Genomic DNA, 112,871 nt, shown 5'->3' with positions numbered 1-112,871 from the left:
TGAACTTCGACTTCATCCTGCGCGTCGACCAGCCCGGCACCCTCCGCGGCAGCATCAACGTCAGCCGCCAAGGCCCACCGCCGGCCGGTGACCCCGACCCCTCGGACGACACCGCCGCCGTCATCATCAACCCCGCCGGCCCCACCCCCACCCCGGGCGACGGCGAGGGCGGCGGCAACGGCGGCGGTGAGGGCGGCGGCCTCCCGATCACCGGCACCAACACGACAGCCCTGGCGCTGATCGGCCTCGCCCTGCTGCTCGCCGGCGCCACCGCCCGCGTCGCCACCCGCCGCCGTCCACACCCCGAGAACTGAGGTCAGGCGGGTCCCCAATCCGCGCCGTAGTCGAAGACCGGCGACGTCGACACCCGGCGCCGGTCGGAGCCGTCCGGACGCATCGTCCACACGTCACCGTTGAGGTCCGCCGTACCGGTACGGAAGCTGAAGGCGATCCGGCGGCCGTCCGGCGACCAGCTCGGGCTGGTGGCCCGCCCTTCCCCGCCGGTCAGGTACTTGACCTTGCTCATGCAGTCCGCCTCGTCCCGGCAGGTGGCGGGCACGGTGGCGATGTCGAGCACGTCGGTGCCGGGCCGCCCGATCTGGAAGACCACCAGGTCTTTGGTGGGTCCCCGCCGGGCCGGCGACAGGTCCGCGCTCTCGGCCGGCACGCTCCAGCTGGTGAGCTGCCGCACCCGGCGCGACGGCAGGTCCATCCGGAACAGCGCGGTGGCGAAGTCCTCGTTCCGCAGGCGGCCGTAAACCAGGTAGCCGGCCCCGGGCACGGTACTGGCGTGGTAGTCCTCGATCAGGCCGTCCGGTCCGGGCGGCGACAGCCGCCGCACGCCGGTGCCGTCGGGCCGGGCGGTGTGCAGCACGGCCGAGCGGGCCGAGCCGTTGGGCTGGTCGAACGGCCCGATCACGCGGGTGAAGTAGATCCGCCCGTCCGGCAGCCAGCCCGGCTCCAGGTCGTCCTGGCACGGGTCGTGACACCCGGTGTCCACGGAGTGGTCGTTGCGCCCGGTCACGTCCACGATCCGCAGGTCGGCGAAGTCGCCGCTGTCGCGTTGGTAGACGACGCGGCGCCCGTCGGGTGAGATCGAGGGCAGCAGGTCGCGGGCGCCGGGCGTGTCCGGCGTGAGCCGGCGGGCGCCGCGCCCGTCCGGCCGGGCGATCTCGAGATGTCCGGTGGTGAAGGTGGTGTCCGGCGCATTGGTCCAGACGATGCGCCCGCCGGAATCCGACCGGCCGCCAGCCCAGGCCGGCTGGGCGCCCGCCATCAGGGCGGTCACGGCGACTGCGATGACGATGTTTCGTCTCATGGCTCCTCCCGTCTTCGGAGGGCCACCGCCGCCGGGAAAGGCCACGACGACGGCGGCCCGCACCTCCCGAAGTCTGCTCTGCGCGTTGATGGCGGTCGAGGTGCGAAACGGCAGGAGTGGCTCGGCCGATCATCGGGTCGCGCAAGTGAGGCTTTGGCTTTAGGCCGGCTTAAGTAGTTGCATCGGTAGTGACAAAAGTTGATCGAGCGTCCATCATGGCTCGATGCCTGGCCGTCACCGCCCGCTTCAGCGCACCGGACTGATCGTCACCGCCGCCGCCGTCGCCGTCGTAGTGGTCGCCGGCGGCGCCTGGGCCGGCTATCAGGAGTGGTCCAAGAACGGCTGCGCCACCACCGTGCAGCTCAAGGTCGCCGCCGCCACCGAGATCGCGCCCGCCGTCCGGGCCGCGGCCGACGCCTGGAGCAAGCGGGAGGACACCTGCGCCCAGGTCGCCGTGGCCGCCGCCGACCCGGCCGCCATCGCCGCCGCCGTAGGTGGCAAGCACGGCGTGAACCTGGCCGGCATCGGCACCGGGGCCCAGTCCCAGGCGGACGGGGTCGACGCCTGGATCCCGGACTCGGCCACCTGGCTGGTCCGCATCTCGTCGGAGGCGCCCGGCTTCCGGCCGACCGTGCTCGGCTCGATCGCCACGAGCCCGACCGTGCTGGCCGCGCCCGAGGAATCCGCCGCGGCCTTGAAACAGGCGAAGATGGCCGACCTCGTCCCGCGGCTCTACGCCGACAAGACGCTGCGGCCGGGCCTGGTCGAACCGTCGCGCGACGCCACCGGGCTGACCGGGTTGCTCACCGTGGCCGGCGCGACCAAGTCGGCCGCCCTGCGGGTCGGGGTGATGCGGGCGCTGGCCGCCAACAGCTCCAGCATCCGCAAGGACCTGCTGCTCAAGGTGGGCGACAGCGTCGGCCTGGCCGTGCTGTCCGAGGCTGATGTCATCGAGCACAATGCGAAGACCCCCGGCAACCGGCTCACCGCGATCTATCCCAGCCCGGCCACGGCGGTGCTGGATTACCCGTACGCGATCATGCCCGGGGTCGACCCGGAGAAAGCCGCCGCCGCGACCAGGCTGCGCGCGGCCCTGGGTGGCATCTCCACCGACCTGGCCCGGGCCGGTCTGCGTGGCCCGGACGGCTCGACCGGCACCGGTTTTCCCGCCCTGCCCGGCGCGCCGGCCACGGTGACCCCGCCGCCCGCTGCCGGCGCCGCCGCCATCACCCCGCTGCTCGGCAGCTGGACGGCGATCACCCAGCCGGGCCGGATGCTGGCCGTGTTCGACGTGTCGGGCTCGATGAAGGCCAAGGTGCCCACGGCGGGCGGCCTGACCCGGGCCGAGGTCACCCAGCGGACGGCGCAGCAGGGCCTCGCGCTGCTGGACGGGCGCTGGTCGGTCGGCAACTGGACGTTCTCCACGAACATGGTGGGCACGCGCCCATGGAAAGAGAACGTGCCGATCAGTTCGGTCGCCACCCACCTGCCCGAACTGCAGGCCGGCATCGGCCGGATCGTCCCGAAGGACGGCGGTGACACCGGCCTGTTCGACACGGCGCTGGCCGCGTACGCCGCCGTGAAGAAGGGCTGGAAGCCGGGCGTCTCCAACTCGGTGGTCATCTACACCGACGGCAAGAACGACAACCCGGGCGGCCTGACGATCGACGAGCTGGTCGCCAAGATGACGAAGCTGCGCGACCCGGCCAAGCCCGTCCGCATGATCATCATCGGCATGGGCACCGCCATCGACCGCGACGAGCTGGAGGCGATCGCCAAGGCCTCCGGCTCCGGCGGCGTCTTCGTGGCCACCGACCCCGCCAAGATCGGTGAGATCTTCCTGGAGGCCATCGCCAGCCGCCGCGGCGCGTAAAGCCTGTCCTAGACCGTCAGGGTCAACGCGTCGATCTTGTCGTCACCGGCCCAGGACAGCCGCATTCCTCCGCTCGCGTCCGCGGTGCGCCAGGCGTACCGGACGACCGCTTCGGCCGGACCGGCGCGCTCGACCGGCGTCACGTCGATGAAGTCGCCGGGCGGGTTCGCCCGGTAGGCCTCCGCGATCTCGGCCGGGCCGCGGAAGGGGCCCACCGGCACACCGTCGAAGACCATCACGGCGTCCGGCGCGAAGGCCGCGGCGAACCGCGTGAAGTCTTTCGTGGCGACACCGGCGTTGAACCGGCTGACGTGCTCGGCCACCAGCCGATCGATATCCGCCATGACCCGATTATGCGCCGGTCGCCCCGGCCGGTGTGATCAGAGTCGCTTGATCTTGCGTTGACTTGAAGTGCGGTTGAAGTTTTAGGTTTGAAGGCCAGTCCCGAGAGAGGAATCCGATGCGACTGCCCCGCCTCTTCACGCCGCGCACCACGGTGAGCGCCCACTGCGACCTGCCCTGCGGCGTCTACGACCCCGCCCAGGCGCGGATCGAGGCTGAGTCGGTCAAGGCCATCTGCGAGAAGTACCAGGCCAACGAGGACCCGGAATTCCGTACGCGTGCCCTGATCATCAAGGAGCAGCGCGCCGAGCTGGTCAAGCACCACCTGTGGGTGCTGTGGACCGACTACTTCAAGGCGCCGCACTTCGAGGCCTACCCCCAGCTGCACACCCTGTTCAACGAGGCCACCAAGCTGGCCGGCGCGAGCGGGGCCAAGGGCTCGGCCGACCCCGAGGTCGCCGGCCGCCTGCTCGCCAAGATCGAGGAGATCTCCACGATCTTCTGGGCCACGAAGAAGTGACTGCTCTGCGAGTCGCCGTCGTCGGCGCCGGACCGGCCGGCATCTACGCGGCGGACATCCTGACCAAGGCGGCCCCGGACGCGACAGTCGACATCTTCGACCGGCTTCCCACCCCGTACGGGCTCATCCGGTACGGCGTCGCGCCCGACCACCCGCGGATCAAAGAGATCATCACGGCGCTGCACCACGTGCTGGAGGATCCGCGCATCCGTTTCATCGGCAACGTCGACTACGGCGTCGACGTCAAGCCCGAGGAGCTCACCCCGTTCTACGACGCCGTCGTGCTCGCCACCGGCGCCGACAAGGACAGGGAGCTCGACATCCCCGGGATCGAGTTGCCGGGGAGCTTCGGAGCGGCGGACTTCGTCTCCTGGTACGACGGCCACCCCGACGTACCGAGGGAATGGCCTTTGACCGCGACAAAGGTGGCGGTGCTCGGCGCCGGCAACGTGGCCGTCGACGTGGCCCGCATCCTGGCCAAGACCGCGGACGAGCTGCTCGAGACCGAGATCCCCGACAACGTGCACCGCGGCCTGCTGGCCAGCCCGGTGACCGACGTGCACCTGTTCTCGCGGCGCGGCCCGGGCCAGGTCAAGTTCACCCCGATGGAGCTGCGCGAGCTCGACGAGTCGCCCAACGTCGAGGTGATCGTGCACCCCGAGGGCATGGAGTTCGACGAGGGCAGCCTGGCCGCCATCCGGGCCAGGCGCTCGCTCAAGATGTGCGTCGACACCCTGCAGAACTGGTGCGCCCGCGACCCCCGCGACCGGCCGCGCCGCCTGCACCTGCACTTCCTGCAGGCGCCGGTCGCCATCCTCGGGTCCGACCGTACGGAGGGACTGCGCACCGAGACGCAGGAGCTCACCGGCGACGGTTCGGTCCGCGGCACCGGCCAGTTCACCGACTGGGACGTGCAGGCCGTCTACCGGGCCATCGGCTATCTGAGCCGCCCGATCGCCGACCTGCCGTTCGACCACGCCACCGGCACGATCCCGCACGACGCCGGCCGCGTGCTCGACCTCGACGGCGAGCGGGTGCCCGGCCTGTACGCGACCGGCTGGATCAAGCGCGGCCCGGTCGGCCTGATCGGGCACACGAAGAAGGACGCCAACGAGACGATCACCAGCCTGCTGGCCGACGCCGACGGCCTGCCGCCGGCCGTCCACCGCGACCCGGCCGAAGTCCTGGCCTACCTCGACCGCCGCGGCCTCGGCTACACCACCTGGGCCGGCTGGAAGCGCCTGGACGAGCACGAGATCGGCCTGGGCAACCCGCACGGCCGCAAGCGCATCAAGGTCGTGCCCCGCCAGGACATGATCGACATCAGCAGCGGGATCTAGCCGGGCGACGGGCGAGGCTCCAGGACCACGACCACCGCCTCGGTGGAGCGCAACGCCGCGTACACGTCGAGCTCTTTGTCGAACGTGCGCCAGCGGTCCCAGAGCCTCGCCCGCTCGTCGCCCTCGGCCGCCCGTGCCCGCACCGGCCGGGCGGCGGTGCCATCGAGCTCGACTGTCGCCTCGGGCGCCGCCCGCAGGTTGAGCCACCAGGCCGGGTGCCCCCACGCCGTACGCTCCACCCACCGGGGCGGCACCCGCACACTCACGCCAAGGATGCCACTGAGCGCCCGCAACTTGGCTACCCTGCGTGAGTGGACGGCAGTTGCGCGAGCTGGCGTGGGCACATCATCGTCTGCGGGCTCGACGACGTGGGGCTGCGCACCGTCGAACAGCTGCACCTGGCCGGCGTACGCATCGCGGTGGTCGAGGACGACGCCGACCCCCGTCTGGTCCGGGTGGTCCGGGGCTGGGGCGTGCCCGTGGTGGTCGGCAGCCCCCGCCTGATCGAGACGCTGGGCGAGGCCGGCCTGCCCGGCGCGGCCGCGGTCATCTGCGTGCTGGCCGACGACCTGCACACCATCGAGGCCGCCCTGCTGACCCGGGAGAACCGCCCCGACATCCGCGTGGTCGTGCAGCTGCGCAATCCGGCCGTCGGCCGTGCCCTGGCCGCGCTGTCGATCTCGGTGCTGGACGTGGCCGGCCTGTCCGCGCCGTCGCTGGTCGAGGCCTGCCTGCGTACCGGCGCCCACGACCTCGACCTGGACGGCACCCGGTTCGTCGCCGTGCAGGTGGTGGCCGATGCGGCCGGCCCGCTGCGGGCCCGCTACGGCGCCCTGGCCCCGCTGGCGGTGATCGGCGAGGACGACATCGAGGTGTGCCCCGGCCGCGACCACCAGGTGCGCCCGGGCGACCTGGTCACGCTGCTCGGCACGCCGGCCGAGCTGGCCGCGGCCGGGCTCGGCGACGCCACCGCTCCTCCGTCCTCCGTACGGCCAAGTTGGTTCAGAACGAAATGGCACCTGGCCCAGACCGTGCTGACGACTGTCGACCGCCGCCTGGCCTACGTGCTCGGCGGCCTGTTTCTGCTGCTCACGGCCGCGATGGTGGTGCTCCGCGTGGGCTATCGCGAGCCCGACGGCACCCGCATGACGATCCTCGACGCCGCGTACTTCTCGGTCGAGACGATCGCCACCGTCGGCTTCGGCGACTTCTACTTCCGCGAGCAGCCGACCTGGCTGCGCGGCTTCGCGATCGCCCTGATGATCCTCGGCGTGCTGCTGGCCACCACCTTCTACGCCCTGCTGACCAACACCCTGGTCAGCATCCGCCTCGAGGAGGCCCTGGGCCGTCGCCGCCTCACCCAGCTCACCGATCACGTCGTCGTCATCGGCCTCGGCTCGGTCGGCGTCCGCGTGGTCGAGCGTCTGGCCGACGCCGGCATCGACGTGGTGGTCGTCGAAACCAAAGAGAATTGCCGGTACGCCGCACAGGTCCGCGACGCGGGCATCCCCGTGGTCTTCGCCGATCCGACCCTCCCCCGCACGCTCGACCGGGTGCAACTGGCCCAGGCCCGGGCGGTGGCCATCCTGACCAGCGACGACCTGGTCAACCTGGAGACCGGCCTGGCCATCCGCGACCAGCTGGGCGACCGCGGCGGCGAGGTGCCCGTCGTCCTGCGCCTGTTCGACCGCACCCTGGCCGCCACCGTCGAACGCCACTTCGGCCTCGGCCTGGCCCGATCGACGGCCGCCCTGGCCGCGCCCTGGTTCGTCGGCGCCGCCCTGGGCCTGGACGTCATCGCCACGTTCTACGTCAGCTCGCAACTCATGCTGGTCGGGCGGCTCACCGTCGCCCGCGGCGGCGGCCTCGACGGCCTGGCCATGCAAGACCTTTCCGCCCGTACGCGGGTAGTGGCCATCAGCCGAGCTCCGGGCGACACACCGCTGGAGCACCCGCCGCGCCGGGACACCCGCTTCGCGGCCGGCGACCGCGCGTACCTGATCGGCCCGTACGAGGAACTGCTGCAGGTCCTCCGCCGGGACACCCTCAGCCCGAGCGCCCTCCCCGACCGGGCGGACGTCGAGACGCGCTGACGCCGCAAGCACCTGTGCTGCACCCGCCGGACGACCATCCGCGCACCCGCGCGGGCCGATCCGTTCCCATGTGAAGATCCCTGCCGCCCTCGCGCTCGCCGTCGCCACGATCCTGGCCGCCTCGCCGACCGTCCCGGCCCACGCCGCCCCGGAGCCGGCCGGACCGCTCAAGGTGATGCCGCTGGGCGACTCGATCACGTACGGCAGCGGGTCGGCCGACTCGCGGATCGGCAACCGCACCGGCGCCCCGACGGCCAGCGGCTACCGCATCGACCTGCAGAAGCGGCTCGGGGCGGCCGGCCTGAACGTCGACTTCGTGGGCTCCCAGCAGGCCGGCCCGAAGGGTGCGGACCGCGACCACGAGGGCCACCCCGGCTGGCGCATCGACCAGATCGCCGCCAACGTCGACACCTGGCTGGCCACCTACCAGCCGGACGTGATCCTGCTGCACCTCGGCACCAACGACATGGCCCAGAACAAGAGCGTCGACCCCACGGCCACCCGGCTGTCCACGCTCATCGACCAGATCCGCGCCGGCCGCCCGGACGCCGACATCTTCGTGCAGCAGCTGGTTCAGGGGCACATCGAGCCGTACAAGAGCCGGATCGCCGCCTACAACAAGCGGATCCCCGGCATCGTGGCCGGCAAGGACGACAAGGTGCACCTGGTCGACCAGTCGTCGATCGGCGGCCTGTCGGAGTTCGACCAGCTGCACCCCAACGACGACGGCTACGCCAAGATGGCCTACAACCTGTACCGGGCCATGACCAAGGTCTATGGCGACGCCGGCTGGCCCGCGGGCCGCAACCCGTACGCGGGCACCGCCACCACGCTCTGCTTCCGCATCAACAAGACCGTGGCCGGCCGGCCGGACTGGCACTCCGAGTGCAGCCGCTGGACCCTGCGAGCCGGCCGGTGGCAGCGGCCGGGCACCGCCACTCAGACCTACCTTCTGCACATCAAGGCGCGAGTCGTCACGGCGAAGGCCCGCAAGGTCGTCGTGAAGGACCGGTACCTGAAGCGCACGCGCGTGGTGACCACCTGGCTGTCCGACGACCCGTACCTGACCAACGCCGGCAAATAGCGCCGCCGGGCGTGAACTGTGCGCCCTCGCTTTACGTGAACTGGGAGGTGAGCTCGAAACGGGTGGCCGGGCTGGACGGCCTGCGCGGCCTCTGCGCCCTGTACGTGGTGTTGTTCCACTGCTGGGCGTACACGTTCCGCGGCTTCCCCCGCTATCAGGGCCCGCAGTGGCTGAGCTGGCTCGGGTTCGGCCGGCTGGCCGTGGTGATGTTCCTGGTGCTGTCGGGCTTCTCGCTGGCGTTGACGGCCGCGCGTAATGGCTGGCAGCTGGGCAGCCTGGCCGGCTACGCCCGGCGGCGGGCCTGGCGGATCCTTCCGGCGTACTGGGCCGCGCTGGTGTTCAGCCTGGTCATCGCCTGGACGATCGTGCGCCAGCCGCACTCGGCCGAGCCCACCACCGGTTCCGTGCTTGTCTACACGTTCCTGCTGCAGGACCTGGTCGCCGTGCCCACACCGAACGGCGCCTTCTGGTCGATCGGCGTCGAGGCTCTGCTGTACGGCGTACTACCCCTGCTGGTGCTGCTGTGCCGCCGGATCGGCATGGCCGCGATGCTGGCCGTGGTGACCCTGCCGGTGGTCGTGATCGGGTTCGTCGTGTTCGACGGGTCGCCGCCGCAGGGCGACAACTGGCTGGCCCCGCACCTCGTACCGGCCTTCGCCGCCGGCGTCGTGGCGGCCGGTGTGGCTGCCGGGCGATTCCACCGAGCGCCCTGGATCCCGTTGGCGGTGCTGGCGGCGGCGCCGGTGGGCGTTCTGATGCTGCTTCAGGGCGGCCGGTGGATGGTCAACAACTACTACTGGCTCGACCTGGCGGTCGCCCCCGCGATGACCCTCTTCCTGCTGGCGATCGTGAGCGGGCGGCCCGCCGGGCTGATCCGGCTGCTCGACTCGCGGCCGCTGAAGTGGCTCGGGTCGATCTCGTACAGCCTGTACCTGGTCCACCTGCCGATCGTCGTCGTGGTCACCCTGAAGCTGGCCATCCCCCGGCTCGGCCGGGACACGATCTCGTTCGCGGCCACCACGCTTATCGCCGGCGGGGTGTCGCTGGCGCTCGCCTGGCTGTTCGCCCGGCTTTTCGAGGCGCCCTTCCAGCAGCGCCGGCCGGCATCCGGCCTTCTCGGCCGCCGGCCGTCACTCCAGTCGGTAGAGGTACGCGCCGTCGATCTCCTCGCGGGTGATGCCGAGGCCGTCGAACGGCCGGTTGGGCAGGCCCTCCCACGGGGTTCCACCCAGCCATTCCGGCAGGACGACGACCGACTTGATGCCGTCCGCCCGCAGTGACGCGATGCTGGCCGAGTCCGGGAAGGTCGCGCTGCTCGAGCGGATCCGTTGCTGCCCGGTCGGCTCGAAGGTCACGATGCCGTTGGGGATGCGCGGGAACCCGTTGGTGGACCACAGCATGATCGACATCTCGAGGCTGCCGCCGCTGGGCAGCACCAGGATCGGCTCGGGCGCCACGCTCATGGCGGCCGGATAGCGCAGCACCTCGGGGTGCGCGGTCCGGTTCACCCCGTCGAGGGCCACCCCCAGCAGCGGGAGCACCAGCGCGAGGCGCAGCACGACAAATTTCGCGCGCCCCAGTCGCTTCGACCACGCGGCGCCGTCCTTGCGCCAGGGCGCGATCTCTTTCACGTCGCCCACGACGGCGCTGACCGCGCCGGCGGCCAGGACAGCCATGAACAAGGTGGTCCATAACATCAGGCGCCCGGGAGTGCGCAGGGCCGCCCAGCCCGGCAGGTGCTTGGAGAGCGTCAGATAGCCCGGGTCGCCGTGCCACGGCAGCTTGGAGCCGAGCATGAGCAGAACCCCGACGAGGACGCCCAGGAACAGCAGGATCCGATGGCGGATCCGGAAGACCGAGAAGAAGACTCCCGTGATGGCCAGCACGAACAGGGCCACGCCGGGCAGCAGGGCCATCTCGGGCGGCCACGAGAGCTCGGCCCGGGCCGCCGCGTGCCGTTCACCCCACAGCCAGGACGTCTCGGGCGCGACGAGCAGACCCCGCCAGGGCGGCGAGTACGCCTCGGTCCAGGCCAGCGACCGGTCGGCCTGCGGGTTGAGCTCCACCACGCGGGAGTAGGCGATGCCCATGAACAGCGTGACGGCGCCGAACACCAGCCCGCCGATCACGTCGGCCACCAGCAGCCGGCGGCCGAAGACCGGCCGGCCGCGCCGCCACCAGACCCAGCCGAACCGCGCCGCCACCACGAGGCAAAGGGCGATCATGACGTACGCGAACACGAGCCCGATGGCGAGGCCGAGGCTGATCTGCCAGGCGGCGACCAGCCACCCGGCCAGCGCCCACCCGGGGCTGTGCCTGTCCGGCCGGTGGCCGCGGCGCAACGACCAGCCGTGGCCGCGGGCGATCATGGCCAGGCTCAGCGCGATGCCGCCGGTCGAGATGACGTTCAGGTGCCCGGCGTGGGCGAGCTTCCACGGCGCGTACGCCCAGGCGACGCCGGCCACCCACGCGCCGAGCGGATGCGCGCCCAGCTGACGGGTCAACGCGTACGCCCCGACGAAGGCGAGCGCGTGGACCAGGACGTACACGATGTTGTAGCGCAGGACGGCCGCCTCCATGCCCGACCCGAACATGCCGAGCGGGGCGTACCCGAGGACGGTGTCGGTGAAGGCCAGCGAGTGCGGATCCGGATAGAACGTGTTCGAGTCCCAGAAGTGCAGCGGGTTGTGCAGCAGGGCGTGCCCGCCCCAGGCGATCTGCCAGGCGAACAGGGCCGGATCCCCGATGTCCCCCGGCACCGTGTGCCGCGGATCGCGCAGCGTCGGCCAGGTCAGCAGCGCGGCCAGCGCCAGCCCGCCGAGGACGACGAGAATCCACTCCCGCCGAGCCCAGACCCGCTTCAGCACACCCCTGGACGCGGGAGCGCTCCCAACCTCGGTCCGCTCCTCGCCCGCGGTCGCGGTGGCGACGCCCCCGACCTCACTCACCCAAGCCCCCCGGATCAGCCCACTCACCGACGCGACGGATTGTCACACATCAATGTGCTCCGCGTCACCGACCGGCCGACAGGTGACGAGGGTATGGCCCGCCCGCACCGAAGAGCAAGGCGCGTCACCCCACCCTCCGGAACGGGGCCAGCGTCGAGCGGATCGATCCGGCCGCGCCCCAGTCGTCATCGAACTGAGCCAGCACGGCGAGGTGCTGCCGCAACTGGATGATCGGCATCCGCTCCACCCAGCCCGCGTCGAGCCCGGTCAGCTCGGCGTAGAGCCCGAAGAACCCCCCAGCCTCAGCCGGCGGCGAGGTCGTCCACACATGAGCCAGATCAACCTCGGCCCACATGTACGACACGGCCGGGTCGATCAACGCCGGCCGCCCGTCCGCGGTGGCCATCAGGTTCTGCGTCCAGAAGTCGCCGTGGGTCAGACAGGCCGGCCGCCCCGGCAATAACTCAGGCAAGAGGTCGCACAGCCGCTCCAGCGCCGCCCGGTCACCGGAATCCAGAGCCGCCTCGACGCGAGGTTCCCCCACCCACCGCAACAACCGATGCTCGGCAAAGAACGAAAACCCGTCCTCACTCCAGGAGTTGACCTGCCGCCGACGCCCCAGCCAGTTGTCCCGCCACCACCCGAACCGCGGATGAGCCGTCCCCAGATGCAGCCGAGCCAACGCATGCGCGAGCTGTTCCCAGAACCCCTCACCCCGTGGCCGCGGCCGCAGCACCGACAACACCAGCAGGTCCCGCCCAACCCGAATCACCTCGGGCGTAGCCACCCCGCCAAGCTCCCGCAGAGCCGTCAGCCCCTCCGCCTCCGCCCCGAACACGTCCCCGTCCGCCGGTTCCTCGAAGGCCTTGACGAATACCGCCGTCCCATCCCCGAGTGCGGCAACCCCGGCGACCGCAGCCAGCCCACCGGCCACCGCCTCAACCGAGACAACATCCCGAATGCCGGCCCGCCGCAGACACCCCAGAAGAAACTCCGCCGTGCCCGCCATCCGAGCTCCTTTGCTCGCGGCATATCCGCCGCCGTTGAAGCCATTGCCCAGGTGATAGTCACACGACTATAGTCGTGTGATGCATCGCGAGGATTCGACGCAGGCGCAGCGATTCTTCCAGCCGCGCTATGGTGCCTTCATGGCCGAGCTTCACACCGTCACCGTGCCGATCGTGGTCGAGCGCGACGAGGACGGCGTTTGGTGTGCTCACGCCCAGCTGCGCCCGGGCGTCGGCGCACACGGCGAGGGCGACACCGAGGAAGCCGCGCTCGAAGATCTCCGTGAGGCGCTCATCGGTCTGATCGAGGAGTTCGGCGTCCCCCGGGAGCTTTCGGTCACCGTGGCTGCCTGATGCCGCCGCTCCCCTGCGTGCCGGGTGCACGGATCGTTCAGGCTCTGGAACGGCACGGTTTCAAGGTCGCACGGCTGCGCGGCAGTCATCACGTCATGCGCCACCCGGACGGGCGGGGGACCACCGTCCCGGTGCACGGCAACCGCGACGTCGGCCTGACCATCGATCAACTCGACCTCTGACGCCGGCAGGCGCAGCCTCCCGGCTTCGCGCCTCAAGGCACGAGGGGGCCGTGCAGCACGTCGCGCGCTTCGGCTTCGTCACCGGAGAGGCTGCTCCACGGGACAGGCCGGCGGCCCCACAGCATCAGCAGCAGGTCCGCGGCGGGCCCGGACAGCTCGGCGACCGGGTCGCCGGGCCCGAGGATCCAGCACGCGCGCAGGTCGGTGGCGGTCAGCCGGACGGCGGCCCGCAGCGGAGCCATCCGGCCGAGCCGGATCTGCCTCGGCACGAATCCGTCGACGACCTCGGCGATGCCGTCACCACTCAGCTCGGGATCGAGCGCGCCCGCCCGGCCGACGGCCTGCTCGGCGTCCCAGCGATGCACGAGCGTCTCGAGGCAGCGCCGGCGTCGCCAGAAGGCAACGGTCCGCGGCGGAAAGAACGTCCACGCCTCGGTTGATGGGTCCACAGCCAGCGCATCCGTGAGCGTGCGGGCCGTCTCGCCGAACCACGACACGACGTCCACCGGCGGCGGCTCCGCCATGTAATCTCCGCGCCGCTCCCGAACCGCCGCGGCCGCCCACAGATTCTCCTGCCCCAGGTGCACGCCCAGATCCCGCAGCGTCCAGTCCCCACAGTGCTCAACGGGCGCGGAAAGGTCGCCGCTCAAGCACTCCTGAAAGGCAGCCAGTTCCTCATGCAGGAGCGCCAGATGGTCAAGACCCATGCCGCGAGCATCCCGCACCTTCACACCGGCCCGCCACACATGCCGGTCGCGCAGACGCATTATCTAGGAACGCAACTCCGCCAAGGTCGCACCGCCGACGATGCGGACGATGTTCCCGTCATGGTCGCTGTCGGTCAGCTGCTGAGCGAGATCGTCCAAGTCGTCGACGTTGCCGTACTTCGCCCGCAGAAGCGTCCACATGGCGTCGACGTGACCTTGCCTCCAGCCGTCCTCGAGGACCTGCTCGAGGACCTGCTCGAGGCCCTCCGAGAGCCGCAGCTCCAAGCTATGCGAAACACCCTTCGCGTAGATCTGAGCAAATCCCTTCCGCCAGCCCCGGCGAGCGATCTCGCGGCCCGCCTCTGATTGCTCGAGGATGTTGGTCATGCCCACCCTTCACCGGCATCGCAGTTGAAGTCGTCGAGGCACCCACGATCAGCGCGGAAAGCATCCACCGCCAATCTAGGAACGCAGCTCTTCCACCGTTACGTCAGCGACGATACGAGCGATGTTCTTGTCGTAGTCGCTCGCGGTCAGCCGCTGAGCAAGGTCGTCCAGGTCGTGGAGGTCGCCGTACTTCGCTCGCAAGAGCCTCCGCATGCCGTCGACTTGGCCCTTCCCGAAGATCTCGCGGCCTGACTCTGATTGCTCGAGGACGTCGTTCATGCCTCTCCCTCGCAATGCTTCGAGAAACTGCTCCGCCAGTGGGCCTCCCACGAGCATACCCAGCTCGATCTGCACCAATTGCTCCTCGAGCGGGCCGGTCACGGCGATGCGATCGACCACCCGTTCCGCCACGTCCGGCGGTGGTTCGTAGGACCACAACGCCAGCGGGGCCAGCGGGCCGGCCAGCAGCGCGCCGGGGTCCAGGTCGTCGGGGACGTTGACCGACCGGTAGTCGAGCTGGGCCTTGTCCTGAACTTCGACGTGGAAGATGTCGGTCGGCCTTTGCCGTGGCGGACCCCGAACACCTTGTCGCGCTGACGACTGCGTTGCCGCGGCTGCTCGGTCGGGCCGTCGAGAACCACCGTCCCACCGTCCAGCCGAGCGCCGCACAGCAAGTGCAGAGCCTCCCGCGGGTGGGCCTCCAGCAAAGCCTTGTACAGCCCGTTGAAGTCGCGGGTCGGCGCCGAACCATCGGTCACTGTTCCTCCCCTTCCGGCGGAGGACAGGATGCCTTGTGACACGACTACTAGTCAAGTGACGGGTTGTCGCGCGAAAAGCGAAGCGGCCACCGGTGCGGGTTGCACCGGTGGCCGCTTGCTTCAGATCGGATCAGGGGTAGGCGACGACGTTGCGCGGGGTGGTGTTGCCGGCCGGGTTGGGGACCGAGCCGCCGGTGTCGTTGACGACGTTGGCGATGGTGCCGACGTCGCCCAGGGAGACGGTGAGGACGCTGCGTAGCTGGACGCCGGCGCGGTTGGGCACCTCAAAGGCGCGGTCCACGCGGACGCTCGGGTTGACGTTGAAGTACGCGTACGAGCCGCCGCCCCAGAGCTGGTGGTCGGTCACGTTGTCGGCGACCTTGTAGGCGGCGTAGCCGTTGCCGCGGGGTCCGATCCAGGCCGCCTGGTTCGGCACGTCGTACGGCTTCTCGTTCTGGAAGAAGATCGTCTTGCCGCGGTTGCCGTTCCAGATCACTTCGTACTTCTGATAGTGCTCGACGAACAGACCGGTTGCCAGTACGTCGTCCCCGTTCACGATCAGGCCGGTGTCGCCGGTGTTGACCGTCCAGCCGGTGGGCGCGCCGCCGTGGTCGGCCCGCCAGGCCCAGATGTGGTCGATGATCGTGTCGTCGCTGTGCACGGCCAGAGTGGTGGTGGCCTTGCCCTGCACGCTGCTGCCGATGCGGAAGAACACGTCCTGGATGCTGGTCGGGTTGGCCGCGTGGTCGGTGTGGACGCCGGCCCGGCCGACGGTCATGAGCGTCGGGCTGTTGGTCGTCCCGGCGTCGAAGGTGATGCCGCTGATCTTGACCCCGTCGACGTCGGCGACGTTCAGGGCTTCGACCCCGCCGGTCGGGATCAGGGTCGGGTAGCCGATGCCGGTGACCACCGTGTTGGCCCGGGTGACCCGGATGGTGTCGTTGAGCGAGTAGGTGCCCGGGGTGAAGAACAGGTTGAGGCCCTGGGCCAGCGCCTGGTTGATCCGGGCCGCGCTGTCACCGGGCTTGGCGACGTAGAACTCGCGCATCGGGATCGAGGCGCCGGCGGTGTTGGGCCAGCTGGCGCCGGCCGAGTTGCGCCGCAGGGCGGGCACGAAGACGCGGTAGTTGGCCGAGCTGTCGATGTAGAGGAACGGCTTTTCCCGGGTGACCGGGGTGGTGGCCAGCGTGGTGTGCGGCGGGTTCGGGAAGGCGTTGCCCGGGGCGCCCTGGACGCCGGAGAAGACCATGTTCCAGACGCCGCCGTCCCAGCGCGCGACCCGGCTGTCGCGGGTGTACCACTGCTGCTGCGAGCCGGAGGAGACGACGCCGTCGACCACGGAGTCGGCCAGGTAGCCGCCGCTGGAGTAGCCCTGCCCGTTGTCCTGGTTGGACGGGGCCAGGGTCAGGTTGCCCTTGATGTGCACGCGGCGCATGGGGGCGGCCTGCGAGACGGCCCACCGGTTGGTGCCACCCTCGGGCACGATGGACAGGTTCTCCATGCTGCGCCAGAAGTTCTGGGTCGCGTTCTTCTCGTCGCCGTAGTTCCAGCCGGAATCCACGTTGACCGCGCCGTTGATCGTCACGTCGTCGGGGTTGATGCCGAGACCGGCCACCGTGGTGTAGAAACCGACGTTGGCCCAGACCCGGCCGTACGTACCCGGCTTGAACAGGAACACGTGGCGCTGGGTGCCGAACTGCGCGGTCGGGCTGCGCAGCTGCGCGTTGAACGCCTGGTCGACCGCCGACTGGATGGTCGACGCGGCCGTGCCGGGATCGAAGATCCGCACGTTGGGCCCGAAGTCGGGCCGGTCCGAGGTCGGCAGGGCCGGCCCGGTCGGGGTGGGCGTGGGCGTCGTCGGGGTGACGCTGTTGCCGAAGACCTGGAACTCCCAGAGCGAGTAGCCGTACGGGGTGGCCCGGGTCGTGCCGTTCATCCGCACGTACCGGCCGCTGCCGGAGACGGTGAGGGTCTGCTCGCCGGCCCGGCCGGTCGTGACCGGGCTGATGTTCGTCCAGGCGGTGCCGTTGGCCGACGTCTGGATGGTGAAGGCCGAGGCGTACGCGGCCTCCCAGTTCAGCACGACGCGGCTGATCGTCTGGGTGCTGCCCAGGTCGACCTGCAGCCACTGCGGGTCGGCGAACGTGCTGGACCAGCGGGTGCCGGCGTTACCGTCGACCGCGGCCGAGGCCGGGAAGGCGGCGCTCTCGACGGACGAGGCGGTGGCCGGCCGGCCCTGCGAGAGCGGCACTTCGGCGGCGCTGGCGTTCGTGGCGACCGCGACGAAAGTGACGCCGAGGCCCGCGGCGAGGACGGCGCTGAGCGCGACCAGCCCGCGGCGTCTCGGTTTCTGCGGAGGAGGGGAGGTCAGTGTCGGGGATGTCATGAGCCTGCCTTCTCGGGGCGAGGGTGCCGCGCGTCCGTTGGGGACGGACGAACGGCGAAAGGGGGAGATGACCGTGCCGCGCTTTCGGGAGAGCGCTTTCTGGATTGTTACTTCCACGTTGCGACGCGTCAATATCCCGGCAACAAAGGACCCTCTGACCTGCCCCTTCGACTCAGATTCACGTCAATGGCGAGGGTCGATCGGCCACAAATTGTGAAAAGCATTCGACGAGAAAACCGTTATCGCACGCGATAAGGGTGGTTGGTCCGTATCAGGCGGATCACCGTGATACACCTCGCAACACTTGCCTCTGACGTCAACGTGAGGTTCTACCGTGGCGGCATGCAGATCAACGGCAGGAAAGTTCTCGTGACCGGCGCCAACCGCGGTCTCGGCAAGGCCTTCGCCGAGGCCCTTCTGGCTCGCGGCGCCACCACCGTCTACGCCACCGCCCGCCGCCCCGAGCTCATCGACATCCCGGGCGTCGTCCCCCTGCGGCTGGACCTCACCGACCAGGCCTCGATCGACGCCGCGGCGGCCGAGGTCGGCGACCTCGACATCCTGATCAACAACGCCGGCATCTCGACCGAGGCCCCGCTACTCGGCCCCTCCACCGACAACATCCGCCGCGAGTTCGAGACCAACTTCTGGGGCACCCTCGCCGTCACCCGCGCCTTCGCGCCCCGGCTGGCCGGCGGCGCCATCCTCAACGTCATCTCGGCGCTGAGCTGGTACGCCTTCGCCCCCGCGAGCAACGGCTACGCCGCCTCCAAGGCCGCGGAATGGTCGCTCACCAACGGCGTTCGGCTCGAGCTGGCCGACCAGCAGACCCAGGTCACCGCCCTGGCCCTGGCCATCGCGGACACCGACATGATGGCCGCCTACGACATCCCCAAGCTCGCACCGCACGCGGTGGTCGCCCAGGCTCTGGACGGGCTGGAAGCGGGCAAGCTCGAGGTGATCGCGGACGCCCCCACCGCCAACGTCAAGGCCTCCCTCGCCGGCGACCCCGCCCTCTTCTACGCCGACATCCCGGCCGCCCTGTTCGGCTGACCCAGCACCCCAGAGCCGGCCGGGGGCCGAAGAGGGCCGCGGGCGAAAGAAGGCCGCGGGCTAAAGAAGGCCGCGGACCAAAGACGGCTGACCGGGTCAGACGTGGGCCGGGGCGAAGCGCACCCCAGTGAGCTGCTCCGAGACCGTCCACAGGCGACGCGCCACGTCGGCGTCGCGGGCGGCCCGGGAGCGCCTGACCAGCTCGGGAGCGCCCCGCCCCTCGAGGAAGCCGCTCGGCCCGGCGTAGCTGTTGCCCGGAACATCGGCCACGGCGGCGTACAGGGTGGGCAGGGCGCCGTCGTCCTCGCTCTGCGCCAGCCACCGCACGAGCGGGCGCTGCATCGCGGCCATCCAGCCCGGCACGCCCTGGTGGTGCAGCAGGTTGGTGCTGGCCAGCCCGGGGTGGGCGGCGTTGGCCAGCACCGGCGAGCCGGCCGCGGTGAGGCGGCGCTGCAGCTCGGCCGTGAACAGCAGGTTGGCTAGCTTCGACTGCCCGTAGGCGGCCATCGGGCGGTACCGCCGCCGCTCCCAGTTGAGGTCGTCGAAGTCGATCTTTCCCGCCCGGTGGCCGCCCGACGAGACCGTGACCACGCGCCCGCGTATCCGCGGCAGCAGCAGGTTGGTCAGCGCGAAGTGCCCCAGGTGGTTGGTGCCGAACTGCAGCTCGAACCCGTCGGCGGTGCGGCCCAGCGGCGGCACCATCAGGCCGGCGTTGTTGATCAGCAGGTCGATCGGCTCGTCGAAGGTGTCGGCGAATTGGCGTACGGAGGTCAGGTCGCCCAGGTCGAGGCGGTGAACCACGGTTTCCCCGGTCATGGTCGCCGCGGCGGCCCGGCCCTTGGCGATGTCACGCACAGCCAGCACGACCCGGGCGCCGCGGGCGGCCATGGCTTTGGCCGCGGAGCGCCCGATGCCGCTGTTGGCCCCCGTGATGACGACGGTGCGCCCGATCTGCGGAGGCAGGGTGGCGAACGAGAAAGTAGGCATGAGCAACAATGTAGGCGCTGACAACAATGTCGTCAATGCCAACAACCGGCTAGGCTGTGGTCGTGCCGCCCTATCACCACGGACAACTCCGCACGGCCCTGCTCGAGGCCGCCGAGCGCAGCCTGCGCGAGAACGGCGAGGAGCAGCTCTCGCTGCGCGAACTGGCTCGCGAGATCGGCGTCAGCCACGCCGCGCCCCGCCGGCACTTCCCCGACCGGCAGTCCCTGCTCTACGCGCTGGCCGAGACCGGGTTCGCGCGGCTCGACGAGCAGTTGCGGGCGGCGGTGGCCGCGGCCGGCGAGGGCTATGTGCCGCAGCTGCGCGCGACCGTGAAGGCGTACATCACCTTCGCGACCGACGACGCGGCCCTGCTCGAGCTGATGTTCAGCAGCAAGCACCGGCCCGGCGCCGAGCAGGTGGTGGCGGCGGCCGAGCCGGCCTTCACGCTGTTGTACGGGCTGATCGTGCGCGGTCAGGCCGAGGGCCGGCTGGCCGCGGGTGATCCCGAGCGCATCGGGCTGGTCATGTTCGCCACCATGCAGGGCATCGCCACGCTGATCAACACCGGGCTGGCCCGGCCCGAACTGCTCGACGACCTCGTGGAGACGGCCGTCGAGCAGTTCGTCGGGAACGTCAAGGCGTCCAGCGTACGTTCGGGTTGACCCGCCCGTTCCAGTCGAAAATGGCCATGTTGTCCCAGCCGTCGCCGGTGCCGTTGATGTTCGCCGGGTCCCAGCCGTTGCCCTTGATGGCGTACCAGGTCGGCTCCCAGTAGAAGACGCCGACCGCCCCGGCGTTGCGGGCCGTGTTCTGCACCCAGGTGAACTGCTGCGCCTGCCCGGCCCAGGTGGCCGGGATGTTGTCGCACAGCACGGTGCCGGGGATCGAGTTGGGTTCGTTGTCGGCGTCGGCCGTCGTGAACTGGTACGCCGTCTCGGCGATCACCACGGGCTTGCCATAGCGCGTACGAGCGTCCGTGATCACGTTGTAGAGGTTGGCCAATGTGCCGTGCCACATGCAGTAGTACGACAGCGCCGTGACGTCCCAAGGCACGCCCTGCGCCTTGATGCCGTCGTAGAACCAGCGCATGTTGGCCATGCTGTCGGCGTCGGCCACGTGCACCCACACCTGGGTCGCGCTGTGGCACGACTTGGTCGCGTTGTAGCCCTGCTTGAGCAGCGAGGCCAGCGGCGCGAAGTTGTTGTTCACGACCTGGCCGCGCGGCCACAGCATCCCGACGTTGATCTCGTTGCCGATCTGAACGCTGTCGGGAGTGGTGCCCTGCGACTTAAGTGCGGTGCAGACGTCGTACGTGTAATTGAAGACGTCACTCTGCAGCTGGGTCAGCGAGTGCGAGGCCCAGGCTGCGGGCGGGTACTGCTTGCCCGGGTCGGCCCACGTGTCGGAGTAGTGGAAGTCGATCAGCAGCTTGAGGCCCTTGGCCTTGATGGCCCGCGCCTGCTGCAGCACCGTGGCCTTGTTGTTGTAGCCGCTGGCCGGGTTGTTCCAGATGCGCAGGCGGGCGTAGTTGACGCCGGCCGACTTGAGGATGTCGTACGGGTCGGCCGCGTTGCCCGCGGCGTTGTAGTACTTGCCGCCGAGGTCGAGCGTGCGCTGCAGCGACGAGACGTCGGCGCCGCGCATGCTCAGCGTGTTGGCGGCGTGGGCGGGAGCGGCCAGGCCTGCTGTGGTCGCCAGGACGGCGGCGACCACGGCAGCGCAGGCGCGCAGGGACAGTTTCATATGGCTCCCTCGCGAGGGGGTGAGCCGGCGACGGTGGAGACGCCGGTGTGGAGCCGTTTCGTCAGCCCGAGCGGGGAAGACCCGGGGTGGAGCGGCCGGCCTGGAAAGTCAGGCCGGGGAGGATTCGCGCACGACCAGCGAGGTCGGCACGGTGATGGAGAGCGGGGTGCGCCCGGCGATCACATCGGTGAGCAGCCGGACCATTTCCTCGGCGACGCGGTCGAGCGGATGCCGCACGGTGGTGAGCGGCGGTTCGGTGGTGGCGGCCAGGCCGGAGTCGTCGAAGCCGACCACCCGGACGTCGCCGGGCACGTCCCGCCCGGCCTCGCGCAGCACCCGCAGCGCCCCCTCGGCCATGGCGTCCGAGGCAGCGAACACCGCGTCGAGGTCGGGCGCCTGGGCGAGCAATTGCCGCATGGCGGCCGCCCCGGCGTCCCGGCTCCAGTCGCCGTGGGCGATCAGGCCGGGCTCGATGGTGAAGCCGTGCGCGATCAGCGCGTCGTGGTAGCCCTGCAACCGGTCGACGCCGCCGCCCGTGTCCTGCGGCCCGGTGATCGTCGCGATGCGGGTGCGGCCGGCCGCGATCAGATGCTCGACCGCCGAGCGCCCGCCGTTACGGTCGTCGGCCATGACCGAGCTGATCACCTGCTCGTACCCGAGAACCCGGCCGCAGGCGACGATCGGCACTTCGGCCCGTACGAGTTGACCGAGCAGCGGATCGCCGGAGTGCGGGGATACCAGCAGAACACCGTCGACGTGCCCGCCGGAGAGGTAGGCGATCGTGCGGCTGCGCTCGACCGGCGTCGACGCGATCATGAGGATCAGCGTGAGCTCACGGTCGGAGAGCGCCTGGGCCACCCCGCGCAGCAGCACCGAGAAGTTCGGGTCCTCGAACAGCAGGTGCTGGGGCTCGGTGAGCAGGAACGCTATCGATCCGGAGCGACCCGTGGCCAGGGACCGGGCATGCGGGTTGGCCGTGTAGCCCGTACGGGAGATGGCGTCGGTGACCGCGCGGACCGCCTCGGGGCTGACCCAGTCGCGGCCGTTGAGGACGCGGGAGACGGTGGCGTAAGAGACCCCGGCCTCGCGCGCGACGTCGCGGATGGTGGGCCGCTTACGCCCTGGTGAGGGCGATGTCGGCACGATGGGGATCATAGCCGTCATGCTGGGCCCCAGTTGGCAAGCCCTCTTGGCCCTACGCCCGCTTCGCCCGCTCCGGTGCAATCGGTCATGCCTTCACCGCACCCGCGCCGAGGTCGACCCGCCAATACCGCTGCAGAGTCAGGAACAGGACGACGAGCGGGACGATCGACAGCAACGCCCCGGTGACGACCGACGTGTACATGGCCGGCTGGGTGGCGCCCTGGTTGAGCAGGCCGCTGAGGCCGACGGTGACCGGGAACAATCTGTCGTCGCCCAGCATGATGAACGGCAGCATGTAGTTGTTCCAGATGGCCACGAACTGGAACAGGAAAACGGTCACCAGCCCCGAGCGCATCATCGGCAACGCCACGCGGTAGAAGGCGCGCCAATCGCTGGCGCCGTCCATCCGGGCCGCCTCGAGCACTTCGGTCGGCACGGTCGCGGCCGCGAAAATCCGGCACAGATAGATCCCGTACGGGCTGATGAAGCTCGGCAGCAGCACGGCCCAATAGGTGTTGGTCATCCCGACCTTGGCCAGCAGCAGGTATTGCGGAACGGCCAGAATGACGGCCGGCACCAGCACCCCGGCCAGCACCAGATTGAAGGCCAGCCCCTTGCCGCGGAAGTCGTACTTGGCCATGGCGAACCCGGCCATCGCGCTGACGAGAGTCGAAACGGCCGCTCCCCCGCCCGCGAAAATCGCCGAGTTCACCATCCAGCGCCAGTAGAGGCCGTCGCGATAGCTGTTCAGGAAAGCGATGTTGTCGAACAGGTGGGTGCTGGGCGCGAAGGTGAACGTGTTGAACAGCTCGCTCGCGCTCTTGGTCGACGCGATCAGCACCCACAGCACGGGCAGCAGACAATAGGCAGCGCCCAGCAGAAGCAGCACGGTGGCGGTCGGGCTGGTGTTCCTCTTCGGCGCCGGAGCCGGTTGAACGACCGGCGGGTGCTCGGTCAGAGTCGTTACGGCCATGGCTCAGTTCTCCTGGCTGAAGGCCCGCGAGCCGACGATTTTGAGGAAGCCGTACGAGATGACGAACGTCGCGGCCGCGATGATCACTGAGGTCGCCGCCGCGGAGTAGATGTCATTTCGTACGAAGGCATCTCGATAGACCTTCATGAGGGGTGTCCACGTGGTCGAAATGGTGTTGCTGAGCGGCCGCAACGTCATCGGCTCGGCGAACACCTGCAGGGTGGCGATCAGAGAGAACAGGAATGTCATGACCAACGACGGCCCGATCACCGGAATCTTGATGCGCAAAGCGATCTGAATGTCCGAGGCGCCGTCGATCCGGGCCGCCTCGAACAAGTCGGTCGGAATGGCCCGCAACGCCGTGTAGAGCACGATCATGTTGAAGCCGGTGCCGCCCCAGATCGCGATGTTGGCCACCGCGTAGAGCACCCAGCCCGAGCTGAGCGCGTCGGGCGCGGTGATGCCCACGCCCGACAACACGTCGACGATCGGGCTGACCCGCGGCAGATAGAGGAAGCCCCACAGCAGCGAGGCGATCACCGCGGGCACGGCGTACGGCAGGAAGATCGCGGTGCGGGTGAAGGTGCCCACCCGGGTGCGCCCGGCGTCGAGCAGCAGGGCCAGCACCAGCGCCAGCCCGAGCATGCAGGGAACCACGATCAGCCCGTACGCCCCCACGCGCAACACACTCGGCACGAACTCCGGGTCGGTCAGCGAGCGGCCGTAGTTGCTCAGCCCCGCCCACACCTCACTGCGGGCGCCGGCCCCCAGGCCGAGGCCGCTGACCTTGACCCGGCGCAGGCTCAGGTAGCCGGCGTAGCCGATCGGCGCGGCCAGGAAAGCCGCGAACAGCACCAGCGCCGGGGTCAGGAACAGGTACGGCGCGCTCGACTTCCTCATGAGGCGACGGTGAATCCGGCGTTCTTCAGGTCACCCACCGTGGCCTGCTGGATGGTGTCGAGCGCGGCGCCGAACTGGGCCGCCTTCTTCGACTCGGCGGCCTTGCCGAAGGCGTCGTTGTAGGAGCTGTACGCCACGTTGACGTTCGGACCGTACGTGAAGGGTTTGGTGATCTTGCCGGCCTCGGCCGCGAGAGCGTAGAAATCGGTCTGGTTGCTGAAGAACGCGGGCGGCTCGGTCAGCGCGACGCTGGTGGCGTCGTTGGCGGCCGGGTAGACGTTGGCCGTGCCGGCCAGGGCCTTGATCGCGGCCGGGTCGGTGTTGAGCCACTTCACGAATTCGGCGGCCTGGGCCTTGTGCTTGCTCTGCGAGGTGACGCTGGTGGCCGACCCGCCCCAGTTGCCGTTGGCGGGCGCCGCGGCGTCCCAGTTCGGCAGCAGGGCCGTCTTCCACTTGCCCTTGGTCGAGGCCGCGTTCCCTTCCAGGACGCCGGGACCCCACACCGCGCCGAGCCAGCCGACCTGCGTGCCGTCGTTGAGGGCGGCGTTCCATTCCGGCGTGTACATCGGCTTGTTGTCGATGACGCCCTCCTGCACCAGGCCACCCCAGTAGTCGGCGACCTTCTTGGTGGCGGCGTCGTTCACGGCCACCGTCCACGACTCGCCTTGCACGCCCCACCACGAGGCGCCGGCCTGCTGCGACAGCCCGGCGAACCAGCCCGGGTCGTTGGACGAGAACGTGCCGAGGTACTGCTTCGGGTTCGCCTGGTGAATCTTGCGGGCCGCCGCGGCGTACTCGTCCCAGGTCTTCGGCACGGCCACCCCGGCCTTGTCGAAGACGTCGGAGCGGTAGAAGAACATCATCGGGCCCGAGTCCTGCGGCACGCCGTAGACGGCCTCGCCGCCCAGGGTGACCGAGTTCCAGGCCGACTCGGGGAACTTGGCCTTGAGGTCGCCGGCCTCCTTGGCGATGTCGGCCACGGCGTCCGCGGCGACCAGCGTCGGGATCTTCTGGTACTCGGCCTGCATGACGTCGGGGGCGCCGCTGCCGGCCTTGATCGCGGTGAGCAGCTTGGCCACGGCCGGGTCGCCGCCGTCCTGCTTGTTCACGGTGACCTGGATGTTCGGGTGCGCCGCGTTCCAGCCCTGGACGACCTTGTCCATGTTCGGGGCCCAGCTCCAGTAGGTGAGCGCGACCTTCTCGTTCGGGTCGGCCTGGCCGGCGGAGTCGTCGCCGTCGTCGCTGCTGCAAGCGGTGGCCGTCAGTATCAGCGCCGCGGCGAGCACCCCGGCGAATGTCCTCTTCATCGTTGCTCCTTGGTGGCGCGCGTCACTCGAATGGACCTGTGACCGGTTACAGTGCTGCGCGCTTTCATGATTGTCAAGGTCTTGCGTCCTGCCCGTTACAGCGCGGTATCGTGCGAGCTCAGCAAGCTGTGACCGGTTACAGGGGGCATCGTTGTTGTTTGTCGAACACCGCCCGTGGTCCGAGCCCGAGCGCCGGCCGCGGATGAGCAACGACGAGGACGTACGGCCGGGAGTCGCCCTGACCAGCCGGCACCTCACGCTCGGCGGCCGGCCGGTCGTCCCGGTCTCGGGCGAGCTGCACTACAGCCGGGTGCCGCGCCACCGCTGGGCCGAGCGCCTGCGCCAGATGCGCGCCGGCGGGGTCACGGTGGTGGCCAGCTACGTCTTCTGGCTGCACCACGTTCCGGAACGCGGGAAGCCCCGCTTCGACGGCAACCTGGACGTCTGCGCGTTCATCGAGGAAGTGCGCGCGGCCGGGCTCGAAATGGTGCTGCGCATCGGGCCGTGGTGCCACGGCGAGTCCCGGAACGGCGGGTTCCCGGATTGGGTTCAGCAGGCGCCGGTCGCGCACCGCACCGACGACCCGGCCTATCTGGCGCTGGTCGAGGAATGGTTCGGGCAGCTGGCCGGTGCGCTCGGCTCTGGCGAGCTGCTGGGCATCCAGCTCGAGAATGAGCTCTACGACCAGCCCGGGCACTTGCTGACTCTGAAAAGGCTGGCCCGGGCGGCCGGCCTGTCGGCACCATTGTGGACGGCGACCGCGTGGGGCGGCGCCGACTTGCCGGCCGATGAGGTTCTGCCGCTTTACGGCGGCTACGGCGACGGCTTCTGGGTCGACGCGGACGCCCCGTGGGATCCCACTTTCCGCGACCACTATTTCTTCTCGCACGTCTGGGACGACCCCGGCATCGGCGCCGATGTGCGGCGGCTGCACGAGGCCCGATTGAGTGCGCCCCAGCCACGTACGCCGTCGCCTTTGTTTCCCCCGGCCACCTGCGAACTGAGCGGCGGAATGGGCACCGCCTACCACCGCCGGCCGTGGCCCCGAGGCTTGGACGTGGCCACGATCGCCCACTGCAAACTCGGCAACGGCTCGGCCTGGCAGGGTTATTACATGTACGCCGGTGGAACCAATCCGCCCGGCGCGCAGGAATCGCACGCCACGGGTTACCCGAACGACATGCAACGCCGCGGCTACGACTTCCACGCCCCCATCGGCGAAGCCGGCCTCCTCGGCGAAAGCCACGCTCTTCTGCGCCGGCAGCACGCTTTCCTGGCCGCCTTCGGCGACCGGCTAGCCGAAATGCCGTCGACCCTTCCCGCCCTACGCCCGGACGGCGTGGACGACACGTCGACGCTCCGCCACGCGCTGCGCAGCGACGGCGACAGCGGCTTCCTGTTCATCGCCTGGCACCAGCCGCATTTCCCGTTACCCACGTATCGGCAGGCGCAATTCCGGATCGAGCTCGACGCGGTGACGCTCGTCCTGCCCCCGGTCGACGTCCCACCCGGAACACTCGCCTGCTGGCCGCTGCGCCTGCGCCTGGGCGGCGCACTTCTCGACTGGGCCACCGCCTCGGTCCTCACCGTGCTGCCCGGCGACATCCCGACGCTCGTGCTGGTCGCTTCCCCCGGCATCGACGTCGCCTATTCAGTGAACGGCGAGGCGTCGACCGTCACGCCCGGTTTCGAGCCCGTACGGCTGCCCGGCCTCGATCTGCTGATCCTGCCCGCCTCAACGGCCGACGCGATCTGGGTCGACTCCCGCCGCCGCCTGCTGCTCTCCGACGACGAATTGCGCTGGGGCCCGGACGGCCGAATCGAGGCGCTGTCGACCGGCTCCCCTTCGGTGCAGGTCTACTCGTCCGGCCAGTTCCACCCGCTGCCCCTCTCCTCCAGCGCCGTCGGCTTCACCGCACCGGCCACCTTCACCCAGGTGCGCCCGCCCGCAGCGACGGTCCCCGTGGCGTACGGCAAATTCGACGGCCGCCAGTCCGCCCCCTCCCCCGAAGCATTCGACGACCTGGCCGCGATCTACCGCATCGAGCTCCCCACCACCACCGACCTAGACGTCCACCTGCACATCGATTGGGCAGGCGACGTAGCCGAACTACGAGTGAACGGCCAAACCGCCACCGACCGCTTCTGGGACGGCTCCCCCTGGCTGGTAAACCTGCGCGACGCCGGCTGGCACCCCGGCGCCGATCTGACCCTGCACCTGCTCCCCCTGGCCGCAGGCTCCACAGTGTCCCTCCCCGCGGAGGCCCGAAACCGCCTGCTCGCAGCCGACGGTCAACTGCTGGACCTCACCTCAGTACGGCTGGTCGCCCGCCAAACCGCCCACGAAGTCACCGACCACTGAACGTCCAGAGCGGCGCCATTCCTCGACTGGGCTCGTGCGTTCTCCGTTCGGCATATCGACCTCGCCCTGCCGGGACGCAGCCCAGACGGATACGCGAGGTCGCCGACGAGTCGACAGGGCGCACGGCGTCCGCGCAACGACGTGGACCTTGACGTGCCCTCACTGGCACCAGATCGGGTGGCGGCTGCTCACTTATGCCAGATGCTCGACTCCGGCGCGGTCACCGCATTGGATGCGCTTGTCTGGACGCGGGAGGTCCAGGCGCCGGCATGACTGCCGGGGACGAGCCGGTGCCCCGATGAACACCGCCGACCCTCTTTGTCGCAGCCGCCGCCGACCTGCTCGTCGGGGGCGGGAAGCCGCCATCACTCTCCGGGGAGTCAGCGCCGCGATCGGTGTCTCCCACAACGTCCCTTACAAGCACCGCCGCGCGAGGCGGCCCGCTGACGACCGCCGCGGCGGGAAGCTCGGCGCCTTCACCGCCATCGTCAAGGACAGCCAAGCACCCGGCGTCCTGCCCGACGGCTCAGGTGGGCTTGGTGTCGGTGGCGGTCAGTGGGGTGGCCAGGTCTTCCAGGCTCTTCTGCTCGGCCTTGACGCCGAGGACGGCCTCGACCAGGCCGGCCGCGATCATCAGGGACGCGCCGATCGCGAAGGCCAGCACCGTGTCGCCGACCTGGCCGGTGCCGACCAATTCGGCGAAGAGGAGGGGGCCGGTGATGCCGCCGGCGGCGGTGCCGACGGCGTAGAAGAAGGCGATGGCCAGGGCTCGGGTCTCCATGGGGAAGATCTCGGAGACCGTCAGGTACGCCGAGCTGGCGCCGGCCGAGGCGAAGAACAGGACCACGCACCAGCACGCCGTCATGGTCACCGCGTTGAGCACGCCGGCGCTGAACAGCCAGGCCGTCACGAGCAGCAGGATGCCGGACAGGACGTAGGTGCCGGTGATCATGATCTTGCGGCCTAGGGAGTCGAAGAAGCGGGCCAGCAGCAGCGGGCCGAAGAGGTTGCCCACGGCGATCACCGCGAAGTAGTAGCCCGTGCTGCCCGGCGGGACGTCGAAGAACGTCTGCAGGATCTGGGCGTACCCGAAGGTGATGGCGTTGTAGAGGAACGCCTGACCGATGAAGAGCGACAGGCCCAGCGCCGACCGCTTCGGGTAGTTCTTGACCAGCGTACGAGCGATCTCGCCGAAGCCGATCGTGCGGCGCTGATGAATGGTGATGTACTTGTCGGCCGGCTCGAGCGAACCCCCGACCGTCTTCTCGACGTCGTCGACCAGCTTCTCGGCCTCGTCGCCGCGGCCGTGGATGAACAGCCAGCGCGGGCTCTCGGGCACGTGGCGGCGGACCAGCAGGATGACGAAGCCGAGCACCACGCCCAGCCCGAACGCGACCCGCCAGCCCCAACTGACCGGCAGCGCGGTCAGGATCGGGACCGTGAGCAGGGCGCCGAACGCGGCCCCGGCCCAGTAGGTGCCGTTGATGACGATGTCGATCCGGCCCCGGTACTTGGCCGGGATCAGCTCGTCGATGGCCGAGTTGATGGCCGCGTACTCGCCGCCGATGCCGGCGCCGGTCACGAAACGGAAGATGAAGAACCACCACGCGTCGAAACTGAGCGCGGTCATCGCCGTACCGAACAGATAGACGGCCAACGTGAGGATGAACAGTTTCTTGCGGCCGAAGCGGTCGGTCAGCCAGCCGAAGAAGAGCGCGCCGAAACAGGCGCCGAGCACGTAGATCGCCGCGCCCAGGCCGGTGACCTGGCTCTGGGTGATGTCCAGGCCGCTGCCGGGCTCGGCCAGGCGGCCCGACAGGTTGCCGACGATGGTGACTTCGAGACCGTCGAGGATCCACACTGTGCCGAGACCGATGACGATCATCCAGTGCCAGCGTGCCCAGGGCAGGCGGTCGAGCCTGGCCGGCACATTCGTGCGCACTTCTGCCATGCGCGCCGATCTACCCCAGCCCATCGACGATAACCGTCGGCGGGGCGGCGGGAAGGGGTTTTCCTCGTGCCGCGTGGGGAAACAATCAACGCCGAGGGCCTCCACAGTGTTGATACTCACGGCATAATCGGCCTGGTCAGGGTGCTCTACTAAGTGAGACACCGAGCACCGAGGGAGTGGTAATGCAGCGGCATCGGGTGGCAGTGATCGGGGCCGGCTTCGGGGGCCTGTTCGCGATCAGGGCGCTGCGCAACGCACCGGTCGACATCACACTCATCAACGGCACGGCCTACCACTTGTTCCAGCCCCTGCTCTACCAGGTGGCCACGGGCGTGCTCTCCGAGGGCGAGATCGCTCCGCCCATCCGTGAGGTGCTCAAGCGGCAGGACAACGTCGACGTCAAGCTCGGCTGGGCTCAGCACGTCGACACGGAGAACAAGGTCATCTCCGTGCACGGCCCGAGCATCGACTACACGGTCGAGTACGACACGCTCATCGTCGCCGCGGGCGCCTCGCAGTCCTACTTCGGCAACGACCAGTTCAGCGAGTTCGCGCCCGGCATGAAGAGCATCGACGACGCTCTCGAGCTGCGGGCCCGCATCTTCGGCGCCTTCGAGATCGCCGACCTGCAGACCGACCCCGAGGCGCAGGAGCGCTGGCTGACCTTCGTGGTCGTCGGCGCCGGCCCCACCGGGGTCGAGATGGCCGGTCAGATCGCCGAGCTGGCCCATCGCAACCTGCCCGGGCAGTACAAGCACATCGACCCCCGCAAGGCCCGCATCATCCTCATCGACGCGGTCGGCGCCGTGCTCAACACCTTCGGCGACCACCTCTCCACCCGGGCGCTGCGCCAGCTGCACCTGATGGGGGTCGAGGTCGAGCTCAACACCAAGGTGGTCGACGTCGACCTGACCGGCATCGAGGTCGAGTCCGAGCGCGGTCACCAGCGCATCCCGTCGATGACGAAGGTGTGGGCGGCCGGCGTGCAGGCCCCGGCGCTGGCGCGGCAGGTGGCCGAGTCGGCCGGCGCCGAGACCGACCGGGCGGGCCGGATCATGGTCAACCCCGACCTCACCGTCCCGGGCCACCCCGAGATCTTCGCGCTGGGCGACATGATGAACCTGGCCGGCCCCGACGGGCGCCCGCTGCCGGGTGTGGCCCAGGTGGCCATCCAGGGCGGCAACTACGCGGCCAAGGTGATCGAGAAGCGGCTGCGCAACAAGCCCGCGCCCGACCCCTTCAAGTACTTCGACAAGGGCAGCATGGCCACGATCTCGCGGTTCTCCGCGGTGGCCAGCGTCGGCAAGTTCCGCCTGTCCGGCTTCTTCGCCTGGATCATGTGGCTGGTCGTGCACGTCTTCTACCTGGTCGGCTTCAAGAACAGGTTCACGACGGTGGTGCACTGGGCGGTCAGCTTCCTGGGCCGCGGCCGCTCCGAGCGGGTGGCGACCGAGCAGCAGGCCTTCGCCCGGCGGGCCATGAAAGAGTACGGCGACCCGTACCAGTTGGTGCGCGCGGCCGAAGAGGCCGAAGCGCTGAAGGCCGCCGACCCGGTGCCCACCGAGAAGCACCCGTCCGAGCCGACGACGTACGCCGAGAAGGCCACCGCCGCCAAGTGACGACTCAGCGGGGGCAGACGGTCGCCCAGACCATCTTGCCCTCGCGGGTCGGCAACGCGCCCCACGCCGCCGACGCGGCCTGAACGATCCGCAATCCCTGGCCGCGGGTGTCCCACAGGCTGCTCGGCGGCTCGTCCGTCTGGTCGATCATCACCGGCATGCGCGGATCGCCGTCGCACACCATCAGGTGCAGGGCGGCGCTGCGGCGCGTCACGATCACCGCGATCGGCGTGCGGGCGTGCTCGACAGCGTTGCTGGCCAGCTCGCTCATGACCAGGCGGGCCGGATAAAGAACTTCGGGCAGCCCCCACGCGCCGCACGCGTCGGTGACCAGATTGCGGGCCAGAGCCGGCGCGTCCGGATGGGGCGGCAGGCTGAGCCGCAGGCGATCGGTGACGGGCCCGCCCGCGGCCACGGCGGCCTCGGCGCCCGCCCGGTCACCGAAGACCGGCAGGAAGTACGACCCACCCATGCGCACGAGCCGCCCGTTGAGCGCGGTGCGCGGGGACAGGCAGGCCGCCACCCGGACCGGCGGCTGCATGGCGGCGGCCACGCGCGAGACGGTCAGCCAGGTCGAGGCGCCGGCGGCGTGCCGGTCCTGGCAGTCGCAGAGGTCGAGGATCAGCGCGGCCGGATGCTCGCCGAGCACCTTGCGCACCGCCACGAACGCGTCACTGCGCAGCGCGTTTCCCCAGATGCCGCGCACGGTGACGACCGTGACGGCGGTGTCGGCGTCCGCCGTCACGACCACGCCCGCGGCGTCGTCGCGGTCACCGGGGCGGACCAACGTATGGCGCGATCCCATGCTCGGCCAACGAACAGTGTCCATAAGCGGCCACGGCTACCCGCCGAACAGATCACCATGCGCGAATATCGGCGTTTCACCCGATAGTGTCGCTCGACTCCGGCGGCAGCAGTTCGCCCGAGATCGCCCGGTACGGCGGCCACTCCGGCATGCCCAGCTGGTCGACGCCCACCGGGTCGGCCAGGGCCCGGTCGATCGCCGCCCGCAGCCGGTTCTGCTCCTCGGCCGGGTTCTGATACCAGGCCACCGACCAGATCCGGTGCATGTGCCAGCCCAGCGCGCGCAGCTCCTCGTCGCGCAGACGGTCCCGGTCGCGGGTGGACGGGATCGCCTGGTACTCGGGGCCGTCGAACTCGATGCCGATGGCGAACACGTCGTTGTCCTGGTCCGGGTGCAGCACGGCGAGGTCGATCCAGTGCCCGGCGGCGCCCACCCTCCGGCGTACGGAATAACCCCAGGACTCCAGGCTGGTGAGAACGGCTTCCTCGAACGGCAGAACGCCGTCGCGGTCGCTCCCGTCGCGGCCGAGCGTGGCTGCGGCCCTCTCGGCGTACTCCAAATAGGCCTTGAGATGACGGACGGACTCGTTGCCCATGTCGGGCACGTCGCCGGACCGGATCGACGAGACCACCTCGACGCGCTGGCAGGCCCGGGTGATGGCGACGTTGAGCCGGCGCCAGCCCTGCGGCCGGTTGAGCGACCCGAAGTTGGTGCTGATCTTGTCGTTCTCGTCATAGCCGTAACCGATCGACAGAATGATCACGTCGCGCACGTCGCCCTGAACGGCCTCCAGGCTCTTGCAGAAGAAGCCGGTCAGCCGGTCCGGGTCGTCCAGGTGATGTTCCAGATCGGGGCGCTCGGCCATGGCCCGGCGCACCGCCTCGTCGACCGCGTCGGCCTGCGCCACCGAGAGCGTGACCACGCCCAGCGTCTGGCCGGGCCGGGTGGCGTAGTGGTGCAGCACGCGCTCGGCCACCGCGTCCGCCTCGATCGGGTTGTCCGACGTCGTCTGGCGCCGGTACACGCCGTCGACCAGGAACATCTCGACGCCGTGGTCGGGCTCCTGGGGATAGCTGCGGGTCAGCCCGACCAGCCGGCCGTGGTAGTAGGCGAGGTCGGCGAACGCGAACAACGCCTCGTGCCGGCTGCGGTGGTGCCAGCCCAGGTGCAGGATCGGGAACGTCTCGCGGGCCAGGTCGAGGATGGACGGGAAGTCGACGACGTCGTCCTCGACCCGGTCGTAGAACGAGGTCGGCGGTAGCTGCCGGTCGTCGCCCACCACCACCAGCGCGTCGCCGCGGTAGATGCAGTTGATCGCGTCGGCCGTGGTCACCTGGGACGCCTCGTCGAAGACGACCGTGTCGAACTCCATCTCGGGCGGCAGGTAGCGGCTCACCGCCAGCGGCGACATCAGGAAGCAGGGCTTGAGGCCCTGGGCCGCGTGCCGGGCCTGCGCCAGCAGTTCCTGTACGGGCAGGTGGCCGGACTGCTTGTTCCCCTCGCGCCGGATCACGCCGGGCTCGCCCGCGGCGGAGGCCGACGGTCGCCGCGCCTCCACGGCGTACACGATGTCGGCCAGCGCAGCCCCGTTGAGCTCGCGGTCGAGCAGGCGGTAGACGTCGACCAGGTGCGTACGATCCTCGGCCGACGTCGGCTGCAGGCCCGGGTCGTCCCGGATGACCGCGTCGGCCCACCCGCGCAGCAGGGCCCGTTCGAGCACCGGCCACACCTGCTCGATCGGGATCTCCTCGTCGGCGCAGAACTCCAGCGCGTCGTCCAGGCCGTGCTCGACCAGCACCCGGCGGGCGTCCTCGTGCCGGAACCACTCGTGCTGGCCCTCCGGGTCGTGCAGCAGCTCGACCAGCAGGTCGCGGGCGTTGTCGTAATCGCCCAGCCGCTCGGTCAGCTCGCCGTGCCGCTCCGGGCCGAACGCGTCCAGCACCTGCGCCCGCGCGGTCTCCCAGCCGGCCACCGTCGCCCCGAGCCCCTCGGTGGGCTGAGCCACCATCAGCGCGTGGGCCTGCTCGGTCGTCATCGGCGCATCCTCGCCGGTGGTCAGCCGCCGGGCGTGCACCGTCCACGCGACGACCTCGTTCATCGCCTCGTCGTCGGTCTTGGCGCCCCGGTAGACCGAGCCCAGCACGGCCGCGTGGGCGGCGGCCTCGGCCCAGATCGCCTCCTCGGCGTCGGTGGCCGCCCGGCGCTGCTCGGCGATCTCCTTGGTCTCGGCCAGCGTGAGGTCGCGGCCGGTGGGCGCGCTGTACGACCGGATCATCTCGGCCGCCGCGTGCAGCGGGGCGATGTGCGCGCGCAGCCAGGTGACCGCGTCGGCGATGGCCCCCTCCCCCAGCTCGGGCCGGGGTGCGCGGGCCGGGGCCGGGCGCAGCGTGGTGCGGAAGCGGGTGAACTCGTCGCGGGCCTCGGTGACGATGCGCAGCAGGGCGCTGTTGGGCCGAGGCGCGCAGACGTGCACGGTGACCGCGGGCAGCGCCTCGGCCGGCACCTCGCGGATCACCTCGTCGGCCGTGTGCATCGCCTCCTGGATGGCGTGGAAGTCGGTGTCCAGGCCGTTCCAGTGCCGGCCCAGCTGCTCGGCGTACTCGGCCTCGGCCTCCTTCAGGTCCTCGACGGCCTGCTTCCAGGCGGCCGCGTCCTCGACATTGGCGATGGCCTGGGCCGGCTTCACGTCGGGCAGGGCCGCCTCGACCGCCTTCTGCTTGTCGCGCCGGTAGGGGCGCAGCAGCTTGCGCGGGCCCCGGTTGCGGGTGAGGCGGTCGGCCACCTCGGTGATCGGCTCCTCGAGCACCGCCTCGTCGAAGTGCCGGCGAGCTTGCGTCTCGGTCTCGCGTACGCGGTCAATGGCGAGACGCAGTGCGCGGACCGCAGCGTGCGCCGCCGGCATGCCGCCGGTCTCGAACCAGGCCGGCTCGGGCTTGTGCTCGCGGTTGATCAGGTCGGCGACGGCGATGACCCGGGCCGAGTCGGCGAACGTGACCACGTTGGGCAGCCCGAGGCGGGCGGTCACCCGGTCCAGGCTCTCCTGCCGGCTCTCGAGGCGGTCGGCCTCCTCGGCGAACTTGTTGGCCAGGTGGTCGGCCTGGGCGGCGTTCAGCGGGGCCAGGTCGATGGCCTCGGGCACCAGGTGCGACAAGTCGGGCACGGCCGAGAGGTCGTCGGCCGAGGGCAGCTCGGCCCACGGGATGCCGCCGTAGCGCAGCGCGGCCAGGTGGCGGGTGAGGTCGGCCGCCGCCTTCTGCACCGGCTGGATGCTGTCGACGGTCATCCAGTCCTCCTCAACCTTCGGCGGCCGCTTGCCCGCGTGGGCCGAGAGGGCGGCCAGCTTGGCCGCGCCGGACGGCTCGTGCAGGTCGAAGGCGTCGGCCAAGGTCGAGTTGGCGATGACCGTCTCGGCCAGTTTGCCCAGCGCGGTCATGGCCTGCCGCAGGCGAGCGTCGAGCGGCTCGCGGTCGATCGCGTGTTTCCATACGTACGTCTCACTGCGCACACGCCCGAGCCGGGCCACCGCGTCGCGCAACCGGTAGAGCGCGTCGCCGGTGAGCTCCTGCGGCGAGATGGAGGCGACCGGGGCCGCGGGCACGTCGAGCAGCCGCGCGCACAGGCCCAGCACCTCGAACAAACTGCGGCCGAGCGGCTGCCGGACCCGGTTCAAGGCTTCCGCGTACGCGGTGAGGGTCTCACGCCTCTCCCGGGCCGCACGCCGGTCGATCGGATCCATCGTGGCCAGCGGCACCGGGTCGGTGTCCAGCGCCGAGGCCAGCGCGCCGGCCACCTCGCGCCGCCCGACCAGGTCGCTGTGCAGGGCGAGCAGGTAGTTGCCGAGCCCGGCCTCGGTCAGCCGCCGCTGCACGGTGTCGAGCGCGGCCGCCTTCTCCGAGACGACGAGCACCCGCTTGCCCGCGTGCATCAGCCCGCCCACCATGTTGGCGATCGTCTGCGACTTGCCGGTGCCGGGCGGCCCGTCGAGCACGAAGCTGCGCCCGGCCACCGCCGCCGCGATGGCCACCCGCTGCGTGGCGTCGGCGTCCAGGATCAGCGGCACGTCCTCGGGCGGCGCGACCACGTCGATCCGCTCGGGCGGGGTCGGCTCGAAGGCGAAGGCACGGTCGGCGTCGCGGGTGGCCAGCGCCCGCACGACCGGGTGCTCGACGATGTGCGGCTCGTTCTCGTAGAGGTCGTAGTACATCGCCTCGCGGTGCACGCTGAGACAGCTCAACGTGACCGTCTCGTCGGCGTACCAGCCGCGCCGCTCCCCGATGGCCACGTCAATCTTGGCCCAGAGCACGGTGACGTCAAGCTCGGCCAGCGAGTTGATCTCCGGGATGTCGATGTCGAGCTCGCCCATCCGCACGACCAGCGCCGGGTTGACGATCGGGTCCTCGGGCCGGGCCACCAGCCGCGGGCCGGCCGCCTCGATCTGCACCGGGACGAGCAGAATCGGGCTCTCGTACGGGGTTCCGTCGTCGTCCGACCAGTGCAACATGCCAACGCCGAGGTAGAGCGGCGAGACGCCCCGGTCGAGCAGTTCCAGCCGGCTGCGCCGCCAGAAGTGGTGCAGCAGAGCGCCCAACTGCTCCTCGGGCAGCTCGGTGCGCAGGACGTGGGCCGTCGCCTCGCCCTCGTCATGGAAGGCGTACCCGCCGCCCTCCTGCAGCACCTTGACGATCGCCTTGGGCGACGGCCCGGTGATCTCGATCGACCCGGACGACGCACGGGCGAAGTTCAGCAGGGGGTTCGTGCCGGTCAGATCGACCAGGCCGGAACGCCAGCTCTCCAGGGCCGACCGCACGTCGGCACCGGGGAGCTCGCTTGAATCCGCTTCATGATCCGGCCACATGCCTCAATTTCAGCAAGACGGACGCCCGTTACGCTGGGGATTCGGCTACGTGCTTCAGGATATTTACGGCATAACGGTCTCGCAGGCGTTTAGGGCCGCGGCCGCGGACCCGGTGGCGCGCCGGTTTGACGCCCGCCGTCACGGTGCCGGTGAGGCGTCGCGAACCTCCCCGGCACACGATCGGTTCGTCAGGCGCTCAGCTTTCGTTCGTGATGGAGACCGGCGCCGCGGCGAAAGCCGCCGACAGGTCATCGGCCCGGCCCCGACGACCGCCGTTATCCACAATTGGAGCTCGTCCACAGAGCGGACGTGCAGCAGACGCCGAGACCGCCGATTTCCGCGACAATGGTTGCGGGGGCTTCCCCCAGGGAGGGTGGGCTCTGGCCGGGCAATCGCTGGCCCGGCGGTCCTTTCCATCTTCTCGAAGGCGGGTCGCGCTCGACTCCCAGCACGACGGAACCCCGACGCGACCAGCGGCAGGTCTGGCCGGCCGGTTACGGAACCGGGCCGCCCCTCACCCCCGGCCGGCGCCCTGACAGCCGAGGGCTGCCCTGTCGCATGCACCGCCCGATTCGCCATCGGCACGCTGGCTTCCGGCCACAGGGCACCGCAGACCGCCGCCCAGGTCTGCTCCCGGAAATAACCGGACGGCAGACCTGGGCGGCGGCTGTTCCCACTCAGGCGGCGTGCGCGTGCTCTTCGACGTCGCGGGGCTGCTCGGGGGCTTGCCGCTCGAGAGCTACGCCCTCGACGTCGACGACCGGGAGCCAGGACAGCCAGCGCGGCAGCCACCAGGCGGAGCGGCCGAGCAGGGCTATCGCCGCCGGGACGATGATCATGCGGACCACGATGGCGTCGAAGAGGATGCCAATGGCCAGGGCGAACGCGATCGGCTTGATCGTGTCGTTGCCCTCGGGGACGAAGCCGGCGAAGACCGAGAACATGATCGTCGCCGCCGCCACTACCACGGGAGCGGCCTGCTTGAAGCCGGTGACCACCGCGTCGATGGGCCGGGCGCCGTGGGCGTGGGCCTCGTGCATCCGCGACACCAGGAACACCTGGTAGTCCATGGCCAGGCCGAACAGGATGCCGACGATGATGATCGGGGCCAGGCTGAGCAGCGGGCCCGTCGTCTGCGCGTTGACCAGGTCGGAGAGCCAGCCCCACTGGAAGACCGCGGTGGTGGCGCCCAGCGCCGCGCCGATCGTGAGCAGGAAGCCGACCACGCCCACCACCGGCACGAGCAGCGACCGGAAGACCAGCACCAGCAGCACAAAGGCGAGGCCGACGACGAGGATCAGGTAGATCGGCAGCGCCTGGTCGAGCTTTTCCGAGACGTCGATGCTGACGGCCGTCTGCCCGGTCACGTAGACCTGCGCGTTCGGCCCGTCGGCGACGTCGTCGCGGATGGCGTGGACCAGGTCGAGCGTGGCCTGGTCCTCCGGGCCGGAGCCCGGGATGATCGTGATCAGGGCCGCGTTCTGCGCCTCGTTGACCTGGGGTTCGGCGACGAACGCGACGTCCTGGAGCCCGGCGATCTTCTCGCGCACCGTGGCCGCGTACGCCGGGGAACCGGAACCGTCGACCAGGACCAGCAGGGGTCCGGCGAAGCCGGGGCCGAAGCGCTCGCTGATGATCGCGTCGGCCTTCTCCTGCGTGCTGCCCTCGGCCGCCCGCTGGATGAGTGTGGTCTGCATCGAGAAGAACGGGATGGCGATCACGGCCAGCGCCGCCACCGCGACGATCAGGCTGAGCACCCGCTGGTGGGTGACCATGTGCGCCCAGCCGCGGTAGAAGCCCCGGTCCTTCTTCGGGCTCTCGACCGGGTTGCCGCGCTCCTTCTTCGGCAGCGCCCGCAGGCCGATCGCGCCCAGGAAGGCGGGCACCAGGGTGATCGCCACGAGCACGGCGAAGACGATCGTCGCGGCGGCGGCCAGGCCCATCTCGGTGAGGAACGGGATGCCGGCCACGGACAGGCCGCCCAGGGCGATCACCACGGTCAGGCCGGCGGTGACGACAGCCGAGCCGGCGGTGCCGACCGCGAGCGCGACCGCCTCGGGCACGGGCAGGCCGCGGCGCAGCTCTTGCCGGAAGCGGGTGACGATGAACAGCGCGTAGTCGATGCCGACGGCCAGGCCGAGCATCACGGCCAGGATCGGGGTGGTCGACTGCAGCTCGGTGAAGCCGCTCAGCGTGGTGATGCCGAGCGCGCCGATGGCCACGCCGGCCAGGGCGGTCAGCAGGTTCATGCCGGCCAGCACCAGCGACCCGTACGTGATGGCCAGCACCACCAGGGCCACGACCACACCGAGGATCTCACCGGCGCCGCCGATGTCGGCCCCCGACTCCTGGGTCGCCTCGCCGCGCGCCTCGATGATCAGGTTGGCCGAGCGGGACTCGTCGACCACCGCGGTCAGCGCCTCGCGCTCCTCGGCGGTGATCTCCGAGGCCTGCACGCCGTACGTGACTGTGCTGTACGCCGCCCGCTGATCCTGCGAGACAGTGGGCGCCTGCGGATCGAGCGGGTTGCTGGCCGAGACCACCCCCGGCAGCGTCTTCAGCTTGGCCACCACGGCCGCGACCTGGGCCGCACTGGCCTGGTCGGTGATCTTGCCGGTGCCCGGCGCCTCCATGACGACCTGGGCCGTGGCGCCGGACGAGGCGGCGCCGAAGCGCTGGTCCATCAGGTCGAGGGCCTTGGTCGACTCCTGCCCCGGGATGGAGAAGGAGTTGACCATCGTGCCCGAGAGGGTGGCGGCGCCGGCCCCGAGGGCGATCACGGCCACCAGCCAGGCCACCATGACCAGCGCCTTGTGGCGTACGGCCCCGAGGCCGAGACGATGCAGCAACGTTGCCATGTCAGTCCGATTCCTTACTGGTGGGGAGCCTCGCGCCCGTGGCCGAGCGCGTCGTAGCTGACGTCGATGAGGTCGTCGAGGGTGGCCGCCAGCGGCTTCTCGCGCAGGGCGACGCCGGCGACGGCCAGGGCGCCGAGGGCGCCGACCACGCGGACCGCGCGAATCGGGTCGGCCTCGGGGTCGACGGCGAAGGCCTCGAAAACCGGTTCGCCGATGCATTCCATGGCCGCGCCGAGTTCGTTCTCTTCGGTGCCGGCGAGCCCGCTGAGCAGCAGGGCCACCGTGCCGGGGCCCTCGGCGGCGAGCCGGGCGACACCGGTGATGACGGCACGGTCGCGCGCCGGGCCGGGCGGCAGATCGGCCACCTGATCGGCGACCGCGCGGATGTCCTGCAGCACGCGGTCGAGCACCGCCTGCTGCAGCGCCTCTTTGGTCGGGTAGCGGTGCAGCAGGCCCGTCTTCGAGTAGCCCACCGCGTCGGCGATGCGCTGGATCGACGTCTCTTTGAAGCCGTGGCGGGCGAACAGCGTCGCCGCCGCTTCCAGGATCTCGTCGTCTATCTGCTGCTTGGTCGGCCGCGGCATGGGGACCAGACTAGTCGGTTAGGGACCAACCTGGTCGGTAACCGACCGTGGCGGTCCTCACAGTTGGTGATCTCATTCCTCTGGCCTACCGCAAAGGAAAAGGCCGGCTGCGGGTTTCCCCGCAACCGGCCGTCGAACCCTCTCTGGTTCTAGCTCACAACGCTCTTGATCCAACTGGCGATGTTGTCCACCCGCGCGGCGCTCTCGATCTGAGTGTGCGGGCAGGACGGGCCGTTGCTGACCACGGCGACCAGGGCCGGGCCCTTCTTGCCACGCTCGGCGAAGAACGGGCCACCCGAGTCGTACGGGCACGGGGTCGTGTCCGCCTGCGGCGAGTTGCCCCGCATCTGGGTCACGGTGTCGGTGAGCCCGACAACCTCCATCTTTCCGGTGCGAAGCCAGGTCACCGGGGCCGGATTGGTGCTGGTGGTCGAGCCGTAGCCGGTGACCCGCACGAGGTCGCCCACCGCCGGCGCCGTGCGGCTCACCCGGATCGGGCGGACGTCACGGATCGGTTCGGCCAGCTTGGCCAGCGACACGTCGGCCGTCGTCGACTGCCGGACCGCGACGATCTCGAGCTCATGACCACGCTTCGTGTTCGTGAGATCGGTACGGCCGACGGTGGCGACGGTCGAGTCGGCCACCGGGCGTTCGACCCGGACGCCGTTCGCGTCCCGGAAGCAGTGCCCGGCCGTGATCACCCACTGTGGTGCGACGAGCGCGCCGGAGCAGGCGCTGTTGCGCTTGCCGCCGTCGGCCGTCGGGATGCCGGTCATGGTCAGCTTGACCGAGAAGGCATACCGTCCCGGCTTGACCTGTTCGCCGTTGGCGATCGCGTTCGCCGGGGCGGCGAACCCGAGCAGCCCGACGGCGACAGCACCGGCCGCGGCGAGAATCGATCTCTTTCTCTGTCCCATCTGGACAACCTAACCCCGTCGATCAAGCCCGGCGAATCAGGGAAGACCCCGGGGGATCCCTGAGTGTTGCGGGGCGTTGTGCGCCGATCCGCGGCTTTTCCGGTGTGGTCGCGGCGAAATCCCGTCTCGAGGTCGGGCGGGGGTTCGGCCCGGATGTTCCCAGCTCATCAGCTGCCTAGGTTCAGGTTCGACACAGGAAACCAGGTTCGGGGGGAATCATGGGCAGGCGACCGGTAACGGTGCGCATGGCGCGCTGGAGCGCCGAGCATCCGTGGCGCGCGATCGCGCTCTGGGTGGTCTTCGTGGCGGTGTGCTTCGTCGGCGGCAACGCGGCCGGACTGAAGGAGGCCACGGCTCAGGACGACGCGATCGGCGAGGCCGGACGCGCGTACGTGATGATCGAGGAGGGCGGGTTCGCCGACGAGCCCGCCGTCGACAACGTTCTGATCACTGCCCGATCGGGCAAGCTCGACAACGCGGCCGCTCAGCGCGCCGCCACCGACGCCACCAATAAGCTACGTACGGTCACCGGCGTGGCCGAGGTGGGCAAGCCGATCCCGGCCAACGACGGCTCGGCCCTGCTCGTGCCGATCACCATGGCCGGCGACCCCGACGACGCCTCCGACCGCGTGGAACCGCTACGGTCGGCGACCGCCGAGGTGCAGCAGGCGCATCCCGACCTGCGGGTCGAGCAGGTCGGTGGCCCGTCCATCAACAAGGCCCTCGACGACACGCTGGGCGACGACTTCCAGCGGGCCGAAATCCTCAGCCTGCCCGTCACGCTGGCCATCCTGATCCTGGTCTTCGGTGCGCTGATCGCCGCCGGCGTACCGGTGCTGCTGGCGTTGTCGTCGGTGGCGGCCGCGATGGGCCTCTCCACGCTGGCCTCGCACCTGATCCCGTCGACCGACGTCACCTCGAGCGTCATCCTGCTGATCGGCATGGCGGTCGGCGTCGACTACTCGCTCTTCTACGTACGGCGGGAACGTGAAGAACGGGCGAAGGGGCGCGGTCACGTCGACGCGGTGGAGGTCGCCGCCGAGACGTCCGGGCACGCCGTGGTGGTCAGCGGCACCGCCGTCGTCATCGCGATGGCGGGGCTGTTCCTGGCCGGGGACTCCACCTTCTCGTCGCTCGCCGTCGGCTCGATCCTGGTCGTCGCGGTGGCCGTGCTCGGCTCGCTGACCGTGCTACCCGCCATCCTGGCCAAGCTGGGCCGCTGGGTCGACCGGCCGCGCGTGCCGTTCCTGTGGCGGCTGAGCGCCCGCAAGTCCGGCTCCTTCTGGGGGCGCGTCCTCTACCCGGCACTGCGCTGGCCGGCCGCGACCCTCATCGTCAGCGTGCTCGCGCTGCTGGCCCTGGCCGCGCCGGCTCTCAACATGAACCTCAAGTTCCCGGGTACGGAGGACTTGCCCCGGACGACGCCGGCCATGCAGGCGTACGACCGCCTCACCGCCGCCTATCCGAGCAACGGGACCACGCACATGATCGCCGTGCAGGCCCCGGCCGCCCGAGCCGGTGACGTGAAGGCGGCTCTGACCAAGCTGGCCGAGAGCACCGAGGGCAACCGCCTGTTCGCGCCGCCGGAGCAGACCGGTCCCGACATCGAGGTCTCCCCCGACAAGACGGTGACCGTGCTCGACCTGGCCACCCCGTTCACCTCGCGCAGCGACGAGGCCGCGGACTCGCTGCACGAGCTGCGCGAAACGCTCGCCCCGGCCGCTCTCGGCGGTCTGGACTACGCGGTGGGCGGCGACGTCGCCAACAACGAGGACTACGCCAAGCACATCTGGCAGACGCTGCCGATCGTGGCCGGGGTCGTGCTGCTGCTGACGTTCCTCATGATGGCCTGGACGTTCCGCTCGGTCGTGGTGGCGGCCACCTCGATCGGCCTCAACCTGCTCTCCGTCGGCGCCGCGTACGGCCTGCTGGTGCTGGTCTTCCAGGGCAGCTGGGCGCCCGACCTGCTCAACTTCACCTCGATGGACGCGATCGTCAGCTGGCTGCCGCTGTTCCTGTTCGTGGTGCTGTTCGGCCTGTCCATGGACTACCACGTGTTCGTGGTGTCGCGGATCCGCGAGGCCGTGCTGCGCGGCGTCCCGACCCGCGAGGCGGTGGCCGACGGGATTACCGGCTCGGCCGGCACGGTCAGCAGCGCGGCCCTGGTGATGGTCGCGGTGTTCTCCATCTTCGCCACACTGTCCACGATCGACATGAAGCAGCTCGGCATCGGCCTGGCCGCCGCCATCCTGCTCGACGCGACCATCATCCGGGCGGTCGTGCTCCCCTCCGCCATGACCCTGCTGGGCAAGGCCAACTGGTGGGCGCCCCGCTTCATGCGCCCCCGCGGCCGTCACGCCGCCCAGCCCGCCGTGGCCCCGCCCGCTCCCGAACCGGAACTGGCCGGCCGCCACTGATTCTTCCCTTTTATGGCGGGAGGCTTCCGAACGGGAGCCTCCCGCCGGCGTCACAAGATCCAGAAATCGTGACGTTGGCGGCCGGGCCGGAAGCCGTGCGCCTCGGCCATGTCGGCGGCCTCGCGAAAGCCTTCGGCCAGCCCGCCGGGATAGTGGGCGTCGCTGCCGAACGAGACGGCCCGGCCACCCTCCTCCCGCCACCAGCGCAGAACCTCGGGATGCAACGGCACCCTCGAGTTGACTTCCAGCACGCGCCCGCCGTCCGCGATCGCCCGCAACGCGCTCCGAAATTCTTCCTCGAACGCGTACGGGTCGAACGGCGCACTTTCGACCGGCCAGAACCGCACGGGATAGTCGATGTGCGCGAACACCGCGAAGACATCACTCCCGGCGACGACAACGGGAACCTGCCGCAGATACCGCCGGAAGGCTTCCTCGTGCCCGTAGTGCTGGAACGCCATGGGCGGCTCATAGAACTCGTCCCCCACCGGCAGCGCGTGCAGCGACCCGAGCACCCGATCGAACGACCCCGCGCTCAACACCTTCGCCACCGCGTCCGTGTGCAGATGAGGCTCCCCGATCTCGAGCCCGCTCAGGATCCGCAGCCCCGGAAACCGATCCCGGCACCGCTCGACAGCCGCGAGATACCCATCGGCATCGAACGGCGGCGCGCTGACCCGCCCACCCGCGTCGGCGAAGGAAGCCAGATGAGAGCTCTCCTCCAGCGTCTGGTCATCAGCGGTCCACACGATGTGGTCGAGGTGCTCGGTGAAGGCCACTGCCGTCAGGCCGATCTCCACCGCCCGCGCGCAAGTCCCTTCCATGTCCCCGATCGCCGCATCCCACGACCATTCGGTGTGCACATGGCTGTCCCCCGGTATCGCCACCATCCCTAGAACCTAACGGCCCTGGGCTTTCCCGGCCGAACTCCGGCGAGCATCCGTCACGACCGGCGGCATTGCCTGCCCCGCCGTTCCGCCGCCTCCACCTGGGCCGGTGAACGGCTGCAGACCGTCGGCGCTCGGCCTAGAACTCACGGATGACGGCGGCGAAGGCGCAGGCCGGTGATATGAATGTGAATGCCGTCGCGGAAAAGCCCTGCGCAGAACCGTTCCCGCGATAGAGGGACGAGCCGCCCGATCTGATTAATACGCCCAGCGCCTGATCACCATCCGATCATCACGATGCATCGTATAAGCGAACGGTGACTGGCAGGGGTGAGCCAATTACGGTCAGTTCATGCTCGTTGTCATGGTGTTCACCGCCGGCAGTGCGGTCGCGTTCGCCGTCGCGGCCCTGTCCACCCAATACGGACGTCAGGCAGTACGCCGCTTGACGAGAATCGGTGCGCACCGCGCGATCAGCCGCGAATGGCCCACACAAACCTCAGAGACCGAAAACGCCGCCCACGAAAACCAGCCCACCGCTCGCGTGGTGAGTTCATGCCGCGTGACGTCAGACAGGCTGATGGACGCCCCCACGGGCCGCCTCCACCCTTCGACCCGCCACCGCGTACCCCCATGGGTGACCAAGAACTGACCCACCAGACGCGCAACCGGCACGGTGCGAACGCGAAACCCCCCACAAAGGCCCGCCCGAGTAAGAAACAGTCCTGGTTTCATCCCCCACGCGGCAGCCAGACCCCGACCCGCACGGGTTTCCCCAGCCCGGCCATGCAATCAGAGACACACCGACCACGACGTAAGAGCGAGTGGAAACCATGCAAGGACGGGCCCGAGGGCAACCACGCAGGGCGTATCGCCTTTCAGCCCAGCGTGGTTGCCCTCGGGCCCGTCCGTCCACCGCAAGAAAGCCACGGTTCTTTAAGACGCCGAAGCCGGAACCCCATTCTCCGAAGAGACCGGATGCGGAATCCCAGGAGCAGGCGAAGACCCCGGCAGGTCACCCCGGGCCACAGCCCCCGGAGCATCAGCAGGATCAATCCCCGCAGCAGCGTAAGCGTCGGCCTCGTCCAGCGTCTCGGTCTGCAACAACCGATGAGCCAAGCTGTCCAGCTGCCCCCGATGCGACCGGAGCAAGGACAACGCCTCGGCATAGCATTCGTCGACGATCTTGCGGACCTCGGAATCGATCAGTTCCTTGGTCGCCGGCGCCACCCCGTCCCCGAACGGCGACTCCTGCCCCGGCGGCGGCAACACTGTCACCGGCCCGATCGCGTCGGACATTCCCCATCGGCCCACCATCTGCCGGGCGATGTTGCTGACCTGATCGAGGTCGCTTTCCGCACCCGTGGTCTCGTCACCGAACACGACCTGCTCGGCCGCCCGGCCGCCCAGCGCCCCGATGATCCGCCCTTTCAGGTACTGCTTCGAATACCCGTACCGGTCGCTCGACGGGCTCTGGAATGTCACGCCCAGCGCCTGCCCGCGCGGGATGATCGAGATCTTGCGGACCGGGTCGGCCCCCGGCGTCAGCATGCCGAGCAGCGCGTGCCCCGATTCGTGGAACGCCGTGCGCTCCTTCTCGTCCGGGGTCAGCATCAATCCTCGTACGGTGCCCAGCACGATCTTTTCCAGGGCATCAGTGAAGTCGTTGTTCCGCACCTGGTCGTGTCCCCGCCGGGCGGCCAGCAGCGCCGCCTCGTTGACGAGGTTCTTCAGGTCGGCCCCGACCATGCCCGGCGTCGAGGCCGCGATCCCGTCCAGGTCGACCCCTTCGGCCAGCGGCACTCCTCGCGTGTGGACGGCCAGGATCGCCCGCCTTCCCGCCAGATCGGGCGGGCTCACCACCACTCGGCGGTCGAAGCGTCCGGGCCGCAGCAGCGCCGGGTCGAGGATTTCGGACCGGTTGGTCGCGGCCAGCACGACCACCCCTTCGCTGCCGGTGAACCCGTCCATCTCGGTGAGGATCTGGTTGAGCGTCTGTTCGCGTTCGTCGTTGCCGCCGAGCGACTGCGCGCTGCCCCGGGCCCGGCCGATGGCGTCGAGCTCGTCGATGAAGATGATCGACGGCGCCACCTTTTTCGCCTGGTCGAACAGGTCGCGTACGCGGCTCGCCCCCACACCGACGATGGCCTCGATGAATTCGGACGCCGAGATCGAGAAGAACGGCACCTGGGCCTCGCCGGCGACCGCCCGGGCCAGCAGCGTCTTGCCGGTGCCGGGCGGGCCGCTCAGCAGCACGCCGTGCGGGATCTGGGCGCCGAGTTTGCGGTACTTCCCGGGTTCGCGCAGGAAGTCGACGATCTCGGTGACCTCCTGCTCGACCTCTTGGATGCCGGCCACGTCGGCGAACGTCGTCCGGGGTCCCGATTCGGGCTGGTAGAGCTTGGCCCGCGACTTGCCGAAGCTGCCCAGCACTCCCCCGCCGCCGCCCCCGCCGGCCATCCGCCGGCTGATCCAGATGAACAGCCCGACGAGCAGGATGGTCGGCCCGAACCCGATGAGCAGCTGCTGCCAGATCGGCGCGGGCGCGTCCGGCGGGTTGGCGTTGACCGGCACCTGATCGGCCTGCAGCTGCGAGAACAGGTCGTCGTCGGCGAACGAGGGCCGCTGGGTGGTGAACCGCTCGACCTGCTCGGACTTGGTGTCGCCGGTCGGCGTGTAGGCCACTTCCTTCTTGAACTGGCCTTCGATGGTGTCGGCGGTCGAGGTGATCTCGGCGACGTTGTTCGCCTGGACCTGGCTCAGGAAGAACGTGTACGACACCGGGGCGCGTTCGGGCGGGGCCAGGAAGAACGACGAGATGATCCAGTTGAGGGCGAGCAGGACGACGAGCATGCCGCCGAACCGGACCCAGCTGGAGCGCGGCCGTTTGGGGCCACCGGGGGCGGGTGCCGGGGGCACGCCCTCGACCTTCCACGGGTGCGGGCGCTGCGGCGGCTTCGCGTCTGGGGCATCGGCAGGCATGGCGCGAAGCTACCCCGCGGAAGCAGCGCGAATACACAGTCGTGACGCGCGCTACGCATGCCCGTCGTCACCATTTTGAGCACGAACCGACAAAGCCTCGCCGGCCCCGACCGGCAAGCCGCGGAGACCACCCCGCCGGGCCGCAAATGTCGGCGTTTTGCCCCTTGGCCGGGAGGCGGCCGCGACCCCTATCACAATTCCCGTATTCGCGACATTTGCCTCGGCCAGTGGCGATACTTTTCCCGACTGGATCACCGTCGTGTAGAGAAAGCCGCAGCGTTGCCCGAGTCGCTCGTCGAGTCCGCGAACCCGATCACGATCGTCGCCACGATCCTTCTGCTGTGCGCGGTGGCGACGGCGGTGCTGCGCCGCAAGGTCAAGCCGGTCGTCGAGGCTCTGGGCCGGGCCCTGCTGGACGAGGTACGCCCGCACATCCCGGCCGGGTTCCGCCGGTTCGCCCGCCGGTGGTACGAGCGGATGGATCCGGCCGTGGCCCGCTCCATCCTGGTGGCCGCGATCGCCGCCGGCATCGCCTGGTTCACGGCCGAGACCCTGCAGATGGTCGGCGCGGTCACCGCGTCGATCACCGCGATCCTGTCGGTTCACCTCAGCGCGCACGCCTCGGTCCGGGAGGGCACGAAGCGCCTGGTCGGCACCGCCTCCGGGATCGGGTTCGCGGTCGGCGTGTGGGGGGTGTTCGGTCCGAGCCCGGTGTCGATCGCCGTGATCGCCGGGTCCGGGCTGGTCGTCGGGCGGCTGTTGCGCCTGGGCGACGGGGCGGTGACCGTGCCCGCGACCTCGCTGGGCGTTCTGGTGGCCGGCAGCGCCGTCACCGAGCAGTTCGTCTGGGAGCGCGTCGGGGCCACGGCGCTGGGCATCGTGATCGGCATGATCCTGTCGCCGCTGGTCGGCGGGATGACGCCGCTGGAACGGGCGCACGACAAGCTGGCCCATCTCTCGGCCGAGATCGCCCGCCTGCTCGGCGACCTGGGGACCGGTGCGGCCCGCGGCTACGGCCGGGACCAGGCCACTCAATGGCTCGCGCGCTCCCGCCAGCTCGGCGAGACCCTGGGCGAGGCGGTCGACGCGGTGGACGACCTGGACCGGCAGGCCCGGTGGTCGCTGACGACACCGCTGACCGAGGTGACGCCGGTGCACCACACCTTCCGCGTCCTCGAGCACGGGGTGCACCAGGTGAATTCGGTGGCCCGGACGATGTTCGACGCCGCCGTCACCCCGCACAGTCCCGGCGTACCGGATGACATCGGACCTTTGCTCAAGGCCGCGTCGGAGGCTTTCGCCGCGCACGCCACGCTGGAGACCGACCCGGACGCCGACACCACCCGTGACGCCGACGACCTCGAGGACCTGCTGGACGGGCTGCGCGAGGCTCGCCGGCAGACCCTGCACAAGGTGCGCAGCCAGGTCGAGGACACCGGGGTGCTGGTGCTGACCGGTTCCATCCTGACCGACATCGACCGCATGGCCGGTGCGCTGGAACGGTCGGCGCCGGCGCTCGAAGTCGGCGCGCGGGAGACGAGCCCCGGGATCCCGGCGGTGTCCGAGGTCGTACCGGCCGTACGAAGTTTCTGGGAGAAGGCCGTGACCACCAAGACCGACCGCGGACCGCGGTGAACGCGGAGACGCGCGCCCGGGTGGGGGTCCGGGCGCGCGTCTGGCGAGGAGGGGCGGTCAGCCCCAGGTGATGCTCACTGATGTCACTGGTTGAGGGCGCACGGGGCCAGGCCCTCGGCGTTCAGGTTCGGCTTGGCGGCGGTGCGGCCGATCGCCGTCTCGATCCGGTTGATCGTGGCGAACCGCTTGTCCTCCAGAGGGCCGAGGATGGCGTTCTGGATGAAGTTGGGGCCGCCCTGGCCGACCGACGACGCGATGCGGGCGTTGGCCTCGGCGATCTGGGTGTTCAGCAGCTCGAGGTTGCGCTGCACCTCGGCCGCCGCCTGGGCCGGGATCTCGGGCAGGTTGTTCACCTGCGGGCAGTTGACGGTGGCGACGGCCGCGTTCCCGCCACCGGTGTTCCCGCCGCCGGCACCCGCACCGGGAACCTCGGTCGGCTGCTCGGCCGAGTCGCCGCCGTTCTCGTTCAGCGAGCAGGTCGACAGGCCCTCGGCGTTCAGGTTCGGCTTGGCCGCGTTGCGCCCGATCGCCGTCTCGATCCGGTTGATCGTGGCGAACCGCTTGTCCTTCAGCGGCCCGAGGATCGCGTTCTGGATGAAGTTGGCGCCGCCCTGGCCGACCGACGTCCGCAGCCGGTTGTTGGCCTCGGCGATCTGGGTGTTGAGCAGCTCGAGGTTGCGCTGCACCTCGGCCTGGGCCTGCGCCGGAACGGCCGGCAGGTTGTCCACCTGGGGGCAGTTCACCGTGGGCACACCGGCCGCGGCGCCGCCGTCGCCATTACCTTCGCCATCGCCGGAGCCGGCGCCGGGCGCGGGCACGTCGGTCGGCTGCTCGGCCGAGTCGCCGCCGTCCTGGTTGAGCGAGCAGGTCGACAGACCCTCGGCGTTCAGGTTCGGCTTGGCCGCGTTGCGCCCGATCGCCGTCTCGATCCGGTTGATCGTGGCAAACCGCTTGTCCTTCAGCGGGCCCAGGATCGCGTTCTGGATGAAGTTGGGGCCGCCCTGGCCGACCGAGGTGCGCAGCCGGTTGTTGGCTTCCGAGATCTGCGTGTTGAGCAGTTCAAGGTTGCGCTGCACCTCGGCCTGGGCCTGGGCGGGCACGGCCGGCAGGTTGTTGACCTGCGGGCAGTTCACGGTGGGCACCGTCTCGGCGGCCGAGGCGACACCCAGACCCACGCCGGCCAGGACTACGGCGACGCCCGCGACCGCACCGATCTGCCAGCGGCGCGAAGTCGTGCGGGACTTGTTGTACCGGGCTCTGTACATTGGAGCTGCGCCTTCCGCCAGGGGGACCGATTTTTGGCTTCGGCCATCCATACGGGAGCGCTCCCACGGCAGATTATCGCTTAAGGAACACTTAAGACTCTTCTTTCTGAGCACCCGATGTTTCCGCAGGTCACGACGGGTCGTACGCGCCAGAGTCGATCTCGGCGAGCAGCGATGGACGGGTCGGCTTCCACGAAAGCTCGCGCCGGGCCTTCTCCCCCGACGCCTGCTGATCCAGCAGCAGCGCCGCGCCGAACTCACCGAGCCGTTCCACCGTCGCCGTCGCGTCCTCGGGCACGACCCGCCCTCCAAGGCCGAGGCGCCGGCTGACCGCTTCGCCCATTTCCCGTACGGTCGGATTCTCGCCGCCGACGCCGATGAACCGCTGGCCCGAGTCACCCTGCGTCAGCGCCGCCACGTACAACTCGGCCAGGTCGTCGACATGCACCGTCGTCCAGTGCTGGGTGCCCGGTCCGATCAGCTCCAGCCCGTCGTCGGTCCGCCGGCCGCCGAACAGCAGCGCCGGAATGCCCGTCCCATAGCCGTACACGATGCCCGGCTCGATCAGCAGCGACCGGATGCCCGGCGCGGTCAGCGCCCGGTTGTCGACCGCCTCCCGCCACGCGACGATCGGGGGCGCGTCCAGGGGCTTGCGCTCGGTGATGTCCGCGCCCGAGCCATAGACCCAGATTCCGCCCGTACGAATGAGAGTGGCGCCAGGCCGCAGTCGGGCCAGCACAGCTCCGACGAAGTCGTCGTCGGCCGCCGCGCTGGTCGCGTCGCCTGGGGTGGCCAGGGCGATGACCGCGTCCGCGTCGGAGGCCAGCCGCCCGACCAGGTCGCGGTCGCGCATGTCACCGACGACGGCGGTCATCCCGTCACCTCGTACGGAATCAGTTCGGACCAACGCCGTGACGCTGTGACCAGCCGCGGTGAGCGCGGGAAGCACGCGGGAGCCGATGTAACCGGTCGCGCCGGTCAGGAAGATCTTCATGCGCCCAGCCTGGCCCGGATCAGTGTTCGCCGCCAACGAATGCTTCCGATGTCCCTCATCGTGGACGGCGATAGGCGGGCCGGGTGGAACAACGTCAGCTGCAGTTCTTCGTGGCCGTGGCCGAAGAGCTCAACTTCACGCGGGCCGCCCGCCGCACCCACGCCGTGCAGTCGACGGTATCGGCCAGCATCCGCGCGCTGGAACGTGACTTGGGCGCCTCGCTGTTCCGGCGGACGACCACGAGCGTCGCCCTCACCGAGGCCGGCCAGGCCCTGCTGCCCGAGGCCCGGCGCGCCCTCGACTCGCTCGACCAGGCCCGGGCCGCGGTGGCCGGCGTCCGCGACGGCGTCACCGGCAGCCTGCGGATCGGCACGCTGTCCGGCCTCACGATGATCGACCTGCCCGCGCTCGTCCACGACTTCCGCTCGCGGCACCCGCACGTGCAGCTCACCCTGAGCGTGGCCGCCGCCGGCACCGACGGCATGCTGGCCGACCTGCACGCGCACACGCTCGATCTGGCCTTCGTGGGCGTGCCCTCCTCGACCATTCCCGGCCTGCACGTCGACGAGATCGCCTGGTTCCAGCCCCGCCTGCTGGTGCCGGCCGGCCACGAGCTGGCCGCCGAGCCGAGCGTCTCCCCCGCCGCGCTGGCCGACCAGGCGTTCGTCGACCTGCCGCCCGGCTTCTGCAACCGGGTCCGCACCGACAACGACTTCCGACTGGCCGGCATCACCCGCCGCATCGCGATCGAGGTCAACGAGCTGGGCACGATTCCCCGCTACGTCGAGTCCGGCATCGGCCTGGCCGTCGTCCCGCCCCTGGTCACCGAGGCCGACGCCCGGGTGGTGCCGATCCCGCTCGACCCACCGGCCGAGTCCTGGGTGCTGGGGGTGGCCCGCAGCACCACCGTCCCGCCTTCGCGGGCCGCCCAGGCCTTCCTGGAGCTGGTCGACACCCACGTCGTTCGCCGCGACAGCTACTAGGCCTCTGCCGATCAGGCGAAGCCGAGCGCGGCGCCTTGATCAACAGGCAGGCCTAGCGGTACTGGCGCGTACTGGTGCCGAAGGCGCACCGGGCGCGACGGCAGGCCTGCCGAGCGCGACGTACCGCCCCGGTTCCACCGAGCTGGGTGCGGTGGCGGTGGCCTGGTCGACGGTCCCGGCCGCCGCGTGCCCATCTGCTTTCCACGACGGAGTGACGACCGTCGTATCGTTGACGCATGTCGGTCGATGAGGTGAGCGCGGTGCATCCGGTGTAGCGACAGCCCCAGCCCGGGGCTGCGCGGAGCCGGAAGGTGACCGTGATGAGCAAGACCGACAAGACTCGGCCCTGGTGGGTGCAGCTGGTGGACGCGCCGGGGGTGAGCTGCAAACCCGTGCACGACCACCGTTTCGGGCCGTGCACGCTGCCGCGCCAGGCCACGCCCGAGCGCGCCCGCCGCGGTGGCTGCCGCTGGGAGGGAACGGCGGCTTTCTACGTACGGCGTTGTGAGAGCCACGGCCACGTCGAGTCCAACTTCATGTGCCGCCAGGACCGCCGGCGCGACCGGCACCAGGCGCGCCGGGAGCTGCGCGCCTGGCGGGTCACCGACTAGATGTTCTGTCCGGCCGATCCCGCGGGGCTGCGGCGTGATCGGCCGGGCGGGCTAGAAGCCCAGAACGTTGGCCAGCCACGGGTTGCGGAACGTGCCGGACGGGTCGTAGCGGCGCACCAGAGCCTGGAAGTCGGCGAACCGCTCGTACCCGGCCTGGATCGTCGACGGCGTCTGGGTGAACACCTTGCCCAGGTGGGCGCGCGGCGACAACGGGGCCAGGCGCTGCTCGATCTCGGCCACCACCGGGGTCACCGCGTCGGCGTCGGCGATCCAGGTGAAGTGCAGGGCGATGCTGTCCCGCCGGTAGTTGGGGCTCAGCCACAGGTCGTCGCCCTTGATCGTGCGGACCTCGCACACCTGCAGAACCGGGGCGACCCGCTCCCGGATCGAGGCGACGGCGTCGATCGCGGCCAGCCCGTCCTCGCGCGCCACGTGGTACTCCGACTGCAGCTCCTCGCCGCTGGACGGGGTGAACTCCATCCGGAAGTGCGGCAGTCGCTGATGCCACGGGCCGGGCACGCCGCCCTGCTCGGTGCTGTTGACGGCCGGCATGCCCGGCACCGGGTGGCGGTCGCCGTCGGCCAGGCGGCCGCCGTACCAGTCGCCGGTCATGGGCTCGGTGCGCTTGAGCCAGGCGTGGCTGATGTCGAGGCTGGTCCAGTTGGTGAACAGGCTGACGCTGTAGCCGTCGGCCAGCATCTCGTGCAGGTGCTGCTCGACCGAGGCGCGGGGCACGTTGTCGTACACGTATTGGCGCAGTTCGAAGGCGGGTTGCACGTCGAGGGTGAGCGCGACGACGATGCCGAGCGCGCCCAGGTTGACCACGGCGCCCGGGAAGTCGGCGTCGCCGCGGGCCAGCGTGACCAGCTCGCCGGAGCCGTCGATGAACTCGATCGACGAGACGGCGGCGGCCAGGTTCTGGTTCTTCTCGCCGGAGCCGTGGGTGGCGGTGGCGACCGCACCCGCCACCGAGATGTGCGGCAGCGAAGCCGTGTTGTGCAGGGCCAGCCCGTTGTCGTACAGGTGGGCGGCGAGCACGCCGTACCGGATGCCGCCGTCGACCCGCACGGACTTGCGGTCGGCGCTGATCTCGGCCAGCCGCGGCAGCTCGGCCAGCGAGACCAGCGTGCCGTCGGTGTCGGCCATGCGGTTGAAGGAGTGGCCGCTGCCCAGCACCTTGATCGGCCCGCCCGCGGCCACGATCTGCCGCACCTCGTCGACCGACGCCGGCCGCCGCACTTCCCGCGCGCCGAAAACGATGTTGCCGGCCCAGTTGGTCACTCGCTCGCTCATCGCTTCACCCTAAAACCTTTTCCCGTACGACCGGCAGGCGCGAGCCTTCGTCGGGCGCCCCGAAACCGGAACCGACCCCGATACCCGCCCATACCAGGCAGGCATGCGAGCCCGCCGTCCCGGCGTTACGGTCGAACCAGCCGAGGAGGGGTGAGCCGGATGGCCGATGAGAAACCCCGGACGCTGGCCGCGCAGGGCCTGGTCAACGTGCTCATACGCGGCCTCCTGGCCACGCCGCTGGTGTCCCGCGGGATAGGCCGCCACCTGATCACGCTCTATGTGACCGGCCGCCGAACCGGCAAACGCTACGTGATCCCGGTCGCCTACACCGCCCACGAGGGCGCCCTGCTGATCGGCACCCCGTTCGCCTGGGGCCGCAACCTACGCACCGGCGACCAGATCCCGGTACGCCACCTGGGCCGCAAGAAGACGGCTGACGTCCGAGTCCACGCCGCCGAGGCCGAGGTGGTGGCCGACTACGCCGTCATCGCCCGCCGCAATCACAACTTCGCCCAGTTCAACAAGATCGCCCTGGACCCCACCGGCGAACCGGTCCCGGAAGACCTGCACCGAGCCTGGCACAACGGCGCCCGAGCGATCCGCCTGAGCATTCGGTGATCGCAACAACACAATCCGCGGTCCCGCGACCGATGAGTTCCGGCGCCCGGCGAAGTCTGCACTGACATGACGGTCCCGTTCGCCGTCGGCCCAGGCATAACCCGGGCCGACATCCCCTGCCTGTGCGCGGCCCTGGCCGACCTGCTGCGGGGCCGCCCGGCACCAGGCCAGGTAATCTGCGACGTCTCCACAGCCCGCCCCGACGTAGTAACCATCGAGGCCCTGGCCCGCCTGCGCTTGACCGCCGGCCGCCACGGCTGGCGCTTCAACACCCAGGGCGCCACCGACGACCTGCTGACCATCTTCAGCCTCATGGGCCTGGGCGGCTTCTTCTTCTCAGGCCGCCACGCCCGCGGCTACCCCCCACCCACCCCCAGCCAACGAGCAACTCCCCACACCCCCGAGACCCCTCCGACGCAAACCTGATCCACCAACCGAGACCGGACGTTTATCCACCCGCAGGCGGTCCAGCACCTGAAAGTTCGGCATCAGCGCCGACCGGCCAGGCCCACCCCTGGTCACGCGTGCACCCGCCACCGGGCCAGGGCTGGCGGCCGAGCCCGGGCCTAGCCGGGAACGAAGCCGGGGACGGGGGCAGAGCCGGGGACGGGGCCAGGCTGGCGGCGGGGCCGAGCCGGGGACGGGGGACGAGGCCGGGGACGAGGCCGGGGACGGGGGCAGGGCCGGGGACGGGGCAGGGCCGGCGGGGCAGGGCCGGCGGCGGGGCCGAGCCGGGGACGGGGACGCGGCCGAGCCGAGGGATGGGTCCGAGCCGAGGGATGGGGCCGAGGACGCACAGCGCCAGCCGCGCGATCCGCCAGGCGCCCAGCGAACCCAACCGCCGCGATCTGCCAAGCGCACAACCAGACGCGTTATCCGCCAAGCGCGCAGCGCCCCCAGCCGCGTGATTCGCCAGACGCATCTCCCGCCGCGCGATCCGCAAGACGCGCAGCGCACCAACCGCGAGCCGCCAAACGCACAGCCGGACGCGCGATCAGCCAGAACCCGCAGCGCGCCCAGCACGCGCGACCCGCGAGACGCGCAGCCGCTGCGTGATGCGCCAAACGTAGGCCAGGCGCGCGAGAGGCCAGACGCGCAGCGCACCCCGCGAAGCCTGGCGCAGCCGTGGCCGGCGCCGGCATTCTCGCGCTGACCCAGGCCCAGCCGCGTGATCCGCCGACCGCACGACCAGACGCGCGACAAAGCCAGACGCGCGACAAGCCAGACGCGCAGCACCCCTCGCAAAGCCCGGCGCAGCCGTGGCCGGCGCCGGCATTCTCGCGCTGACCCAGGCCCAGCCGCGTGATCCGCCAACCGCACGACCAGACGCGCGACAAAGCCAGACCCGCAGCGCTCCCCGCGAAGCCCGGCGCGCCCAACCGCGTGATTCGCCGGACGCACGGCCGGCCGAGCGGTACTCCGGCCGCCGAGCCGAAGCGCCCGCCAAGGCTTCCGGTGCGCAGCCGGCCGGCCCGTCAAACTCGGGCGCCGCCAGAAAGGGCGGCCGGTTGCAAGCGGATGGATCTCATAAGCCGCAGCCCCCGTCTTCGGCCCGCACCCGCGACGGCGCTGGGGAAAGCACCGACGTACTCACGGGCCACAGAACTCGTACAAGAAAGCTCTGCCCACCCAAAGCCCCGGCCGGGATCGAAACTCGCGCCGACGCGAACCACTCGCTGAAAAGACCGCGCACTCCTCCTTAGGCGGGCAGGCTCGACGGCAGGCCGAACAACGGGAACAAGTGCTCGGTGTCGAGGAAGTTGTTGATGCCGGCGATGCGGCCGTCCGTGATTTCGAGGACTATGAGCGCCCACGGCACGTGCCCCGGGCCGTTGAGGTTGGGGCGGTACTGGGCGAAAGCCGGCAGCCCGTTGGCCACCACGGGGATGAGGCGGGAGCCCTCGCAGCCGGCGCCGGTGCCGGTCATCCAGGCGGTGATGTCGGCCGGGCCGCGCAGCCACAGGGGCAGCGGGGGCATGGAGAGCGTCGCGTCCTCGTGGAGGAGGGCGGTGAGCGCGGTCAGGTCGTACGCCTCGAAGGCCTGGACGTAGCGGGCCAGCAGCTTCTTCTGCTCGTCGTCGGAGGGCTCGAGCACTTCGGCGCCCTTGTCGGCCGAGGCGATGGTGGCGCGGGCCCGTTGCAGGGCGCTGTTGACGCTGGGGACTGACGTCTCGAGCAGGTCGGCCACCTCTTGCGCGGACCAGGCCAGCACCTCGCGCAGGATGAGCACGGCCCGCTGCTTGGGTGGCAAGTGTTGCAGGGCGGCCACGAAGGCCAGGCGGATCGATTCGCGGTCGGCCACCACCTGGGCCGGGTCGGCCACCGCGGCCAGCACCCGGCCGTCGGGGACGGGGCCGACCCAGATCTCGTCGGGGCGGGGCTCGCCGGGATGGGTGGCGTGACCGTCGCCGGGGCCGCCGAAATCCATCGGGCGGGCCCGACGCTGGGCGCTGCCCAGCATGGTGAGGCAGACATTCGTGGCGATGCGGTAGAGCCAGGAGCGCAGGGCCGAGCGGCCCTCGAAGCCCTCGTAGCTCTTCCAGGCGCGCACGAGAGTGTCCTGGACGGCGTCCTCCGCCTCGAAGGCGGAACCGAGCATGCGGTAGCAGTAACCGGTCAGCTCGGGGCGGAACGTCTCCAGCTGGGACTCGATGGGGGTGGCCACGTCGCTCACGGGTCCGAACCTAGTCCAGGGGTACGACAGAAAAAACCTCCCTCACACCGATGATTACTCCGGGCGGGCCCGGTCCTACCGGGCAGAAAAGCGAGAACGAGACGCCGCGGAGGCACGAAATGACGAACTGGACCCAGGACAGCGCCGGCCACGGCGAGTACGCCGACGTCAACGGCATCAACCTGTACTACGAGTCGCACGGCGCCGGCCGCCCGCTGATCCTGCTGCACGGCGGGCTCGGCTCGGGTGAGATGTTCGGCCCGATCATCGGCCAGTTCGCCGCCGGCCACCGGGTCATCCTGGTCGACCTGCAGGGCCACGGCCGCACGGCCGACATCGACCGCCCGATCGACATCAAGTTCATGGCCGACGACGTGGCCGCCCTCATCGACCACCTCGGCCTCGAGAAGCCTGACGTGGTCGGCTACTCGCTCGGCGGCGGGGTGGCCCTGCAGCTGGCCATCCGGCACCCGGCCAAGGTGGGCCGGCTGGTCGCGGCCTCGGCCGGCATCCGGCGCGACGCCACGTACGCCGAGATTCTCGCCCAGCAGGGTCAGGTGGGTCCCGAGGCGGCCGAGTTCATGAAAGAGACCCCGATGTACGAGCTGTACGCGCGGGTCGCCCCCCGGCCCGAGGACTTCCCCCGCCTGCTCGGCAAGATGGGCGAGGCCATGGCGCAGGACTTCGACTACACCGAAGAGGTGCGCAACCTGCAGGTGCCGACGCTGATCATGGCGGCCGACGCCGACATGTGCCCGCCCTCGCACTTCGTCGAGGTGTTCGCCCTGCTCGACGGCGGGCAGCGGGACGGCGGGTGGATGGGCGAGGGCCGGCCCAAGGGCGGGCACGCGCTGGCCATCCTGCCCGGCCTCACCCACTACAACCTGTTCATGTCCCCGCTGTTCGCCGCGGCCGCTCTGGGGTTCATCGACACTTCCGAGTGAAGAACAATGCAGCGCTCCGGCCGGCCGGCGCATAGAGTTGACGCGGATCATCCACGTAGGGGGTTCGCGAGTGGATCTGCTGGTGTCGGCCCGGCCGGGCCGCGGTTGCACCGTGGTCGGCGTGCGCGGCGACCTCGACATGGCGACCTCGCCGCGCCTGCAGAACTCCCTGCAGGAGCTGATCGACGCCGGGGACCGCCGGGTGGTGGTCGACCTGGCCGGGGTCGGCTTCATGGACTCCAGCGCGCTGGGTGCGCTCGTGGTGACGTACAAGGCGCTTCGCGAGGCCGGGGGCCGGCTGGCGCTGGCCGCGGCCGGGCCGGGTGTCCGCTACGTCCTCAGCATCACCTCGGTCGATCAGGTCATCGAGCTGTACGACAGCGTCGAGGCGGCCGAGGCAGCCGAAGCTTAGGTCAGTCCGGCAGGGCGGCGCTGGTGCGGGCCTGGTCGGCGCCCCCGCTGGTGGACCTTTCCTCGCTGTGCTCGCCGTGCCAGTCGAGGATCAGCAGGGTGGCGTCGTCGGCCAGCACCGGGCCGGCCACCTCGAGCACGGCGTCGGCCAGCGACCGGACGGCCTCGCGGGGATGCAGGCCGGTCAGCTGACGCAGCCGGGCCGGCAGGTCGGCCTGGGCGGCCTTGCGTTCGCGGGTGCCGTCGGTGACCACGACCAGCCGGTCCCCCGGCCGCAGGGTGACCGCCCCGGCCTCGTACCCGGACTCGGTGAACATGCCCAGCGGGAAGTTGCCGGGCAGCGCGAGCTCACGGGCGTCGCCGTCACGGACCAGGATCGGCGGCACATGACCGGCGTTCAGCAGGGCGCAGCGGCCGGTGCGCAGGTCGAGGCGGCCCAGGACGGCGGTGACGTAGCCCCCGGGCACGACGGCGTTCTCGGCCAGGGCGGCGTTGGCCGCGCCGGCCTGCTCCACCAGGTCGGCGCCGCGGCGGCGGCTGTTGCGCAGGCTGCCCACGCCCAGGGTGGCGGTCAGCGCGCTGGCCACCCCGTGGCCCATCGCGTCGGTGACGCTGAAGTGCAGCACGTCGCGGGCCAGGCTGTAGTCGAAGGTGTCGCCGCCGATGCTGGCCGCCGGCTCGAGCCAGCCGGAGAGCGTGAACGCGCTGGCCTCGCAGGTGAACGCGGCCGGCAGCAGGCGGCGCTGGATCTCGGCCGACAGGGTGAACGGGGTGGTGCGCTGGCCCCACTCGAACAGGTCGGTGTGCCGGCGGTTGGCGATCACCACGAACGCCAGCGCGTGCGCGGTGCGGGTGATCTCGCGCAGGGTCCGCGGGTCGGGCTCGTCGGGCAGGGTCATCTCGAGCAGGCCGATCGCCTCGCCGCGGTCGGTCACCGGGGCCAGCACCACCCACCCGCCGGGCCCGGACGAGATCTGCACGGTCTGGGTGCGTACGGCTTGCTCGGCCGGCCCGCCGTCGAAGGGCACCACCGTCGCGACCTCGTCGCCGTTGCGCCGCCCGCCGCCGTCCGCGCGAAGCGGCACGTGACCCAGCCGCACCAGCGCCCGCCCGCTGAGGTCGGCGATCAGGAACGAGACCGCGTGCGCGTTCAGCGCGGCCGCGAGCTCACGGGTGACCGCCTCGACGGCGTCGACGGGAGCCGCGTTCTCCGCCGCATCCAAGATTCCTGCGAGTACCAGGCCTTGACCGCTTTCCACCTCAGCAGGATACGAGAAAGGTCACGCCGGGGCAGGGCGGCCACCCACTACCCGGCGCAGGACCACGTGCACCGCGAACAGGGCGTATCCGGCCAGGACGGGCACAACGGCCGGGTGGACGAGGGTGGCCAGCGCCGCCGCGATCAGCACCACGCCGGTGGTGGCGGCCAGAACCTGAGGCCGGGCCGCGGCCAGTGCCCCGGCCCGGCGTACGGGAAAAGGCCCGGCCAGACCGGCGACCAGGGCGACGAAGCCGGCGCCGGCCGCGGCTATCACCAGCACCACCGCGACCATCACCGAGCCGCCCGGGACCGAGCCGCGCCGCAGCGCCGCCACGTCGACGGCGACCAGCCACAGTGCGGCCAGCGCGAGGGGCCCGGCCCACAGGCCGGGCACCAGCCGCGTACGGAAATCGGCCCAGCCCTCGGCGGCCGTCGACCACCGACCGATCGTCAGCAAGCGGTCGACCGCGGCACTCGCGGCGCCCACCGCCGCGCCGGCCGTCAAAACCGGGAGGCAGGCCAGGGTCACGAGCACGCCCAGCAGGGCCAGGTCGGCGCCCAGCCGCAGCGAGTCACGCCAGTCGTGCGGCATGTGCTGTCACCCCTTCAGACCGCTGGTGTTGATGCCCTCGACCAGCAGCCGCTGGAAGGCCACGAAGAACAGGAAGACCGGGATCAGCGACAGCAGCGACATCGCGAACATCGGGCCGACCGCGCTCTCGCTGGTCGAGTCGATGAACAGGGTCAGCGCGACCGGCGCGGTGTAGTCCTTCAGCTCGGACAGGAAGACCAGCTGGCGGAAGAAGTCGTTCCAGGTCCAGATGAACGAGAAGATCGCCGTGGTGACCAGCGCGGGGCGGGACAGCGGCAGGATCACGTGCCGGAAGATGCTGTAGGCCGAGGCGCCGTCGATCACCGCGGCCTCGTCCAGCTCGCGCGGGATGCCCCGCATGAACTGGACGATGAGGAACACGAAGAACGCCTCGGTGGCCAGGAACGCCGGCACCAGCAGGGGCAGGTACGGCCACTCGCCGCCGACCCAGCCCAGGCTCCGGAACAGGATGTACTGCGGGATGATCAGCACGTGCCCGGGCAGCAGCAGGGTGCCGATCATGACGGCGAACCAGACGCCCCGCAGCCGGAACCGCAGACGGCCCAGCGCGTACGCGGCCAGCAGGCACGAGATCGTGTTGCCGGCCACCGTCAGCAGCGAGACGAGCGCGCTGTTGAGGAAGAAGCGCCCGAAGCTGACGTCGAACTTGGTCCACCCGTCGGTGAAGTTGGCCGGGGTGAACTCGCGCGGGATCAGCCCGATGTTGTTGACGATCTCGGACGGCGACTTGAGCGACGTGCCGACCATCCACACCAGCGGGTAGAGCACCACCGCGAGGATGAGCAGCAGCGCGACGAACCGGACGGGGAAACGCATCACCGCTCCTCGTTGTCGGAGTAGTGGACCCAGAACCGGCCGGTCGAGAACAGCACCACCGTGATCGCGCCGATCACCAGCAGGAAGACCCAGGCCATGGCCGACGCGTAGCCCATGTTCAGGTCGACGAACCCGGCGATGTAGAGGTTGAGCGTGTACATCAGGGTCGAGTCGACCGGGCCGCCGGTGCCGTTGGAGAGCACGAAGGCCGAGGTGAAGCCCTGGAAGCCGTTGATCGTCTCGAGCACCAGGTTGAAGAAGATGACCGGCGAGAGCATCGGCAGCGTGATGTGCACGAACTTGCGCCACGGGCTCGCGCCGTCGACCGACGCCGCCTCGTAGAGCTCGGTCGGCACCTGCTTGAGCCCGGCCAGGAAGATAACCATCGGCGCGCCGAACTGCCACACGGCCAGCAGGATCAGCGTCGACAAGGCCCAGTCGGGGTCGTTGACCCAGGGCAGGCCCTCGATGCCGAACAGGGCCAGGAACGAGTTGAAGGCGCCGTCGCGGTTGAACATGCTGACCCACACGATGGCCAGCGCGACACTGCCGCCCAGCAGCGACGGCAGATAGAACAGCCCGCGGAAAACCGAGATGCCGCGCATCGTGCGATTGAGCAGAAGCGCCACGCCGAGCGCAGCGGCCAGCTTGAGCGGCACCGCCACCAGGGCGAAGGTCACCGTCACCTGTACGGCGTGCCAGTACGACTGGTCGGCGGTGAACATGCGGCGGTAGTTCTCGAGCCCGATCCAGTTCGCCTCGGTCAGCGGGATCAGCGGGCTGTAGTCGGTGAAGCTCAGATAGAGCGAGATCAGCATCGGGATCGCCGTGATGCCGAGCAGCCCCAGCAGCCACGGCGACAGGAACACGTACCCGGCCAGGTTCTCCCGGCGCCGGCGGACCCGCCGCCCCGGCTGCGCGGCAGCCGGAGCGACGGGGGCGGGAGTCAGCGTGGAGGCGGTCACGAGGCGCCGATCGCCGCCTTGGCCGCGGCGACGAACGCCGCCGCGCCCTGCTCCGGGGTCTGCCGGCCGTAGATGACCTCTTCGGCCACGCGGATGAGCTCGGAGCGGACCTTGCTGTGACCCTGCGGGGGCACGGTGGGGGCGTTCGGGCCGTACTTCTTGCCCAGCTCGTCCATCACCGCGATGGTCTGCTTCATGTTGGGGTCCTCCACCGTCGCCGCGACCTGCTTGCGCACGTCGAGGTTGGGCGGCAGGCCGCGGTCGGTGCCGAGGATCTGACCGGCCTCGGGGTCGTTGGCCAGGAAGTTGATCACGTCGACCGCGATGTCCTTGTGCTTGCTGCCGCGGAAGGCCGACATGTACATCGAGGCGCGGGCCCACTGGGCGCTGGTGTCACCCGGGTACGCGATGAGGCCCAGCTCGTTGTCGGTGCTCTTCTTCAGCTCGGGCATCTGGTTGGCCCACACCCACGAGGTGCCCGCCTTGCCCGTGGCGACCAGCTGCTTGCTCACGTCGCTGGCGTTGCCCTCGTGGATCACGTCCGGCGTCGGGGTCGCGCCCTTGTCCCGGGCGCCCTTCCACAGCGCGAACCACTTGGTGATGTCGGCCTCGTCGAAGCCGAGCTGCTTGCCCGCGTACAGGTCCTTGCCGTTCTGCCGCAGGAAGACCCAGAGCGCCTGATAGACCGCGCTCGGGTCCTGGGTGCCGGGCAGCTTGGACTTCTTGGACACGTCGGCCGCCCAGCTGATGAAGTCCTCCCAGCTCATGCCGGTCTTCGGCTCGGGCAGGTTGTTCTTCTTCAACAGGGTCTTGTCGTAGACCAGGCCCTGGGTGTTCTCGCCCAGCGCGACGCCGGCCAGCTTGCCGTCGACCTCGCCGTACTTGAGCAGGCTCTCGGGGAACTTGCTGACGTCGAGCTTGCCGTTGCCGGTGTACTCGGTCAGGTCGAGCGTGACCCCGCGGGCCGCGTACTCGGAGATGTAGTTGTCGTCGAGCTGGAAGATGTCGGGCGCGTTGCCACCGGCCGTGAGGGTGGCCAGCTTGTCGAAGTAGCCCTGGTTTCCCTGCCAGGTCTTCTTGAACGTGACGCCGGGGTGCTTCTGGCTGTAGAGCGCGAGCGCCTTGTCGGTCAGCTCGGCGCGCTTCTCGGCGCCCCACCAGAAGACCGACAACTCGGTGCCGCCGCCGCTGCCGCCGTCGTCGTCACCGCCGCAGGCCGCGGCGCCGAGCAGCAGAGGAACTGTAAGGGCGGCGGCGAGTAGCCGGCGCCGGGTAGTACGTTGAGCGGGCGTGCCCGCCCGCGTGATGGGCTCCATGACGCTCCTTTTTCAGGAAGCGACACCTCCGTGGGCGATCACGTCGCCCGGGTCCGCAGGGCTGTGCGGACCCGGGCCCCGCCCCGTCGAGTCGCGGATGACCAGTTCGGTCTGCAAATAGATGTGTGCGTTGGTGCGGCGGTCGTCGCCATGCGCGAGCAGCATGTCGACGGCCGCCCGACCAGCGGCGGCGGTGGGGGTCGCCACCGTGGTCAGCTTCGGGCGGGTCAGCCGGCTGAGCATGATGTCGTCGATGCCGACGACGCTGACGTCCTCGGGCACCCGGGCGCCCGCGGCCAGCAGACCCTCGATGAGGCCGATCGCCATGAGGTCGTTGTAGGCCAGCACGGCGGTGGCGCCGGCCCGCAGCACGTCCTGGGCGACCGTGAGCCCGCCGACCTCGGTCGGCGGGTTGGGGCCGATGACGACCAGCTCGGCCGAGGCCGTACGGGCGGTCGTGCTCGCCGACCGGCGGATCTCCCGGCTCGTCCACGAACCGCGCGGGCCGCCGAGCAGGGCGATCCGGCGGTGGCCGAGCGAGGTGAGGTGCTCGACCGCGATGCGGGCGCCGCGGGCGACGTCCATGACCACGGCCGGGATGCCGGCGATCTGCCGGTTGACCACGACCAGCGGCACCTCGCGGCTGAGCTGCTCGATCAGCGCGTTGCTCATGCGCGGGCTGACCAGCAGCACGCCGTCGACCTGCTTGGCCAGGGCGCGCACCACCTCCTCCTCGAGCGCCGCGTCCTCGTTGGTGTCGGCGACGAAGATGTGGTGGTCGTGCCGGCGGGCCTGGCTCTCGGCCGCCTTGATCAGCGGCGGGAAGAACGGGTTGGCGATGTCGGCCACGATCAGGCCGATGTTGTAGGTGCGGCCGGTGATGAGCGCGCGGGCGGCCCGGTTGGGGCGGTAGCCCAGCTCTTCGGCGTGGGCCAGCACCCGGCTGCGGGTGTTGGGATTGACCAGATGCGGCGCCGAGAAGGTGCGCGACACCGTCGAGATGTGCACGCCGGACGCCCGAGCAACGTCGCGGATGGTCACCGCCATGTGCACTCTCCTCTGTGGCCCCGGTCACTGATGACAGCCATTAATGCAAGCGGTTGCACGACTGTCAATGCTTTTGTGTTGCAACGAGATGACGGACGCACGCTCCCAACACGCTCTTAGCCGGGCAAATGGGCACGAGTTATTGACGCGGTGGGATCGATCGTCCTAACTTCGCTGCAAACCTTTGCCGCCCGGAAAGCCCTCGACCGGGAGTGATCATGGACAGACGCAGAATCGCCGTCATCGGCGCCGGCCACCGCGCCGGGATGTTCCTCCGCGCCGTCACCGTCGACCACGCGGACACCGCCGAGCTGGTCGCCCTGGCCGACGTCAACCAGGCCCGCATGGACGTGCACAACGGCTGGCTCGAGACGCCGGTGCCCACGTACAAGGCGGACGACCTGGCCCGGATGCTGGCCGAGCAGCGGGTCGACGAGCTGATCGTGACCAGCGTGGACAGCACCCACGCCGGCCACATCGTCACCGCCCTCGACGCCGGCTGCGACGTCATTACCGAGAAGCCGATGACCGTCGACGCGCCCAGCTGCGAGCGCATCCTGGACGCCGTCGAGCGCACCGGCCGCCGCGTGCAGGTCGCCTTCAACTACCGCTTCAACCCCGTGCACGAGGTCGTGCGCACGCTGCTGGCCGGCGGCGAGATCGGCGAGATCGGCTCGGTGCACTTCGAGTGGCTGCTCGACGTGCGGCACGGCGCCGACTACTTCCGCCGCTGGCACCGCGACAAAGCCAGCTCGGGCGGGCTGCTCGTGCACAAGTCGGGCCACCACTTCGACCTGGTGAACTGGTGGCTGGGCGCGGCCCCGGCCGAGGTGTACGCGTCCGGGCGGCTGTTCTTCTACGGCGATCAGGGGCGTGGGAGCGGCCTGGCCGACGACCGGTTCGCCCTCGACCTGACCGCCGACCCGCGGCTGCATGCGCTCTACGGAGCACCGGCGGCCGAGGACGGCTACCACCGCGACCAGGACGTGTTCGCGCCCGGCGTCACCATCGAGGACGACCTGGCCGTGCTGGTCCGCTACGACACCGGCGCCACGATGAGCTACCACCTCACGGCCTACGCGCCCTGGGAGGGCTACCGGCTGATGGTCAACGGGAGCCGGGGGCGGCTCGAGCTCGAGGTGGTCGAGAGCGACCACGTCAGCCCGGGCGCGGCCGGCCAGGTGAAACAGGGCGCCAGCCCGGAATCCGGGTCGGTCACCCTGACCATCCGGCCGTTCTGGTCACCCCCGTACGCCGTGGAACTGCAACCCGTCGACCGCGAGGGCCACGGCGGCGCCGACAAGCGGATGACCGCCGTGCTGCTCGGCGGCGAGACCGACCCCATGCACCGCTCGGCCACCGCCCACGACGGCGCCCGTGCCCTGCTCACCGGCCTGGCCGCGAACGAGAGCCTGACCACCGGCCGGCCGGTGCACGTGAAGGAGCTTCCCGGCCTGGACGGCAGCGCGGGCCCAGCGGCGCACGTGAAGGAGACGAGATAGTGCCCGACCCGATTCTCACCACCGGCCTGGCCCGCGAGCTCTACGCGGTCGCGAAAGACCTGCCGCTGATCAGCCCGCACGGCCACGTCGACCCGGCGCTGCTGGCCGACGACCAACCGTTCCCCGACCCGGCCCGGCTGCTCATCGTGCCCGACCACTACGTGACGCGGATGCTGCTGAGCCAGGGCATCCCGCCCGACCGGCTCGGCGTGCCGCGGCGCGACGGCGGCCCGGTCGAGGCGGATCCGCGCACGATCTGGCGGTTGCTGGCAGCGAACTGGCACCTGTTCCGCGGCACGCCGTCCCGGCTGTGGCTCGAGCAGACCTTCCGTACGGTGTTCGAGGTCGAGACCCCGTTGAGCCGGGACACCGCCGACGAGGTGTACGACGCCATCGCGGCCCGCCTGACCGAGCCCGAGTTCCGCCCGCGGGCGCTGTTCGAGCGCTTCCGCCTCGAGGTGCTGGCGACCACCGAGTCCCCCACCGACGACCTGTCCCGGCACGCGAAGCTGATCGCCGACGGCTGGCAGGGCCGGGTGATCAGCACGTTCCGCCCGGACGACGTGGTCGACCTGGAGCGCGAGGACTGGGCGGCCAACGTCGCGCGGATGGGCGAGCTGGCCGGGGAGGACACCGGCACGTACGCGGGATATCTGGCCGCGTTGCGCAGCCGCCGCCAGGACTTCATCGCCATCGGCACGACGTCGTCCGACCACGGCCACCCCACGGCCCGCACGATCGACCTCTCCCCCGCCGAAGCGGCCAGGCTCTACGACCGGGCGCTGCGCGGGCAGACGTCGGCCGCCGACGCCGAGACGTTCCGCGGCCACATGATCCTCGAGTTCGCCCGCATGTCGATCGACGACGGCCTGGTGATGCAGCTGCACCCGGGCGCCTCGCGCGACCACAACCGGGCGCTGTTCGCCGCGCACGGCCGCGACGTCGGTGGCGACATCCCGCAGGCCACCGACTACGTGCACGCGCTGCGGCCGTTGCTGGAGGCGCACGGCATGGATCCGCGCCTGCGGGTGGTGCTCTACACGCTGGACGAGACCGCGTTCAGCCGCGAGCTGGCCCCGCTGGCCGGCGGCTATCCCGCGCTGTTCCTGGGCGCGCCGTGGTGGTTCCTGGACACGCCGGACGCCATGCGCCGCTTCCGCGAGGCGGTCACCGACGCGGCCGGCTTCTACAACACGGCCGGGTTCGTCGACGACACCCGGGCCTTCTGCTCGATCCCGGTCCGCCATGACGTGGCCCGCCGGGTCGACGCGGCCTATCTGGCCTCGCTGGTCGCGCAGGACCGCCTACCGTACGACGAGGCGGTCGAGACGATGGCCGACCTCGCCTATCACCTGCCCAAGCGGATCTTCAAGCTCGACCAGGAGGCCGGCTCATGACCACCATCACCGGGTTCGAGGTGCACGACGTCCGGTTCCCCACGGCGGCGGCCGGCGACGGCTCCGACTCCATCAATCGCGGCGACTACAGCGCCACCTACGTCACACTGTCCACCGATGCCGGCGTCACGGGCACCGGCTTCACCTTCACCAACGGCCAGGGCAATGAAATCACTTGCGATTGCGTACGGGCATTGGCCCCGTTGGTCGTCGGACGCAGCATCGAGGAGCTGACCGCCGAGCCGCCCCGCGCGCTCACCGCCCATCCGCAGCTGCGCTGGATCGGGCCCGAGAAGGGCGCCCTGCACATGGCGACCGGCGCCGTGGTCAACGCGATCTGGGACGCCCGCGCCAAGGTGGCCGGCAAGCCGATGTGGCAACTGCTGGCCGAGCTGCCGACCGACGAGCTGGTGTCGTGTGTGGACTTCCGGCACATCGACGACGCGCTCACCCCGGCCGAGGCGGCCGCCATCCTGGACAAGGGGCGCGACGGCCTCGACGACCGGCTGGCCCAGCTGCGGGCGGACGGCTTTCCGTCGTACACCACAAGCGTCGGCTGGCTCGGGTACCCGGACGACAAGGTGCGCGCCCTCAGCCGGCAGGCCTACGCCGAGGGCTGGCGGGCCATGAAGATGAAGGTCGGCGGCCCGATCGAGGACGACCTGCGCCGGGCCGCCATCATCCGGGCCGAGATCGGACCGGACTCGCTGCTGATGATGGACGCCAACCAGATCTGGGGCGTCGACGAGGCCATCGCCAACATGACCCGGCTGGCCGAGTTCGACCCGTACTGGATCGAGGAGCCGACCCATCCCGACGACGTGCTCGGCCATGCCCGCATCCAGCGGGCGGTGGCCCCGATCCGGGTCGCCACCGGCGAGGTCGCGGCCAACCGGGTCATCTTCAAGCAGCTGCTGCAGGCCGAGGCGATCGGCGTCATGCAGGTCGACGCGTGCCGGGTCGCGGGCATCCCCGAGGTGCTGGCCGAACTGCTGCTGGCGGCCAAGTTCGGCGTGCCGGTGTGCCCGCACGCGGGCGGCGTCGGCCTGTGCGAGCTGGTGCAGCACCTGGCGATCTTCGACTACCTGCGGGTCGGCACGTCGCTGGACGGCCGCATGGTCGAGTACGTCGACCACCTGCACGAGCACTTCACCGACCCGGTCCGTACGCGGGACGGCCGCTACCTCGTGCCGGAGCTCCCGGGCTACAGCTCCGACCTGCGGCCCGAGTCGATCGCCGAGTTCTCGTTCCCGGGCGGCCCGGCATGGAACTGAGCCGCGCGAATCTCAGCAGTGTGCCCGCCGCGAGCCGGCCGCGGATCGACGCGCCCGCGCCCGGGATCGTCCACCTCGGCGTCAGCGCCTTCCACCGCGCCCACCAGGCCGTCTTCACCGAGGACGCGATGGCCGCGGACGGCGGCGACTGGGGCATCGTCCACGTCGCGCCCCGATCGCCCGAGATCGTCGATGCCATGCGGGCCCAGGACGGGCTGTTCAGCGTCACCACGCTCGGCCCCGACGGCAGCAGCACCCGGGTCATCGGCGCGTCGGCCGGGCAGATGCTGGCCGCGGCCGACCCGGACGCGGTGGTGGCGCTGCTGGCCGACCCGGCGGTCAAGGTCGTCACGCTGACCGTGACCGAGAAGGGCTACCGGCTCGACGGGACGACCGGGCGGCTGCTGCTCGACGACGAGTTGCGGGCCGACCTCGAGACCGATCGCGCCCCGCGTACGGTGCCGGGTCTGCTCATCCGTGGCATGTGCGCGCGACGACGGGCCGACGCGGGGCCGATCGCTTTGGTCAGCTGTGACAACCTGCCGGCCAACGGGCACCGGATGCGCGGCCTGATCGACACGCTGGCCGTGGCCAAGGGGATCAGCGACTGGGTGCGCGAGAACGTGACCACCCCCGGCACGATGGTCGACCGGATCGTGCCCGCCACCACGGCCGACACCCTGGCCCTGGCCGCGAAGACCTTGGGCGTACGGGATCGGGCGGCCGTCAACGGCGAGCCCTACCTGGCCTGGGTGATCGAGGACGCCTTCCCGGCCGGCCGGCCCGCCTGGGAGAAGGCCGGGGCGGTGCTGACCGGCGATCCCCGGCCCTGGGAGACGTTGAAGCTGCGGACGCTGAACGGGGTGCACTCGGCGATCGCCTACCTGGGCGCGGTGGCCGGCCAGGAGACCATCGCGGCCGCCCTCGAACTGCCGGGGATGGCCGGGGTCCTGCGGCGGCTCATCGCCGAGGACATCGCGCCGAGCCTGGTCGCCCCGGCCGGGATCGACACGATTTCGTACGGCGAAGAGGTGCTGGCCCGGTTCGCCAACCCGGCCATCGTGTACCGGACCACGCAGGTGGCCGGCGACGGCTCGCAGAAGCTGCCGCCCCGCGTGCTGCACACCATCCAGCAGCGCCGCGAGGCCGGCGCCGTCCCCCGCTGGGCGGCGCTGGTGGTGGTGGCCTGGATGCGGTTCGTCCAGGGCGTCTCCGACGAGGGCCGCCCGCTGCCGCTGGACGACCCGCTGGCCGACCGTATCCGCGCCCGGCTCGCCGCCGCCCCCGACACCCCGGACGGCGTGGTCGACGCGCTGCTCGGCCTGGACACCGTCTTCAGCCCCGCCCTGGCCGAGGACGCCGACCTACGGGCCGCCCTCGTGGAGTGGCTGACCGCCCTGGAAAAGCACGGCGTCGCCACCACCCTGGCCGGCCTGTGATGCCGACCCGGGTCGCGTTGATCGGGGCCAACGGGCACGGGCGGTGGCACCGGCGGCTCATCGCCTCGTTGCCCGATGTCGAGTTGGTGGGTCTGGCCGACGTGCAGCCGATCGACCCGCCGCCGGATGCGCCCGCCTTCACCGACCACCGCGAGCTGCTGACGGCCACCCGGCCCGAGGTGGTGGTGATCTGCACCCCGCCACACACGCATCTGCCGATCGCCCTGGACGCGCTGGACGCGGGGTGCGACCTGCTGCTGGAGAAGCCGCCGGTCACCTCGCTGGCCGAGCACGAGACGTTGCTGGACGCGTTGAAGTCGTCCGGCCGGTCGTGTCAGGTCGGGTTCCAGGCGCTCGGATCCGTGGCCTGGGCCCGATTTCGCTCGCTTCTGCCCGGGGCGACCAGCCTGAGCGCGGTGGCCTCGTGGAAGCGGGACGACGCCTACTACGCCCGGTCGCCGTGGGCCGGTCGGCGGATGGTCGACGGCGCCCTGATCAATCCGCTGGCCCACGCGGTGATGCAGGCGCTCGCGTCGGGCACGGCGGCCGGTGCGGGACGGCCGCGGCGGCTGGAGGTCGAGCGGTACCGGGTGCGGGAGATCGAGGTGGAGGACACGGCGTTCGCCCGCGTCACGTTCGAGAGCGGACTGCCGCTGCTGATCGCGGTGACGCTGGCCGGTGAGGACTTCATCGCGGGCGAGATCGAGGCACGCGGGCGGGAAGGGCGGATGCTGTTGGAGTATCCGACCGACCGGCTGGCGCTGCCTGATTCCCCGCTCACCGAGGTGCCCGGGCGCACCGATCTGCTCAGCGACCTGCTGCGGCACCGGGCCGAGGGGACGCCGTTGCTGGTGCCGCTCGAGTCGACCGCCGACTTCACCGCCGTACTGCAAACTCTGACCGAAGCCCCCGAGCCACAGTTCCTGGAAGCGAGGATCGACGGGCCGCACCGGACCATCCCCGGGATCAACGCGCTGCTGCGCCGGGCGGCGTCGACGCTCACTCTGCCGTCGGAGATGGGCGTGCCGTGGGCGACCAAGCCGTACCGCCGGCGTCTGCCGACGGCATAGCGCGGTGCGGGTCGTCGGCCGGCAGCCAGGCGTTCGGATCCTCCAGGCAGAGCCGGTCGACCGAGCGGGTCAGCGCCTCGACCAGCGCCCGCACGGCCGCCCGGGGCTCGTCGCGCCGCGAGACCAGCGACCACGTCCAGTACACGGCGGGACGCTGGATCGGGCGGGCCACCAGGTCGGGCGGCACGGCAGCGGTCTGCCCCTTGGGGTTGTTGACCAGCGGGCGGCCCAACCGGCGCACGTGGTCGAAGAACGCCTGACCGGTCGAGCCACCCTCGGGGACGTCGACCGCATGGGCTCCGGTCTCGGCCGCCATCGACTTGGCCCAGCGGTTCCAGGACGACCAGCTGGTCTCGTCGGCGTCGATCAGCAGCGTGGCGTCGCGGGCCCGGATCGGCGTGGTGGCGGTGCCGGTGCTGATCGCGTAGAGGCGGTCCGAGCCGAGCAGGCGGGCCTCCAGGTGGTCGTCGATCAGGGTGCTGCGCGGCACCCAGCAGATGGCCAGATCGAGGCTGCCGTCGGCGACGCGGGCCGCCTGGGTGTGCGAGGGCAGCACCCAGGCGTCGATCACCAGCTGGGCCAGGCCGGCCGCGCGCTGCTCGAGGTCGGCCGGGCGCCAGTTCACGTAGCCCAGGCGCACCGGCTCGGAGGCGGAGAGGCTGCCCACCGTACGGCGCAATTCGTCGGCCTGGTCGAGCAGCGCCTTGGCCCGGGGCAGCAGCAGCGTGCCGGCCGGGGTCAACGCGACCGACCGCCGATCACGGTCGAACAGGCGGCTGCCCAGATCGCGTTCCAGCGCCTTGATCTGCTGGGACAGCGACGGACCGGCGATGCGCAGCCGCCCGGCGGCCCGGGCGAAGCTGAGCTCCTCGGCCACGGCGACGAAGTAGCGAAGCTGACGGAGCTCCATCGGCCCAGCTTAAGGCCCTGATAGGCGCAGCCTCTCAGCCGGGAGAAAGTCGGTCGTGCCGGTTCCGGGGCGGCGACGGACTCTCAGGTCATGACAGACACCAACGCCAAAGTCGCCGTGGTCACCGGAGCCTCGCAGGGCATCGGGGCCGCCACCGTCGCCGCCTACCGCAAGCTCGGCTGGTCGGTCGTCGCCACCTCGCGCGGCATCACGCCGTCGGACGATCCTGGTGTGCTCGCCGTGCCCGGCGACATCACCGACCCGTCCGTCGGGCCGCGCGTGATCGAGGCCGGGCTGCGCGAGTTCGGCCGGATCGACACGCTGGTCAACAACGCCGGCATCTTCGTCGCCAAGCCGTTCACCGCGTACGACGGCTCGGACTTCCGCTCGATGATCGACATCAACCTGGGCGGCTTCTTCGCCATCACCCAGCCCGCGGTCGAGGCCATGCTCGCCGGTGAAGGCGGCCACGTCGTCACCATCACCACGTCGCTGACCGACCACGCCAACAGCAGCCTCGCCTCCGCGCTGGCCTCGCTCACCAAGGGCGGCCTCAACTCGGCGACGAAGGCCCTGGCGATCGAGTACGCGACCAGGGGCGTCCGGTTCAACGCGGTGTCGCCCGGTGTCATCAGCACCCCGATGCACCCGGCCGAGACGCACGACTTCCTGAAGGCGCTGCACCCGGTGGGCCGGATGGGCGCCGTCAGCGACATCACCGACGCCATCCTGTTCCTGGAGAACGCGCCCTTCGTCACCGGCGAGATCCTGCACGTGGACGGTGGTCAGAGTGCCGGCCACTGACATCCTGCGCTCGCTGCTGGACGAGTGGCGCCAGGCGATCGGCGACCACCGTCCGTCCGATGTGGCCGCGCTGTTCACCGAGGACGCCGTCTTCCAGGGCCTGCGCCCGTACAGCGTCGGCCGGGACGGGGTGGAGGCGTACTACGCCGCCCAGCCTGTGGGCATGACCGTGGCGTACGAGGTGATGGAAACCCGCGACCTCGGGCCGGACGCAGTGCTCGGCTGGGTCGGCGCCGACTTCAGCTTCACCGACCGGGAGCCGATCGGCCTCAACCTGACCGTGGTGGCCCGCAACACCGGCGAGGGCTGGCGGTTCGCGCACTACCACGTCTCGCCGCGCCCGTGAGAGACCCGGCCGGGCGACCTCGGGGCCGCCCGGCCGGTGCTTTCCTCAGCTTTGGAAGTGGTCGAACGTCCAAGTGCGCGAGCCGAACACGACACACAACGGCGTCGTGCCGCTGAGCGTGTAGTACATCTTCATCTTCTTACGCGTGTCCGGGCCGTAGACCCCGTCGGCGCCGGTGACCATCTTGCCCTGGGCGTAGATGAGCGCGTTCTTGGTCAGCTGCCCGAAGTCGCCGTCGGTGGTGAGGCTGCGCTGGTAGCAGATGTTCAGGTTCATCTGCAGGCCCCACACCGCCGTGCTGTTGTTGCCCTTGGCCAGCACGCAGTTGGTGCTGCCGCTCGAGGTGACCGGCACGTAGTTGGCCTGGTATCCGCCCGAGACGAACTGGGCGGCCCGGGTGCACGAGACGGCCGCGAGCGGAGCCGGATCGGCCGACGCCGGACCGGCGCCGACGGCCAGGCCGGCCAGCAGGACCGCGATCAGGACCGCGAGCCGGGTGAACGTTGTGCGCATGACGATTCCTTCCCCCGTTGGTGGATCTATCGGCCGCAATCTATGCGTTGACGACCGCGGCCGGGGGCCAGCGTCCTTGATCAGACAGCTCGGCCGGGTCTCGGCCGCCCTACGCTGCGGGGATGACGTCGCTGACGGACTTCCTGCCCACGACGGAACTGGGCCGGCTCACTCCCGCCCAGCGGCGGCTGATCGTCGAGCAGGCGCTGCTGGTGCTCGAGCAGAACTACGCGCTGCTGCCGTTCAAGGTGGCCCGCTACGGCATCAATCCGTTGCAGCGCCTGCGATTGCTGCAGCAGCGCCTCGGGCGCGACGGCGATCCGGAGCTCGAATGGCGGATGCACCGCGAGCTGCTCGACGTCTTCAACTCGCTGCGCGACCTGCACACCCGCTACACGCTGCCGGTGCCGTTCAACGGTGTCGCGGTGTTCCTGCCGTTCCTGCTCAAAGAGTTCACCGAGGACGGGCGCCGGCGCTACCTGGTCAGCCGGCGGCAGGCCGGTCAACCCGAGCTGGACGACCCGTCGTTCCGGTTCGGGGTCGAGGTGACGCACTGGAACGGCGTGCCGATCGCGCGGGCGATCGAACGCTTCGGCGAGGGGCTGCCGGGGGCCAACGCGGACGCGCGGCATGCCCGAGCCGTGCAGATGTTCACCGTACGGTCGCTGGCCTTCGCCGCCCCGCCCGACGAGGAATGGATCACGCTGGGCTATCGGGACGCCGGCGACCAGCCCCGCGAGACCCGGATGACCTGGAGCGCCACGCCGATCGAGACCGCCACCGGGTCGACCGCCGACACCCCGCTCGGCGTCGACGTCGAGGGCGCCCAGCTGGCCCGGCTGCGCGCCGAACTGTTCGCGCCGGCCGCGCTGGCCGGCCGGCCCGCCGCCGACAGCCCCGAGGTCGTGCCGGTCGAACCCGAGCTGACCACCGTGTTCGAGGCCCGCCGGGTCGCCGTCGGCGGGCGCACGATCGGGCACCTGCGCATCCGCACGTTCATGCCGACCGCGAGCGGGATCGTCGGCTTCGTGCGGGAGTTCGCCCGCCTGCTGACCGCGCTGCCCCCGGACGGTCTGGTGCTCGACGTGCGCGGCAACGGCGGCGGCGCGGTCGTCGCGGCCGAGCTGTGCCTGCAGGCGCTGACCGCGCGCCCGGTCGAGCCCGAGCCGGCCCAGTTCGCGGTGACCGCGCTCAACCTGCGCCTGTGCCGCACCAACGACAGCCTGCGGCCGTGGCTGAAGTCGATGGATCAGTCGCTGGAATGCGGCGCGCCCTACACGGCCGGCATCCCGTTCACCGAGCGCGAATGGCTCGAGGCGGTGCCGCAGTCGTACTCCGGGCCGATCGTGCTGCTGACCGACGCCCGCTGCTACTCGGCCACCGACATCTTCGCGGCCGGTTTCCAGGACAACGGGATCGGCCGGGTGCTCGGCGCCGACGGCAACACCGGGGCCGGCGGCGGCAACGTGTGGCAGCTGGGCGACCTCATCGGCGCGCTGGCCGGCCAGAACGACAGCCCGTTCCGGGCGCTGCCGCTGGGCGCCGGCCTGTCGCTGGTGATCCGGCGCATGCTGCGGGTGGGGGCCAACGCGGGCACCCCGCTCGAGGACTACGGCGTGGTGCCCGACGAGGTGCACCACTCGACCCGGCGCGACATCCTGGAGGACGACGCCGACCTGATGGCGGCCGCGGCCGAGCTGCTCGAGAAGTCGCCGCCGCGCCGCTTCGACGTGACGCTGTCCGAGGCCGGCGGCTCGATCACCGCCGTCCTCACGGTGCTGGGCGCCGACCGGGCCGACTTCGAGGTGGACGGCCGCCCCCGCTACAGCGCCGACCTGAACGGCCCGGGCCCGATCGAGGTGGCCAACTGCGGCGGCGCCCGCCTGGTCCGAGTGCGCGGCTACGACAAGGGCGACCTGGTAGCCCTGCGCACCTTCACCCGCCGCGGCGAAACCCTGCAGCCACTGGAGACGCTGGCTGATTAAAGCCAGCCGGCCGGCGCGCTCGCGGGAGCGCCGGCCCCGGCCGGTAGCGCGGCACAGGTCCGCCGGTAGGGCCACGCCTCGCCGACGAACGCGTCCCACTCCTCCTGGCTGAGGTTGCGCCCGGCCCGCTCGCAGGCGAGGGCCGTCCAGGACGCCGGCGACAGATCCCAGAAGACCAGCGCGTCGGAAATTCCGAAGCAGCAGGCCGCCGAGACCAGCGTGGCGCCGTCCGAAGTGAACGTGAGCGCTCCCGTTCCGCTCTGCTGCAGCGGGATGCCGAGCGGGGTCCGTCGGCGCACGTCCCACAGCACGACGGCGCTGTTGTAGCCCTGCGCCGCCACCGTGCTGCCGTCCGGGCTCAAAGCGATAGCCGCCACCTGCGAGCCCGGCAGGGTCAGCGGCGCGCCGACCCGGGTCGCGGAGGCGACCTCCCAGAGCGCGACAGTGTGGTCCTCACTGCCCGAGGCGACCAACTTGGAAGCGGCGTCGAAGGCCAGCCCGGTGATAGGTCCAGTGTGGCCGGTCAACTGTTTCTGAACGCGAAGCGGGTTCTGCTCCCACAGGGTGATGCGAGCGTCGACGCCGGCGGTGGCAAGGGTCCGGCCGTCCGGCGAGACGGCGACCGCCGACACCGCGCACAACTCGCAGAAGGACGCGGGCGGCGCCGGGGTGGCCACCGGATCGCCCAGTGGCTTCCCGGTGGTGGCGTCCCAGGCCTGCACCCGGCCGTCGCCGTATCCGGTGATCAAAGTCCGGCTGTCCGCCGTGAAGGCGACCGCCGAAACGCCGGAGTCGCCCCCGGCGCTCAGCGGTTCGCCCTTCAGCCGGCGGGTGCCGAGATCCCACAGCACCGCCCGTCCCTCGACGCCGGTCGCCGCCAGCATCCGGCCGTCCGGGCTGAAGGCCACGTCGTCGAGCCCGCCCTCACCGCCCGAGACCAGCAGCCCGGCCGCCTCCCGGCGCCGGGCGTCCCACAGCAGCACCTGACCCTTGTTCGCGGGCGTGGCCAGCAGTGTGCCGTCCGGGCTGAAAGCGGCATCGCCGAAACCGTCGCCGCGAGCCACCGTCTGTCCGAGGCGGGGCGGCTCGCGCAGGTCCACGATCACCGTGGCCGCGCTGAAGGTGCCGATGGCGAGGCTGCGGCCGTCCGGCGCGTAGGCCAGCGTCTGTATCGACCCGTTGTTGCTGGACATGACGTCCGAGCTGGTGCGAGCCACCGGATCCCAGACCGTGACCGTCAGCGGGTCGATGGCAGCCACTTCCCGGCCGTCGGGGCGGAAAGCCACCTGATCGGCCGGTCGGGCGCTGGGCAGCGGAATACTGATCGGCTCGCCCCGCCGCACGTCCCACGCCTGGATGCCGCCATCCGCCAGCAACGTCGCGAGACGGTCGCCGGCCCGGTCGAACGTCACCGAGCGCGGCTCCACGCCCCACGGCGCGCTGAGCGTCCGCAGCCGGACCCGGCGGACGACATCCCACAACTCGACCTCGCCCGGCCGGGCCAAGGCCAGGGTTCGGTTGTCCGCGCTGAAGGCGACGCCGGTGATGTCGCCACGACCGGCGGGGAGGGCGCGGCCGGCGGGCCGGTCTCGCCAGACGTCCCAGATTTCGATCTCGCGGCCGGCAATACGGGCCGCCCGCGTGCCGTCAGGACTGAACGCGCTCACAACGGTGCCGAAGGTGCGCCGGGAGATCGCAGTTCCGCCCGCCACGTCGAGGCGGAACAGCATGCCGTTGTGAAAGGCCACGGCGACACTCTTCTTGTCCGGGCTGACCGCGACGGCCGTCGCGTCGCCGCCCACTTGCAGATCGAAGGTGGCCAGCCGCTTGCCCGAGCGGGGATCCCAGACCAGCACGCCCGAGTTGTTCAGCCCGCTGACCAGCACCGAGCCGTCGGGGTGCCAGGCCAGCGCGGTCACCGCGTTCTGACCGGTCGGGTTGTCGGCGACCAGCGTCCGGGTGGCCGCGGTCCGGTTCTGCACGGCCGCCAGCAGCGCGCTGCGGGCCTCGGCGGTCGGCGAGACGTGCGTCGCCTGTACGCCCAGCAGCAGCGCCCGTTCGGGAGCCGTCCGCAGATTGACCGTCGACTCGGCGGCGAGTTGCCGGGAAGTGGCCAGCCGCGCCTGTTCCTGGGCTGCGGCCCGCTCGGTGCGGGCCTGGTCCCGCTGATCGGCGGCGATGTACGCGGCCAGACCAGCCACCATGAGCAGTGCGGTCAGCACGGCGACGGCGCTGCGGGCCAGCCACAACGCGCGCCGGTGCTGGCGGACGTCCTCGCCGATCAGGGCGTCCCGGGCCCGCTCGTGCACGGCCGCGGCCAGGTCGGCCACCCGCTCGCGGAACAGCGGATTGTGCAACGACACGTCCTCGGCGACACGAGCCCAGCCGAGGTCGACGTGGCGCGGCTCCTCGGGAAAGACGCCGTGCAGAGCGGGCGGTACGGCCGTGCTGAGCGAGCGGTCGAAGTCGCCGGCGGCCGCGTCCCAGACGAGTTCACCCTCGGTCAGCACGAGCAGCAGGGTGGCCGGCGACCGATGCTCCAGCCACCAGCGGATCTCTCGCTCGACCCAGTGCGACGCCGCCGCCCGGGGCGACGCCAGCAGCACGAAGTACCGAGAAGTGGAGAGCGCCCGCTCGATCGACTCCCAGAGCGCGGCCGTGGCCGGCAAGCTGGCGTCGTCGCGGAACACGCGCAGGGCCCGCACCCGGTACCAGGGCCGGGCGAAGCGGTGCAGGGCGAGTTGCAGCGCCGGGGCCAGCTTGCCGTCCGCCGCGTGGCTGTAGGAGATGAAGGCGTCGTATGCGTCCTCGGCGCCTCGGGCGAGCGGTTCATGGCGTCATCGGTACGCCGGTGGACCGCCCCCGTCCCGGCTTGGATCCAAGATCCGACATCTGGTCACCGCAGCGCGACGAGGGCGGCCGCGTGGACGCCGGGGGCGGCGGCCACATAGCCGTCGCTGGTGATCTGCCACGGCTGGCCGTCGAGGTCGGTGACCGTGCCGCCGGCCTCCAGCACTAGCAGCACGGGCGCGATGTGGGAGCGCAGGTTCTCGAACTGCCAGTGCACGTCCATGCGGCCGGCGGCGACCTGGGCGAGTTGCTGGCCGACCGGGACTGACGCTCGCACGTACAAGGCGCTGCGCATCATGGCGGCGATGGCGTCACCGGCCCGGCGGGCGTGCGCGGGGTCGCGGGTCGGCTGGGCCTGGCCCGTGCCGGTGAGGGCGAGCGACAGGTCGGTCTTGGCCGAAACCCTTGCCGGTACGTCGTTCAGGAACGCGCCTTCGCCGGCGATCGCGGTGAACGTCTCGCCGGCCACGGGCGCGTGGAGCACGGCCAGCGCCGGGCGGCCGTCGCGGACCAGGCTGACGCCGACGTTCCAGTCGGCCAGGCTCTGCACCGCGTTCATGTTGCCGCCGACCGGGTCGACGACCCACCAGTCGCCGCCGGGCATCGGACCCGAGCCGTGCTCGTCGTCGGACCACCGCGAGCCGGGCAACGCGGCGAGCAGGGCCGGGCGGAGCACATCGGACACGGCTTCGTCGTTGGCCCGGAGCGCCGCGAACAGGTCGGTCGAGGTGGTCGGTGGGGTCTCGGGACGCGTGACCCGGGTGGCGGCGGCCCGGACGGCTTCGACGGTTGCGGTCATCAGTTTCTGCATGCTTCGACTGTCGGCCCGGCTCAGCGTTAAGTCCAGTGCAACGTCGTTAGACTACGATTTACCGTCGTGCAACTGGATCTGAATCTGCTGACCGTGCTGGACGCGCTGCTCGAGGAGGGCAGCGTGGCCGGGGCGGCGCAGCGGCTGCGGTTGTCGTCGCCGGCGGTCAGCCGCAGCCTCGGGCGGCTGCGACGGCTCACGGGCGACGACATTCTCGTGCGCACCGGGCGGACCATGACCCCTACGCCGTACGCGCTGGCCGTTCGCGACGAGGTCGGTGAGCTGCTTCGACGTACACGGGTGGTGCTGGCGCCGAGCCGCGAGCTCGACCTGGCCGGGCTCGACCGCGTGTTCACCTTGCAGTGCCACGACGCCCTGGCCACCGCGCTCGCGCCGCCGCTGCTGGCCGACATGGGCGCGCAGGCTCCGGGCGTACGGCTGCGATTCCTGGCCGAGGCGGCAGCCGACACCGACGAGCTGCGGCACGGGCGGGTCGACCTCGCGATCGGGGCCGGCGAGCCGGCGCTGCCCGAGATCCGGCACGAGACGGTGGGGCACGACCGTTTCGTCGCCGTGCTGCGCGAGCATCAGCCGCTGGATCTCGCAGCCTACGCTTCACGGCCGCATGTGCTGATCTCGCGCCGCGGCCGCCTCACCGATCCGGTCGACGCCGTCCTCGAAGCACACGGCCGGCAGCGCCGGGTGCTCGCCGCCGTCGGCACGACCGCCGCCGCGGCGCACATCGTGGCCACCAGCGAAGCCGTGCTGACCGCGCCCGAGCTCACCTGGCGCCCCCTGGCCGAGGCGTTCGGGCTGGCCACCGTCCCGTTGCCGTTCGCCCTGCCGGATCCGCCGATCGTGTGTGCCTGGCATCAGCGCTACGACAGCGACCCGGCCCACGCGTGGCTGCGCGAACGGGTCAGCGAAGCATTCACCACCATCCTTACGATCGGGGCGTGCTGACAAATATCCTGCCGCCGCCCGGGTTACCACGACGGCTGGCCACCCAGTCGGCGGTGCTGGGGATCGGCAGCGGCACCTATCTGACCGGCAGCGTCGTCTTCTTCACGCTCTACGTCGGGCTGACGCCGGTGCAGGTCGGGCTGGGCTTCTCGCTGGCCGGACTGATCGGCCTGGTCGGCTCGCTGCCGCTGGGCCACCTGGCCGACCGGATCGGCGGGCAACGGGCCTGGGTGATCGGGGCGCTGGCCGGGGCGGCGGCCTTCGCGGCCTACCCGCTGACCGGCGGCTTCTGGACCTTCCTGCTGGTCATCGCGGCCGAAGCGACGGCCGACACGCTGGCCAACTCGGGTCGGATGGTCTACATCGCGGCAGCCGTCGGGCGTGAGGACCGGGTACGCACGATGGCCTTCAACCGGGCGTACCTCAATGTGGGTTTCACCGTCGGCTCGGGCCTCGGCGCGGCGGCGCTGGCCCTCGACTCGCGCGCCGGCCTGCTGACCTTGGTGCTGGCCAACGCGGTGGGGCTCGTGCTCAACGCGATCTTCGTGGCCCGCATGCCGGCCGTGGCGCCGCTCGAGGAGACGGCCGGCCCGCGGCCCAGCCCGTGGGGTGTGCTGCGCGACCACCCGTACACCGCGCTGGCCGGCCTGTTCGGCGTGCTGTGGCTCAACGCGACACTGTTCGGCGAGGTGATCCCGCTGTGGGCGATCACCATGACCGACGCCCCGAAGCCGCTGCTGGGCGCGCTGTTCGCCCTGAACACGGTGATGGCCGTGGCCCTGCAGGTGCGGGCCACCCGCGGCGCCGACAGCATCGCGGGCTCGGCCCGCCTGCTGCGCTGGGCCGCCCTGGCCAGCGTCGTCGCCTGCCCGGTGGTCGGCCTGACCTCCTCGACCCACGGCTGGGTGACGATCGGCCTGCTGGCCCTGTCGATCGTGCTGGTCACCACCACCGAACTGTGGTTGTCCGGCGCCCAGTGGTTCCTGCAGACCGAGGTGCCCCCACCCGACCAGCGCGGCGCCTACATGGGCGCCAGCAAGTCGGTCGGCGGCGTCCCGAAGACGCTGGGCCCGGCCGCCCTGACCTTCCTGGCCATCCACACCGGCGCCTGGGGCTGGTGGCTGATCGCCGCCATCTTCGTGCTGGCCGCGGTCGCCGCCGGCCCGATCGTGGCCTGGGTCGCCCGCACTCCTCGCAACGGCTACTTGATCCAGCCTGCGACCATCCAGCGGTGATCGTTCTGCTGGCCGTCCTGGTGGCCGTGGTGCTGGTGGGGCACCGGTTCATCCCGGCCGGCGGCATCGTCGAGACGTTCCTGCCGTGGCTCGGCCTGACCATCCCGATGCTGGCCCTGCTCGCCTGGCGCCGCCGCCCGGCGGTGTCCCTGCCGGCCGTGCTGCTGCCGCTGATCGCCTGGTTCGCGCTGTTCGGGCCGGCCCTGCTGCCCGGCGACGACGGCCACGACCTGATCGCCGTACAGCACAACGCGAGCGACGAGAACCGCGACCCGGCCGGCACGGTCCGCGAACTGCTGCGCGTCTCCCCCGACTTGGTGGCGCTCAGCGAAGTCCTTCCGGAGGCCCTTCCGGTGTACGACGAGGCCTTCGGAACGGCCTACCCGTACCGGGCCGCACACGGCACGGTCGCGCTCTGGTCCCGCCACCCGCTCACCGAGGACGCGCCGCTCGACATCCGCCCGTCCGCCTTCGGCCCCGACTGGAACCGCGGCCTGCGCGCCGTAGCCCGAACCCCCCACGGCGACGTCGCCGTCTATGTGGCCCACCTGCCGTCCGTACGCATGGGCCTGACGGGTTTCGCCACCACACCCCGCGACGAAAGCGCCGTCCGCCTGGGCGCCGCGCTGAAGGCCGAACCCCTCGACCACGTGCTGCTGCTGGGCGACCTGAACGCCACCGTCCAGGACCGCGGCCTGCGCCCGATCACCAACCAGCTCGACACCCACCCGGCGTTCGCCTTCAGCTGGCCCGCGAAGGCCCCGGTGGCCCGAATAGACCAGATCCTCGCCCGCGGCCTGACCGTGACGTCCCTGTGGTCCCTCCCCCGCACCGGCAGCGACCACCTGCCCGTCGCCGCCCACCTCAGGTTCTAGCCCACACCGGCAACGGACCAAGTCGATGAGCTTTACCCGGAAGATAGGCTGGCGTGAAGATGTACCGATTCCGAACGCGGCTGCGGACGTTGCTGCCCTTCGCGCTGATCGGGCTCGTGCCCAAGGGCAGGCGCGACTGCGGCGACCACGAGTGGTACCGGCAGGAGGGCGATGTCTACCGCTGTTACCACTGCGCCGCCGGGGTCAGGCGGCACCTCGCCGGATGACGACGGCGGAAACCTCAACTAGCCCGGCCGGCGGCCGAACGTTGGCGGCTGTAGCTGAGCGCGTCGTCGGAGGGTGAGGGCTGTGGTCGCACCGCATGTGGTGGGTAACCGGTTGGGGCTCGGGGTCGAGGTCCGGGTCAGCCCGGCCGTGGCCGCGTTGCTGCCCGGGTCGTACGGGCACGTCTCCGACATCCGCTATGACGCGACTCGGGGCGAGCTGGAGTACGAGGTTCGTTTCGCGGCGGCCGACCTCGAGCGGTTCTACATCCCCGAGGGCGAGGACCGCTTCTGGTACCGCCTCAACCAGCTCGACGTGGCGGCCTAACCGACGTCCTGGACGAGCACCGTCAGCGCCCGGCTGACGGTGCCGCCGGCCGGGATGTGCAGGGGCTTCTCGTAGGCCAGGGCGGCGCAGACCCCGATGTACTCCTCGGTTCGCACGAACCAGCGGTCGTCGTCGGCCAGGCCCCTGAACGTCAGCGCGTAGCTGTCGTCGACGGTCACGGTCAGAGTTTCGGCGGTGCTGCCGTTGGGCTCGGACGCGACGGCCCGGCCGGGTGGGCAGCGCCAGAAGAAGCCGCCGTAGCCGGCTCCCCCGGTGCGGCCGTTGGTAGCGGGACTGCCGATGGTCACCGGCTGATCGGTGGGCGCCGTCAACGCGTACCGGAACGAAAGCTCCCACCCGCCAGGCGCGAGCGACTCGGTGATTTCACGCTGCTCCGTCATGACGGTGTGCCCGTTGCCGTCGCACCACTTCAGGCCGTCCGCGGACGGGCGGATGCTGCCGTGGTCGTCGAGCCACGTGTAGCCCTGATCGCGCACGTACGTCCGGCCGCCCCAGAAGTTCCAGCCGTTCACGTCGGCCAGGGTCACCGACGCGCCCAGGTGCCATGGGTGGTCGAAGCACAATTCGTCCGTGACGACAGTGCCGCCCAACGTGCGTACGGGATGAAGGTAGGGGCGCGGGGCTAGACGGATGTCCAGCTGCGGGTCGGTGACATAGGTGGCGTGGTCGAGTCTCACGCGACGGCCGCCTCGTAGCCGGCGATCGCCTCGGCCAGCACGTCGGCGCCGGGCCGGGCCCACACCTCTTCGTTGAACACCTCGACCTCGACAAAACCATCGAACCCGGTTTCCCGTACGGCGTGGGCGAACCGCCGCATGTCGACCGACCCGGTCCCCGGCAATCCGCGGCCCAGCAGCACCCCCGCCGGAAGCGGCGTGATCCAGTCGGCCAGCTGGAACGACGCCAACCGGTCCTCACGACCGGCCCGCGCTATCCCGTCCCACACCTTGTCGTCCCACCAGAGGTGGTACGTGTCGATGACCACCCCGACCGCGGCCGCCGGATAAGGCGCGGCCAGATCGAGCGCCTGGTCGAGTGTCGCCACCACGCACCGGTCCGAGCAGAACATCGGGTGCAGCGGCTCGATGGCCAGACGGACGCCCGCGGCCTGCGCGTCCGGCACCAAAGCACCGATCGCCTCGCCGATGTGCCTGCGCGCGCCGTCGATGTCGCGACTTCCGTCGGGCAGGCCGCCACTGACCAGTACCAAAGTGTCGGTGCCCAGGGTTGCGGCCTGGTCGATCGCGCGCCGGTTCTCGTCGTACCAGTCGGGCTGCTGGAAGAAGCCGCCCCGGCACAGCGACGTGACGGTCAGCCCGGCCTCCCGGACCAGGGCGGCCGCCTTCTCGGTCCCGTACTCGGAAACCTCTTCGCGCCACAGCCCGAGCGCCTCGACGCCGGCCTCGACGCAGCCCGCCACCAACTCGTCGAGCGGCCACCGTTTGGTCGTGGCCTGATTCAGCGAGAAGCCCCTCATGCCAGCCCCACCGTCGTCAGCCACGCGTCGGCCCGATGTTGCGCGAGCTCGGCGTCCGGCAGCAGCCCAGCCTCGTCGGCCAGCCGCATCAGCGTCAGCAGGTGCTGCGGCGAGCGGCCCGACTGGGCGCCGTTCACCATCGTCAGGTGGTCCTGATGGCCGGCCAGCCAGTTCAGGAAGACGATCCCGGTCTTGTAGTGATAGGTCGGCGCGGCGAACAGGTGGCGGGCCAGCGGCAGTGTCGGGCCGAGAATTTTCTCGTACGTCGTCACGTCGCCCACGTCCAGAGCCCGGAGAGCAGTCGCGGCGGGCGGGGCGATCACGGCGAGCACACCGAGCAACGCCTCCGAGTGGCCCTGTTCGTCGCCGCGGATGAGCGCCGGATAGTTGAAGTCGTCGCCGGTGTACATCCGCACGCCCGCGGGCAGCCGCCGGCGCATCGCGATCTCGTAGTCCGCGTCGAGCAGCGACAGCTTGATGCCGTCGATCCGGTCCCGGTGCTCGTCGATGATTTCCAGTACGGTCTCGTGCCGCCCCCAGTAGCCGGCCAGCGCGGGGTCGAACGCCTCGCCGAGCCAGTGCAGCAGCACCGGCTTGTCCGACTGGGTCAGCAGTTCGCCGTACACCCGCTTGTAGTCGTCGGCGTCGCGGGCCGCCGCGGCCAGATGCCGGCTGCACATCAGCACGGGTGTCGCGCCGGCGTCCCGTACGTCGTGCAGTTGCTCCAGATAGGCCTTCGTGATTTCGTCGATCGTGGCCGGGCCGGGCGGCAGCTGGTCGGTGCCGACGCCGGCCACGATGGCCCCGCCGACCGAGCGGGCCTCGGCCGCGCTGCGCCGGATCAGCTCGCGGGTGGCCGGGTAGTCGAGGCCGGCGCCGCGCTGGGCGGTGTCCATGGCCTCGGCCACCCCGAACCCGTACGACCACAGGTGGTGCCGGAACCGCAGGGTCGTCTCCCAGTCGAGGGCGGCCGGCGCGCCCGGGATGTTCTCGGCGCGCTGGTCGGCGGTGACGGGCGCGGCGGCGTACGCGATCCGGCTCTTGAACGGCTTCTTGACCGTGAATTCGCTGCCCCGGCCGCTGAACCTCATCGGCCCAGCTCCGGGATCTCGAGGCGGCGGCCCTCGCGCGACGACTGCAGGCCCAGCTCGGCCACCTGCACGCCGCGCGCGCCCGCCCACAGGTCGCCCGTGTAGGGGCCGTCCTCGGCGACGTAGCGCAGGAACTGCTCCCACTGTGCGCGGAAGCCGTTCACGAAGACCTCGTTGTCGGGAACCTCTTGCCACTGATCGCGGAAGCGCTGCGCGGTCGGCACGTCCGGATCCCACACCGGCTTCGGCGTGCCCGCGCGGGGCTGGATGCGGCAGTGGTGCAGGCCGGCCACCGCGCTGCCGTGCGTGCCGTCGACCTGGAACTCGACGAGCTCGTCGCGATTGACCCGTACGGCCCACGACGAGTTGATCTGCGCGATGATCCCGCCGTCCAGCTCGAACAGGCCGTACACCGCGTCGTCGGCGGTCGCCGCGTACGGCTGGCCGGCCTCGTCCCAGCGCTCGTCGATGTGCGTCACCGAGCGCGCCGTGACCGCGTTGACCGGGCCGAAGATCTGCTCGAGGACGTAGTGCCAGTGCGGGAACATGTCGAGCGTGATGCCGCCGCCGTCGGCCGCGCGGTAGTTCCACGAGGGACGCTGCGCCCCCTGCCAGTCGCCCTCGAAAACCCAATAACCGAATTCCCCGCGTACGGAGAGGACGCGCCCGAAGAAGCCGCCGCGCACCAGCCGGTGCAGCTTCTGCAGCCCGGGCAGGAACAGCTTGTCCTGCACCACGCCGTGCTTGATGCCGGCCTCGTCCGCGGTGCGCGCCAGGTCGACCGCCTCGGCCAGACTCTCGGCGACCGGCTTCTCGGTGTAGATGTGCTTGCCGGCCTCGATCGCGGCGCGCAACGCCTTGACCCGGGCCGAGGTGACCTGCGCGTCGAAGTAGACCTGCACGTCGGGGCGGGCCAGGGCGGCGTCGAGGTCGGTGGTCCAGTCGGTGAGGCCGTGTTGCTCGGCCAGGGTGCGCAGCTTGGCCTCGCTGCGGCCGACCAGCACCGGCTCGGGCCACAGCACGGTGCCGTCGCGCAGCGGCAGGCCGCCGTCCTGCCGGATGGCCAGGATCGAGCGGATCAGGTGTTGTCGCAGGCCCATGCGGCCGGTGACGCCGTTGAGGACGATGCCGAGGGGAGTGCGGTCCATGTCTTCGTTGCCTCCGGCCGGGGGTGGAAAGCGTTGAGGTAAGCGCTTTCCTGTTACCGTACGGGGCGTGCCGCCGGGCGGGCAAGACCGGCGGCGGTATCCTCGGCTTCTTCGGATCTCGGTGGGGGTGGGCGTGGCTACCTTGGCGGACGTGGCCCGCCGGGCCGGGGTGTCCACCGCGACCGCCTCCCGGATCATCAACGGCAGCTCGAAACCGGTGACCGACGAGCTGCGGGCCCGGGTGCTGGCGGCGGTGGCCGAGCTGCGCTACGTGCCCAACGCGCACGCCCAGATGCTGGCCCGCTCCAACCGCAACGCGGTCGGCGTGCTCGTGCACGACGTCTCCGACCCGTACTTCGCCGAGATCACCAGGGGCCTGCAACGTGTCGCCACGGCCCACGGCCGGCTGGTCATCATCTGCAACACGTTCCGCGAGCCGGCCCGCGAACTCGAATACATCGACCTGCTGCACGCCCACCAGGTCGCCGCGATCGTGGTGGCCGGTTCGGGCTACCTGTCGTCGGACGACGAGACCGAACTGCACGACCGCATGACCGCCTTCGAGACCACCGGCGGCCGCATAGCCGTGATCGGCCGCCACTCCCACACGTCGGACGCGGTGCTGCCGGCCAACGAAGAGGGCGGCTACCTGGCCGGCGCCCACCTGTTCGAGCTGGGCCACACCGCGGTCGGCGTGGTCGCCGGCCCGGCCGCCCTGACCACCACGGCCGACCGCCTGGCCGGCCTGCACCGCGCGGCCGAAGCGCACGGCCGGCGCCTCGAAGTGGTCCACGCCGACTTCACCCGCGACGGCGGCGAGGCCGCGACGGCCAAGCTGCTGGCCGAACATCCCGGCCTGACCGCGGTGGCCGCGCTCAACGACTCGATGGCCGTAGGCGCCCTGGCCGCGATGCGCAGCGCCGGCCGCAACCTTTCGGTGGTCGGCTTCGACGACATGCCGATAGCCCGCGACGTCACTCCGGCCTTGACTTCCGTACGCCTCCCCCTGACCCAGCTGGGCGAGCGAGCCATGGAACTGGCCCTGACCCCGCCGGCCGATTCAGCCCCGCGCGTCGAGCACATCCCGGCCGAACTGATCCGCCGCGAAAGCACCTGGCCCCTCACCCGGCCGTCCTGAACGCTTCCGGTCAGGCGGGACGGCCCACAACGTCGTCGGCGACCCGCAGCCAGTGCTGATAGGCCGTGCCGAAGGGTTCGGCGCGAGCGGTGAGGGCGGCGGTGAGGTGTTCGGCCGTGGCCCGGGCCCGGGTAACCAGGTCGGCGGGGTAGGCGTACATTTCGGCGTTCGCTTGGAATTCGTCCTCATCCAGCAGGACCACCCGGCCGTCGCGGGCGCGCTGCACGTCCAGGTCAAGGTCGGTCATCACCACCGTGCCGGGGTCCGGCCACGCGGGCGGCGTGACGACGTCGCAGTAGACGTCCCAGGGGCTGGGCCGCGCAAAGAAGATGGCGTTCCACCACTGCCCAACTGGCACAAGCCGCACAGTCAGATGCGGAGTGACAAAGTCACGGCCGGCCGCCACCGAGTGCACCACCGTCCCAGCCGGCGCGACAAGCCAGGTGCCGTGCTCATCCTGACCCAGCCGCCGCATCATCTGCTTCCGGTGCGGCCGCCCGGTGTACTTGTCGAGAATGACCTCAACGTCCTCCGGGCCGGGGATGTCCTCACTGCCAACCGGCCCGTGCATGACCTCGCCTCCGACCGGGCCGTCGACGACCTCGCCATCAACCGGGCCTTGCACGACCTCGCCGCGGGCCGCGCCCTGGACGACCTCAATGTCGGCCGGACCTTCGGTGATCTCTCCGCCGATCGAGCCATGGACGACCTCCCCGCCGGTCGGGCCGTGGACGACCTTCGCGCCGGTCGGGTCGTGGATGACGAGCCGGGATCGGTGGCCGGTGAACGTGGTCTTGAGCAGGTGGAGCTCGCGGTTGTCGCGGCTGAACCAGCCGCGGCGGTCGACGTGGATGATCAGGGCGTCGTGGTCGTCGATGAGCTCGGAGATTCCCCCGGCCTGGAGGGTGTCGGCCCACGCGTCGAGGTTGCGGCCGAACCACGGAGGCAGGCCGCACGGAACGGCGACCGCGTCCCAGAAGTCGTCGAGCGTCTCGATGCGCCGGCCGCGCAGGTCGACGACCAGATCCCCCGCCATACCGACAGCCTAGGACATTGACCTATCTCGATGACATCACCTAACGTGCCGCAGGAAAGGCCTTACCTAGCGTAGATCTGACGGAGGGTGACATGCGCCGGAGGACATTTCTGGGGATCACGACAGGAGCGGTCGCCGCGGCCACGACGCTCACCGGGCGGGCCGCTTCGGCCGCCCCGAGCGCCACCGGCGGCGACCTCGCCGCGGTCGGCGACTTGGCCGCGTCCGGCCCGGCGTGCCACGTCATTGTCGCGGGCGACGGCAGCGGAGACTTCGCCGGCATTCAGGAGGCGGTGGATGCCGCACCCGTCGCAAGCGGATCGCCGTTTGTCATCGGTGTGCGACCCGGCACGTACATGGGAAGGGTTGTCATCGGCGCCGACTGGCCGCCGATCAACCTGGTCGGGCTCGGACGGCGGCCGCACGACGTGGTGATCGCCGACGACCGGGCCAACGGGACGCCCAACCCGGCCGGCGGCACGTGGGGCACCACCGGCAGCGCTTCGGTGACTGTGGACGGCGCGGATTTCCGGGCCCACAACCTGACTTTTGCCAACCTGTTCGACGAGGCGGCTCACCCCGAGATCACCAACCGCCAGGCCGTCGCCGTACTGACCCGCGGCGACCGGGCGGCGTTCTCGCGGGTGCGGTTCCTCGGAAACCAGGACACGCTCTACGCCAACAGCGCCGCCGCCACCACGATCGCCCGGGCCTACTTCCGCGAGTGCTACATCGAGGGCGACGTGGACTTCATCTTCGGCCGGGCCACCGCCGTCTTCGACCGCTGCCGTGTCCATTCGCTCAACCGAGGCTCAAATCCGAACGGCTACGTGACAGCACCGAGCACCGACATCACCAACCCGCACGGTTTCCTGTTCGCGCGTTGCACGTTCACGTCCGACGCCCCACCGGCAACGGTCTTCCTCGGCCGCCCCTGGCATCCCAGCCAGGACCCGAACGCCATCGGCCAAACCGTCATCCGCGACTCGCGCATGGACGCGCACATCGGCCCCACACCATGGAGCGATTTCGGCACCTGGCCCTGGCGCGACGCCCGCTTCGCCGAATACCGCAACTACGGCCCAGGCGCCATCGCCTCCCCCGACCGCCCCCAGCTGACCCCCACAGAAGCCAGCACCCAAACGATCCCCGCTTTCCTGCGCGGCCCCGACAACTGGTCCCCCGACCGCCACCTGTGACCGCATCACCCAACGCGCCAAAACCGCCGGCGACCCCAGACGCGCGCCCGAACAACGCGCACGTCCGCTCAAACCGCGCGAACTCGAGCGACGCGAACACCTTCGCTCAAACCGCGCGAACTCGAGCGACGCGAACACCTTCGCTCAACCCACGCACAGTTGAGCGACGTGCGCACGTTAGCTCAACGTGCACACAGTTGAGCGACGCGCGCACGTTAGCTCAACGTGCACACAGTTGAGCGACGCGCGCACGTTAGCTCAACCTGCACACAGTTGAGCGACGCGAACACCTTCGCTCAAACCGCGCAAACTTGAGCGACGCGCGCACGTTCGCTCAACCTGTGCGCGCTTGAGCGATCAGTTGTCAGCCTGGCGACCGTGTGTTGCCCGGAGTCGCGTGGCCTCGCCGGCGTGCCCGTCGGCTGGTTGGGGGCTGCCGCGAGGTTGTGGACGGCGGCCCGGGGCACGCTCGCGGGCTGCAAATTTCCTGCGTTGTCCGTTCCATTGACGGCGGTCGACGGGCGTGTGACGGTGGCGGCAAGCGCTTTCCCGCATGTCACAGCGGTGCTATCGACCGCCGGAAGGATCTGCCATGCCTCTCGTTCCCGTTGCGGGGCTCGCCGCCGCGCTGCTCATCGCCTTCGCGCCGCCGGCGGCCGCCGAGGTTCCGCCGGTTGAAGCCGCGCCGAAGGCTGCTGCCGGGTCGAACGTTGCGGCCTTGCCGGCGGCGGGCGGGGGACCGTCGGCGGCGACGCTGCGGCTGGCTCGGCAGGGTATTGCTGATGGGGACGGGTGGGGGTCGGGCACGACCGGCGGCTCCACGGCCGACGACGCGCATGTGTTTGTGGCGGGCAGTCGGGATGAGCTCGTTGCGGCTGTGGCGGGGGACGCGCCGAAGATTGTGTTCGTCAGAGGGCGGATTGATCTGCGGGAAGGGCTGAGCTGTGCGGACTTCGCCGATCCGGAGTACTCGCTGGATGCGTTTCTTGCGGCGTACGACCCGGCGGTCTGGGGTCGCGCCGCGAAGCCAAGTGGGCCGCTCGAGGACGCTCGTGTGCGGTCCGCGCGTAATCAGGGTGACCAGGTGCGGGTGGTCGTCGGGAGCAATACGACGATCGTCGGGATCGACGGCGGGCGGCTCGATCACGGCAGCCTCGTCCTCACAAATGTGAGCAATGTGATCGTACGAAATGTCGAAGTCACCGACGCCGCGGACTGCTTCCCGGCGTGGGACCCGACGGACGGGTCGGCCGGCAACTGGAACTCGCTCTACGATCTGGTGTCGCTCAGCGGCGCGACCAACGTGTGGCTCGACCACAACACCTTCAGCGACGGCAACAACCACGACGCGAGCCAACCGCTCTATTTCGGCCGGCCCTACCAGGTGCACGACGGCGCGACCGACTTCATCCGGGGCTCCGACCTGATCACCGTGTCGTGGAACGACTACTACGACCATGACAAGACCATGCTGATCGGCTCGACCGACACCCCGGGCGTCGACGTGGGCAAGCTGCGCGTGACCGTGCACCACAACCGGTTCGGCAACGTCGGTCAGCGGGCGCCGCGGGTGCGGTTCGGGCAGGTCGACGTCTACAACAACCTGTACGTGGCGACCGACGAGGACACGTACATCTACTTGCTCGGTGTGGGCGTCGAGTCGAGCATCTACGCCGAGAACAACTACTTCCGGTTGAGCGCCGACGTGCCCGCGTCGGACGTGATCGCGTACTGGAAAGGCACCCGGATCACGGCGATCGGGTCGCTGGTGCAGGTCTCGGGGCGGGTGCCGCGCCCGGTCGACCTGGTCGCGGAGTACAACGCCGCGCACGACCCCGATCTGGCGCCGGACGCGGGTTGGACGCCTACTCTGCGGACCCAGGTGCACCCCACGATCGCGGTGCCGGTTGTGGTCGCCGCGGGAGCCGGGATTCGCCGCATCCTCCGCTGAATCGACGCAAGGCCCCCGAAAAGCGCGGCAAATTGGCGGTTCTCCACTCGGAAGATGGTGTCAGCAGGCACGCTGTCGCTATGCACATCGGCGTCATCGGGGCAGGTCAGCTCGGCGCAACCCTCGCCGAGTGGTGTGTCGAGGGCGGTCACGACGTGGCCGTCACCTCGCGGCACCCGGAGCGGCTGGGCAACGTGGTCACCCACCTCGGCGGGCACGGCACCGCGCTGCCCGTGCCGGCGGCGGTCGACTTCGCCGACGTGGTGCTGTTCGCGCCGAACTGGGAGTCGGCTCCCGAGGCGATCGAGCTGGCCGGCGCCACCCTCGACGGCAAGATCGTCATCGACGCCACCAACCCGACCGGGCCGCTGTCGGCCGGGGCGGCCAGCGGGTTCGAGTCGCTGATGCAGCTCGCCCCGAAGGCGCACTGGGCCAAGGCGCTGAACACGCTGCCGGCCAACGTGCTGCAGCGCCGCCGCGGCCACGACCCGCTGCTGGCCGAGTTCGTCTGCACCGACCTGCGTGACGCCCGCGAGGCCGCGGCCACGATCATCCGCGACATGGGTTTCGCGCCCTACTACGCCGGCGGGGCCGAGGCCGCGCGCCTGGTCGAGCCGGGCGGCCCGCTGCAGCAGAACGAGGTCGACGTCTTCCACGCCAAGGACGTGCTCGCGGAAGCGCTCACACTTCGACCGTGACGAACGCCTTCCCACTGGTGTTTACCACGCGTACGGACTGAACCTGGTCGGGGTCGATCAAAGCGCTGCCGTTGAGTGTCGTGCCGCCCGCCTCACCCGCCGGCGAGACCAGCCAACTGCCGGCGAAGGCCGTCGACCCGTCCTTGCCCACGACTTCGAGGACGCATTTCTCGCCGGCCGGGATGCCGCCGACGGTCGCCGTCACCCGCACCCACCCGGCGGCCGGCGTCAGCGCCACCTGCATCCGCGCGCCGGTGGTGGCGTCGGTGCCGGACGCGATCTGGGCGCCCGCGGGCACAGAGATCGAGGGCTGGGCGACCGGGTCCGATGCAGGCGCCGTGCCCCGCCCCACCAGCACTCCCCCGCCGATGGCGACCGCGACGGCCGCGGCGGCGATCGACGTGACCGCGGCCATCCGCCGGTAACGGCGGCCGGACGACTCGCGCCGCACCTGGCGCAGCGTGCGCTGCAGCAGCAGGTCGGCGTCGTCGGGCGGCCCGTCGAGCAGCATCTCGTCGGGGACCCCGCCCAGCTGGTCGGACCACTGGCGCAGCGAATCCCGCTCGGCCCGGCATTCGGCGCAGCCCGCCAGGTGCTCGTCGGCCCGGGACTTCTCCTCTTCGGAAAGCATTTCCAGCAGGTAGCCGGCCAGGTCGACGTGGTCGTTGGTCGGGTTCGCGCTCTCCGGCGTACTCATGATGCCAACCGTTCCGTGCCGGCCTCGCGCAAGGCCCGCAACGCATAGAAGGACCGCGATTTCACGGTGCCCGGCGGGATGCCGAGCGCCTCGGCCGCCTCGGCCACCGTGTTGCCTTTCAGATAGACCTGTTCGAGCACTTCACGGTGCTCGGCGGAGAGCCGGCTGAGCGCATCGACGACGACCATCGACGTGACCACGCGGTCGGAGTGGTCCTGCTCGACGGCCGCGTCGGGCGGGCTCTCGGCCACCTCGGGCGGGCGCCGGTTCCGGGCCCGGATCTGGTCGAGGACGATGTTGCGGCAGACCGTGAGCAGCCAGCCCCGTACGGACCCCTTGCCGTTGTTCAGGCTGTCGGGGTGCCGCCAGGCGCGGACCAGCGCCTCCTGCACCACGTCCTCGGCGGCGGCGCGGTCGCGGGTCAGCTGCGTGGCGTACGCGAGCATGGCCCGTCCGTGTTCCTGGAACAACGATCTGACCAGTGCCTCATCGGCCACCTCCCGGTGCGGTCTCTGTCTGCTCGACGGCATCCGTCTCTCTCCCCGCGGCACTCTTCCCCGTGCCGTCTGCTCTGCAGGCGTATGACGACATCGATGAAAGTACTGTGCTGCGGCTACCGGGAATACGTGCCCCTTGGCCTGCGCGGATCAAGATTTTCGAGAAAGTGGCACATCCGGTTGAACCGTCGCCGGGGGCCGGGCGTGTGGAGGCTATCCCCTTCGGACGGGCCGAGATGGAGCCAGCAATGATCAAGCGCAGCCGGACGATCTACGTCGCGACCATGCTGGCCGGTCTGGCCGGCCTCAGCGCCTGCGGCAGCCAGGCCGCATCGACCGATTCCGCGGCCGACCTGCCGGTGCCGGTGGCCGTCCAGCAGTCGGCCGCCCCGCTCAACCCGCAGGGCCCGGGCGAGCTGCCCGAACTCTCCGGCGCCGACGAGCCGCCGGCCGACGAGCCGCCGGCCACCGAGCCGCCGGCCACCGACCCGCCGGCCGCCGAGGTTCAGGAAGAGGAGCAGGCCGCGCCCGCACCGGCCGCCTCCCCCACGGTGGCCAAGAAGCAGCGCTGGGTGAAAATCTTCAGTGGACCGTCCCAGCAGGACATCACCCCGCCCAAGTCGCGCCTGACGGGCAGCAAGACGGTCGAGCTCAACGCCACCGAGAACGAGCAGATCGGCACGTACGTGACCGACGGCGCCGGCCGTACGCTCTACCGCTTCGACAACGACTCGAACAAGCCGCCGAAGTCGGTCTGCAACGGCGACTGCGCCACCGCCTGGCCGCCGCTGCTCATCAAGTCCCCCGGCAAGATCTTCCCCGACGGCATCGACCCCAAGATCGTCGGGTACGTCGAGCGCGCCGACGGCCACTGCCAGGTGACCATCAACGGCTGGCCGGTCTACTACTTCGTCGCTGACGCCGAGGCGGGCGACATCAACGGTCAGGGCCTGAACGGCAAGTGGTTCGCGATCAAGCCGGACGGCGGCAAGACCGCGGCGACGCCGGGACCGCTCGGCACCAAGTAAGCCTTACGCACATCGGGGGCGCGCCCGGCGGTTCACCGACCGCCGGGCGCGTTTTTGCCTGCGCCGGCCATCGCGCAGGTGCAGTCGATCAGGCTTTCGCAGTGGGCCGCCATGACCTCGGTCAGCGTGGCACGGATGGCGGTCAGGCCGGCCATCTTGCGGTCGATCTCGGCGATCTTGTCGACGGCGCGTTGGCGCAGGTCGGGTGTCGGGTGCCCGCCTCGGCCGGCGTTCAGCAGCTCGGCCACCTCGTCGAGGGTGAACCCGAGGCGCTGCGCCGCCTTGATGCGCTGCAGCCGGGTCACGGTGCCGGGCGGATAGAGCCGGTGGCCGCCGTTCGAGCGCCCCGGTTCGGCGAGCAGGCCGCGCCGCTCGTAGTAGCGCAGCGTCTGGATGTTGACGCCGGCCTGCTCGGCGACCTCCCCGGTGCGCAGCCCGTCCACTACGCGACCCGGGCGCGCCCGACGAGGGCGGCGAGCACATCGGCGTACCGGGAAGGAACTTCGACCTCGAGAAGCAGAGGATCTTCGGTGATCGTGAACGCGAAGAAGGAGCAGCATTCGGCTTCGCGAGCGGTCAAATTGCGTACGGTGTGAGCCAGCCCGGGCTCGTCGGTGAACAGGAAGCGGGCGCGAGTGGGCTCCGGCTGCTCGACGCCGCGCAGGGCGGTGGCGAACAAGGCGTCGAACTCGGCCACGCGGAGTGGCTGCTCCGCCGTGGGCAGGGTGCAGGCGTCAGGGGCGATGAACGACATGGCTTCACGGTAAGCCTGTACCTGGGTACCGGATGCAACCCGATACCGTGGCCGGATGGATCGAGATCTTGCGGCCGCGCGCGACCTCGCGGCCGACCTGGCGGTACGGGCCGGCCGGCTGCAAATCGAACGACGCGAGACCCTGCGCGTCGGCGCGCCCAAGGCCCACGCCAACGACGTCGTCTCGGACGTCGACATCGCCAGCGAAAAGCTCATCGTCGAGGCGATCCACGCGGCCTGGCCCGACGACGCCATGCAGGCCGAGGAGGGCCACGGCCGCCCCGGCACGAGCGGCTGGAGCTGGGTGATCGACCCCCTCGACGGCACGCGCAACTACATCAGCCGTACGGGACCGTGGTCGGTCTGCATCGCGCTCTACGAGGGCGACGACCCCCGCGTGGCCGTGGTGCACGAGCCGGTGGCCGGCGAAACGTTCAGCGCGATCGCCGGCGGCGGCGCCTTCCTCAACGGCGAGCGGCTCACCGTCACCGGCGGCCCGACCCTGGACAAGGCGCTGGTCGGCGTCAGCTTCCAGCCCAACCCGGCCACCAAGGAGCGAGCGGGCAAGGTCGTCCGCGAGCTGCTGCCGGTCTGCGGCGACATCCGGCGCCTGCCGGCCGCGCTGAACTTGGTCTACCTGGCCGCGAGCCGGTTGGACGGCGGCCTGGCCCTCGACACGAACCTGTGGGACATCGCCGCCGGCGCCCTGATCGCCCGCGAGGCCGGCGTGGTCCTCGGCGGCCGCGGCGACGACTTCACCACCGAGCTCACCATCGGCGCCGCCCCCGACCTGTGGCCGGAGCTCTCGAAGCTGATCAGGGCAGGCGAAGGGTAAAGGTCGTGCCGGCGCCGGGGGTGCTTTCGGCGGTCAGGGCGCCGCCGTGGGCCTCGGCGATCTTGCGGGCTATGGGGAGGCCGAGACCGCTGCCGCCGGTGGCTCGGCTTCGGGAGGTGTCGGCGCGCCAGAAGCGGTCGAAGATCTTCGGTAGGTGGTCGGGGGCGATGCCGATGCCGGTGTCGCGGACGGTGATGGTGGGGCCGGCGGCCGTCACGGTCACCGTGCCGCCGGTGGGGGTGTAGCGGATCGCGTTGGAGACCAGGTTGCCCAGCAGCTGGCGCAGGCGGACGGGGTCGGCCGTGAGCACCGGGTCGCCCTCGGTCGCGGTTTCCAGCCGTACGCCGGAATTGTCGGCCGCGGCCCGGTGCGCGTCCGCCACCTGGGCCAGCAGGTCACGGACGACAACCGGCGACGGGTGCACGCGCAGGGTGCCGGCGTCGGCCGCAGCCAGGTCGCTCAGGTCGTCGATGATGTGCTGCAGCTGCACCGCCTCCTCGTGCAGCAGCGCGAGCAGCTGGCCGTCGGTGGGGGCCAGGTCGTCCTGGGCCGCCTCCAGCCAGCTGCGGATGTTCGTGAGCGGGGTGCGCAGCTCGTGCGCGACGTCGCTGACCATGGCCCGCCGCTGCGTTTCGGCTCTTTCCCGGCGTACGGCCGAGTCGTTCAACGCTCGGGCCAGCAACCCGATCTCGTCCTGGCGCGAAACCGGGGCCGGGGTGTGTGCCTCGGCCGCCACCGTGAGAGCGCGCAGGGGACGGACCAGCCGGCGGCCGACCAGCACCGTGACGACGATGGTGACCAGCAGCACGGCGCCCGTCGTGGCCACGATCCGGGTCGTGTTGGCGCGGGAGAGCGTGAAGCGGGTCCGGTCGGCGCCCGTGCCGGGGTCGGTGACGAAAAGCAGGGCGGGCGGGGACACGTACTTGCGCAGCATGGTCCGGCGCGACTTGTCGACGCACTCGCGGACGCGGGTCGCGCCGGCCCCGTTGGCCGGCCGGAACAGCAGCTCGGCGGGGACGATGTCGCGCTGCAGGCTCCCGTCGTCGATCCCGGTCTTCATGAGCGTCGGCGAGAAGTCGGGGCTGAGATAGACCGTGAGGCCGGCCCCCATGCCGAGGCAGCGCGCGGCCGACTGGCCCAGCGTGCGCAGCGCCTTCGCCTCGCTGGTGGTCGCCAGGTCGCGCAGCCGGGAGACGCACCCTGCGGCGTCGGGGTCGGCCGAGGCGAGGGTGATCGTCGGCCGGCCGTTCGGCAGCTGCTCGAGCGTTCCCGGTACGCCGGTCTTGCGCAGGCACCCCATGGCATCGGCCGCCGCCTTCTGCAGTTGCGGTCGCTCGGCCGCCGGCACGCGGAACGGACCGGCCGCGCGGGCGTCGATGTGGTCGTCGCCCCCGACCAGGCCGAGGTCCAGGTTGAGCGGGTCGACCAGGGCCGAAGGCCGGGCCGTACGCAGGGAGAGTCCGCCGCCCGAGTCGGCGATCACGGTCCGGTCGGCCGTCGTCAAGGTGATCCGGCGGCCCAGCTTGGCCGCGCGCTCGTCGATCAGCTTCTGCGCCCCGGACCACTTGGCGTGCGTGGCCGCGTAGCCCACCAGCAGGTCGTAGACGCCCTTCTCCTCGGTCAGCGACCGTCCCTGCTCCTGGGTGATGGCGCGGGTGGCCGTCCGGGTGGCCAGCCAGGCCGTGGCCGCGATGGCCGCCACCGCGATCAGCACCGAGGTGACCAGCAGCCGGGTCACCAGGCTGTGCCGCAGCGGCACCCGGGCCGCCCTCACGGCGTACCGGCGGACAGCTTGTAGCCGACCCCGTACACCGTGACCAGCTGCGCGGGCCGCTGCGGGTCCGTCTCGATCTTGCGGCGCAAGTTGAGCACGTGCATGTCGATGGTGCGCTCGGTCGAGCTGCGGTCGATGCCGCGGGTGTGGTGCAGCAGCTGGGCCCGGGTGAATACCCGTTCCGGCTGGTCGGCCATGGCGGCCAGGATCGCGAACTCGCCCCGCGTGCACTCGACCGGTTCGCCGTCGACGCTCACGTGGTGGCGGGCCAGGTCGACGGCCAGCCGCCCGATCCGCCGCGGCCCGGGCTCGTCCGGCCCGGACGGCGCGCGCCGCAGCAGCGTCCGCACCCGGGCCATCAGCTCGCGCGGGCTGTACGGCTTGGTCAGGTAGTCGTCGGCGCCGAGCTCCAGCCCGAGCAGCAGGTCGTCCTCGGTGGCCCGGGCGGTCAGCATCAGCACCAGCACGTCCGACTCCTCGCGCAGGGTGCGGCACACGCGCAGCCCGTCCAGGCCCGGCATCATCACGTCGAGCACCAGCAGGCCGGGCTGCCAGCGGCGGGCCTCGTCGAGCGCGGCCCGGCCGTCGTGCACGACCAGCGTCTCGTGTCCCGCCGCGGCCAGGTAGCGCCGCACGACCTCGGCCTGCCGGGGATCGTCCTCGGCGACCAGCACCTTCGCGCACATGGCGGCGATGATAGGTCGCCCGGGAAAGGGCCGGACCAAGATCAGGCGGTATCTGACAGGTTCCTGACGATCGCCGGACACGCTGCTCAACCATGCTCCGCAAAACTGCAACGGTCGTCACGCTCGTGGTCGTCCTGGCCGGCGCCGCGACGGCCTTCGCCCTGACCCGCGACCGGGCGCTCGATCCGGCTCCGGCGGCCGAACCGGTCGCTCAGGTCGCCACCGTGAAGCTCGAACGCCGCGATCTGTCCACCACGACGTCGCTGACCGGGCGCATCGGGTACGGCTCGGCCCGTCCGCTCGCCGGGCGCGCGACGGGCACGGTGACCTGGCTGCCGGCCGTGGGCGCGACGGTGAAACGCGGCCGCCAGCTGTTCCGGGCCGACGACGCGCCGGTGGTGCTGTTCTACGGCGGGATGCCGCTCTACCGGCCGATCGCCACGCCGCTGATGTCGGGCCGGGACGTGCGGATCGTCGCCGACAACCTGCGGGCGCTGGGTTACCGGGTCGGGCGGCGGCCCGCGAAGACGCCGGCCGGCGAGAGCGTGCTGACCCCGGAGCTGGTCGGCGCGGTCAAGCGCTGGCAGCGGGACCTGGGTCGGCCGGTAACGGGAACGGTCGCGGTGGGTGACGTCGTGGTCCGGACCGGGGCCGTACGGGTGGAGTCGCTGACCGTGCAGCCCGGCGCGGCCGCCGAGGCGGACCTGATGACCGTCACCTCGACCCGGAAGGTGATCACGGTGGCCGCCGAGCTGAGCGACGCGGCGAAGCTGGCACGGGGTTCTCGGGTGACGGTCGTACTGCCCGACGATCGTACAATTCCGGCCCGGGTGAGCGCCGTGGGCCGCGATCTCGCGGCGGATGAGGGCGACACCCCGCGGCTGGTCGTGTCCGTGGCGGTCGACAAGCCTGCCGCCATCGCGAAGCTGGATTCGGCCGAAGTCAAGGTCAACTTCCCCGGGCGTACGGCGAAAAAGGTCCTGGCGGTGCCGATCGAGGCGCTCGTGGCGCTGAGCGAGGGCGGGTACGCCGTACAGGGACCTCAGGGTTTGATCCAGGTCAAGGCCGGCATGTTCGCCGACGGGTGGGTGCAGGTGACCGGCGAGGGTCTGACCGAGGACATGGACGTGGTGGTGGCCTCGTGACCGCGCCCGCCCTCCCCGTCCTTTCCGTGCGAAATGCCGGCATGGTGTATCCGGGCGGCGTGACCGCGCTGGCCGGCGTGAGCCTCGACGTGGCCGCGGGCGAGCTGGTGGCCATCGTCGGCCCGTCCGGATCGGGCAAGTCGACGCTGCTCAACATCATCGGCACGCTCGACCGGCCCACCACCGGCACCGTGCTGATCTCGGGCCGGGACATCGCCACGCTGCGCGACCGGCACCTGTCGGCGCTGCGGGCCCGCGAGATCGGCTTCGTCTTCCAGCAGTTCCACCTGGCCGACGGGCTCACCGCGGCCGAGAACGTCTCAACCGGCCTTCTGTACGCCGGGGTGCCGCGCCGCCGGCGCCGGGAACGCGCCGAGCACGCGCTCGACCGGGTCGGCCTGGCCCATCGCGCCTCGCACCGCCCGCAGCAGCTCTCGGGCGGCGAACGGCAGCGCGTCGCGATCGCCCGCGCCCTGGTCAACCGGCCCTCGCTCGTGCTGGCCGACGAACCCACGGGCGCCCTCGACACCGCCACCGGGCGGACGGTCCTCGACCTGCTGCGCCGTCTCAACGAGGAGGGCACGACCATCGCGCTGATCACCCACGACCGGGACATCGCGGCCGCGCTGCCCCGGCGGATCGAGATCCGCGACGGGCGGATCGTCCGCGACGAGGTGCGCGCATGAAGCCGCTCGACCTGCTCGGCCTGGGCCTGATCGGGCTGCGGACCCGGCCGGCCCGGGCCGCCCTGTCGGGGCTGGGCATCGCCATCGGAATCGCCACCATGCTGGTGGTGACCGGCATCCCGGCGTCCAGCCAGGCGGCGCTGGTGGAAGAACTGGACGCGCTCGGCACCAACGCGCTGCAGGCGGTGGCCCGGCCCGACGTCGACCCGCCGGCCCGGCTGCCGGAGCCGGCGGTCGAGATGGTGCGCCGGATCGGCCCGGTCACGGCGGCCAGCGCGGTCGCCAACACCCACACCCTCGTACGCCGTAACGATCGCACCGACCCGGACGACGGCCTCGGCCTGACCGTGCTGGCCAGCCGCCTCGACCTGCTGCCCACCATCGACGCCCACATCCGGGCGGGCCGCTGGCTGACCCCGGCCACCGAGCGCTACCCGGCCGTGGTGCTCGGGTCGGTCGCCGCCACCCGGCTCGGCCTGACCGACCTGGTCGCGGGCCGGCCCACACCGCAGGTGGTGATCGCCGACCGCAAGTTCACCGTCGTCGGCATCCTGGCCACCACGCCGCTCTCCCCCGACATCGACCGCTCGGTGCTGGTCGGCTGGCCGGCCGCCAAGGCGCAGCTCGGCTTCGACGGCAGCCCGACCGTCCTCTATGTGCAGTGCGACGAGCCGCAGATCGAGGCGGTGCGGGCGGTCCTGGCCGAGACGGTCTCGCCGGAGCGGCCGGGGGCGGTGGTCGTCACCCGGCCCTCCGACGCGCTGGCGGCCAAACGGGCCACCGAGAGCAGCTTCTCGGTGCTGTTCCTGGCCCTGGCCGGGGTGGCGCTGGTCGTCGGCGGCATCGGGGTGGCCAACACCATGGTGGTGTCGGTGCTGGAACGGCGCTCGGAGATCGGGCTGCGGCGGGCGCTGGGCGCCACCCGGGGGCAGATCCGCGGCCAGTTCCTCACCGAGTCGGTGCTGCTGGCCACGATCGGCGGTCTGGGTGGTACGTCATTGGGCCTGCTGGCCACGGCCGGTTACGCCCGCTGGCAGGGCTGGCCGCTGGTCGTCCCGGCCGAGGCAGCCGTGGCCGGGGTGGCCGGCGCCGTGGTCATCGGCGTTCTCGCGGGCGTGTATCCCTGCGTACGAGCGGCCCGCCTGCCCCCGACGCAGGCGCTGGCGACCGTCTGAGCCGAGACGGCCGCCGCGCTCTCCGCTACTTGGCGGCGGCCTCGCGCTCGCACTCCGGCAGCTTGTCGAGGCCCTTGCGGACGTCCCGGCCGAACGAGACCGTCAGCCCGTCCGGCTCGACGCCGGCGTCGATTCCCTGGCCCTCGAGGCACTTCACGACCGCGCGGGCGAAGTCGCGGGCCTCGGGGTTGGCCGGATCCTTCTCCCACGGCGGCAGCGGGTAGTAGAGCGGCTCGCAGATCCGGTCGGCCGCCTCTCCCTTGGCGATCTCATCGGCCGTCATGGCCTTCTTGCGGCCGTTGGTAGCCACCCGGACGGCGAGCACGCCCTTCTCGTCCATGCACTCGTAGTACGGCTTGAGCATGGCCTCGAACTCCTCGGGCGTGGTGTCGAGCCGTTCCCGCGGCCGCTCCGGCTTCGCGGATGGCGCCTGGCTGCTCAGCGTGGCCACCTTCGGAGCCTCGGCCTGCTGCTCCGGCTGGCTGCCACAGGCCGACAACGCGGTCAGGGCGATCGCCAGCACGACAACGTGTCTGCGCATGGTCGCCCCTACTTGGTCCGGGCGGCGACCTGGCGCTCGCACTCCGGCGCCAGTTCCATGCCCATCCGGATCGAGCGGGAGTCGTTCTGGTCGCCGCCGAGCGCGATGCTGATGCCGTCGTCGGCGACCGCGACGTACTTGACGCCCTTGTCCTTCAGGCAGGCCACGACATCCCGGGCGAAGTCGCGGGACTCGGGGTTGGCCGGGTCCTTCTCCCACGGCGGGAGCGGCATGAACTGCGGCTCGCAGATCCGGTTGGCCGCCTCGGCCTTGTCCGACTCGGCCTTGGTGGCGGCCCGGACCCCGCTGCCCTCGCCTTTCACATAGCCGCCGTGCTCCTTCATGCACTTGTTGTACGGCTTGAGCATCGCCTCGAACTCTTCCGGCGTGGTGTCGAGCCGTTCCCGCGGCCGCTGCGGCGGGGCCGACGCCGACGCCTCGGCGGCGGCCGGGCTCACAAGCGTGGCCACCTTGGCACTCTGGTCTTTCGGCTCTGCCCCGCAGCCGGGCAACGCCACCAGCGCGATGGCGCTCGCCAGTAACAGGTGTCTGCGCATGGACGATCCTCACTTCTCGCCCGGGCCGCTCCCGGGCCGAGCGCCCAGCCTGGCGACGAGAAGTCAGGAAGCTGTCAGACCCGCCGGGCGAGCCGGCCGCCGTAGAAGTACTGGCCGTCGCCGACGATGGTGAACGTGTCGTGGCGGTCCTGGAACGGCTCGGCGCTGATGTACGTGGTGCCGGAAAGCAGCACGTAGCGGCGGGTGGTGCGGCTCTCGCCGGCCTCGGCGGCCAGGCCGCGCGGGGTGGCGGTCACCTCGAGGCCGTCGCCGGTCGCGACTATCTCGTACGAACCCAGGGGGAACTCGTAGCGTCCGGCGAACCGGGCCGGACCCGGCTCGTGCGGGCCCGCCGGTGGTACCGGGCGGCCCGGAACGGTCAGGCCGGTCAGGTCGTGCACGATGCCGGCCAGCAGTTCGTCGAAGAAGCCGGCCGAGCCGGCGCCGGTGGCGCTGATGGCGACCACGAGGCGGTGGCTCGGAACGACCCGCCACACGGTGGCCTGGCCGATAGTGTCGCCGTCGTGGCCGTACGCGGCCTGACCGTCCCATGCGAAGAGCTCGAAGCCGAGCCCACGACGCCCAGCCGGCACTCCGGGCAGAGCGAGCTGCTGCGACGTCATGGCCGCGACAGCGCCGGGCGACAACAACCGCTCGCCCTCGTTCAGGAACAGCCGCCCGAACCGGACGAGATCGCGCGGAGCGGCACACGCGGTGGCGCCGGCCGCCGCGAGCGATCGGGGCATCTGCCACGGGCGGGCCACCTCACCGCGTACGTGCCCGGCCGCGGCCCGGAAGAGGATCGCCTCCTCGGCCAGCAGGGCCATGTGGCGGGCGCCGAGCGGCTCGATCAGCCGGTCGCGCAGCACCGACTCGTACGTGCCGCCGCGCAGCCTCGCGACCAGCGCCCCCAGCACGGCGAAACCCGAATTGGAGTACGAGTACAGCTCGCCCGGCGGCGCGAACTGCGTGGCGTTGTCGCCCAGATAGGCCAGGTAGCGGTCGAGCGCCTCGTCGCCGCGACCCGTGTCCTCGAACAGGTCGCCGTCGAAGCCGCCCGTGTGTGTGAGCAGCTGCCGTACGGTGACCGACTCACTCGCTTCCGCGTCGACCACCGCAAAGGCGGGCAAGTAGCGGCGCACCGGCTCGTCGAGGACGACCAGGCCCTCGTCGACCAGCTGCATGACCAGCGCGGCGGTCCACACCTTGGTGACCGAGCCGATCTGGAACACGCTCTCGGGAGTGGCCTCGACCCCGGTCTCGAGGTTGAGCACCCCGGTCGCCGCCTCGATCAGCTCGTCGCCGTGACCGATCGCGACGGCCGCGCCCGGGACGTCGTAGCGGGCCGCCAGCTCGTGCAGCCGCTCCACGGTCAGGCCGGCGGGTCGAGGAGTGTGTAGAGGTGGGCGATGCGGCCGTCCTCGACGATCGAGACGTCCAGGCCGCTGGCCACCGGCGGCTGGCCCTCGGGGCCGAGGTGCCAGGCCAGCATGGTGAGGTTGCCGCTGGTGCGGACCGGGCCGGCCGGGCTGAACGCGAAGCCGGGGGCCTGGTCGAGCAGGCGCTGGGCCTTCTCGCCGAGCGCGTCGCGGCCCACCACGACCTCGTCCGGGTCGGAGAAGGTGACCTGCTCGGCGTAGATCTCGGCGATCACGGCCGCGCGTTTCTGCGGGTCGCGCTCGCCGAAGACACCCAGCAGGTTGCGGTGCGCCAGCTCGGTCAGAAGTTCCTGGTCAACGCTCATGCGCCCAAGAACATCACGGCTCACCGGCGACGTCCAGACAGCGCCGCTCCTCTGTAACCAGCCCCACGTCGAGGCGTGGACTGGGACCCGGGAACTCAATAATGTCGGGGCATGGTCGATCCGCTGCCCCGCTTCCCGGACGGTTTTCTCTTCGGCTGCTCGACGGCCTCGTACCAGATCGAGGGGGCGGTGACCGAGGACGGGCGCGGCCCGTCGATCTGGGACACGTTCTCGCACACCGACGGCAAGACGCTCAACGGGGACACCGGCGACGTGGCGTGCGACCACTACCACCGCTACCCCGAAGACGTCGCTCTGCTGGCCGACCTCGGCGTGGGCGCCTACCGGTTCTCGATCGCCTGGCCGCGCGTGCAGCCGACCGGGTCGGGCGTGCCCAGCCGGACCGGCCTCGACTTCTACGACCGGCTGGTCGACGCGCTGCTCGAGAAGGGCGTCGTGCCGGTGCCGACGCTGTTCCACTGGGATCTGCCGCAGGCGCTCGAGGACAAGGGCGGCTGGCTGACCCGGGACACGGCCTCGTACTTCTCCGACTACACGTCCCATGTGGTGACCCGCCTGGGCGACCGCGTGCGGCGCTGGATCACGCTCAACGAGCCGGTCGTGCACATGGCCCAGGGGTACGCGTACGGGACGCACGCCCCGGGCCGGACGCTCATGCTCGACGCGCTGCCGGTCGCGCACCACCAACTGCTCGGCCACGGGCTGGCCGCGCGGGCGTTGCGGGCGGCGGGCGCGGCCGAGGTGATGATCACGAACAACTGCACGCCGGTGTGGCCGGCCGGGGAGGACGCGGGCGACGTCACGGCGGCGGCGATGTACGACGCCTTCCACAACCGGCTGTTCAATGATCCGGTGCTGCTCGGCTCGTACCCCGACTTCCTGGCGGCCGCCCTCGGCGATCTCGTGCGCGAGGGCGACCTCGAGGTGATCAGCACGCCGCTCGACGCGCTGGGCATCAACTACTACAACCCGACCCAGGTCGGCGCCCCGGCCGAGGGTTCACCGCTGCCGTTCGACCCGCAACAGATCGAGGGTTACCCGACGACGGCGTTCGGCTGGCCGGTGGTTCCGTCCGGGCTCACCGACCTGCTGACCGGCCTGCGGGAGACGTACGGAGACGCGCTGCCGCCGATCCACATCACCGAGAACGGCTGTTCCACCGCGGCCGGCGTCCAGGATCAGTTCCGGATCGACTACCTGGACGCCCACCTGCGGGCGGTGCACGACGCCATCACGGCCGGGGTCGACGTGCGCGGCTATTTCGTCTGGTCACTGCTCGACAACTTCGAGTGGGCCGAGGGCTACAGCCAGCGGTTCGGCCTGGTCGAGGTCGATTTCGAGACCCTTTCCCGTACGCCGAGAGAGTCCTACCGCTGGCTGCGCTCAGCCCTCGAAGCTCAGGCCGCCTCGCCGAGGTGACCGCGCAGCTTGGCCAGCGCCCGGGTGAGCAGCCGCGAGACGTGCATCTGCGAGATGCCGACCTGCTCGGCGATCTGGGTCTGGGTCAGGTTGCCGTAGAAGCGCAGGTGGACGATGCGCTGCTCACGCTCGTCCAGGGTGGCCAGGGCCGGGCCCAGGGCGACCCGGAACTCGACGGCGTCGAACTCCCTGTCCTCGCCGCCGAGGGTGTCGCCGAGCTCGGTCGTGCCGTCGGCGCTGACCGGGGTGGAGAGGCTGGTGGCGTTGTAGGCGCGGGCGCCTTCCAGGCCTTCCAGCACCTCTTCCTCGGTGACGTTGAGGTGAGCGGCGATGTCGGCCACGGTGGCGGCCCGGCCCAGCTGGTGGCTGAGCGAGGCATTGGCCGCGGTGATGGCCAGGCGCATCTCCTGCAGGCGGCGGGGGACGCGGACCGACCAGGTGCGGTCGCGGAAGTGCCGCTTGATCTCGCCCACGATGGTCGGGATCGCGTACCCGGCGAAGTCGACGCCGCGGTCGGCCTCCCAGCGGTCGACCGCCTTGATCAGGCCGACCACGGCCACCTGGAACAGGTCGTCGGCGGGCTCGCCGCGGCCGGCGTAGCGCTGCGCGAGGTGGCGGGCCAGCGGCAGCCAAGCTTCGATAGCCCGGTCGCGCAGCTCGGAGCGGGACGGGTGCCCGGCCGGCAGGGCGGCCATCGCCGTGATCAGCTCACTCGCGGTATCCGTGTCGGCTGAGGCGGTGATGACAGACATGTACGAGGCTCCTTCTCCGCGGGCGACCATCGCGATCACCGGCAACGCCCGCCTCTCTTGCCCGCAGCACCCCCCTGCCCAAACTCACCCGAACAGGTGGGAGATCACGACAACCGTCCAGTCACAGATCATCCGAACACCCGATCAGCTGAACAGCGCGCTGTAGCCGTTGAGGGCGGGCTGGCCGCCGAGGTGGGCGTAGAGAACAGTGGAGTCGCGGGCGATCTCACCCCGGCTGACCAGGTCGATCAGGGCCGCCATGGACTTACCCTCATAGACCGGGTCGGTCACCATGCCCTCGGTGCGGGCGGCCAGGCGCATCGCGTCCAGGGTGGTCTCGTCGGGGATGCCATAGGTGCCGGCGTGGTAGCGGTCGTCGAGCAGAATCTCGTCGTCCTTCAGCTCCCGCCCCAGGCCGATCAGGGACGCGGTGTTGCGGGCGATCCGGGCGACCTGGGCGTGGGTCTCGGCCGGCTTGGCGCTGCCGTCGATGCCGAGCACGCGACGGGGACGTCCGCCGGCGTCCTCCAGCGCGGCGAAACCGGCGATCATCCCGGCCTGAGTGCTGCCCGTCACCGAACACACGATCACCGTGTCGAAGAAGACTCCGAGTTCCTCCTCCTGCGCCTTCACCTCGTACGCCCAATTGGCGAAGCCCAAGCCGCCGAGCTTGTGGTCGGAGGCGCCCGCGGGAATGGCGTAGGGCTTGCCGCCGGCGGCCTCGATGTCGCGCAGAGCCTGCTCCCAGCTCTCCTTGAAGCCGATGCCGAACTCGGAGCGGACCAGGCGCACCTCGGCCCCGGCCAGCCGGCTGATCAGGATGTTGCCGACCTTGTCGTACACCGAGTCGGGCCAGTCGACCCAGCTCTCCTGCACGAGCACGCACTTGAGGCCGGCCCGCGCGGCGACGGCGGCGACCTGGCGGGTGTGGTTGGACTGGACGCCGCCGATCGAGACGAGCGTGTCGCAGCCCTGGGCCAGCGCGTCGGCCACCAGGTATTCGAGCTTGCGGGTCTTGTTGCCGCCGTACGCGATGCCGGAGTTGCAGTCCTCGCGCTTGGCCCAGACGGCGGCGCCGCCGAGGTGGGCGGTGAGCCGCTCGAGCTTGTGCACCGGGGACGGGCCGAACAGCAGCGGGTAACGGTCAAAGGTGATCATTCGGTTCCCTCTTCCAAGGAGCGCCAGATGAGCGACGTCAGATGGGTCGCCGCCGGGGCGTCGCCGGCAGCGCAGGCGGCGATCAGGTCGTCGTGCCGCTCGACCGAACGGCGGGCGTGGTCCCGGCCGAACTGCAGGCGTTCGAGCCGGCGGATGAGCGGCGTGTAGCGCTCGATGGTGGCGGCCAGCGCGCGGTTGCCGCTCGCTTTCACCAGCACCCCGTGCAATTCGTCGTCGGCCGCCATGGCCGCGTCGATGTCCCCGGCGCGCGCGGCGGCCTCGAAACGTTCGTTTGCCGCACGCATCTGCGCGATGTCGTCCGTTTGCAGGGCGCCGACGGTGGTCGAGGCGGCCAATTCGTGCATCGCGCGCACAACCGCTGCAGCATCGCGCACTTCGCTCGGCGCCACCTGGGTCACCCGCGTGTAGCTCTGCGGCTTTGTCTCGACCAGGCCCTCGTCGGCCAGGCGAGCTAGCGCGTCCCGCACCGGAGCCCGGGACAGGCCGAGCTGATCGGCCAGCTCGGCGCTGTTCACCGCTGCCCCCGGCGCGAGGTCGCCGCGCACGACGGCGTCACGAATCGCCTCGTACGCCGTCTCGCGCAGAAGTCTGCGTTGCACCCGTTCCACGGTTGAAATGTTAGATGTCAGATACGCGGGCTGTCTACCGGGGGCAGTTTTCGCCCAGGTTGCTGCGCTAAATTGCGAGAACGACTCGGGATCGGCTCTGGGGGCGGAACATGGGTGAGCGCCGGTGATGACTCCGACGCAGCTGCGCGCCTACTCGGCCGTCGTGCGGCTCGGCTCGGTCAAACAGGCGGCGGCTCACCTGTCGGTGTCCGAGTCCGCGATCTCGCTGCACATCGGACAGTTGCGGCGGGAGCTCGGCGATCAGCTCTTTTCCCGTACGGCGGCCGGGCTGGCCTTCACCCCTGGTGGCCTGCGTCTGGCCAGCCGGGCCACCGAGCTGCTTGGCCTGCAGGACATCACTGTGCTCGAGGTAAGCGCGGCCGGCCGCGGCCGCCGCCTGCTCCGTGTGGGCGCCTCGAGCCTGTTCGCCGAGCACGCCGCGCCCGGCCTGATCGAGCGTTTCGCCGCCCGGGCCGACGATCTCGATCTCGAACTGAGCGTCCGCGACCCCGGCGCGTTCGAGGCGTTGCTGCTGAGCCGCACGATCGACATCGCCGTCGGCCCGCCGCCCGCCGTGCTCGACCCGGCGCTGGCCGCCCGCCCGGTCATGAACTACCGCGTCGTGGTCGTGGCCGGCCCGGACAACCCGATCGTCCACTTGCGCCCGTCGGCCGCCCAGCTACGCGACCAGACGTGGCTGCTCGGCCCGTCCGCCACCGCCAGCTCGGGCGCCTTCCCCGACCTGCTGGCCCGCCTGGGCGTCCCCGAGGACCGTCAGCAGATCTATCAGAGCAACGCCGCCGCCCTGGAGGAGGCGAAGCGCGGCAAGGGCTTGGCCCCCGCGCTGGCGTTCGCCGTGGCCCCCGACATCCGCAACGGCACTCTCGTTCAACTGCCCAGCCCGCACGCCGTCCTCGAGGCGGGCTGGCACGCCCTCACCCTGGCCGACCAGGGCGCCCCCTCGGCGGCGGCCGAACTTTCCCGCTTCGCCTGCACGCCCCGGGCCATCCAGGCCATGATGCGCGGCGCCGGCGCGAAGGCCGGCCACTTCCGCCCCTCGGTGCACGTGACCCTCTGGAGCTGAGATCCGCGGTCAGGCCAGTGCGGGGACCAGGATGGGCAGGTTGATGCCCAGATGCAAGAGCATGCAGGCCACCAGGTTGCGGCGCCAGACGAAGAGCACGAACAGCGCAACCGTGCCGGAGGCCTGATAGAACAGCCAGGACGGTGAGAAGAAGACCAAGTGCGGCGCCACGAACAGCGGAACCGTGACGGCCAGCGCCGCCCAGGGCCGCCCGGTCACCTCGACCAGCCGCGTTATCGGGTAGCCGCGATACAACACCTCCTCGAAGACCGCCACGGACAGGATCAACGCGACCACGGCGAGGACGGACATGGCCGTGATGGCGGCGGTTCCCTCGTCGGCCGGCGGCGGACGGATCGTGTGGGCCAGCCACGTCCAGCCCATGTGGGCGCCGAACAGGATCAGCGCCCCTTCGAGGTCTTTGCCGGTCGGCCGGATCAGGCGGATCGAATCGAGCCGGCGGCGCTCCACCCCGTAGATGTAGGCCACGAGCAGGGCCACCGTCAGGGCGTTCCAGAAGATCGAGGCAGCCGGCCCCTCGATGCCGATGTCGATGCCGGCGGCCCGGCTCAGCGGGGGCAGCCACATCGGAACGTAGGCCAGAACCAGCCCTCCCAGAACCACTTTCATTTTGCTAGAGTAGCCGCTCTAGAGCGAACGCTCCAGCAAAGATGTTCTGGCCGGGAAGGAGGCACCGATGGGTCGCATCGTGGACGAGAGGCGTCACGCCGAGCGGCGCGAGGCGATCCTGCACGAGGCGTATCGGCAGTTCGCGGTGGCCGGCTACGACCGCACCAGCACCGCGTCGATCTGCCGCGGCGCCGGCATCTCGTCGGGCACGTTCTTCCACTACTTCCCGGCCAAGCTCGACGTCCTGGTCGGCATCCTGAGCGCCGGGCTGCAGCAGACCCGCCAGGCCCTGTCGCGCATCGAGACCCACAGCATTGGGCTGCCGGCCGTCCTGGCCTACGCCGGCGGCGTCCAGGCCGAGATGTCCGACCCCCACTTCGGCGGCTTCGTGCACGCCGTCGCGGGCGTCGAGCTGCTACCCGAGGTCGCCACCGTCCTCGAAGACGAGGCTTCGCTGATCAGAGCCTTCCTCGTACGTCATTTGTCCGACGCCTCGGCCCGGTCGGAGATCAGGGGCGACGCCTCCCCGGTCCACCTGGCGATGTGGACCCAATGGCTCCTCGACGGCGCCGCCCAGCACGCCACCGGCACCACTTCCCCGTCCGCTGAAGATGACGTCGTCGCGGCCGTCCGCGCCCTGCTCTCACCACCCTGATCACCCACGTTGACAACTCAATAGCGCAGGTCCTGCAGAAGGCGGGCGGCACGGGTCAGGTCGTGGAAGGTGGCCGCCGGCAGCAGGTGGTCGCAGTACGGCAGGGCGGCGGCCATGCCGGCCACACGCGGGGCGAAGCCGGGGGCGCCGGCGCGCGGGTTGAGCCAGAGGATGCGGTGGGCGCGGCGGCGCAGGCGGGACATGACGGCGTCCATCCGGTCGGGCGGGTCGCTGTCCCAGCCGTCCGAGGCGACGATCACCAGGGCGCCGCGCAGGGTGTTGCCGTGGTGCGAGTCGAGGACGGCGGCGAGGTTGGTGGCGATCCTGGTGCCGCCGAAGCGGTCGGTGACCAGGGCGCCGGCGCGGGTGACGGCCTCGGCGGCGGAAGTGTGCCGCAGGGCCGGGGTGAGGCGGGTCAGGGTGGTGGCGAAGGCGAAGACCTCGGCGTCGGCCACCAGGGTGAAGGCGCGCATCAGATGCAGATAGGCGGTGGCCTGGGCGCGCATCGACTCGCTCACGTCGCAGAGCAGCACGGCGCGGCGGGGGCGGCGGACGGGGCGTTCGCGGACGAGCGCCACCGGCTCCCAGGCGGTGCGGCGGGCGCGGGCGATGGTCGGGCGCAGGGCGATGCGGCGGCCGGACGGGTCGGCGGCGTGGCGGCGGGTCCGGCGGGTGGGCCAGCGGGTCAGGGCGGCCCGCAGCGCCTCGCCCAGCAGTTCGGTCCGGGCGGGATCCAGGTCTTCGAAGGGCAGGTCGGCCAGGGCGGCCAGGGCGCTGGGGCGGCGTTCCGGAATGTGCAGCGCCGAGTCGGTCGGGTCGGCCGGGGCGACGGCCGGGGGCAGGGTGGCCCAGGGCAGGCCGCCGCCGTCGGCTCCGTCCCGGGTGTCGGCCGGGACGGGGACGTGCACGTCGTCCCGGCGGGCCGGGGTGTTTCCGGCCTGACGACTGAGCGGCAGGGGTGGGGCGTCGGCGAAGACGGCGGCGAACACCTCGTCGAAGACCGCCAGGTCGGGCTGGCGGCGAACCAGGGC

The 112,871-nt window shown here is 70.9% G+C and carries 103 protein-coding genes and 1 pseudogene (2 of these 104 cut by a window edge); 47 read left to right on the top strand and 57 right to left on the bottom strand.

Annotation, left to right across the window (positions count from 1 at the left end; genetic code table 11):
• Window positions 1-314 carry the 3' portion of an LPXTG cell wall anchor domain-containing protein gene (locus tag OWR29_RS10065; RefSeq protein ID WP_267562329.1) on the top strand. 1,198 nt of this gene lie to the left of the window's left edge, so only the last 314 of its 1,512 coding nucleotides appear in the window; its start codon lies off the left edge, out of view; the stop codon is at window positions 312-314.
• A gap of 2 nt (window positions 315-316) precedes the next feature.
• Here the strand turns inward: OWR29_RS10065 and OWR29_RS10060 are convergent, their stop codons facing one another.
• Window positions 317-1,318 (bottom strand): hypothetical protein, encoded by a 1,002-nt coding sequence (locus OWR29_RS10060; protein ID WP_267562328.1) that lies wholly within the window; start codon window positions 1,316-1,318, stop codon window positions 317-319.
• A gap of 223 nt (window positions 1,319-1,541) precedes the next feature.
• Between OWR29_RS10060 and OWR29_RS10055 the strand changes: the two genes are divergently transcribed.
• Window positions 1,542-3,191 carry a VWA domain-containing protein gene (locus tag OWR29_RS10055; RefSeq protein ID WP_267562327.1) on the top strand — a complete coding sequence of 550 codons (1,650 nt, stop codon included), beginning with the start codon at window positions 1,542-1,544 and terminating at the stop codon, window positions 3,189-3,191.
• An 8-nt stretch (window positions 3,192-3,199) separates the two neighbouring features.
• On the opposite strand, the gene OWR29_RS10050 is transcribed toward OWR29_RS10055, so the two are convergent.
• A complete protein-coding gene (locus tag OWR29_RS10050) occupies window positions 3,200-3,535 on the bottom strand; it encodes a nuclear transport factor 2 family protein (RefSeq protein WP_267562326.1) in 336 nt (111 codons plus the stop codon).
• A 116-nt stretch (window positions 3,536-3,651) separates the two neighbouring features.
• Here OWR29_RS10050 and sodN point away from each other — a divergent pair, with 116 nt between their 5' ends.
• Both sodN and OWR29_RS10040 read left to right on the top strand, forming a co-directional pair.
• Complete coding sequence (gene sodN / locus OWR29_RS10045; protein WP_267562325.1) at window positions 3,652-4,053, top strand: superoxide dismutase, Ni; 402 nt, start codon at window positions 3,652-3,654, stop codon at window positions 4,051-4,053.
• Window positions 4,050-5,393 carry an FAD-dependent oxidoreductase gene (locus OWR29_RS10040; protein ID WP_267562324.1) on the top strand — a complete coding sequence of 448 codons (1,344 nt, stop codon included), beginning with the start codon at window positions 4,050-4,052 and terminating at the stop codon, window positions 5,391-5,393. The genes sodN and OWR29_RS10040 overlap by 4 nt, the downstream gene beginning before the upstream one ends.
• On the opposite strand, the gene OWR29_RS10035 is transcribed toward OWR29_RS10040, so the two are convergent.
• The gene (locus OWR29_RS10035; protein ID WP_267562322.1) at window positions 5,390-5,659 is read right to left on the bottom strand and encodes a nitroreductase/quinone reductase family protein; all 270 of its coding nucleotides are present in this window, start codon (window positions 5,657-5,659) and stop codon (window positions 5,390-5,392) included. The genes OWR29_RS10040 and OWR29_RS10035 overlap by 4 nt on opposite strands.
• Window positions 5,660-5,704: 45 nt before the next feature.
• Between OWR29_RS10035 and OWR29_RS10030 the strand changes: the two genes are divergently transcribed.
• From OWR29_RS10030 to OWR29_RS10020, 3 genes and pseudogenes are all read left to right on the top strand, one after another.
• On the top strand, window positions 5,705-7,486 hold the full coding sequence (locus OWR29_RS10030) for an NAD-binding protein (protein ID WP_267562321.1): 1,782 nt from the start codon (window positions 5,705-5,707) through the stop codon (window positions 7,484-7,486).
• 70 nt (window positions 7,487-7,556) lie between these two features.
• Window positions 7,557-8,570, top strand: coding sequence for an SGNH/GDSL hydrolase family protein (locus OWR29_RS10025; RefSeq protein ID WP_267562320.1), 1,014 nt, complete (start codon window positions 7,557-7,559; stop codon window positions 8,568-8,570).
• An 11-nt stretch (window positions 8,571-8,581) separates the two neighbouring features.
• Window positions 8,582-9,628 (top strand): annotated as a pseudogene (locus OWR29_RS10020) (acyltransferase family protein); the annotation flags it as partial.
• 72 nt (window positions 9,629-9,700) lie between these two features.
• Here the strand turns inward: OWR29_RS10020 and OWR29_RS10015 are convergent.
• Together OWR29_RS10015 and OWR29_RS10010 are read right to left on the bottom strand one after the other, a co-directional pair.
• Window positions 9,701-11,437, bottom strand: coding sequence for a putative glycosyltransferase family protein (locus tag OWR29_RS10015; protein ID WP_438872574.1), 1,737 nt, complete (start codon window positions 11,435-11,437; stop codon window positions 9,701-9,703).
• Between the two features lie 205 nt (window positions 11,438-11,642).
• Complete coding sequence (locus OWR29_RS10010) at window positions 11,643-12,527, bottom strand: fructosamine kinase family protein (RefSeq protein ID WP_267562317.1); 885 nt, start codon at window positions 12,525-12,527, stop codon at window positions 11,643-11,645.
• 79 nt (window positions 12,528-12,606) lie between these two features.
• Here OWR29_RS10010 and OWR29_RS10005 point away from each other — a divergent pair, with 79 nt between their 5' ends.
• Both OWR29_RS10005 and OWR29_RS10000 read left to right on the top strand, forming a co-directional pair.
• Entirely contained in the window at window positions 12,607-12,879 is a 273-nt protein-coding gene (locus tag OWR29_RS10005) for a type II toxin-antitoxin system HicB family antitoxin (protein WP_267562316.1), read from the top strand.
• On the top strand, window positions 12,879-13,061 hold the full coding sequence (locus OWR29_RS10000; RefSeq protein ID WP_267562314.1) for a type II toxin-antitoxin system HicA family toxin: 183 nt from the start codon (window positions 12,879-12,881) through the stop codon (window positions 13,059-13,061). The genes OWR29_RS10005 and OWR29_RS10000 overlap by 1 nt, the downstream gene beginning before the upstream one ends.
• Window positions 13,062-13,093: 32 nt before the next feature.
• Here OWR29_RS10000 and OWR29_RS09995 read toward each other — a convergent pair whose 3' ends face one another.
• The 4 genes from OWR29_RS09995 to OWR29_RS09980 form a co-directional block, all read right to left on the bottom strand.
• Window positions 13,094-13,828, bottom strand: coding sequence for a maleylpyruvate isomerase family mycothiol-dependent enzyme (locus tag OWR29_RS09995; protein ID WP_267562313.1), 735 nt, complete (start codon window positions 13,826-13,828; stop codon window positions 13,094-13,096).
• Between the two features lie 3 nt (window positions 13,829-13,831).
• Window positions 13,832-14,155 (bottom strand): hypothetical protein, encoded by a 324-nt coding sequence (locus tag OWR29_RS09990; RefSeq protein ID WP_267562312.1) that lies wholly within the window; start codon window positions 14,153-14,155, stop codon window positions 13,832-13,834.
• A gap of 75 nt (window positions 14,156-14,230) precedes the next feature.
• A complete protein-coding gene (locus OWR29_RS09985) occupies window positions 14,231-14,824 on the bottom strand; it encodes a hypothetical protein (protein ID WP_267562311.1) in 594 nt (197 codons plus the stop codon).
• Window positions 14,825-15,043: 219 nt separating this feature from the next.
• Window positions 15,044-17,299, bottom strand: coding sequence for a discoidin domain-containing protein (locus OWR29_RS09980; protein WP_267562309.1), 2,256 nt, complete (start codon window positions 17,297-17,299; stop codon window positions 15,044-15,046).
• 342 nt (window positions 17,300-17,641) lie between these two features.
• Here OWR29_RS09980 and OWR29_RS09975 point away from each other — a divergent pair, with 342 nt between their 5' ends.
• Window positions 17,642-18,352: an SDR family oxidoreductase gene (locus OWR29_RS09975; protein ID WP_267562308.1), complete on the top strand. Its 711-nt coding sequence runs from the start codon at window positions 17,642-17,644 to the stop codon at window positions 18,350-18,352.
• 96 nt (window positions 18,353-18,448) lie between these two features.
• On the opposite strand, the gene OWR29_RS09970 is transcribed toward OWR29_RS09975, so the two are convergent.
• Complete coding sequence (locus OWR29_RS09970) at window positions 18,449-19,339, bottom strand: oxidoreductase (RefSeq protein WP_267562307.1); 891 nt, start codon at window positions 19,337-19,339, stop codon at window positions 18,449-18,451.
• 62 nt (window positions 19,340-19,401) lie between these two features.
• Between OWR29_RS09970 and OWR29_RS09965 the strand changes: the two genes are divergently transcribed.
• Entirely contained in the window at window positions 19,402-20,001 is a 600-nt protein-coding gene (locus OWR29_RS09965) for a TetR/AcrR family transcriptional regulator (RefSeq protein ID WP_267562306.1), read from the top strand.
• Here OWR29_RS09965 and OWR29_RS09960 read toward each other — a convergent pair.
• From OWR29_RS09960 to OWR29_RS09940, 5 genes are all read right to left on the bottom strand, one after another.
• Window positions 19,973-21,082, bottom strand: coding sequence for a glycoside hydrolase family 53 protein (locus OWR29_RS09960; protein ID WP_267562305.1), 1,110 nt, complete (start codon window positions 21,080-21,082; stop codon window positions 19,973-19,975). The two genes, OWR29_RS09965 and OWR29_RS09960, sit on opposite strands and share 29 nt — an antisense overlap.
• 108 nt (window positions 21,083-21,190) lie before the next feature.
• Window positions 21,191-22,225: a LacI family DNA-binding transcriptional regulator gene (locus OWR29_RS09955; protein ID WP_267562303.1), complete on the bottom strand. Its 1,035-nt coding sequence runs from the start codon at window positions 22,223-22,225 to the stop codon at window positions 21,191-21,193.
• Window positions 22,226-22,310: 85 nt separating this feature from the next.
• Window positions 22,311-23,198 (bottom strand): carbohydrate ABC transporter permease, encoded by an 888-nt coding sequence (locus OWR29_RS09950; RefSeq protein WP_267562302.1) that lies wholly within the window; start codon window positions 23,196-23,198, stop codon window positions 22,311-22,313.
• Between the two features lie 3 nt (window positions 23,199-23,201).
• Window positions 23,202-24,098, bottom strand: coding sequence for a carbohydrate ABC transporter permease (locus OWR29_RS09945; protein WP_267562301.1), 897 nt, complete (start codon window positions 24,096-24,098; stop codon window positions 23,202-23,204).
• Entirely contained in the window at window positions 24,095-25,405 is a 1,311-nt protein-coding gene (locus tag OWR29_RS09940; RefSeq protein WP_267562300.1) for an ABC transporter substrate-binding protein, read from the bottom strand. Before OWR29_RS09940 ends, OWR29_RS09945 begins: the two co-directional genes overlap by 4 nt.
• 151 nt (window positions 25,406-25,556) lie before the next feature.
• Between OWR29_RS09940 and OWR29_RS09935 the strand changes: the two genes are divergently transcribed.
• Window positions 25,557-27,767, top strand: a complete 2,211-nt coding sequence (locus tag OWR29_RS09935) for a beta-galactosidase (protein ID WP_267562299.1) — start codon at window positions 25,557-25,559, stop codon at window positions 27,765-27,767.
• Between the two features lie 526 nt (window positions 27,768-28,293).
• On the opposite strand, the gene OWR29_RS09930 is transcribed toward OWR29_RS09935, so the two are convergent.
• Window positions 28,294-29,718 (bottom strand): MFS transporter, encoded by a 1,425-nt coding sequence (locus OWR29_RS09930; RefSeq protein WP_267562298.1) that lies wholly within the window; start codon window positions 29,716-29,718, stop codon window positions 28,294-28,296.
• A 182-nt stretch (window positions 29,719-29,900) separates the two neighbouring features.
• On the opposite strand from OWR29_RS09930, the gene OWR29_RS09925 reads away from it, so the two are divergent.
• The gene (locus tag OWR29_RS09925; RefSeq protein ID WP_267562297.1) at window positions 29,901-31,337 is read left to right on the top strand and encodes an NAD(P)/FAD-dependent oxidoreductase; all 1,437 of its coding nucleotides are present in this window, start codon (window positions 29,901-29,903) and stop codon (window positions 31,335-31,337) included.
• A 4-nt stretch (window positions 31,338-31,341) separates the two neighbouring features.
• Here the strand turns inward: OWR29_RS09925 and OWR29_RS09920 are convergent, their stop codons facing one another.
• From OWR29_RS09920 to OWR29_RS09900, 5 genes are all read right to left on the bottom strand, one after another.
• Entirely contained in the window at window positions 31,342-32,142 is an 801-nt protein-coding gene (locus tag OWR29_RS09920; RefSeq protein WP_267562296.1) for an ATP-binding protein, read from the bottom strand.
• A gap of 76 nt (window positions 32,143-32,218) precedes the next feature.
• Window positions 32,219-36,949 (bottom strand): PDDEXK-like endonuclease domain-containing protein, encoded by a 4,731-nt coding sequence (locus OWR29_RS09915; RefSeq protein ID WP_267562295.1) that lies wholly within the window; start codon window positions 36,947-36,949, stop codon window positions 32,219-32,221.
• A gap of 725 nt (window positions 36,950-37,674) precedes the next feature.
• Entirely contained in the window at window positions 37,675-39,855 is a 2,181-nt protein-coding gene (locus OWR29_RS09910) for an MMPL family transporter (protein ID WP_267562293.1), read from the bottom strand.
• A 14-nt stretch (window positions 39,856-39,869) separates the two neighbouring features.
• Window positions 39,870-40,439 carry a TetR/AcrR family transcriptional regulator gene (locus tag OWR29_RS09905; RefSeq protein ID WP_267562292.1) on the bottom strand — a complete coding sequence of 190 codons (570 nt, stop codon included), beginning with the start codon at window positions 40,437-40,439 and terminating at the stop codon, window positions 39,870-39,872.
• 149 nt (window positions 40,440-40,588) lie between these two features.
• Window positions 40,589-41,356, bottom strand: coding sequence for a S1 family peptidase (locus OWR29_RS09900; RefSeq protein ID WP_267562291.1), 768 nt, complete (start codon window positions 41,354-41,356; stop codon window positions 40,589-40,591).
• Window positions 41,357-41,601: 245 nt separating this feature from the next.
• Between OWR29_RS09900 and OWR29_RS09895 the strand changes: the two genes are divergently transcribed.
• Window positions 41,602-43,773 carry an MMPL family transporter gene (locus tag OWR29_RS09895; protein ID WP_267562290.1) on the top strand — a complete coding sequence of 724 codons (2,172 nt, stop codon included), beginning with the start codon at window positions 41,602-41,604 and terminating at the stop codon, window positions 43,771-43,773.
• 50 nt (window positions 43,774-43,823) lie between these two features.
• On the opposite strand, the gene OWR29_RS09890 is transcribed toward OWR29_RS09895, so the two are convergent.
• A complete protein-coding gene (locus OWR29_RS09890) occupies window positions 43,824-44,663 on the bottom strand; it encodes a PHP domain-containing protein (protein WP_267562289.1) in 840 nt (279 codons plus the stop codon).
• Between the two features lie 349 nt (window positions 44,664-45,012).
• On the opposite strand from OWR29_RS09890, the gene OWR29_RS09885 reads away from it, so the two are divergent.
• Window positions 45,013-45,312: a hypothetical protein gene (locus OWR29_RS09885; RefSeq protein ID WP_267562288.1), complete on the top strand. Its 300-nt coding sequence runs from the start codon at window positions 45,013-45,015 to the stop codon at window positions 45,310-45,312.
• A 284-nt stretch (window positions 45,313-45,596) separates the two neighbouring features.
• On the opposite strand, the gene ftsH is transcribed toward OWR29_RS09885, so the two are convergent.
• Window positions 45,597-47,642 carry an ATP-dependent zinc metalloprotease FtsH gene (gene ftsH / locus OWR29_RS09880; protein WP_267562286.1) on the bottom strand — a complete coding sequence of 682 codons (2,046 nt, stop codon included), beginning with the start codon at window positions 47,640-47,642 and terminating at the stop codon, window positions 45,597-45,599.
• 279 nt (window positions 47,643-47,921) lie between these two features.
• On the opposite strand from ftsH, the gene OWR29_RS09875 reads away from it, so the two are divergent.
• Window positions 47,922-49,277 carry an FUSC family protein gene (locus OWR29_RS09875; RefSeq protein ID WP_267562284.1) on the top strand — a complete coding sequence of 452 codons (1,356 nt, stop codon included), beginning with the start codon at window positions 47,922-47,924 and terminating at the stop codon, window positions 49,275-49,277.
• 83 nt (window positions 49,278-49,360) lie between these two features.
• On the opposite strand, the gene OWR29_RS09870 is transcribed toward OWR29_RS09875, so the two are convergent.
• Together OWR29_RS09870 and OWR29_RS09865 are read right to left on the bottom strand one after the other, a co-directional pair.
• Window positions 49,361-50,542: a hypothetical protein gene (locus OWR29_RS09870; protein ID WP_267562283.1), complete on the bottom strand. Its 1,182-nt coding sequence runs from the start codon at window positions 50,540-50,542 to the stop codon at window positions 49,361-49,363.
• 130 nt (window positions 50,543-50,672) lie between these two features.
• On the bottom strand, window positions 50,673-51,536 hold the full coding sequence (locus tag OWR29_RS09865) for an NAD-dependent epimerase/dehydratase family protein (protein ID WP_267562281.1): 864 nt from the start codon (window positions 51,534-51,536) through the stop codon (window positions 50,673-50,675).
• A gap of 83 nt (window positions 51,537-51,619) precedes the next feature.
• Between OWR29_RS09865 and OWR29_RS09860 the strand changes: the two genes are divergently transcribed.
• Both OWR29_RS09860 and OWR29_RS09855 read left to right on the top strand, forming a co-directional pair.
• Window positions 51,620-52,519 (top strand): LysR family transcriptional regulator, encoded by a 900-nt coding sequence (locus OWR29_RS09860; RefSeq protein ID WP_267562280.1) that lies wholly within the window; start codon window positions 51,620-51,622, stop codon window positions 52,517-52,519.
• 320 nt (window positions 52,520-52,839) lie between these two features.
• The gene (locus tag OWR29_RS09855; protein ID WP_267562278.1) at window positions 52,840-53,130 is read left to right on the top strand and encodes a hypothetical protein; all 291 of its coding nucleotides are present in this window, start codon (window positions 52,840-52,842) and stop codon (window positions 53,128-53,130) included.
• A 51-nt stretch (window positions 53,131-53,181) separates the two neighbouring features.
• Here the strand turns inward: OWR29_RS09855 and OWR29_RS09850 are convergent, their stop codons facing one another.
• Entirely contained in the window at window positions 53,182-54,423 is a 1,242-nt protein-coding gene (locus tag OWR29_RS09850) for an FAD-binding protein (protein WP_267562277.1), read from the bottom strand.
• 159 nt (window positions 54,424-54,582) lie between these two features.
• On the opposite strand from OWR29_RS09850, the gene OWR29_RS09845 reads away from it, so the two are divergent.
• A complete protein-coding gene (locus OWR29_RS09845) occupies window positions 54,583-55,041 on the top strand; it encodes a hypothetical protein (RefSeq protein WP_267562275.1) in 459 nt (152 codons plus the stop codon).
• Window positions 55,042-55,107: 66 nt separating this feature from the next.
• On the top strand, window positions 55,108-55,467 hold the full coding sequence (locus tag OWR29_RS09840; RefSeq protein WP_267562273.1) for an STAS domain-containing protein: 360 nt from the start codon (window positions 55,108-55,110) through the stop codon (window positions 55,465-55,467).
• Window positions 55,468-56,740: 1,273 nt separating this feature from the next.
• On the opposite strand, the gene OWR29_RS09835 is transcribed toward OWR29_RS09840, so the two are convergent.
• Complete coding sequence (locus tag OWR29_RS09835; RefSeq protein WP_267562272.1) at window positions 56,741-57,715, bottom strand: sigma-70 family RNA polymerase sigma factor; 975 nt, start codon at window positions 57,713-57,715, stop codon at window positions 56,741-56,743.
• 119 nt (window positions 57,716-57,834) lie between these two features.
• On the opposite strand from OWR29_RS09835, the gene OWR29_RS09830 reads away from it, so the two are divergent.
• On the top strand, window positions 57,835-58,659 hold the full coding sequence (locus tag OWR29_RS09830) for an alpha/beta fold hydrolase (protein WP_267562271.1): 825 nt from the start codon (window positions 57,835-57,837) through the stop codon (window positions 58,657-58,659).
• Between the two features lie 70 nt (window positions 58,660-58,729).
• Window positions 58,730-59,071 (top strand): STAS domain-containing protein, encoded by a 342-nt coding sequence (locus OWR29_RS09825; RefSeq protein ID WP_267562270.1) that lies wholly within the window; start codon window positions 58,730-58,732, stop codon window positions 59,069-59,071.
• A 1-nt stretch (window position 59,072) separates the two neighbouring features.
• Here OWR29_RS09825 and OWR29_RS09820 read toward each other — a convergent pair whose 3' ends face one another.
• The 6 genes from OWR29_RS09820 to OWR29_RS09795 are packed head-to-tail and all read right to left on the bottom strand — an operon-like array spanning window position 59,073 to window position 65,088.
• On the bottom strand, window positions 59,073-60,293 hold the full coding sequence (locus OWR29_RS09820; protein WP_267562269.1) for a PP2C family protein-serine/threonine phosphatase: 1,221 nt from the start codon (window positions 60,291-60,293) through the stop codon (window positions 59,073-59,075).
• 57 nt (window positions 60,294-60,350) lie between these two features.
• A complete protein-coding gene (locus OWR29_RS09815; protein ID WP_267562268.1) occupies window positions 60,351-60,923 on the bottom strand; it encodes a hypothetical protein in 573 nt (190 codons plus the stop codon).
• A gap of 6 nt (window positions 60,924-60,929) precedes the next feature.
• On the bottom strand, window positions 60,930-61,760 hold the full coding sequence (locus OWR29_RS09810; RefSeq protein ID WP_267562267.1) for a carbohydrate ABC transporter permease: 831 nt from the start codon (window positions 61,758-61,760) through the stop codon (window positions 60,930-60,932).
• Window positions 61,760-62,710 (bottom strand): carbohydrate ABC transporter permease, encoded by a 951-nt coding sequence (locus OWR29_RS09805; protein ID WP_438872573.1) that lies wholly within the window; start codon window positions 62,708-62,710, stop codon window positions 61,760-61,762. Before OWR29_RS09805 ends, OWR29_RS09810 begins: the two co-directional genes overlap by 1 nt.
• Before the next feature lie 11 nt (window positions 62,711-62,721).
• The gene (locus OWR29_RS09800; protein WP_267562266.1) at window positions 62,722-64,041 is read right to left on the bottom strand and encodes an ABC transporter substrate-binding protein; all 1,320 of its coding nucleotides are present in this window, start codon (window positions 64,039-64,041) and stop codon (window positions 62,722-62,724) included.
• A 12-nt stretch (window positions 64,042-64,053) separates the two neighbouring features.
• Entirely contained in the window at window positions 64,054-65,088 is a 1,035-nt protein-coding gene (locus OWR29_RS09795; protein WP_267562265.1) for a LacI family DNA-binding transcriptional regulator, read from the bottom strand.
• 218 nt (window positions 65,089-65,306) lie between these two features.
• Between OWR29_RS09795 and OWR29_RS09790 the strand changes: the two genes are divergently transcribed.
• The 5 genes from OWR29_RS09790 to OWR29_RS09770 are packed head-to-tail and all read left to right on the top strand — an operon-like array spanning window position 65,307 to window position 71,770.
• The gene (locus OWR29_RS09790) at window positions 65,307-66,590 is read left to right on the top strand and encodes a Gfo/Idh/MocA family protein (protein WP_267562264.1); all 1,284 of its coding nucleotides are present in this window, start codon (window positions 65,307-65,309) and stop codon (window positions 66,588-66,590) included.
• Window positions 66,587-67,987, top strand: coding sequence for a glucuronate isomerase (gene uxaC / locus OWR29_RS09785; RefSeq protein WP_438872572.1), 1,401 nt, complete (start codon window positions 66,587-66,589; stop codon window positions 67,985-67,987). The genes OWR29_RS09790 and uxaC overlap by 4 nt, the downstream gene beginning before the upstream one ends.
• Window positions 67,984-69,261 (top strand): enolase C-terminal domain-like protein, encoded by a 1,278-nt coding sequence (locus OWR29_RS09780; RefSeq protein ID WP_267562262.1) that lies wholly within the window; start codon window positions 67,984-67,986, stop codon window positions 69,259-69,261. The genes uxaC and OWR29_RS09780 overlap by 4 nt, the downstream gene beginning before the upstream one ends.
• Window positions 69,252-70,700 (top strand): mannitol dehydrogenase family protein, encoded by a 1,449-nt coding sequence (locus OWR29_RS09775; RefSeq protein ID WP_267562261.1) that lies wholly within the window; start codon window positions 69,252-69,254, stop codon window positions 70,698-70,700. Before OWR29_RS09780 ends, OWR29_RS09775 begins: the two co-directional genes overlap by 10 nt.
• Window positions 70,700-71,770, top strand: a complete 1,071-nt coding sequence (locus OWR29_RS09770; RefSeq protein WP_267562260.1) for a Gfo/Idh/MocA family protein — start codon at window positions 70,700-70,702, stop codon at window positions 71,768-71,770. Before OWR29_RS09775 ends, OWR29_RS09770 begins: the two co-directional genes overlap by 1 nt.
• On the opposite strand, the gene OWR29_RS48020 is transcribed toward OWR29_RS09770, so the two are convergent.
• On the bottom strand, window positions 71,700-72,680 hold the full coding sequence (locus OWR29_RS48020) for a LysR family transcriptional regulator (protein ID WP_324291231.1): 981 nt from the start codon (window positions 72,678-72,680) through the stop codon (window positions 71,700-71,702). The genes OWR29_RS09770 and OWR29_RS48020 overlap by 71 nt on opposite strands.
• A gap of 90 nt (window positions 72,681-72,770) precedes the next feature.
• Between OWR29_RS48020 and OWR29_RS09755 the strand changes: the two genes are divergently transcribed.
• Together OWR29_RS09755 and OWR29_RS09750 are read left to right on the top strand one after the other, a co-directional pair.
• Window positions 72,771-73,484, top strand: coding sequence for an SDR family NAD(P)-dependent oxidoreductase (locus tag OWR29_RS09755; protein ID WP_267562259.1), 714 nt, complete (start codon window positions 72,771-72,773; stop codon window positions 73,482-73,484).
• Complete coding sequence (locus OWR29_RS09750; protein WP_267562258.1) at window positions 73,471-73,830, top strand: SgcJ/EcaC family oxidoreductase; 360 nt, start codon at window positions 73,471-73,473, stop codon at window positions 73,828-73,830. Before OWR29_RS09755 ends, OWR29_RS09750 begins: the two co-directional genes overlap by 14 nt.
• A 45-nt stretch (window positions 73,831-73,875) precedes the next feature.
• Here OWR29_RS09750 and OWR29_RS09745 read toward each other — a convergent pair whose 3' ends face one another.
• The gene (locus OWR29_RS09745; RefSeq protein ID WP_267562257.1) at window positions 73,876-74,343 is read right to left on the bottom strand and encodes a peptidoglycan-binding domain-containing protein; all 468 of its coding nucleotides are present in this window, start codon (window positions 74,341-74,343) and stop codon (window positions 73,876-73,878) included.
• Between the two features lie 122 nt (window positions 74,344-74,465).
• Between OWR29_RS09745 and OWR29_RS09740 the strand changes: the two genes are divergently transcribed.
• The gene (locus OWR29_RS09740) at window positions 74,466-76,328 is read left to right on the top strand and encodes a S41 family peptidase (protein WP_267562256.1); all 1,863 of its coding nucleotides are present in this window, start codon (window positions 74,466-74,468) and stop codon (window positions 76,326-76,328) included.
• Here the strand turns inward: OWR29_RS09740 and OWR29_RS09735 are convergent.
• Together OWR29_RS09735 and OWR29_RS09730 are read right to left on the bottom strand one after the other, a co-directional pair.
• The gene (locus tag OWR29_RS09735; protein ID WP_267562604.1) at window positions 76,325-79,117 is read right to left on the bottom strand and encodes a WD40 domain-containing protein; all 2,793 of its coding nucleotides are present in this window, start codon (window positions 79,115-79,117) and stop codon (window positions 76,325-76,327) included. The two genes, OWR29_RS09740 and OWR29_RS09735, sit on opposite strands and share 4 nt — an antisense overlap.
• Window positions 79,118-79,224: 107 nt before the next feature.
• Entirely contained in the window at window positions 79,225-79,989 is a 765-nt protein-coding gene (locus OWR29_RS09730) for an inositol monophosphatase family protein (RefSeq protein ID WP_267562255.1), read from the bottom strand.
• Between the two features lie 66 nt (window positions 79,990-80,055).
• Between OWR29_RS09730 and OWR29_RS09725 the strand changes: the two genes are divergently transcribed.
• From OWR29_RS09725 to OWR29_RS09705, 5 genes are all read left to right on the top strand, one after another.
• Entirely contained in the window at window positions 80,056-80,952 is an 897-nt protein-coding gene (locus OWR29_RS09725) for a LysR family transcriptional regulator (RefSeq protein ID WP_267562254.1), read from the top strand.
• A complete protein-coding gene (locus tag OWR29_RS09720) occupies window positions 80,946-82,187 on the top strand; it encodes an MFS transporter (protein WP_267562253.1) in 1,242 nt (413 codons plus the stop codon). Before OWR29_RS09725 ends, OWR29_RS09720 begins: the two co-directional genes overlap by 7 nt.
• Window positions 82,184-83,062: an endonuclease/exonuclease/phosphatase family protein gene (locus tag OWR29_RS09715; RefSeq protein WP_267562251.1), complete on the top strand. Its 879-nt coding sequence runs from the start codon at window positions 82,184-82,186 to the stop codon at window positions 83,060-83,062. The genes OWR29_RS09720 and OWR29_RS09715 overlap by 4 nt, the downstream gene beginning before the upstream one ends.
• Before the next feature lie 53 nt (window positions 83,063-83,115).
• The gene (locus OWR29_RS09710) at window positions 83,116-83,289 is read left to right on the top strand and encodes a hypothetical protein (protein WP_267562249.1); all 174 of its coding nucleotides are present in this window, start codon (window positions 83,116-83,118) and stop codon (window positions 83,287-83,289) included.
• Window positions 83,290-83,371: 82 nt separating this feature from the next.
• Window positions 83,372-83,614: a hypothetical protein gene (locus tag OWR29_RS09705; RefSeq protein WP_267562248.1), complete on the top strand. Its 243-nt coding sequence runs from the start codon at window positions 83,372-83,374 to the stop codon at window positions 83,612-83,614.
• On the opposite strand, the gene OWR29_RS09700 is transcribed toward OWR29_RS09705, so the two are convergent.
• Genes OWR29_RS09700 through OWR29_RS09685 form a run of 4 tightly spaced genes read right to left on the bottom strand, consistent with a single transcriptional unit; the run spans window position 83,611 to window position 87,351 of the window.
• On the bottom strand, window positions 83,611-84,312 hold the full coding sequence (locus OWR29_RS09700) for a DUF6807 family protein (RefSeq protein ID WP_267562247.1): 702 nt from the start codon (window positions 84,310-84,312) through the stop codon (window positions 83,611-83,613). The two genes, OWR29_RS09705 and OWR29_RS09700, sit on opposite strands and share 4 nt — an antisense overlap.
• A complete protein-coding gene (locus OWR29_RS09695; RefSeq protein ID WP_267562246.1) occupies window positions 84,309-85,112 on the bottom strand; it encodes a sugar phosphate isomerase/epimerase family protein in 804 nt (267 codons plus the stop codon). Before OWR29_RS09695 ends, OWR29_RS09700 begins: the two co-directional genes overlap by 4 nt.
• On the bottom strand, window positions 85,109-86,203 hold the full coding sequence (locus tag OWR29_RS09690) for a dihydrodipicolinate synthase family protein (RefSeq protein ID WP_267562245.1): 1,095 nt from the start codon (window positions 86,201-86,203) through the stop codon (window positions 85,109-85,111). The genes OWR29_RS09695 and OWR29_RS09690 overlap by 4 nt, the downstream gene beginning before the upstream one ends.
• The gene (locus tag OWR29_RS09685) at window positions 86,200-87,351 is read right to left on the bottom strand and encodes a Gfo/Idh/MocA family protein (RefSeq protein ID WP_267562243.1); all 1,152 of its coding nucleotides are present in this window, start codon (window positions 87,349-87,351) and stop codon (window positions 86,200-86,202) included. Before OWR29_RS09685 ends, OWR29_RS09690 begins: the two co-directional genes overlap by 4 nt.
• Before the next feature lie 133 nt (window positions 87,352-87,484).
• Between OWR29_RS09685 and OWR29_RS09680 the strand changes: the two genes are divergently transcribed.
• A complete protein-coding gene (locus tag OWR29_RS09680; protein WP_267562242.1) occupies window positions 87,485-88,489 on the top strand; it encodes a LacI family DNA-binding transcriptional regulator in 1,005 nt (334 codons plus the stop codon).
• 10 nt (window positions 88,490-88,499) lie between these two features.
• On the opposite strand, the gene OWR29_RS09675 is transcribed toward OWR29_RS09680, so the two are convergent.
• Window positions 88,500-89,525: a DUF402 domain-containing protein gene (locus OWR29_RS09675; protein ID WP_267562241.1), complete on the bottom strand. Its 1,026-nt coding sequence runs from the start codon at window positions 89,523-89,525 to the stop codon at window positions 88,500-88,502.
• Window positions 89,526-89,617: 92 nt separating this feature from the next.
• On the opposite strand from OWR29_RS09675, the gene OWR29_RS09670 reads away from it, so the two are divergent.
• From OWR29_RS09670 to OWR29_RS09660, 3 genes are all read left to right on the top strand, one after another.
• A complete protein-coding gene (locus OWR29_RS09670; RefSeq protein ID WP_267562240.1) occupies window positions 89,618-90,724 on the top strand; it encodes a pectinesterase family protein in 1,107 nt (368 codons plus the stop codon).
• Window positions 90,725-91,316: 592 nt separating this feature from the next.
• On the top strand, window positions 91,317-92,675 hold the full coding sequence (locus OWR29_RS09665; RefSeq protein WP_267562239.1) for a pectate lyase family protein: 1,359 nt from the start codon (window positions 91,317-91,319) through the stop codon (window positions 92,673-92,675).
• A gap of 80 nt (window positions 92,676-92,755) precedes the next feature.
• Window positions 92,756-93,373: an NADPH-dependent F420 reductase gene (locus OWR29_RS09660; RefSeq protein ID WP_267562238.1), complete on the top strand. Its 618-nt coding sequence runs from the start codon at window positions 92,756-92,758 to the stop codon at window positions 93,371-93,373.
• Here the strand turns inward: OWR29_RS09660 and OWR29_RS09655 are convergent.
• Complete coding sequence (locus OWR29_RS09655) at window positions 93,357-94,070, bottom strand: anti-sigma factor family protein (protein ID WP_267562237.1); 714 nt, start codon at window positions 94,068-94,070, stop codon at window positions 93,357-93,359. The two genes, OWR29_RS09660 and OWR29_RS09655, sit on opposite strands and share 17 nt — an antisense overlap.
• Entirely contained in the window at window positions 94,067-94,600 is a 534-nt protein-coding gene (locus OWR29_RS09650; RefSeq protein ID WP_267562236.1) for a sigma-70 family RNA polymerase sigma factor, read from the bottom strand. The genes OWR29_RS09655 and OWR29_RS09650 overlap by 4 nt, the downstream gene beginning before the upstream one ends.
• 215 nt (window positions 94,601-94,815) lie before the next feature.
• On the opposite strand from OWR29_RS09650, the gene OWR29_RS09645 reads away from it, so the two are divergent.
• A complete protein-coding gene (locus OWR29_RS09645) occupies window positions 94,816-95,595 on the top strand; it encodes a COG4315 family predicted lipoprotein (RefSeq protein WP_267562234.1) in 780 nt (259 codons plus the stop codon).
• A 32-nt stretch (window positions 95,596-95,627) separates the two neighbouring features.
• Here the strand turns inward: OWR29_RS09645 and OWR29_RS09640 are convergent, their stop codons facing one another.
• Both OWR29_RS09640 and OWR29_RS09635 read right to left on the bottom strand, forming a co-directional pair.
• On the bottom strand, window positions 95,628-96,038 hold the full coding sequence (locus OWR29_RS09640) for a MerR family transcriptional regulator (RefSeq protein WP_267562233.1): 411 nt from the start codon (window positions 96,036-96,038) through the stop codon (window positions 95,628-95,630).
• Window positions 96,038-96,349: a hypothetical protein gene (locus OWR29_RS09635; RefSeq protein WP_267562232.1), complete on the bottom strand. Its 312-nt coding sequence runs from the start codon at window positions 96,347-96,349 to the stop codon at window positions 96,038-96,040. Before OWR29_RS09635 ends, OWR29_RS09640 begins: the two co-directional genes overlap by 1 nt.
• Before the next feature lie 55 nt (window positions 96,350-96,404).
• Here OWR29_RS09635 and OWR29_RS09630 point away from each other — a divergent pair, with 55 nt between their 5' ends.
• Window positions 96,405-97,184, top strand: a complete 780-nt coding sequence (locus tag OWR29_RS09630; protein ID WP_267562231.1) for an inositol monophosphatase family protein — start codon at window positions 96,405-96,407, stop codon at window positions 97,182-97,184.
• Here OWR29_RS09630 and OWR29_RS09625 read toward each other — a convergent pair.
• Both OWR29_RS09625 and OWR29_RS09620 read right to left on the bottom strand, forming a co-directional pair.
• Window positions 97,165-98,958, bottom strand: coding sequence for a sensor histidine kinase (locus OWR29_RS09625; RefSeq protein WP_267562230.1), 1,794 nt, complete (start codon window positions 98,956-98,958; stop codon window positions 97,165-97,167). The two genes, OWR29_RS09630 and OWR29_RS09625, sit on opposite strands and share 20 nt — an antisense overlap.
• Entirely contained in the window at window positions 98,955-99,644 is a 690-nt protein-coding gene (locus OWR29_RS09620; RefSeq protein WP_267562229.1) for a response regulator transcription factor, read from the bottom strand. Before OWR29_RS09620 ends, OWR29_RS09625 begins: the two co-directional genes overlap by 4 nt.
• Window positions 99,645-99,736: 92 nt before the next feature.
• Between OWR29_RS09620 and OWR29_RS09615 the strand changes: the two genes are divergently transcribed.
• The 3 genes from OWR29_RS09615 to OWR29_RS09605 are packed head-to-tail and all read left to right on the top strand — an operon-like array spanning window position 99,737 to window position 102,650.
• Window positions 99,737-100,789: an efflux RND transporter periplasmic adaptor subunit gene (locus OWR29_RS09615; protein ID WP_267562228.1), complete on the top strand. Its 1,053-nt coding sequence runs from the start codon at window positions 99,737-99,739 to the stop codon at window positions 100,787-100,789.
• Between the two features lie 41 nt (window positions 100,790-100,830).
• Window positions 100,831-101,475 (top strand): ABC transporter ATP-binding protein, encoded by a 645-nt coding sequence (locus tag OWR29_RS09610; protein WP_267562602.1) that lies wholly within the window; start codon window positions 100,831-100,833, stop codon window positions 101,473-101,475.
• The gene (locus OWR29_RS09605) at window positions 101,472-102,650 is read left to right on the top strand and encodes an ABC transporter permease (protein WP_267562227.1); all 1,179 of its coding nucleotides are present in this window, start codon (window positions 101,472-101,474) and stop codon (window positions 102,648-102,650) included. The genes OWR29_RS09610 and OWR29_RS09605 overlap by 4 nt, the downstream gene beginning before the upstream one ends.
• 25 nt (window positions 102,651-102,675) lie before the next feature.
• Here OWR29_RS09605 and OWR29_RS09600 read toward each other — a convergent pair whose 3' ends face one another.
• The 4 genes from OWR29_RS09600 to OWR29_RS09585 form a co-directional block, all read right to left on the bottom strand.
• Complete coding sequence (locus tag OWR29_RS09600; protein WP_267562226.1) at window positions 102,676-103,191, bottom strand: hypothetical protein; 516 nt, start codon at window positions 103,189-103,191, stop codon at window positions 102,676-102,678.
• 8 nt (window positions 103,192-103,199) lie between these two features.
• Complete coding sequence (locus OWR29_RS09595; RefSeq protein ID WP_267562225.1) at window positions 103,200-103,748, bottom strand: hypothetical protein; 549 nt, start codon at window positions 103,746-103,748, stop codon at window positions 103,200-103,202.
• Window positions 103,749-103,822: 74 nt separating this feature from the next.
• Window positions 103,823-105,118, bottom strand: a complete 1,296-nt coding sequence (locus OWR29_RS09590) for a serine hydrolase domain-containing protein (RefSeq protein ID WP_267562224.1) — start codon at window positions 105,116-105,118, stop codon at window positions 103,823-103,825.
• A gap of 2 nt (window positions 105,119-105,120) precedes the next feature.
• Window positions 105,121-105,492, bottom strand: a complete 372-nt coding sequence (locus OWR29_RS09585; RefSeq protein WP_267562223.1) for a nuclear transport factor 2 family protein — start codon at window positions 105,490-105,492, stop codon at window positions 105,121-105,123.
• A gap of 111 nt (window positions 105,493-105,603) precedes the next feature.
• On the opposite strand from OWR29_RS09585, the gene OWR29_RS09580 reads away from it, so the two are divergent.
• Window positions 105,604-106,932: a GH1 family beta-glucosidase gene (locus OWR29_RS09580; protein WP_267562222.1), complete on the top strand. Its 1,329-nt coding sequence runs from the start codon at window positions 105,604-105,606 to the stop codon at window positions 106,930-106,932.
• On the opposite strand, the gene OWR29_RS09575 is transcribed toward OWR29_RS09580, so the two are convergent.
• From OWR29_RS09575 to OWR29_RS09565, 3 genes are all read right to left on the bottom strand, one after another.
• Window positions 106,911-107,684, bottom strand: a complete 774-nt coding sequence (locus OWR29_RS09575) for a SigB/SigF/SigG family RNA polymerase sigma factor (RefSeq protein WP_267562221.1) — start codon at window positions 107,682-107,684, stop codon at window positions 106,911-106,913. The genes OWR29_RS09580 and OWR29_RS09575 overlap by 22 nt on opposite strands.
• Window positions 107,685-107,828: 144 nt before the next feature.
• A complete protein-coding gene (locus OWR29_RS09570; protein WP_267562220.1) occupies window positions 107,829-108,842 on the bottom strand; it encodes a 1-aminocyclopropane-1-carboxylate deaminase in 1,014 nt (337 codons plus the stop codon).
• The gene (locus OWR29_RS09565; RefSeq protein ID WP_267562218.1) at window positions 108,839-109,471 is read right to left on the bottom strand and encodes a GntR family transcriptional regulator; all 633 of its coding nucleotides are present in this window, start codon (window positions 109,469-109,471) and stop codon (window positions 108,839-108,841) included. Before OWR29_RS09565 ends, OWR29_RS09570 begins: the two co-directional genes overlap by 4 nt.
• A gap of 127 nt (window positions 109,472-109,598) precedes the next feature.
• Here OWR29_RS09565 and OWR29_RS09560 point away from each other — a divergent pair, with 127 nt between their 5' ends.
• Entirely contained in the window at window positions 109,599-110,555 is a 957-nt protein-coding gene (locus OWR29_RS09560) for a LysR family transcriptional regulator (RefSeq protein ID WP_267562600.1), read from the top strand.
• Window positions 110,556-110,564: 9 nt separating this feature from the next.
• Here OWR29_RS09560 and OWR29_RS09555 read toward each other — a convergent pair whose 3' ends face one another.
• Complete coding sequence (locus OWR29_RS09555; RefSeq protein WP_267562217.1) at window positions 110,565-111,185, bottom strand: CPBP family intramembrane glutamic endopeptidase; 621 nt, start codon at window positions 111,183-111,185, stop codon at window positions 110,565-110,567.
• A gap of 67 nt (window positions 111,186-111,252) precedes the next feature.
• Between OWR29_RS09555 and OWR29_RS09550 the strand changes: the two genes are divergently transcribed.
• Window positions 111,253-111,840 carry a TetR/AcrR family transcriptional regulator gene (locus OWR29_RS09550; RefSeq protein WP_267562216.1) on the top strand — a complete coding sequence of 196 codons (588 nt, stop codon included), beginning with the start codon at window positions 111,253-111,255 and terminating at the stop codon, window positions 111,838-111,840.
• A 17-nt stretch (window positions 111,841-111,857) separates the two neighbouring features.
• Here the strand turns inward: OWR29_RS09550 and OWR29_RS09545 are convergent, their stop codons facing one another.
• A protein-coding gene (locus OWR29_RS09545) for a vWA domain-containing protein (protein WP_267562215.1) crosses the window boundary here: on the bottom strand, window positions 111,858-112,871 show its 3' portion. 240 nt of this gene lie beyond the right edge of the window; the window shows 1,014 of its 1,254 coding nt (coding positions 241-1,254); the start codon falls outside the window, past its right edge — the gene reads right to left on this strand; the stop codon is at window positions 111,858-111,860.

It is taken from the genome of Paractinoplanes pyxinae (assembly GCF_026626335.1).
Taxonomy (GTDB): domain Bacteria; phylum Actinomycetota; class Actinomycetes; order Mycobacteriales; family Micromonosporaceae; genus Actinoplanes; species Actinoplanes pyxinae.
The sequence above is the reverse complement of the archived record's forward strand: the minus strand, read 5'-3'. Positions and strand labels throughout refer to the sequence as shown.

Coding starts and splice junctions, on each gene's coding strand:
- OWR29_RS09745 (WP_267562257.1), bottom strand. CDS start 74,343: ATGCGCACAACGTTCACCCGGCTCGCGGTCCTGATCGCGGTCCTGCTG.
- OWR29_RS09695 (WP_267562246.1), bottom strand. CDS start 85,112: ATGAGGGGCTTCTCGCTGAATCAGGCCACGACCAAACGGTGGCCGCTC.
- OWR29_RS09635 (WP_267562232.1), bottom strand. CDS start 96,349: ATGTCGTTCATCGCCCCTGACGCCTGCACCCTGCCCACGGCGGAGCAG.
- OWR29_RS09780 (WP_267562262.1), top strand. CDS start 67,984: ATGACCACCATCACCGGGTTCGAGGTGCACGACGTCCGGTTCCCCACG.
- OWR29_RS09600 (WP_267562226.1), bottom strand. CDS start 103,191: ATGCGCAGACACGTTGTCGTGCTGGCGATCGCCCTGACCGCGTTGTCG.
- OWR29_RS09595 (WP_267562225.1), bottom strand. CDS start 103,748: ATGCGCAGACACCTGTTACTGGCGAGCGCCATCGCGCTGGTGGCGTTG.
- OWR29_RS09685 (WP_267562243.1), bottom strand. CDS start 87,351: ATGGACCGCACTCCCCTCGGCATCGTCCTCAACGGCGTCACCGGCCGC.
- OWR29_RS09675 (WP_267562241.1), bottom strand. CDS start 89,525: ATGGCGGGGGATCTGGTCGTCGACCTGCGCGGCCGGCGCATCGAGACG.
- OWR29_RS09690 (WP_267562245.1), bottom strand. CDS start 86,203: ATGAGGTTCAGCGGCCGGGGCAGCGAATTCACGGTCAAGAAGCCGTTC.
- OWR29_RS09580 (WP_267562222.1), top strand. CDS start 105,604: ATGGTCGATCCGCTGCCCCGCTTCCCGGACGGTTTTCTCTTCGGCTGC.
- OWR29_RS09660 (WP_267562238.1), top strand. CDS start 92,756: ATGCACATCGGCGTCATCGGGGCAGGTCAGCTCGGCGCAACCCTCGCC.
- OWR29_RS09970 (WP_267562307.1), bottom strand. CDS start 19,339: ATGCCTACTTTCTCGTTCGCCACCCTGCCTCCGCAGATCGGGCGCACC.
- OWR29_RS09815 (WP_267562268.1), bottom strand. CDS start 60,923: ATGCCGCACGACTGGCGTGACTCGCTGCGGCTGGGCGCCGACCTGGCC.
- OWR29_RS09930 (WP_267562298.1), bottom strand. CDS start 29,718: ATGGCAGAAGTGCGCACGAATGTGCCGGCCAGGCTCGACCGCCTGCCC.
- OWR29_RS09890 (WP_267562289.1), bottom strand. CDS start 44,663: ATGGTGGCGATACCGGGGGACAGCCATGTGCACACCGAATGGTCGTGG.
- OWR29_RS09910 (WP_267562293.1), bottom strand. CDS start 39,855: ATGGCAACGTTGCTGCATCGTCTCGGCCTCGGGGCCGTACGCCACAAG.
- OWR29_RS09950 (WP_267562302.1), bottom strand. CDS start 23,198: ATGGCCGTAACGACTCTGACCGAGCACCCGCCGGTCGTTCAACCGGCT.
- OWR29_RS09885 (WP_267562288.1), top strand. CDS start 45,013: ATGCTCGTTGTCATGGTGTTCACCGCCGGCAGTGCGGTCGCGTTCGCC.
- OWR29_RS09790 (WP_267562264.1), top strand. CDS start 65,307: ATGGACAGACGCAGAATCGCCGTCATCGGCGCCGGCCACCGCGCCGGG.
- OWR29_RS10005 (WP_267562316.1), top strand. CDS start 12,607: ATGCATCGCGAGGATTCGACGCAGGCGCAGCGATTCTTCCAGCCGCGC.
- OWR29_RS09755 (WP_267562259.1), top strand. CDS start 72,771: ATGACAGACACCAACGCCAAAGTCGCCGTGGTCACCGGAGCCTCGCAG.
- OWR29_RS09770 (WP_267562260.1), top strand. CDS start 70,700: ATGCCGACCCGGGTCGCGTTGATCGGGGCCAACGGGCACGGGCGGTGG.
- OWR29_RS09630 (WP_267562231.1), top strand. CDS start 96,405: ATGGATCGAGATCTTGCGGCCGCGCGCGACCTCGCGGCCGACCTGGCG.
- OWR29_RS09920 (WP_267562296.1), bottom strand. CDS start 32,142: ATGGGATCGCGCCATACGTTGGTCCGCCCCGGTGACCGCGACGACGCC.
- OWR29_RS10055 (WP_267562327.1), top strand. CDS start 1,542: ATGCCTGGCCGTCACCGCCCGCTTCAGCGCACCGGACTGATCGTCACC.
- OWR29_RS09570 (WP_267562220.1), bottom strand. CDS start 108,842: ATGATCACCTTTGACCGTTACCCGCTGCTGTTCGGCCCGTCCCCGGTG.
- OWR29_RS09840 (WP_267562273.1), top strand. CDS start 55,108: ATGACGGTCCCGTTCGCCGTCGGCCCAGGCATAACCCGGGCCGACATC.
- OWR29_RS09740 (WP_267562256.1), top strand. CDS start 74,466: ATGACGTCGCTGACGGACTTCCTGCCCACGACGGAACTGGGCCGGCTC.
- OWR29_RS09615 (WP_267562228.1), top strand. CDS start 99,737: ATGCTCCGCAAAACTGCAACGGTCGTCACGCTCGTGGTCGTCCTGGCC.
- OWR29_RS10060 (WP_267562328.1), bottom strand. CDS start 1,318: ATGAGACGAAACATCGTCATCGCAGTCGCCGTGACCGCCCTGATGGCG.
- OWR29_RS09620 (WP_267562229.1), bottom strand. CDS start 99,644: ATGTGCGCGAAGGTGCTGGTCGCCGAGGACGATCCCCGGCAGGCCGAG.
- OWR29_RS10050 (WP_267562326.1), bottom strand. CDS start 3,535: ATGGCGGATATCGATCGGCTGGTGGCCGAGCACGTCAGCCGGTTCAAC.
- OWR29_RS09560 (WP_267562600.1), top strand. CDS start 109,599: ATGACTCCGACGCAGCTGCGCGCCTACTCGGCCGTCGTGCGGCTCGGC.
- OWR29_RS09655 (WP_267562237.1), bottom strand. CDS start 94,070: ATGAGTACGCCGGAGAGCGCGAACCCGACCAACGACCACGTCGACCTG.
- OWR29_RS09810 (WP_267562267.1), bottom strand. CDS start 61,760: ATGCGTTTCCCCGTCCGGTTCGTCGCGCTGCTGCTCATCCTCGCGGTG.
- OWR29_RS10010 (WP_267562317.1), bottom strand. CDS start 12,527: ATGGCGGGCACGGCGGAGTTTCTTCTGGGGTGTCTGCGGCGGGCCGGC.
- OWR29_RS09645 (WP_267562234.1), top strand. CDS start 94,816: ATGATCAAGCGCAGCCGGACGATCTACGTCGCGACCATGCTGGCCGGT.
- OWR29_RS09925 (WP_267562297.1), top strand. CDS start 29,901: ATGCAGCGGCATCGGGTGGCAGTGATCGGGGCCGGCTTCGGGGGCCTG.
- OWR29_RS09960 (WP_267562305.1), bottom strand. CDS start 21,082: ATGAAACTGTCCCTGCGCGCCTGCGCTGCCGTGGTCGCCGCCGTCCTG.
- OWR29_RS09670 (WP_267562240.1), top strand. CDS start 89,618: ATGCGCCGGAGGACATTTCTGGGGATCACGACAGGAGCGGTCGCCGCG.
- OWR29_RS09585 (WP_267562223.1), bottom strand. CDS start 105,492: ATGAGCGTTGACCAGGAACTTCTGACCGAGCTGGCGCACCGCAACCTG.
- OWR29_RS09900 (WP_267562291.1), bottom strand. CDS start 41,356: ATGGGACAGAGAAAGAGATCGATTCTCGCCGCGGCCGGTGCTGTCGCC.
- OWR29_RS09605 (WP_267562227.1), top strand. CDS start 101,472: ATGAAGCCGCTCGACCTGCTCGGCCTGGGCCTGATCGGGCTGCGGACC.
- OWR29_RS09800 (WP_267562266.1), bottom strand. CDS start 64,041: ATGGAGCCCATCACGCGGGCGGGCACGCCCGCTCAACGTACTACCCGG.
- OWR29_RS09845 (WP_267562275.1), top strand. CDS start 54,583: ATGGCCGATGAGAAACCCCGGACGCTGGCCGCGCAGGGCCTGGTCAAC.
- OWR29_RS09895 (WP_267562290.1), top strand. CDS start 41,602: ATGGCGCGCTGGAGCGCCGAGCATCCGTGGCGCGCGATCGCGCTCTGG.
- OWR29_RS09995 (WP_267562313.1), bottom strand. CDS start 13,828: ATGCGTCTGCGCGACCGGCATGTGTGGCGGGCCGGTGTGAAGGTGCGG.
- OWR29_RS48020 (WP_324291231.1), bottom strand. CDS start 72,680: ATGGAGCTCCGTCAGCTTCGCTACTTCGTCGCCGTGGCCGAGGAGCTC.
- OWR29_RS09555 (WP_267562217.1), bottom strand. CDS start 111,185: ATGAAAGTGGTTCTGGGAGGGCTGGTTCTGGCCTACGTTCCGATGTGG.
- OWR29_RS09990 (WP_267562312.1), bottom strand. CDS start 14,155: ATGACCAACATCCTCGAGCAATCAGAGGCGGGCCGCGAGATCGCTCGC.
- OWR29_RS09650 (WP_267562236.1), bottom strand. CDS start 94,600: ATGCCGTCGAGCAGACAGAGACCGCACCGGGAGGTGGCCGATGAGGCA.
- ftsH (WP_267562286.1), bottom strand. CDS start 47,642: ATGCCTGCCGATGCCCCAGACGCGAAGCCGCCGCAGCGCCCGCACCCG.
- OWR29_RS09975 (WP_267562308.1), top strand. CDS start 17,642: ATGCAGATCAACGGCAGGAAAGTTCTCGTGACCGGCGCCAACCGCGGT.
- OWR29_RS09550 (WP_267562216.1), top strand. CDS start 111,253: ATGGGTCGCATCGTGGACGAGAGGCGTCACGCCGAGCGGCGCGAGGCG.
- OWR29_RS09665 (WP_267562239.1), top strand. CDS start 91,317: ATGCCTCTCGTTCCCGTTGCGGGGCTCGCCGCCGCGCTGCTCATCGCC.
- OWR29_RS09945 (WP_267562301.1), bottom strand. CDS start 24,098: ATGAGGAAGTCGAGCGCGCCGTACCTGTTCCTGACCCCGGCGCTGGTG.
- OWR29_RS09855 (WP_267562278.1), top strand. CDS start 52,840: ATGAGCAAGACCGACAAGACTCGGCCCTGGTGGGTGCAGCTGGTGGAC.
- OWR29_RS09940 (WP_267562300.1), bottom strand. CDS start 25,405: ATGAAGAGGACATTCGCCGGGGTGCTCGCCGCGGCGCTGATACTGACG.
- OWR29_RS09610 (WP_267562602.1), top strand. CDS start 100,831: ATGGTGTATCCGGGCGGCGTGACCGCGCTGGCCGGCGTGAGCCTCGAC.
- sodN (WP_267562325.1), top strand. CDS start 3,652: ATGCGACTGCCCCGCCTCTTCACGCCGCGCACCACGGTGAGCGCCCAC.
- OWR29_RS09905 (WP_267562292.1), bottom strand. CDS start 40,439: ATGCCGCGGCCGACCAAGCAGCAGATAGACGACGAGATCCTGGAAGCG.
- OWR29_RS09865 (WP_267562281.1), bottom strand. CDS start 51,536: ATGAAGATCTTCCTGACCGGCGCGACCGGTTACATCGGCTCCCGCGTG.
- OWR29_RS09870 (WP_267562283.1), bottom strand. CDS start 50,542: ATGTACAGAGCCCGGTACAACAAGTCCCGCACGACTTCGCGCCGCTGG.
- OWR29_RS09830 (WP_267562271.1), top strand. CDS start 57,835: ATGACGAACTGGACCCAGGACAGCGCCGGCCACGGCGAGTACGCCGAC.
- OWR29_RS09850 (WP_267562277.1), bottom strand. CDS start 54,423: ATGAGCGAGCGAGTGACCAACTGGGCCGGCAACATCGTTTTCGGCGCG.
- OWR29_RS09730 (WP_267562255.1), bottom strand. CDS start 79,989: ATGCAGAAACTGATGACCGCAACCGTCGAAGCCGTCCGGGCCGCCGCC.
- OWR29_RS10000 (WP_267562314.1), top strand. CDS start 12,879: ATGCCGCCGCTCCCCTGCGTGCCGGGTGCACGGATCGTTCAGGCTCTG.
- OWR29_RS09775 (WP_267562261.1), top strand. CDS start 69,252: ATGGAACTGAGCCGCGCGAATCTCAGCAGTGTGCCCGCCGCGAGCCGG.
- OWR29_RS09795 (WP_267562265.1), bottom strand. CDS start 65,088: ATGGCGGTGACCATCCGCGACGTTGCTCGGGCGTCCGGCGTGCACATC.
- OWR29_RS09980 (WP_267562309.1), bottom strand. CDS start 17,299: ATGACATCCCCGACACTGACCTCCCCTCCTCCGCAGAAACCGAGACGC.
- OWR29_RS09575 (WP_267562221.1), bottom strand. CDS start 107,684: ATGTCTGTCATCACCGCCTCAGCCGACACGGATACCGCGAGTGAGCTG.